Annotated in this window: 100 protein-coding genes and 1 pseudogene (1 of these 101 running past the window's edge); 63 read left to right on the top strand and 38 right to left on the bottom strand. The window is 70.2% G+C overall.

Features of this window, described 5'->3' with window-relative positions; genetic code table 11:
- From ACZ63D_RS01455 to ACZ63D_RS01430, 6 genes are all read left to right on the top strand, one after another.
- Positions 1–136, top strand: partial view of a universal stress protein gene (locus ACZ63D_RS01455; protein WP_465352314.1) — the 3' portion only. 662 nt of this gene lie to the left of the window's left edge; the window shows 136 of its 798 coding nt (coding positions 663–798); the start codon falls outside the window, past its left edge; the stop codon is at positions 134–136.
- A gap of 106 nt (positions 137–242) precedes the next feature.
- Entirely contained in the window at positions 243–500 is a 258-nt protein-coding gene (locus ACZ63D_RS01450) for a DUF1918 domain-containing protein (RefSeq protein WP_465352313.1), read from the top strand.
- Between the two features lie 79 nt (positions 501–579).
- A complete protein-coding gene (locus ACZ63D_RS01445) occupies positions 580–1,155 on the top strand; it encodes a CBS domain-containing protein (RefSeq protein WP_465352312.1) in 576 nt (191 codons plus the stop codon).
- Positions 1,152–2,018, top strand: a complete 867-nt coding sequence (locus ACZ63D_RS01440) for a universal stress protein (protein ID WP_465352311.1) — start codon at positions 1,152–1,154, stop codon at positions 2,016–2,018. The genes ACZ63D_RS01445 and ACZ63D_RS01440 overlap by 4 nt, the downstream gene beginning before the upstream one ends.
- A 394-nt stretch (positions 2,019–2,412) precedes the next feature.
- A complete protein-coding gene (locus tag ACZ63D_RS01435) occupies positions 2,413–4,128 on the top strand; it encodes a sensor histidine kinase (RefSeq protein WP_465352310.1) in 1,716 nt (571 codons plus the stop codon).
- Between the two features lie 71 nt (positions 4,129–4,199).
- Complete coding sequence (locus tag ACZ63D_RS01430; RefSeq protein ID WP_465352309.1) at positions 4,200–4,853, top strand: response regulator; 654 nt, start codon at positions 4,200–4,202, stop codon at positions 4,851–4,853.
- A gap of 81 nt (positions 4,854–4,934) precedes the next feature.
- Here the strand turns inward: ACZ63D_RS01430 and ACZ63D_RS01425 are convergent, their stop codons facing one another.
- Positions 4,935–5,915: an Acg family FMN-binding oxidoreductase gene (locus tag ACZ63D_RS01425; RefSeq protein WP_465352308.1), complete on the bottom strand. Its 981-nt coding sequence runs from the start codon at positions 5,913–5,915 to the stop codon at positions 4,935–4,937.
- Between the two features lie 136 nt (positions 5,916–6,051).
- Between ACZ63D_RS01425 and ACZ63D_RS01420 the strand changes: the two genes are divergently transcribed.
- Positions 6,052–7,752 carry a GAF domain-containing sensor histidine kinase gene (locus ACZ63D_RS01420; protein WP_465352307.1) on the top strand — a complete coding sequence of 567 codons (1,701 nt, stop codon included), beginning with the start codon at positions 6,052–6,054 and terminating at the stop codon, positions 7,750–7,752.
- 720 nt (positions 7,753–8,472) lie between these two features.
- Here ACZ63D_RS01420 and ACZ63D_RS01415 read toward each other — a convergent pair.
- A complete protein-coding gene (locus ACZ63D_RS01415) occupies positions 8,473–8,787 on the bottom strand; it encodes a dsRBD fold-containing protein (RefSeq protein ID WP_465352306.1) in 315 nt (104 codons plus the stop codon).
- 599 nt (positions 8,788–9,386) lie between these two features.
- On the opposite strand from ACZ63D_RS01415, the gene ACZ63D_RS01410 reads away from it, so the two are divergent.
- The 3 genes from ACZ63D_RS01410 to ACZ63D_RS01400 all read left to right on the top strand — a co-directional run bounded on the left by ACZ63D_RS01410 (position 9,387) and on the right by ACZ63D_RS01400 (position 12,916).
- Entirely contained in the window at positions 9,387–10,142 is a 756-nt protein-coding gene (locus ACZ63D_RS01410; RefSeq protein ID WP_465352305.1) for a GAF and ANTAR domain-containing protein, read from the top strand.
- Positions 10,143–10,404: 262 nt separating this feature from the next.
- On the top strand, positions 10,405–10,803 hold the full coding sequence (locus ACZ63D_RS01405; protein WP_465352304.1) for a hypothetical protein: 399 nt from the start codon (positions 10,405–10,407) through the stop codon (positions 10,801–10,803).
- Positions 10,804–11,293: 490 nt separating this feature from the next.
- Positions 11,294–12,916: a carboxylesterase/lipase family protein gene (locus ACZ63D_RS01400; RefSeq protein WP_465352303.1), complete on the top strand. Its 1,623-nt coding sequence runs from the start codon at positions 11,294–11,296 to the stop codon at positions 12,914–12,916.
- A gap of 55 nt (positions 12,917–12,971) precedes the next feature.
- Here the strand turns inward: ACZ63D_RS01400 and ACZ63D_RS01395 are convergent, their stop codons facing one another.
- Together ACZ63D_RS01395 and ACZ63D_RS01390 are read right to left on the bottom strand one after the other, a co-directional pair.
- Positions 12,972–13,745 (bottom strand): hypothetical protein, encoded by a 774-nt coding sequence (locus ACZ63D_RS01395; protein WP_465352302.1) that lies wholly within the window; start codon positions 13,743–13,745, stop codon positions 12,972–12,974.
- A 265-nt stretch (positions 13,746–14,010) separates the two neighbouring features.
- Positions 14,011–14,667 carry an SDR family oxidoreductase gene (locus ACZ63D_RS01390; protein WP_465352301.1) on the bottom strand — a complete coding sequence of 219 codons (657 nt, stop codon included), beginning with the start codon at positions 14,665–14,667 and terminating at the stop codon, positions 14,011–14,013.
- Positions 14,668–14,760: 93 nt separating this feature from the next.
- On the opposite strand from ACZ63D_RS01390, the gene ACZ63D_RS01385 reads away from it, so the two are divergent.
- The 3 genes from ACZ63D_RS01385 (at position 14,761) to ACZ63D_RS01375 (ending at position 17,963) form a co-directional block, all read left to right on the top strand.
- A complete protein-coding gene (locus tag ACZ63D_RS01385) occupies positions 14,761–15,123 on the top strand; it encodes a winged helix-turn-helix transcriptional regulator (protein WP_465352300.1) in 363 nt (120 codons plus the stop codon).
- Between the two features lie 133 nt (positions 15,124–15,256).
- Positions 15,257–17,746 (top strand): type 2 lanthipeptide synthetase LanM family protein, encoded by a 2,490-nt coding sequence (locus ACZ63D_RS01380; RefSeq protein ID WP_465352299.1) that lies wholly within the window; start codon positions 15,257–15,259, stop codon positions 17,744–17,746.
- 37 nt (positions 17,747–17,783) lie between these two features.
- Complete coding sequence (locus tag ACZ63D_RS01375) at positions 17,784–17,963, top strand: hypothetical protein (RefSeq protein WP_465352298.1); 180 nt, start codon at positions 17,784–17,786, stop codon at positions 17,961–17,963.
- Between the two features lie 350 nt (positions 17,964–18,313).
- Here ACZ63D_RS01375 and ACZ63D_RS01370 read toward each other — a convergent pair whose 3' ends face one another.
- From ACZ63D_RS01370 to ACZ63D_RS01360, 3 genes are read right to left on the bottom strand one after another with little or no spacing between them, the layout of a single operon-like run.
- Positions 18,314–18,664: a hypothetical protein gene (locus tag ACZ63D_RS01370; protein ID WP_465352297.1), complete on the bottom strand. Its 351-nt coding sequence runs from the start codon at positions 18,662–18,664 to the stop codon at positions 18,314–18,316.
- 14 nt (positions 18,665–18,678) lie between these two features.
- Complete coding sequence (locus tag ACZ63D_RS01365; RefSeq protein WP_465352296.1) at positions 18,679–19,179, bottom strand: TetR/AcrR family transcriptional regulator; 501 nt, start codon at positions 19,177–19,179, stop codon at positions 18,679–18,681.
- Positions 19,180–19,237: 58 nt separating this feature from the next.
- The gene (locus ACZ63D_RS01360) at positions 19,238–22,150 is read right to left on the bottom strand and encodes a helix-turn-helix transcriptional regulator (RefSeq protein ID WP_465352295.1); all 2,913 of its coding nucleotides are present in this window, start codon (positions 22,148–22,150) and stop codon (positions 19,238–19,240) included.
- A gap of 382 nt (positions 22,151–22,532) precedes the next feature.
- Here ACZ63D_RS01360 and ACZ63D_RS01355 point away from each other — a divergent pair, with 382 nt between their 5' ends.
- From ACZ63D_RS01355 to ACZ63D_RS01250, 22 genes are all read left to right on the top strand, one after another.
- Positions 22,533–24,251 (top strand): prenyltransferase/squalene oxidase repeat-containing protein, encoded by a 1,719-nt coding sequence (locus ACZ63D_RS01355; RefSeq protein WP_465352294.1) that lies wholly within the window; start codon positions 22,533–22,535, stop codon positions 24,249–24,251.
- Between the two features lie 88 nt (positions 24,252–24,339).
- Entirely contained in the window at positions 24,340–27,597 is a 3,258-nt protein-coding gene (locus tag ACZ63D_RS01350) for a non-ribosomal peptide synthetase (RefSeq protein WP_465352293.1), read from the top strand.
- 33 nt (positions 27,598–27,630) lie between these two features.
- On the top strand, positions 27,631–30,204 hold the full coding sequence (locus ACZ63D_RS01345; protein ID WP_465352292.1) for an alpha/beta fold hydrolase: 2,574 nt from the start codon (positions 27,631–27,633) through the stop codon (positions 30,202–30,204).
- 25 nt (positions 30,205–30,229) lie between these two features.
- A complete protein-coding gene (locus tag ACZ63D_RS01340) occupies positions 30,230–31,468 on the top strand; it encodes a cytochrome P450 (RefSeq protein ID WP_465352291.1) in 1,239 nt (412 codons plus the stop codon).
- A 27-nt stretch (positions 31,469–31,495) separates the two neighbouring features.
- Positions 31,496–32,074, top strand: coding sequence for a GNAT family N-acetyltransferase (locus ACZ63D_RS01335; protein ID WP_465352290.1), 579 nt, complete (start codon positions 31,496–31,498; stop codon positions 32,072–32,074).
- Entirely contained in the window at positions 32,071–32,616 is a 546-nt protein-coding gene (locus tag ACZ63D_RS01330) for a hypothetical protein (protein WP_465352289.1), read from the top strand. Before ACZ63D_RS01335 ends, ACZ63D_RS01330 begins: the two co-directional genes overlap by 4 nt.
- A gap of 26 nt (positions 32,617–32,642) precedes the next feature.
- A complete protein-coding gene (locus ACZ63D_RS01325) occupies positions 32,643–33,689 on the top strand; it encodes a BtrH N-terminal domain-containing protein (protein ID WP_465352288.1) in 1,047 nt (348 codons plus the stop codon).
- Positions 33,686–34,936 (top strand): DegT/DnrJ/EryC1/StrS family aminotransferase, encoded by a 1,251-nt coding sequence (locus ACZ63D_RS01320; protein ID WP_465352287.1) that lies wholly within the window; start codon positions 33,686–33,688, stop codon positions 34,934–34,936. Before ACZ63D_RS01325 ends, ACZ63D_RS01320 begins: the two co-directional genes overlap by 4 nt.
- On the top strand, positions 34,933–35,778 hold the full coding sequence (locus ACZ63D_RS01315) for a transketolase (protein ID WP_465352286.1): 846 nt from the start codon (positions 34,933–34,935) through the stop codon (positions 35,776–35,778). Before ACZ63D_RS01320 ends, ACZ63D_RS01315 begins: the two co-directional genes overlap by 4 nt.
- On the top strand, positions 35,771–36,886 hold the full coding sequence (locus ACZ63D_RS01310) for a transketolase C-terminal domain-containing protein (protein ID WP_465352285.1): 1,116 nt from the start codon (positions 35,771–35,773) through the stop codon (positions 36,884–36,886). Before ACZ63D_RS01315 ends, ACZ63D_RS01310 begins: the two co-directional genes overlap by 8 nt.
- A complete protein-coding gene (locus ACZ63D_RS01305) occupies positions 36,883–37,752 on the top strand; it encodes a RimK family alpha-L-glutamate ligase (protein ID WP_465352284.1) in 870 nt (289 codons plus the stop codon). Before ACZ63D_RS01310 ends, ACZ63D_RS01305 begins: the two co-directional genes overlap by 4 nt.
- Entirely contained in the window at positions 37,749–38,750 is a 1,002-nt protein-coding gene (argC, locus tag ACZ63D_RS01300; protein WP_465352283.1) for an N-acetyl-gamma-glutamyl-phosphate reductase, read from the top strand. Before ACZ63D_RS01305 ends, argC begins: the two co-directional genes overlap by 4 nt.
- 5 nt (positions 38,751–38,755) lie before the next feature.
- On the top strand, positions 38,756–39,577 hold the full coding sequence (locus ACZ63D_RS01295) for a [LysW]-aminoadipate kinase (protein ID WP_465352282.1): 822 nt from the start codon (positions 38,756–38,758) through the stop codon (positions 39,575–39,577).
- Complete coding sequence (locus tag ACZ63D_RS01290; RefSeq protein WP_465352281.1) at positions 39,574–40,662, top strand: M20/M25/M40 family metallo-hydrolase; 1,089 nt, start codon at positions 39,574–39,576, stop codon at positions 40,660–40,662. The genes ACZ63D_RS01295 and ACZ63D_RS01290 overlap by 4 nt, the downstream gene beginning before the upstream one ends.
- Positions 40,659–41,432: a sulfotransferase-like domain-containing protein gene (locus tag ACZ63D_RS01285; RefSeq protein WP_465352280.1), complete on the top strand. Its 774-nt coding sequence runs from the start codon at positions 40,659–40,661 to the stop codon at positions 41,430–41,432. Before ACZ63D_RS01290 ends, ACZ63D_RS01285 begins: the two co-directional genes overlap by 4 nt.
- Entirely contained in the window at positions 41,416–42,684 is a 1,269-nt protein-coding gene (locus ACZ63D_RS01280; RefSeq protein ID WP_465352279.1) for an MFS transporter, read from the top strand. Before ACZ63D_RS01285 ends, ACZ63D_RS01280 begins: the two co-directional genes overlap by 17 nt.
- Positions 42,685–42,725: 41 nt before the next feature.
- On the top strand, positions 42,726–43,001 hold the full coding sequence (locus ACZ63D_RS01275; RefSeq protein ID WP_465352278.1) for a phosphopantetheine-binding protein: 276 nt from the start codon (positions 42,726–42,728) through the stop codon (positions 42,999–43,001).
- Positions 42,998–44,446, top strand: coding sequence for an AMP-binding protein (locus tag ACZ63D_RS01270; RefSeq protein WP_465352277.1), 1,449 nt, complete (start codon positions 42,998–43,000; stop codon positions 44,444–44,446). Before ACZ63D_RS01275 ends, ACZ63D_RS01270 begins: the two co-directional genes overlap by 4 nt.
- Positions 44,443–45,759, top strand: coding sequence for a condensation domain-containing protein (locus ACZ63D_RS01265; protein ID WP_465352276.1), 1,317 nt, complete (start codon positions 44,443–44,445; stop codon positions 45,757–45,759). The genes ACZ63D_RS01270 and ACZ63D_RS01265 overlap by 4 nt, the downstream gene beginning before the upstream one ends.
- Positions 45,756–46,667 (top strand): sulfate adenylyltransferase subunit CysD, encoded by a 912-nt coding sequence (cysD, locus tag ACZ63D_RS01260; protein WP_465352275.1) that lies wholly within the window; start codon positions 45,756–45,758, stop codon positions 46,665–46,667. Before ACZ63D_RS01265 ends, cysD begins: the two co-directional genes overlap by 4 nt.
- The gene (cysC, locus tag ACZ63D_RS01255) at positions 46,667–48,523 is read left to right on the top strand and encodes an adenylyl-sulfate kinase (protein WP_465352274.1); all 1,857 of its coding nucleotides are present in this window, start codon (positions 46,667–46,669) and stop codon (positions 48,521–48,523) included. The genes cysD and cysC overlap by 1 nt, the downstream gene beginning before the upstream one ends.
- A gap of 73 nt (positions 48,524–48,596) precedes the next feature.
- Positions 48,597–49,106, top strand: coding sequence for a hypothetical protein (locus ACZ63D_RS01250; protein ID WP_465352273.1), 510 nt, complete (start codon positions 48,597–48,599; stop codon positions 49,104–49,106).
- 7 nt (positions 49,107–49,113) lie between these two features.
- Here ACZ63D_RS01250 and ACZ63D_RS01245 read toward each other — a convergent pair whose 3' ends face one another.
- Entirely contained in the window at positions 49,114–51,120 is a 2,007-nt protein-coding gene (locus tag ACZ63D_RS01245; protein ID WP_465352272.1) for a HelD family protein, read from the bottom strand.
- A 183-nt stretch (positions 51,121–51,303) separates the two neighbouring features.
- On the opposite strand from ACZ63D_RS01245, the gene ligA reads away from it, so the two are divergent.
- Together ligA and ACZ63D_RS01235 are read left to right on the top strand one after the other, a co-directional pair.
- The gene (ligA, locus tag ACZ63D_RS01240) at positions 51,304–53,295 is read left to right on the top strand and encodes an NAD-dependent DNA ligase LigA (protein WP_465352271.1); all 1,992 of its coding nucleotides are present in this window, start codon (positions 51,304–51,306) and stop codon (positions 53,293–53,295) included.
- Between the two features lie 854 nt (positions 53,296–54,149).
- On the top strand, positions 54,150–54,536 hold the full coding sequence (locus ACZ63D_RS01235) for a hypothetical protein (RefSeq protein WP_465352270.1): 387 nt from the start codon (positions 54,150–54,152) through the stop codon (positions 54,534–54,536).
- Between the two features lie 123 nt (positions 54,537–54,659).
- Here the strand turns inward: ACZ63D_RS01235 and ACZ63D_RS01230 are convergent, their stop codons facing one another.
- The 6 genes from ACZ63D_RS01230 to ACZ63D_RS01205 form a co-directional block, all read right to left on the bottom strand.
- Positions 54,660–56,369 (bottom strand): ATP-binding cassette domain-containing protein, encoded by a 1,710-nt coding sequence (locus ACZ63D_RS01230; RefSeq protein WP_465352269.1) that lies wholly within the window; start codon positions 56,367–56,369, stop codon positions 54,660–54,662.
- On the bottom strand, positions 56,366–56,548 hold the full coding sequence (locus ACZ63D_RS01225) for a hypothetical protein (protein WP_465352268.1): 183 nt from the start codon (positions 56,546–56,548) through the stop codon (positions 56,366–56,368). The genes ACZ63D_RS01230 and ACZ63D_RS01225 overlap by 4 nt, the downstream gene beginning before the upstream one ends.
- Before the next feature lie 376 nt (positions 56,549–56,924).
- Positions 56,925–58,577 (bottom strand): ABC transporter ATP-binding protein, encoded by a 1,653-nt coding sequence (locus ACZ63D_RS01220; protein ID WP_465352267.1) that lies wholly within the window; start codon positions 58,575–58,577, stop codon positions 56,925–56,927.
- Between the two features lie 559 nt (positions 58,578–59,136).
- Positions 59,137–59,280 (bottom strand): class III lanthipeptide, encoded by a 144-nt coding sequence (locus ACZ63D_RS01215; RefSeq protein ID WP_465352266.1) that lies wholly within the window; start codon positions 59,278–59,280, stop codon positions 59,137–59,139.
- Between the two features lie 32 nt (positions 59,281–59,312).
- Positions 59,313–61,850 carry a class III lanthionine synthetase LanKC gene (gene lanKC, locus ACZ63D_RS01210; protein ID WP_465352265.1) on the bottom strand — a complete coding sequence of 846 codons (2,538 nt, stop codon included), beginning with the start codon at positions 61,848–61,850 and terminating at the stop codon, positions 59,313–59,315.
- A gap of 444 nt (positions 61,851–62,294) precedes the next feature.
- Complete coding sequence (locus ACZ63D_RS01205) at positions 62,295–63,236, bottom strand: LysR family transcriptional regulator (RefSeq protein ID WP_465352264.1); 942 nt, start codon at positions 63,234–63,236, stop codon at positions 62,295–62,297.
- A gap of 82 nt (positions 63,237–63,318) precedes the next feature.
- Here ACZ63D_RS01205 and ACZ63D_RS01200 point away from each other — a divergent pair, with 82 nt between their 5' ends.
- Complete coding sequence (locus ACZ63D_RS01200; protein WP_465352263.1) at positions 63,319–64,215, top strand: DMT family transporter; 897 nt, start codon at positions 63,319–63,321, stop codon at positions 64,213–64,215.
- On the opposite strand, the gene ACZ63D_RS01195 is transcribed toward ACZ63D_RS01200, so the two are convergent.
- The 8 genes from ACZ63D_RS01195 to ACZ63D_RS01160 form a co-directional block, all read right to left on the bottom strand.
- Positions 64,212–64,985 carry a class I SAM-dependent methyltransferase gene (locus ACZ63D_RS01195; protein ID WP_465352262.1) on the bottom strand — a complete coding sequence of 258 codons (774 nt, stop codon included), beginning with the start codon at positions 64,983–64,985 and terminating at the stop codon, positions 64,212–64,214. The two genes, ACZ63D_RS01200 and ACZ63D_RS01195, sit on opposite strands and share 4 nt — an antisense overlap.
- 52 nt (positions 64,986–65,037) lie before the next feature.
- On the bottom strand, positions 65,038–65,880 hold the full coding sequence (locus ACZ63D_RS01190; protein ID WP_465352261.1) for an endo alpha-1,4 polygalactosaminidase: 843 nt from the start codon (positions 65,878–65,880) through the stop codon (positions 65,038–65,040).
- Between the two features lie 175 nt (positions 65,881–66,055).
- The gene (gene melA, locus ACZ63D_RS01185; RefSeq protein ID WP_465352260.1) at positions 66,056–67,360 is read right to left on the bottom strand and encodes an alpha-galactosidase; all 1,305 of its coding nucleotides are present in this window, start codon (positions 67,358–67,360) and stop codon (positions 66,056–66,058) included.
- The gene (locus tag ACZ63D_RS01180; RefSeq protein WP_465352259.1) at positions 67,357–68,304 is read right to left on the bottom strand and encodes a carbohydrate kinase family protein; all 948 of its coding nucleotides are present in this window, start codon (positions 68,302–68,304) and stop codon (positions 67,357–67,359) included. The genes melA and ACZ63D_RS01180 overlap by 4 nt, the downstream gene beginning before the upstream one ends.
- Before the next feature lie 25 nt (positions 68,305–68,329).
- A complete protein-coding gene (locus ACZ63D_RS01175) occupies positions 68,330–69,166 on the bottom strand; it encodes a carbohydrate ABC transporter permease (protein WP_465352258.1) in 837 nt (278 codons plus the stop codon).
- A gap of 47 nt (positions 69,167–69,213) precedes the next feature.
- A complete protein-coding gene (locus tag ACZ63D_RS01170) occupies positions 69,214–70,128 on the bottom strand; it encodes a carbohydrate ABC transporter permease (RefSeq protein WP_465352257.1) in 915 nt (304 codons plus the stop codon).
- Positions 70,129–70,138: 10 nt separating this feature from the next.
- The gene (locus tag ACZ63D_RS01165) at positions 70,139–71,416 is read right to left on the bottom strand and encodes an ABC transporter substrate-binding protein (protein ID WP_465352256.1); all 1,278 of its coding nucleotides are present in this window, start codon (positions 71,414–71,416) and stop codon (positions 70,139–70,141) included.
- Positions 71,417–71,474: 58 nt separating this feature from the next.
- A complete protein-coding gene (locus ACZ63D_RS01160) occupies positions 71,475–72,656 on the bottom strand; it encodes a Gfo/Idh/MocA family protein (protein ID WP_465352255.1) in 1,182 nt (393 codons plus the stop codon).
- 341 nt (positions 72,657–72,997) lie between these two features.
- On the opposite strand from ACZ63D_RS01160, the gene ACZ63D_RS01155 reads away from it, so the two are divergent.
- A complete protein-coding gene (locus ACZ63D_RS01155) occupies positions 72,998–74,209 on the top strand; it encodes an amidohydrolase family protein (RefSeq protein ID WP_465352254.1) in 1,212 nt (403 codons plus the stop codon).
- 212 nt (positions 74,210–74,421) lie between these two features.
- On the opposite strand, the gene ACZ63D_RS01150 is transcribed toward ACZ63D_RS01155, so the two are convergent.
- Positions 74,422–75,078 carry a GntR family transcriptional regulator gene (locus ACZ63D_RS01150; RefSeq protein ID WP_465352253.1) on the bottom strand — a complete coding sequence of 219 codons (657 nt, stop codon included), beginning with the start codon at positions 75,076–75,078 and terminating at the stop codon, positions 74,422–74,424.
- Positions 75,079–75,214: 136 nt separating this feature from the next.
- On the opposite strand from ACZ63D_RS01150, the gene ACZ63D_RS01145 reads away from it, so the two are divergent.
- The gene (locus tag ACZ63D_RS01145) at positions 75,215–76,681 is read left to right on the top strand and encodes a chlorohydrolase family protein (protein WP_465352252.1); all 1,467 of its coding nucleotides are present in this window, start codon (positions 75,215–75,217) and stop codon (positions 76,679–76,681) included.
- A 5-nt stretch (positions 76,682–76,686) separates the two neighbouring features.
- Here ACZ63D_RS01145 and ACZ63D_RS01140 read toward each other — a convergent pair whose 3' ends face one another.
- From ACZ63D_RS01140 to ACZ63D_RS01130, 3 genes are read right to left on the bottom strand one after another with little or no spacing between them, the layout of a single operon-like run.
- Positions 76,687–77,847: an amidohydrolase gene (locus ACZ63D_RS01140; protein WP_465352251.1), complete on the bottom strand. Its 1,161-nt coding sequence runs from the start codon at positions 77,845–77,847 to the stop codon at positions 76,687–76,689.
- Entirely contained in the window at positions 77,844–79,298 is a 1,455-nt protein-coding gene (locus tag ACZ63D_RS01135; RefSeq protein WP_465352250.1) for a sodium:solute symporter family protein, read from the bottom strand. The genes ACZ63D_RS01140 and ACZ63D_RS01135 overlap by 4 nt, the downstream gene beginning before the upstream one ends.
- Positions 79,295–79,510, bottom strand: a complete 216-nt coding sequence (locus ACZ63D_RS01130; protein ID WP_037713851.1) for a hypothetical protein — start codon at positions 79,508–79,510, stop codon at positions 79,295–79,297. Before ACZ63D_RS01130 ends, ACZ63D_RS01135 begins: the two co-directional genes overlap by 4 nt.
- A gap of 264 nt (positions 79,511–79,774) precedes the next feature.
- On the opposite strand from ACZ63D_RS01130, the gene ACZ63D_RS01125 reads away from it, so the two are divergent.
- Positions 79,775–80,122 carry a hypothetical protein gene (locus tag ACZ63D_RS01125; RefSeq protein ID WP_465352249.1) on the top strand — a complete coding sequence of 116 codons (348 nt, stop codon included), beginning with the start codon at positions 79,775–79,777 and terminating at the stop codon, positions 80,120–80,122.
- Between the two features lie 46 nt (positions 80,123–80,168).
- On the opposite strand, the gene ACZ63D_RS01120 is transcribed toward ACZ63D_RS01125, so the two are convergent.
- Complete coding sequence (locus tag ACZ63D_RS01120; RefSeq protein WP_465352248.1) at positions 80,169–80,774, bottom strand: TetR family transcriptional regulator; 606 nt, start codon at positions 80,772–80,774, stop codon at positions 80,169–80,171.
- A 102-nt stretch (positions 80,775–80,876) separates the two neighbouring features.
- Between ACZ63D_RS01120 and ACZ63D_RS01115 the strand changes: the two genes are divergently transcribed.
- From ACZ63D_RS01115 to ACZ63D_RS01105, 3 genes are all read left to right on the top strand, one after another.
- Positions 80,877–81,662, top strand: a complete 786-nt coding sequence (locus ACZ63D_RS01115; RefSeq protein ID WP_465352247.1) for an SDR family NAD(P)-dependent oxidoreductase — start codon at positions 80,877–80,879, stop codon at positions 81,660–81,662.
- Between the two features lie 88 nt (positions 81,663–81,750).
- Positions 81,751–82,155, top strand: a complete 405-nt coding sequence (locus ACZ63D_RS01110) for an NAD-dependent epimerase/dehydratase family protein (protein ID WP_465352246.1) — start codon at positions 81,751–81,753, stop codon at positions 82,153–82,155.
- Positions 82,156–82,259: 104 nt separating this feature from the next.
- Complete coding sequence (locus ACZ63D_RS01105; RefSeq protein WP_465352245.1) at positions 82,260–82,649, top strand: NAD-dependent epimerase/dehydratase family protein; 390 nt, start codon at positions 82,260–82,262, stop codon at positions 82,647–82,649.
- A 185-nt stretch (positions 82,650–82,834) separates the two neighbouring features.
- Here ACZ63D_RS01105 and ACZ63D_RS01100 read toward each other — a convergent pair whose 3' ends face one another.
- Entirely contained in the window at positions 82,835–83,068 is a 234-nt protein-coding gene (locus tag ACZ63D_RS01100; protein WP_465352244.1) for a hypothetical protein, read from the bottom strand.
- Between the two features lie 190 nt (positions 83,069–83,258).
- Between ACZ63D_RS01100 and ACZ63D_RS01095 the strand changes: the two genes are divergently transcribed.
- Positions 83,259–84,266, top strand: a complete 1,008-nt coding sequence (locus tag ACZ63D_RS01095; protein ID WP_465352243.1) for an alpha/beta fold hydrolase — start codon at positions 83,259–83,261, stop codon at positions 84,264–84,266.
- Between the two features lie 65 nt (positions 84,267–84,331).
- Here ACZ63D_RS01095 and ACZ63D_RS01090 read toward each other — a convergent pair whose 3' ends face one another.
- Positions 84,332–85,174, bottom strand: a complete 843-nt coding sequence (locus ACZ63D_RS01090; RefSeq protein WP_465352242.1) for an 8-oxoguanine DNA glycosylase OGG fold protein — start codon at positions 85,172–85,174, stop codon at positions 84,332–84,334.
- Positions 85,175–85,416: 242 nt separating this feature from the next.
- On the opposite strand from ACZ63D_RS01090, the gene ACZ63D_RS01085 reads away from it, so the two are divergent.
- The 4 genes and pseudogenes from ACZ63D_RS01085 (at position 85,417) to ACZ63D_RS01070 (ending at position 90,979) form a co-directional block, all read left to right on the top strand.
- Positions 85,417–87,258 (top strand): alpha-L-fucosidase, encoded by a 1,842-nt coding sequence (locus tag ACZ63D_RS01085; protein ID WP_465353675.1) that lies wholly within the window; start codon positions 85,417–85,419, stop codon positions 87,256–87,258.
- 9 nt (positions 87,259–87,267) lie between these two features.
- Entirely contained in the window at positions 87,268–89,139 is a 1,872-nt protein-coding gene (locus tag ACZ63D_RS01080) for a beta-N-acetylglucosaminidase domain-containing protein (RefSeq protein WP_465352241.1), read from the top strand.
- Positions 89,136–90,151: pseudogene (locus tag ACZ63D_RS01075) on the top strand (glycoside hydrolase family 35 protein); the annotation flags it as partial. The gene ACZ63D_RS01080 and the pseudogene ACZ63D_RS01075, both read left to right, overlap by 4 nt.
- Positions 90,152–90,352: 201 nt before the next feature.
- Positions 90,353–90,979 (top strand): hypothetical protein, encoded by a 627-nt coding sequence (locus tag ACZ63D_RS01070; protein WP_465353674.1) that lies wholly within the window; start codon positions 90,353–90,355, stop codon positions 90,977–90,979.
- Between the two features lie 36 nt (positions 90,980–91,015).
- Here the strand turns inward: ACZ63D_RS01070 and ACZ63D_RS01065 are convergent, their stop codons facing one another.
- Complete coding sequence (locus ACZ63D_RS01065) at positions 91,016–91,498, bottom strand: Lrp/AsnC family transcriptional regulator (protein ID WP_465352240.1); 483 nt, start codon at positions 91,496–91,498, stop codon at positions 91,016–91,018.
- 61 nt (positions 91,499–91,559) lie between these two features.
- On the opposite strand from ACZ63D_RS01065, the gene ACZ63D_RS01060 reads away from it, so the two are divergent.
- On the top strand, positions 91,560–92,573 hold the full coding sequence (locus ACZ63D_RS01060; protein ID WP_465352239.1) for a Glu/Leu/Phe/Val dehydrogenase dimerization domain-containing protein: 1,014 nt from the start codon (positions 91,560–91,562) through the stop codon (positions 92,571–92,573).
- 63 nt (positions 92,574–92,636) lie between these two features.
- Here ACZ63D_RS01060 and ACZ63D_RS01055 read toward each other — a convergent pair whose 3' ends face one another.
- Positions 92,637–92,792: a hypothetical protein gene (locus ACZ63D_RS01055; protein ID WP_086024889.1), complete on the bottom strand. Its 156-nt coding sequence runs from the start codon at positions 92,790–92,792 to the stop codon at positions 92,637–92,639.
- A 342-nt stretch (positions 92,793–93,134) separates the two neighbouring features.
- On the opposite strand from ACZ63D_RS01055, the gene ACZ63D_RS01050 reads away from it, so the two are divergent.
- The gene (locus ACZ63D_RS01050; protein WP_465352238.1) at positions 93,135–93,512 is read left to right on the top strand and encodes an STAS domain-containing protein; all 378 of its coding nucleotides are present in this window, start codon (positions 93,135–93,137) and stop codon (positions 93,510–93,512) included.
- 145 nt (positions 93,513–93,657) lie between these two features.
- Positions 93,658–94,620 carry a TIGR03557 family F420-dependent LLM class oxidoreductase gene (locus ACZ63D_RS01045; RefSeq protein ID WP_465352237.1) on the top strand — a complete coding sequence of 321 codons (963 nt, stop codon included), beginning with the start codon at positions 93,658–93,660 and terminating at the stop codon, positions 94,618–94,620.
- 62 nt (positions 94,621–94,682) lie between these two features.
- Here ACZ63D_RS01045 and ACZ63D_RS01040 read toward each other — a convergent pair whose 3' ends face one another.
- Entirely contained in the window at positions 94,683–95,774 is a 1,092-nt protein-coding gene (locus ACZ63D_RS01040; protein ID WP_465352236.1) for an Rv2629 family ribosome hibernation factor, read from the bottom strand.
- 32 nt (positions 95,775–95,806) lie between these two features.
- Positions 95,807–97,099, bottom strand: a complete 1,293-nt coding sequence (locus ACZ63D_RS01035) for an NAD(P)/FAD-dependent oxidoreductase (protein ID WP_465352235.1) — start codon at positions 97,097–97,099, stop codon at positions 95,807–95,809.
- 114 nt (positions 97,100–97,213) lie between these two features.
- On the opposite strand from ACZ63D_RS01035, the gene ACZ63D_RS01030 reads away from it, so the two are divergent.
- A complete protein-coding gene (locus ACZ63D_RS01030) occupies positions 97,214–97,675 on the top strand; it encodes an SRPBCC family protein (RefSeq protein ID WP_465352234.1) in 462 nt (153 codons plus the stop codon).
- 94 nt (positions 97,676–97,769) lie between these two features.
- Positions 97,770–98,276 carry a type 1 glutamine amidotransferase domain-containing protein gene (locus ACZ63D_RS01025; protein ID WP_465352233.1) on the top strand — a complete coding sequence of 169 codons (507 nt, stop codon included), beginning with the start codon at positions 97,770–97,772 and terminating at the stop codon, positions 98,274–98,276.
- Positions 98,277–98,389: 113 nt separating this feature from the next.
- Here the strand turns inward: ACZ63D_RS01025 and ACZ63D_RS01020 are convergent, their stop codons facing one another.
- Positions 98,390–99,742: a cytochrome P450 gene (locus ACZ63D_RS01020; protein WP_465352232.1), complete on the bottom strand. Its 1,353-nt coding sequence runs from the start codon at positions 99,740–99,742 to the stop codon at positions 98,390–98,392.
- A 306-nt stretch (positions 99,743–100,048) separates the two neighbouring features.
- Between ACZ63D_RS01020 and ACZ63D_RS01015 the strand changes: the two genes are divergently transcribed.
- The 3 genes from ACZ63D_RS01015 to ACZ63D_RS01005 all read left to right on the top strand — a co-directional run bounded on the left by ACZ63D_RS01015 (position 100,049) and on the right by ACZ63D_RS01005 (position 103,310).
- Positions 100,049–100,450, top strand: coding sequence for an STAS domain-containing protein (locus ACZ63D_RS01015; protein WP_465352231.1), 402 nt, complete (start codon positions 100,049–100,051; stop codon positions 100,448–100,450).
- A gap of 159 nt (positions 100,451–100,609) precedes the next feature.
- Positions 100,610–101,659: a GAF and ANTAR domain-containing protein gene (locus tag ACZ63D_RS01010; protein WP_465352230.1), complete on the top strand. Its 1,050-nt coding sequence runs from the start codon at positions 100,610–100,612 to the stop codon at positions 101,657–101,659.
- 727 nt (positions 101,660–102,386) lie between these two features.
- The gene (locus tag ACZ63D_RS01005; protein ID WP_465352229.1) at positions 102,387–103,310 is read left to right on the top strand and encodes a universal stress protein; all 924 of its coding nucleotides are present in this window, start codon (positions 102,387–102,389) and stop codon (positions 103,308–103,310) included.
- Here the strand turns inward: ACZ63D_RS01005 and ACZ63D_RS01000 are convergent.
- Positions 103,307–103,909, bottom strand: coding sequence for an endonuclease (locus tag ACZ63D_RS01000; RefSeq protein WP_465352228.1), 603 nt, complete (start codon positions 103,907–103,909; stop codon positions 103,307–103,309). The two genes, ACZ63D_RS01005 and ACZ63D_RS01000, sit on opposite strands and share 4 nt — an antisense overlap.
- A gap of 34 nt (positions 103,910–103,943) precedes the next feature.
- Positions 103,944–104,369 (bottom strand): ATP-binding protein, encoded by a 426-nt coding sequence (locus ACZ63D_RS00995; RefSeq protein ID WP_465352227.1) that lies wholly within the window; start codon positions 104,367–104,369, stop codon positions 103,944–103,946.
- 124 nt (positions 104,370–104,493) lie between these two features.
- Between ACZ63D_RS00995 and ACZ63D_RS00990 the strand changes: the two genes are divergently transcribed.
- Positions 104,494–104,967, top strand: coding sequence for a hypothetical protein (locus ACZ63D_RS00990; RefSeq protein ID WP_465352226.1), 474 nt, complete (start codon positions 104,494–104,496; stop codon positions 104,965–104,967).
- Positions 104,968–105,051: 84 nt separating this feature from the next.
- Here the strand turns inward: ACZ63D_RS00990 and ACZ63D_RS00985 are convergent, their stop codons facing one another.
- Together ACZ63D_RS00985 and ACZ63D_RS00980 are read right to left on the bottom strand one after the other, a co-directional pair.
- Positions 105,052–107,607 (bottom strand): polynucleotide kinase-phosphatase, encoded by a 2,556-nt coding sequence (locus ACZ63D_RS00985; RefSeq protein WP_465352225.1) that lies wholly within the window; start codon positions 107,605–107,607, stop codon positions 105,052–105,054.
- The gene (locus tag ACZ63D_RS00980) at positions 107,604–109,013 is read right to left on the bottom strand and encodes a 3' terminal RNA ribose 2'-O-methyltransferase Hen1 (protein ID WP_465352224.1); all 1,410 of its coding nucleotides are present in this window, start codon (positions 109,011–109,013) and stop codon (positions 107,604–107,606) included. The genes ACZ63D_RS00985 and ACZ63D_RS00980 overlap by 4 nt, the downstream gene beginning before the upstream one ends.
- Positions 109,014–109,176: 163 nt before the next feature.
- On the opposite strand from ACZ63D_RS00980, the gene ACZ63D_RS00975 reads away from it, so the two are divergent.
- From ACZ63D_RS00975 to ACZ63D_RS00955, 5 genes are all read left to right on the top strand, one after another.
- Positions 109,177–109,761, top strand: coding sequence for a permease-like cell division protein FtsX (locus ACZ63D_RS00975; protein WP_465352223.1), 585 nt, complete (start codon positions 109,177–109,179; stop codon positions 109,759–109,761).
- Between the two features lie 130 nt (positions 109,762–109,891).
- Complete coding sequence (locus ACZ63D_RS00970) at positions 109,892–110,635, top strand: IclR family transcriptional regulator (protein ID WP_465352222.1); 744 nt, start codon at positions 109,892–109,894, stop codon at positions 110,633–110,635.
- Positions 110,632–111,567, top strand: a complete 936-nt coding sequence (hutG, locus tag ACZ63D_RS00965; RefSeq protein WP_465352221.1) for a formimidoylglutamase — start codon at positions 110,632–110,634, stop codon at positions 111,565–111,567. The genes ACZ63D_RS00970 and hutG overlap by 4 nt, the downstream gene beginning before the upstream one ends.
- Positions 111,568–111,569: 2 nt before the next feature.
- Positions 111,570–113,051 carry an ABC transporter substrate-binding protein/permease gene (locus ACZ63D_RS00960; protein ID WP_465352220.1) on the top strand — a complete coding sequence of 494 codons (1,482 nt, stop codon included), beginning with the start codon at positions 111,570–111,572 and terminating at the stop codon, positions 113,049–113,051.
- Positions 113,051–113,782: an amino acid ABC transporter ATP-binding protein gene (locus ACZ63D_RS00955; protein WP_465352219.1), complete on the top strand. Its 732-nt coding sequence runs from the start codon at positions 113,051–113,053 to the stop codon at positions 113,780–113,782. The genes ACZ63D_RS00960 and ACZ63D_RS00955 overlap by 1 nt, the downstream gene beginning before the upstream one ends.
- Positions 113,783–113,883: the final 101 nt, after the last annotated feature.

Below are 113,883 nucleotides of genomic sequence, written 5' to 3'. Positions count from 1 at the left end.
GGTCGAGGGCGCGCAGCTGGTCGTGATCGGCAGCCGCGGCCAGGGACCGGCCGGCGGGCTGCTCGGGTCCACCGGCAACCGGCTGCTCGCGCGCGCGGCGTGCCCGGTCGCGGTCGTGCGAGGGGAGTTCCGGTGAAAAGCCGGGGAAAGCCTCGCGTAGCCGGTCCCTTCGCCGAAACGGACGTCCCGGCCGCCGAGCGCCGGACCTTTCCCCGCACCCGTGACCGGACCGAGGAGGAGCGATGCGCGCACAGCCCGGCGACTGGCTGGTGGTGAAAAGCGTCCGGGCGGAGTTCCCGGACCGGCACGGACGCATCGTCGCGGTCGGGACCCCGGACGGCGGTCCGCCGTTCACCGTCCGCTGGTTCCTCGGCGGCTACGTCTCGACGATCTTCCCCGGCCCGGACGCTGTCGTGCTCACCGAGGCCGAGCGGAAAGCTCCGCGCTCCCGCCGCGCCGGGAACCGCCCCCGCCGCGGCACTGAGGACGTTGGTCCCTAGCGCCGGTGACTCCGGACCGGCGTGCGCGACCGGGTCCGTCTCCTACTTTCGGACGAGTGCCAGTGAAAGGACGGGTTCGATGCGCGCACGCGATCTGATGTCCTCGCCTGCGGAGACTGTGCGTCCGTGGACCTCCGCCGACGAGGCTGCCGGGATTCTCGCCGGCCGCGGCTATCCCGCGCTGCCGGTGGTCGACGACGACGGCCGGCTCGTCGGCATGGTCACCCAGGCGGAGCTCGGGCCGCGCCATCCGCGCTCTCCCGGAGCGATCGAGACGACCGTCGGCGCGGTGATGACCTCGCCCGCCGCCGGGATGCCGCCCGGCGCGGACCTCGCCGACGTCTGCCGGGAGCTGGTGGACGCGAAGAGCCAGGCGATGCCGATCGTCGAGGGCTCCCGGGTGGTCGGCATCGTGACGCGCGGCGACGTGGTCCGCGTGCTCGCCCGCGCCGACACCGCCATCGCGGCCGCCGTGCGGCACCGGCTCGAGGTCTACGGCGGGACCGGCCGCTGGAAAGTCGAGGTGCACGAAGGGATCGTGCGCATCACCGACCGGTACGACGACGAAACCGACCGCGACGTCGCGACGCTGCTGGCGCTCGCGGTGCCCGGCGTGGTGGGCGCGGGCCCGGCCGGCGACGGGACGCGCGGATGACCGGCCCGAGCCGCACCGTGCTCGTCGGGATCGGCGGATGGGACGGCGCGGCCGAAGCGGTGCGCTGGGCCGCCCGGCTCGCCGCGGGCCGCGATCTCGAACTGGAGCTCGTGCACTGCCTGCAGGCAGCGGTGCCCGCCGGGCCGGTGCCGCTTTTCGAGGACGGGCCCTCCGACGGCGGATCCTTCGCGCCCGCCGGGGAAGACGAGCCCCTGCGGTTCCGCAGCGAGGTGTACACCGACTCCGCGCCGGACCTGCTGATCGACCGGTCCCGGGACGCCCGGATGGTCGTGCTCGGCCGCACCGGGGCCGACGGGTTCACCAGCATGCTGGCCGGTGCGGCGGTCGCCGCGGTCGTGGGCGACGCGGGCTGCCCGGTCGTGGTGGTCCGCGGGCGCCGCGGCGACGGCCCGGTCCCGCTCGCCGGACCGGTGGCGGTCGGCGTCGACACCAGCCCGAACAGCGAGGCGGCGATCGCGGCGGCGTTCGAAGAAGCCAGTTCCCGGCGGGTCCCGCTGGTCGCGGTGCACGCCTGGGCCGACGTCGTGTGCGACGCGATCGAGCACACCGCGCGTCCGGAGCCGGAATGGGAAACCCGCGGCGCGCCGGTCGAGGAACGGCTGCTCGCGCAGCGGCTCGACGGCTGGCAGGAGAAGTACCCCGACGTCGAGGTGCGCCGGAAACTGGTCCGCGACCGGCCGCGGCAGGTGCTGCTGGAGGAGTCGGAGCGGGCGCAGCTGATGGTCGTCGGCACCCGAGGCCGGGGCGGGTTCGCCGGAATGCTGCTGGGTTCGACCAGCCAGGCGCTGATCAACCACGCCTCCTGCCCGGTCCTCGTGGTGCGGCCGGAGGCCCGGCGCTGAGCCGTCCCGCGCCCGGCTGGTGAAATGACAACGACCGGGGGATCCGGAATGCCCCGGACGGAGCGCGGGCGATTCCGGCGATGATCGAAATTCGCTCGCAACGACCATTCCGCCGCCGTTCGCGCCAGTCCGCCGTGACGAGCCAGTGCCGCCGTTCGGCCTTGCGGCGCGCGGCCGAATCGCCGCTTCCGCCGCGCGGGGCAAGGGGTCGGGCGGGACGATTTTCCCCGCGATTCCCCGCGACGGAAAACCGGCACGCCCGTTTTCCCGTGCAGCGCGGAAAATCGCGGACGTGCCCTTTCCGCTCGCTTGACGGCCCCTCGCGCGAACCGCGAGACTGAATTCCCAGTGGCACCGCGGGCGGGACGCGGGGGCCGGACGGGCAGGAGCCGGGGTGAACCAGCGGGACACACCCGAAACGACGAAACTGACCTTCCCCGACCAGCCGAGGATGGAGCTGGACCAGCTTCTCGGCGAACTGGTGGAACGCGCCCAGGAGGTCATCAGCACGCAGGGCAGGCTGCGCGGGCTCCTGCGCGCGACCCAGTCCATCACCGGGAGCCTCGCGCTGCCGGCGCTGCTGCGCCGCCTCGTGGAATCCGCGACCGAACTGATCGGGGCGCGGTACGCGGCGCTGGGCGTGATCGGCCCGGACGGACGGCTCTCCGAATTCGTGCACACCGGGATGGACCCGGAGGCGGTCGAGCGGATCGGCAGGCTGCCCGAGGGCAAGGGCCTGCTCGGCGCGGTCGTCGAGGACCCGCGTCCGGTGCGGCTGGCCCGGCTGCAGGACGATCCCCGGTCGACCGGGTTCCCCGAGGGGCATCCGCCGATGACGAGCTTCCTCGGCGTCCCGGTCCGGGTGCGCGGCGAGCTGTTCGGCGACCTCTATCTCGCCGACGCCGAACAGGGCCAGTTCAGCGACGAAGACGAACAGCTGGCGCTCGCGCTCGCCGCGACGGCGGGCAGCGCGATCGAAAACGCCCGGCTGTACGAGACCGCGCGGAACCAGCAGGAATGGCTGCGCGCGTCCGCGGCGGTGACGAGAGAACTGCTGTCCGCGGAGGTCGGCGATCCGCTGGGCCGCGTCGTGGACTACGCGCGGGCGCTCGCGTCCGCGGACCTGGTCTCGGTGAGCCGCCCGGCGGAGCGGGAAGGCTACTTGCGCGTCGAGCGCGCGGTCGGGGCCGGAGCGGAGGAACTGGCCGGCCGGGAACTGCTCACCGCGTCCACTGTGTCCGGCACGGTGTTCGCCAGCGGCGAGCCGAGGATCGCTTCGTGGCCGGACGAGCTGGCGCGGCTGTCGGTGCCCTCGGCGCTCAGCTTGAACCTCGATTCGGTGATGCTGGTGCCGCTCGCCGGGAACGGGACCGTGGCCGGGGTGCTGACCGTCGCCCGGCTGGCCGGCCGCCACGGGTTCACCGCCGACGACCTGGAGATCGCGGCCTGGTTCGCCGACCAGGCGGCGGTGGCGCTCGAACTGGCGCGGGCGCGGGCCGAGCGCGAGGACGCCGCGCTGCACGACGAACGCGACCGGATCGCGGCGCGGCTGCACGGCGAGATCCTGAGCCGGCTCTACGCCGCCGGGCTGTCGCTGCAGACCACGGCGGGGCTCGCCCGGTCCTCGGTCGTCGCGGCCCGGCTGCGCGAGACGATCGCCGACCTGGACGACGTGATCAATCACGTGCGGCGGACCGTTTTCCGGCTGGACGACGTCGTGGCGCCCGCGCCGGAGCCGGTCCGCGACCAGGTGCTGCGGGTGCTGGCGCAAGCCCGCGAGGAACTGGGGCTGGCGGTGTCGACGCAGCTGACCGGGAAGCTCGACCCGGTGCACTCGGACGTCGTGGTGCCGTTGCTCGCCGACGCGCTGCGGCTGGTCGCCCGGCACACCGCGGCCGATTCGGTGGCGGTCGAGATCCAAGCGGAACCGGTGCGGACGACGGTGACCGTCCGGTACGAGGACGCCGGCGACGTCGCGGTGTCCGCCGCTCCCGCGCTGGCGGCGCTGGCCGAGCAGGCGAGCCGCCGCGGCGGGACGCTGACCGTCGCCGGGGGCTCGCGGCTGAGCTGGTCGGTGCCGGTGCGAAACCGGCCGCCGGACGACAATTGAGCACTGACAATTGAGCACTGCGCGCGCCGCGGTGGCGACGCACGACCGAACCCGAGGCGGGAGAAGGACCGATGCTGCGCGTTTTCCTGGTCGACGATCACGAGGTGGTCCGGCGCGGGGTCGCCGACCTGCTGGAGGAGGATCCGGAGATCGCCGTGGTCGGCCAGGCGGGCGACGTCGCGCAGGCGCTGGCCCGGATCCCGGCGCTGCGGCCGGACGTGGCGGTGCTCGACGTGCGGCTGCCCGACGGCAACGGCATCGAACTCGCCCGCGCGCTGCGGTCCTGGTCGCCGGACCTGAAATGCCTGATGCTCACCTCCTACACCGACGAGCAGGCGATGCTGGACGCGGTCATGGCCGGCGCCGCCGGGTACGTCCTCAAGGACATCAAGGGCTTCGACCTGATCGCGGCGGTCCGGGAGGTCGGGGCGGGGAAGTCGTTGCTGGACGCGCACGCGGCGGCCGCGTTGATGGCGAAACTGCGCGACAGCGCGGAGAAACAGCGGGGACCGCTCGCGCAGCTGTCGGAGCAAGAGCGGACGTTGCTGGGGTTGATCGGGGAGGGGCTGACGAACCGGCAGATCTCCGAACGGATGTTCCTGGCGGAGAAGACGGTGAAGAATTACGTGTCGCGGCTGCTGACGAAGCTCGGGATGGAGCGGCGTACGCAGGCGGCGGTGCTGGCGACGGAGCTGCGCGGTCGTCCGCGCCGTCCGGGTGGTTGACTGCCGGGTGCGGCGGTTTCGCTTGTGCGGCAAGGAGTCCGCGGTGCGGGTTTGCCGGGCTGCGGCGACAGAACAGCGTGCTCAGACGCTCAGCGACGACGGTGCGACAAGCACGTCCTCCAACGCCCGGCGCGGAGTCCGCGGGACGGCGGCGCCGTAGCCGAGGCGCAGCACGATCTGCGGCCACAGCCCGCCGCCGAGCAGGTCTCGCAGCCGGTCGCGGATCGCGGGCACCTCCACCGGCTGGGAGATGAACGACGCGTCGATCCCGGCCGCCGTGGCGGTGAGCAGCACGCGTTGCATGGCCTGCCCGGCGCGCAGCCGGTCGATCGGCAGGTCGGCGAACGTCCCGATCACGACGACCAGCGGCGGCGCGCCCGGCGCGCGGGTGCCGTCGCCGTAATCGCGCAGGACCCAGGCGTCGTCCGCGGTGACGGTCCCTCCGGCGGCGAACGGCACGCCGTCGCGCTGGTGGCGCCCCCGGCCGGTCCAGCGCTGCCATTCGGACCGGAAGGCCGGGTCGCCGGTCTGGAGCCGGTGGCTTTCCCGGCTGAGCTCCTTGAGCCCGGCGAGCTGGTCGTCGTCGAGCCGCGGCAGCCAGGCGTGTTCGACCTCGGCCGCGTGCCGAAGGGCTCCCAGCGTCCCGGGCGGAATCGGTTTGGCGGTGAACGGCGTGCGGTTGGTGCGCCGGAGCGGAATCGCCTCGGCGAGGGCGGCGAGCTTGCGGTCGGTCGCGGCCGCGGCTCGCGGGCGCACGAGGGCGAGCAGGTCGGGGTCGCCGCGGCGAGGGAAGTAGCTGGTGGCCGGCTGTACGCCGGTCGCGTGGACCGCGGTGCGCAGGTTGAACAGCGCGGCCCCGCAGGACAGCAGCAGCTCGCGCCGGTCCGGGTCGGCGACGGGAAGGGTGCGGTCGGCGTCCGCGTGCACCCCGATGCCCGCCGGACCGCTGCTGAACAGCCAGGGCTGGGTGTTGTACGTGGACGGGGCGAGGATGGCGCGGCGCAGCACCGACGCCACCTGGTCGGCGCTGAGCAGACCGGACGGCGCCACCTGAAGGGTCATCCTTCTCCCCGGGACAGCGAAAGGCGGGGACACTGGTCCGTGCCCGCTCATTCCGTTCAGCATGCGTCCGGCGGGAGAGGACGCACAGGGGCGAAAGTCATCTGTCTGACGACGCCGACGACCGAAAGCAGGTCTGATGCCGGAACCCATCCGGAAGCTGTCGGGAACTCTGTCGCAGCTGAGTCTGCGGGAGACGCTGCGCGATCTGCAGGAGCGGATCGAGCTGCTGATCGGTGCCCGGGACAAAATGGACGGACTGCTCGAAGCGGTGCTGGCGGTCGCGTCGGGGCTGGAGCTGGACGCCACCCTGCACCGGATCGTGCAGGCCGCGGTGGAACTCGGTGACGCGCACTACGGCGCCTTGGGGGTGCTAGGCGACGACGGCGCGCTGGCGGAGTTCGTGTATCTGGGCATCGACGAACAGGCGCGGGAGCGGATCGGGCCGTTGCCGGAGGGGCACGGGTTGCTGGGGCTGGTGATCGACGACGCGAAGCCGTTGCGGTTGCCGGAGATCTCGGCGCATCCGGCGTCGGTGGGGTTTCCGGCCAATCACCCGCCGATGCACTCGTTTCTCGGCGTACCGGTGCGGGTGCGGGACGAGGTGTTCGGGAATCTGTATCTCACGGAGAAGAAGGACGGAGCGGAGTTCGCCGACGACGACGAGGTGATCGTGCGAGCGCTGGCCGCGGCGGCGGGGATCGCGATCGAGAACGCGCATCTGTACGAGCAGGCCCGGTTGCGGCAGCGCTGGCTGGGCGCGACGAGCGAGGTGACGACGGAGCTGCTCGGCGGCACCGATCCGGTGGACGCGCTGGAGCTGATCGCGGGCCGGGCGCTGGAGCTGACCGGCTCGGACGTCACGATGCTCGCCCTTCCGGGCACCGGCAGGCTCGACACCGACGAGGGGGAGACCGATTCCTCCGAGCTGACCGTCACCGTGTGCGCGGGCGGCCGGGACAACCTGATCGGGCTGCGGATGCCCGTCTCCGGAACCGTGCCGGGCGCGGTGTTCCAGGACCGGACCCCGCGCCGGATGGCCGAACTGGACCTGCTGTCCGGCCGCGGCCCGGCGCTGGTGGTTCCGCTGCGGGCGGGCGACCACACCTCCGGCGTGCTGATCGCGGTGCGGGACCCGGGATCCTCGCCGTTCGAGACCTCCCAGTTGCCGGTGCTGGCGTCGTTTGCCGATCAGGCCGCGCTGGCGTTGCAGTTGGCGGCGCAGGCGCGGGCGGCGCGGGAGCGGGATGTGCTGTCGGATCGGGATCGGATCGCGCGGGATTTGCATGATCATGTGATTCAGCGGTTGTTCGCGGTGGGGCTGGCGATGCAGAGCACGCAGCGACGGGCGAAGGCTGCGGAGTTGCAGTGGCGGTTGCAGGAGAGCATTGATCAGTTGCACGAGATCGTGCATGAGATCCGGACGGCGATTTTCGATTTGCACGGGGGTGCGGCGGGGGAGACGCGGCTGCGGCACCGGTTGCATGACGCCATTGCGGAGTTGACGGATGATGCGCCGTTGCATCCGACGGTGAGCATGTCGGGGACGTTGGATGCGGTGCCCGCACAGTTGGCCGAGCAGGTGGAAGCGGTCGTGCGGGAAGGCGTCAGCAACGCGGTCCGGCACGCGGGTGCGTCGGCACTGTCGGTGTCGGTCGCGGTGCGGGACGGGGTGGTGCGGGTTTCGGTGACCGATGACGGGCGGGGGCTGGCCGAGGGGGTTTCGCCGAGCGGGCTGGCGAATCTGCGGGAACGGGCCGAATCGGTGGGAGGGGAGTTCACGGTCGGGGCACGGCCGGGTGGCGGGGTGCGGTTGGACTGGTCGGCGCCGTTGAGTTGAGGGGCGTGGGCGACCGGTGGGTGCGGGTGCTGGGTGAGGCGCGGGTTTTGCGCGACGGACTGGGTGATCTGGGGACGGCGGTCGCGGGGAGGTGGTTGAGCTGTCGGGAAGTGCGGGGGTGCGGGGTGGTTGCTCCGCTGAGCCGGTCCGGGAACAGAGGTTGACCCGTTGAGCCGATGCTCGGTCGTGCCGCGCGGGTGCCGGAGCTTTGTCGATGTGAGAGGACTTGCCCGGCGGGTTGGGAACTGCCTGAGTGGCGGCAAGTTCGGACGGGGGTGCGGGTGGTTGGTTCCGCTGAGCAGGGCCGGAGGGTGGTGGCCTTGGAGTGGGTGGTTGGTCGCGCGGTGCGGGTGCCGGAGCCTTGTTGACGCGAGAGAAGTTGCCTGGTGGGTGGGGAATCTGCCTGCGGCGGCGGGCTTGGGCGGGGTGTGGGTGGTTGGTTCGGCTGAGCCGGTCTGGAGGGTGGTGGGCTTGGATCGGGTGGTTGGCCGCGCGGTGCGGGTGCCGGAGCCTTGTTGACGCGAGAGGACTTGCCTGGTGGGTGGGGAATCTGCCTGCGGCGGCGGCAGGCTTCGGCGGGGTGCGGGTGGTCGGTTCCGCTGAGCCGGTCCGGAGGGCGGTGGCCTTGGAGCCGATGCTCGGCCGGGCGGCGCGGGCGCCAGCCCGTCGATGCGAGAGAACGGCCCACCGGCCGGGAATCCGCCTGAGCGGGTGCGAGATTCAGGCTCGCAGCGCGTCCGGGCGGTGATCCGCGGTGCGGCTGGCCGGGACCGTCGCGCGGAGGTGGTTCAGTTCGTCGTCGACGTCGGCCACGACTGCCTCCAGCAATTCCTGCGAGAGGTCGCACAAGGCGCGTCCGGCGGCCAGGTAACCGGCCACGTGTGCGAGGCCGCGTCCTTCGGCTCCGCTGTGCGCGAGGCCGACGCCGGAGAATTCGTCGCCGTCGCCGGTCCGCAAGACTGCCCGGGCGCGGGTGTAGCGCACGGTCCGGTCGAATGCGATGGCGAGGGTCCACTGCTGCGGGATCTCGGTCATGTCGGCTCCGTTCCGGTGCACCGCGCGGGCCCGGCCGGGAGGCCGGAAGTTCGCTGCTCCTCGTCGTGTCCCCCTGCGGGCGACCGGTCGGTTTCCGGGCGTCCGGGCTGATAGTGCGGCGCGCGGTGCTGGCCGGGATAGGGCCGGAGGTCACCGCAGCCCTGCCGGACGTCCGCGGGCGCGGCGGGATCGTGCGCCATGGGGCCGGGTTTGTCCATTGTGGACAGGAAGGTGGCTGGTCCGGCATGGAAGCCGGAACAGGCGGCATATTCGCGTTTCCGCTGCGGCGCGGAGGGATGAAGCGAGGCTCGATGGACACCGGTCGGCGCGCTGCTGGAGGATGAGGTGGCGAAGGTCCGGCACGGGGCCGATCTCGTGACCAGCGCATTGCTGGTTGCGGCGAAGGCGAGCGTCGCCGCGGAGCCTGGTGACGACGTGGTCAGCGGGCCGCGCCGCGGTGCACCACGACGCCGGAATCGTGCCCGCGGAGTACGGGGTTTCCGCGGGGCGGCCGCTTGCCCGGCCGAGGGCATCCGCGTATGCCCGGAAGAGACGGCGGAGTTCCGCGAGGAACCTGATCCAGGGGAGGGAGAGAACCGATGAGCGACGGGTTCGCCGGCGCGGTCAGGCCATCGAGCGAAAACGAGCTGTTGCGCGCTTTCGTGGACATGGCCGACACGCTGGCCGACGAATACGACGCGGCGGGCATGCTGCACCGGCTCGCCAGATACTGCGTGACGCTGCTCGGGGCCTCGGCCGCCGGGATCCTGCTCGCTGACCAGCGCGGTGGCCTGGAAGCGGTGGCGTCCTCGGCGGAGGGGGCCGAGACGCCGGAACTGCTGCGGTTGCAGACCGAGGAAGGGCCGTGCCTGGACGCGTACCGCAGCGGCGAAACGGTGAGCGTCGAGGAGGTCGCGGCGGAGACCGCGCGGTGGCCGCAGTTCGCGCGGCGGGCGGGACGAGCCGGATTCCGGTCCGCGCAGGCGTTGCCGTTGCGGTTGCGCGGGCAGGTGATCGGCACGCTGAACCTGTTCGGCCAGGGTCTGGTGGGCGGGCCCGCGCTGAGTGCGGCTCGCGCGCTGGTCAATGTCGCGACGATCGGGATCCTGCAGGACCGCACGATCCGGCGCGGGAAGCTGCTGACCGGGCAGCTGCAGCACGCGCTCGACAGCCGGGTCGTGATCGAACAGGCGAAGGGTGTGCTGGCGCACGCCGGCGGACTCGGCATGAACGTGGCGTTCGAGCGGCTGCGCGGGTACAGCCGCGCGCACAACGAACGGCTCACCGAGGTGGCGGAAGCGGTCGTGCGCGGGGGACTGCGGCCGGAACGGGTGCTCGGCCGCGTCGGGACCTGAGCCGCGAGCGTCACCCGCCGCGACCGGGAAACCACCCGGAATGGGCGTAACGGCCCCGCTCCGTGCATGAGCCCGGTGCCGCGGCGGTGGGCCGACGCCCGGACGGACGTCTTGGCAAGGCCTCCCGGCCGCGGTTACCGTGGGTGTTCCGGACCGGGTCCCGACGGGGACCCTGCCGGGGAAAGTGCAGATGCCGCGTGCCCTGGCCCCTGGCTTCTGACATCTGCGGCCTGGAACTCGTGCGGACAGTCCGGAGTGTCTGATGTCGCTTTCGTCCTCCGAACCGGTTTTCCGTGCCCGGAGCAGGAAATCGTGCGAGCGCTGCGGCGAGCAGATCCCGCCGGGGAAACTCCAGACCGGGCTCGTGCCCGATTCGTCGCGCGTCGACGCCGCCGATTTCGCCGGGTACGGCCAGCGGCTCGTCTACGCGTGCGGCGACGACCACATGGCCCAGCTGGTCGAGAAGGCCCGGCGCGACTGGATCGACGAGCAGTGGTGGTTCGGCCTGCTGTGCCAGGCGAGCCGGGCCGCGCGGCAGGCGTCGCTGGCCGAACTCGCCGTCCAGGCGCGGCTGTCGGCCCGGCAGCTCGCCGCGGCGCTGGAATGGAACACCGGCCGCGAGCACCCGCTGCTGTGCCTGCCGGGCGGGCAAACCTGCTGACTGCAGGCCGTTTCGTGACGGTGCCCGGGCAAACCGCATCGGCCAGCTGATCAGCGGCACCGCGAGCAAGAATCCAGCTGCGTGACCAGTGCGCTTCGTGCGGAAAAACGCCAATCGGGCAGAATGCCGGTCGCCCGCATTTCCGCGGATTCCGTATCCGGTGCCGAAAGAATTGACCGCATTCGCCGGGTGCGCCCGCGGGCCGGTCCGGCGGGGCGAATCCGCAACCCCGACAAAGACCATTCTGCCCGGGAATTTGACAGTTCCCGCGCGACCGAACGGAGGTTGTGCCTTTTCCCGCGCCGCTCAGACTGGAAGCCAGGCGGGAACGAGCGGTCCGTGCCGTTCTCGTGGCGACGACCGGCGGAACGGCCGCCGGCGAGGTCGAGCCCAGGCCGGCGGGGCCGGGCGCGCGGTGCGGGGACGCCGTTCGTCGCGTCGCGCACCTGCCGCTGTGTTCTCCCGGCGAGGCGCGAGCGAAGGAGGACGGATGAGACTTGACGGCAAGACAGGATCCGCGCTGGCGGCGGTCGCGCTGGCGGCGTCGCTGGCCGGTTCGGCGTCCCTGGCGGGCGACCGGGCCGACGCCGCGCCGCCGCCGGCGTGCTCGCCGAACACGACGGTTGCGGTCGACGACGGGCCGGTGTGCGGGATCGCCGGTCCGGACGTCCGGTCGTGGGAAGGGATCCGCTACGGGGCGCCGCCGGTCGGGAATCTGCGCTGGGCGCCGCCGCAGCGTCCGGCGAAGTGGACCAAGCCGTTCGAGGCGACCGCGCCGGGCAACGCCTGCCCGCAGCCTGCCGGGCTCGGCCCGGGATCGGAGACCGAGGACTGCCTGAACCTGAACGTGCGCGTGCCCGCCAATCCCGGGCACGGGAAGCTGCCGGTCATGGTGCAGCTGCACGGCGGCGGATTCCTTCTCCTGCAAGCGCAGAACGCGAGCCGGCTCGTGACCGAGGGCCGCGTGATCAGCGTCGAGGTCAATTACCGGCTGGGGATTTTCGGGTTCCTGGCGCACGCGGCGTTCGGCGAGCACGCGGGTGATTACGGGCTGCAGGACCAGCAGGCCGCGCTGCGCTGGGTGCAGCGCAACATCGCGAAGTTCGGCGGAGATCCGCGCAACGTCACGATTTACGGGGCGTCCGCGGGCGGTTCGAGCGTGTGCGACCACACCGTTTCGCCGACCGCGGCGGGCTTGTTCCAGCGCGGCATTTCCCAGAACGGCGAGTACAACTCGTTGCTGGGCACGGACATTCAATGGCAGCCCCAGGACTGCAAGGCGGATCTGCCCGACGAGCAGCAGGCCCAGCAGGCCGGGGCGCGGTTCGCCAAAGCGCTGGGATGCCAGGACAATGCCGGTGCGTGCTTGCGCAAGGCCCCGGTGGCGGCCTTGTTGAAACAGGCGGGCAACGGGATGAAACCGGACAGCGGCACGATCGCGCCCATCGTGAACGGGACCACGCTGCCGATGTCGCCCGGGGAGGCGTTCGCGAAGGGCCGGGTCAACAAAGTGGCGCTGCTGCACGGCGTGGCCCGCGACGAGGTCCAGCTGCCCTCCGCCTCGACCGCGGACGACTATCGCAAGCTGGTCGCGCAACAGTACGGCGAGCACGCCAAGGAAGTCAGCGAAAGCTATCCGCTGAAACGCTTCCCGAACCCGGCCCCGTTCCTCGCCTTCCGGACCATCGTGGCCGACTCCAACTCGGTCTGCCCCGCGCTGCTGAACGACGAGCGGCTCTCGCGGCACATCCCGGTGTTCGCCTACGAAATGGACGACACCGACGTTCCGCCCGCGTTCTTCCTCGACCCCACCAAACCGAACGGCGCGTACCACGTCGCCGAGGGGATGCTGCTGACGCCGCCGCCGGGAGTGCAGCTCACCCCCAACCAGAAGGTGCTCTCCGACCAGCTGGTGGCGCAGTGGACCGGCTTCGCCCGCACCGGAAACCCCACCGTGGACGGCACTCCCCAGTGGGATCCGTTCACCGAGCGCAATCCGGTTGTGATGTCCCTGAACGCGGCGGGGGACAGCCAGCTCACCACCGAGATCCCGCGCCAGCACCGTTGCTCTGGGCTCTGGAACCCGCTGGCCCCGTTCGTCCAGCATCAGTGAGATCGCCGGTGCCGGCGGGATTCTCTCCGGCCGGCACCGGTTTTTCCCACTGTGGTCAGGGAAGCAGCGGCAGCACCGTCCGGGCGGCGATCCGGCTGGTGGTGCTCGTGGCGTTGTCCTTCAGCGAATCGGGATAGACCACCGGCGGATTCGGGCTCGTGCGGTAGCCGACGAACTTGCTCGCGCTGGCGCCGTTGTACGCGGTGCACACCAGGGTGATCAGCCACTGGCGACGCGCCGCGAACTGTGGCCCGCCGACGGCTTCGGCCTCGACGTGGCACTCCGGTTCGAGTTTCCCGATGACGATATTGCTGCCGTCGCGCACGGTCGCGAGCAGCCCGGTGCCGCTGAACCCGGCCCGGCTGCGCGCGACCTGCGCGACCGGAGCGACCGCGTGGAGCGCGAAACCGAGCTGGTCGACCGCCGATTTGTCGCTGACCGCCGACAGCTGGCTGTCGATCAGGTTCACGCAGTACGAGCTGTCCCTGGCGTAGGCCTGCAGAGTGTCCGGGGTGAACCGCTCGATGTCGGCGAAGTCGTCGACCGCGCTGCGGGCGCAGGCTTTGGCCTCGGCGATCGCGACCTGGTCGATGTGGTTGACCAGCTCGGTTTTGGCGGTGGCGATGGCGTCGAGAATGGCTTTGGTCGCGTTCTCGAGCGAACGCTTGTTGCCGAAGAAGTCCTTGAGAACGGAATAGGCGGTTTGCGCCCAGGCGACGATGGCCCCGACGGCGTGCGGCCGGACGGCCGCCTGCGCCGGTGCGGTCGTGCTCAGCAAGGCGACAGCCAAGGTGATCGCGGCAGCGCTGTGTGCCAGGTGTCTTCGCATCGCGTGCTCCTTTGTCCCGAATCGCGGATAATGCTCGAACGGCAGGCGATCGATCACGGTCTGCACCGGAAAATGGTCGTCTCCCGGACCGCGGTGGCCGGCCGAGGTTATTGGACCGGCCGCCGCGTGCCGAGCGCAATCCTTCCAACGGCGCAAAACCCTTGCGGCGTCCGCGAAAAGCTAGGGAAAGCTATAAGGAAGCACTGATCTGGCCGATGTGGGCCGGGTACTCCGGAATTGGCTCAATTGTTCTCCGGAATCGCGGTCAGGGGCGGCCGCCTTCCAGATGGATGGTTTCGCCGGTAAGGAATTCGGCCTGCAGCATCCACAGCACCGTGTCGGTCACGTCGGAGACGGTGCCGGTACGGCCGACGAGGGTGCGCTGCGCGGCGTTCGCGAGGAAGTCCGGTTTGGCGTCGCCCTTGCCGTCCCAGACGCCGGAGTCGATGATCCCCGGCGACAGCGCGTTGACCCGGACCGGGGCGAGCTCGGCGGCGAGGTGCTGCGCGGCGAAGGCCGCCGCGCCGTTGGTCACGCCGGTCACCACGCTTCCGCGGGCGGGCCGCCACCCGACCTGGCCGGAGAACAGCAGCAACGACCGCCGGATCGTGAAATGTTTCGCGAGCAGCAGGGGGCCGATCACCTTGGCGGTGAAGGCGTCGACGGTCTTGTCCCGGTCCAGCTCGCGGATCGGCACCGCGTGGGGAGCCGCGGCCGTGTTGACGAGGTGATCGACCGGCCCGACCTCGGCGGCCGCGGCGGCGATGGTCGCTTCGTCGCGCAGGTCGAGGTGCAGCCCGCCGGGCCGATGCGACGCGACCCGCACCTGCGCGCCTTCCGCGGCGGCGGCGTCGGCGATCGCCGTGCCCAGATGCCGTCCGCCCAGCACCAGCACTGTTTGTCCGGCCAGCCGGTTGCCCATGGTCCTTCTCCGTTTCGTCGGGGTGCGAGAGCGGAAGTAGGCTATGGAAAAGTAACCAGGTACTTCAACGTAACCGGAACCGGAGGAATCGCCGTGCGCTACGACGTCATGTCCGCCAGCTGCCCGTCCCGGGTGGTGCTGCACCGCATCGGGGCGCGGTGGACCGTCTTCGTGGTCAACGCGCTGGAGCACGGCCCGATGCGCTTCACCGCGCTGGTGGACAAGATCCAGGGCGTCACCCCGAAGGTGCTGACCGAAACGCTGCGCGCGATGGAGGAGGACGGCCTGCTCGCCCGCGTCGACTACGCGGAACAGCCGCCCCGCGTCGAGTACGGGCTCACTGACCTCGGCCGATCGCTGCTGGTGCCCCTGTGCGCGGTCCGCGAATGGGCGGAGAGCCATGTCCCCGAAATCCTCGAAGCCCGCGAACGCGCCCACACCGCCCGGCCGAACTGATTCCCTTTTTGGGTAGGCCGTACCCATGCGCCCCCGACGGGCGCGTGGCAGGGTGCGACCCATGTCGCGAGCGGGGTCCGAACCGTCCGGCGCGCAGGGGGATGCCCGGTGTTTACGGCCTGCTGTGCGGCCGTTGGCCGACGCCGCGTCAGACCAGCTGCGCGCCGCTGTGCCCGGTGCGGACTCGGCCGAACTCGCTGCCGTCGACCGGGGAATGGCGGAGTGGCTCAGCGACCGGTTGTGCTGGGCCGCGGCCCGGGCTCTCGTCGCCCGCCTCAAGACTGAGTCTTTCGCTACGTTGCTGGCCAGTGATCCGCTGCCGGATGTCCTGGCTCAGCACCCGGGCCTGGCCGAGCTTCTCGCCGCGCTCACCCGCAACGCCGTCGCCGCCGCCGCGGAACTGCTCACCCGGCTCGACCACGACCGCGCCCTCGTCGCCGAATTCCTCGGCGGCGTCCCAGGACAGCTGACGACCGTGGTCTTCGGCCGCGGCGACGCCCATTGCGGAGGCCGGACCGTCAGCGAACTCGGCTTCGCCTCCGGTGCCCGGCTGATCTACCGCCCGCGCCCGGTCGGCCTGCACGCACGCTGGAACGATCTGCTCGCCGATCTCGCCCCGCTCGTCGGCGATCTCGCCCGCGCCGCTGTGGTGGAACGCCCCGGCTACGGCTGGGTCGAATACGTCCACGCCCGTCCGGCCGCCGACGTCGACCGGTTCTATCGCCGGCTGGGCGCGCAGCTCGTTCTGCTGCACCTTCTCGGCGCCACCGACATCCACGCGGAGAACGTCGTGGCGGCGGGCGACCACCCCGTCGTCGTGGACGTCGAAACGCTCTTCCAGCCACGCTGGACCCCGCACACCGACGGTGGTTTCGATCCTGGCCTGGAAGCACTGGAAACGTCCGTCCTGAACACTTTCGTCCTGCCCCGCCCGGTGTTCGGCCCCTACGGACGGCTCGACCTGTCCGCGTTCGGCGGTCGTCCCGGCCGGTTCCCGCACGACCTGCCCGCCTGGGCGGACGCGGGCACCGACCGGATGCGCCTGGTCCGCGGCCCCGCCCCGTATTCCGGCGGACAGAACCTCCCGGCCGCCGACGTCGACCCGGCGGCCCACGGCAATGCCTTGCTGGCCGGTTTCCGCGTCGCCTACCGCGTGCTCGCCACGCATCGCGACCGGGTGCTTCGCGGTCTGGACCGGTTCGCGGGAGCCGAGCTGCGGATCGTGCCCCGGGCGAGCGAGTGGTACGCCGATTTGCTCCGCGAATCCACCGAACCGGTGTTCCTGCGCGAGATCGACGGCCGTGCGAAGGCGTTCGCGGCGCTCGACGACGTCACCGCGTATCCGCATTTCAGCCGTTTCGCCGACCCTTCGCGAGCGGATCTGCTGGCGGGGGACATTCCGTACTTCGCCGCTTCGGCCGACGGCCGGGACGTCCAGACGGCTTCCGGAACGAAACTCCCGGACATCCTGGAAACTGACGGCCTGACCGCGGCGCGCGCCCGGATCGCCAGGCTCAGCGAGCAGGACCTTCGCGTCCAGTCGTGGTTCGCCGAAGCCTCGCTCGCCACGATGACGCCTTTCGCCGGACATCGAATGCTCCCTGGCGCGGTGGCCGAGGTCGAGACGCCTGATCCCGCGCGACTGCTCGAACTGGCGGTCGGCATCGGCGACGAGCTGCTGCTGCGGGCGAGTGCCGATGCGACCCGGATCAACTGGCCTTCGCTGGAGATCGCCGAGGACGGTGACTGGTGCGTTCGGCAGCTGGGCGCGTCGCTCGGCAGCGGGTATTGCGGGGTAGCGCTGTTCCTCGCCGAGCTGGGCAAGCTCAGCGGGCAGGAGCGCTTTCTCGACGCCGCGGTCCGGACGATCCGTCCGCTGCCGGGGCTGATCGAGTTGCTGGACGGCTATCCGTCGCTGGCGGCAGGGGTCGGACCTGGCGCGTTTACCGGGGTGGGCGGAATCGCCTATGCCGTCGCGCGGTTGGCCGGATTGCTGGGGGAGTCCACTGTGGACAGGCTGGTTCCGGCGGCCGTGCGGGCGACCGCGGCTGCGGCCCAGGGCGCCGAGGCGGCGGATGTCGCCGACGGTCTGGCCGGGGCGCTGCTCGCGGTCTCAGCCGTGGCGGACGAAACCGGTTCACCGGAAGCGAGTGCGCTCGTCGCGGACTTGGGCGCACGGCTGGCGGTGCTTCCGCCATTGCCTGCCGGGGGATTCCTGTTCGGCCGCGCCGGAGTGGCGCGTGCCCTGCGGCTGGCCGGACTCGTCCCGCCCGGCGAAGGCGAGGCGACCGGGCTCGCCTGGTGCTCCGGGCTGGCCGGTCTTGTCCTCGCCGACCCCCGGCCCGGAGTGGCCGCCCGCTTCCGGACCGCGCTGGAACGACGGCTTCCCTCTCCGGATCATTCGCTGTGCCACGGAGAACTCGGCGTACTCGACGCGGCCAGGGCGGTCGGCGCGCCGGTGCGGCTTCCGCGCGGGGCACTCGCCTGCGGAACCCCGGGCGCGGTCCCGACGCCGGGCCTGCTGCACGGTCTCGCCGGACTCGGCCACGGCCTGCTGCGGCTCGGCTTCGCCGACCGGGTCCCGGCGCTCGCCCTTTTGGAACCCGGCCCGCCAGGTTCCTGACCACCCTGAGGAAACCCATCGGAAAGGAGAACCGGAAATGCACGAGGACGTCCAGCCCGCACCGGAAGCGGAGGAGACCGCCGCCGACGGCGGCCGGGCGCTGCCCGGCTGGCAGCGGCAGTGGGTGCGCTCGGCGGTGCTGACCGGGATGACCGTCGGCGCGGTCGCGGTGGCCGTGCTGGCCGGCGATCCGAGCACGGTCGCCGGGATGAGCTGAACCGGGCGGCTCCGGACACGACAGCGAACGGCGGCACGGAGACCGGGCGGGGGTCCGGAGGGCGGCCGGGCGTCCGATGTGGACGCTCGGCCGCCCGTGTCCGGCGAACCGGGCTTGCGCCGCAACGGCATCGCGCGGCGCAGTTCTCTGGTCAACGGGCGCGATCCCGCGAGGCAGGCCTTCGTCGCATACTTCTGCGGGGGAGAAGAGCCTCCCAGCGATGCTCGCCCGTCAGAAGAGACGACTCCGCGACCGAGCCGCGCTGCACTCAGGAAAATCTAAGCGGCCAGCCCGGCGCGAACCGCGGGGCCGCAGCCCGGTCGTTGCCGAGCGCGTAAGGGAAGCGCCGGTCAGCGCAGAGCCTTCTCGACCAGCTCGACAGTCGCGCGAGGATCGTCGACCTGCACGACCAATCGCGCGTACCGCTCGTCAGCGAGTTCGATCACTACCGCCTTCGACGCGTCCTTGACGTCCCAGAACACCTTCTCCCCGTCGAGGTGGAACGTGCCCGCCGTGATCACCCCGGGCACGTGGGCACCCGGCGCGCGGATTCCCTTGGGCTCGGCGGCGATGCCCGGGTCCGCGGTCGCGCCGCGGACGTTGGCCAGCGGGATGGTGAGGCTGCTCTTGAGCGCCCAGAGCTTGTCGAGGCCTTCGATGTCGACCACGAGGTCGTTGCCGTCGATGCGGACCAGTGCCATGTCGGTTTTCCTTGTCAGTCAAGAGGATCGAGGCGGTGAGTCAGCGCGGTGCGCGCGTCCTCGGGGTTGCCGCGCAGCCGGAGGCCCAGTGCGGCGGCGGTCAGGGCGGACGCCAGGGCGGGGGTGGCGCCGAGCGCGTCGGCGATCGCCTGGTCGAGCGTGGCGAGCGCACCGTCCACCTCGGCCGCGACGTCCTCGTCGGCCGGTGCCCGGTCGATCGCCGCGAGCAGCAACAGGCCGAGATCGGCTGAGGCGACCAGCCGCAGCGCGGTCGCGGCGTCCGGGGCCCCGGCGAGCGCTTCGGCCAAGGGCTGGACGTCGCGCGCGACGTGGCGGCGCAGAGCGGTCAGGTAGAGCCCGCGCTTGCTGCCGAACGTCTTGTACAGGCTGTTGCGGTGCACCCCGAGGTGGGTGACGAGGTCGTCGACGGACACCCCGTCGTACGCGCGCTCGCCGAACAGCCCCACGGCGGCGCGCACCACCTCGTCCTCGTCGAACGTCCGTTGCCTGCCCATGCCCTGACGATAGACTTTTGGGGAACGATCAGTCAAGAACGATCGTTCCCCAAAAATCTCAGCCGGGAGCCGAGTCGCTCAGCACTGCCGTCGCGTACTCGCACAGCGTGGTCCGGTCTGGGGCCTGTGTCTTGGCCAGCAGGCTCGCCACGTGCTTCTCCACGGTCCGCACCGAGATGTGCATCCGCTGCGACAGCGCGCGGTTGCCCAGCCGCTCCGGCATCAGCTGCAGCACCTCGAACTCCCGCCGCGTCACGCCGATCCCGCGCAGTTTCGGCGGGATGCGTTCGGTGCCGGAGCTGTGGTAGCGCACCGGGGTGCCCATCCGCCGCAGCAGGGACCGGCAGGCTCCGGCCAGGACGTCGACGCTTCCGTGGAAGTGGTTCTCCGCGTCGGCCAGCCACTGGCCGGGTTCGCCCCAGCCGTCGGCGAGGGCCGCCTCGGACACCAGGCGCAGGGCCAGGTGCCGGGCGGTCGGGAAGACGGACGACGCGGCGACGGCGGCGTCCATCGCCCGTTCGGCGGCGTCGGGACGCCCGGCGCGGCCGTGGTGCACCGCGCGGGCGAAGCCGAGGAATTGCCGGTTCCAGCGCATCCGGCCGACTTGGGCTCCGGCCGCCCGTTCCACTTCGGCCGGATCGCCGGCGCCGTCGACCGCATTCAGCAAATGGACTAATCCGAAAGTACCGGAGAAGTGGAAATAGGCTTCCAGTCCGCCGTATTCGGCCGTCAATTCGGCGGACAGCGTCCGCGCGCGTTCGCGGTCTTCGGTGAGCAGCGCGCAGAACAGTTCGGCCAATCCTTTGGCCAGCGGCGCTTCCCGGGAGTTTTCGCCGCCGGCCGCCCGGAATTTCCGCAGCGCGGCCCGCATCTCCTGGCAGCGGCCCCGGTGGGCGGCGAGCACGGCACGCAGCATCAGCGCGTACCGGATCACCGAGTGCAGCCGCAGCCGCCCGCATTCGGCCAGGCTCGCGGCGAGGATGCGTTCGGCCTGGTCGTAGTCCGCGCGCAGCACCGCGGCGTAGGCGAGGTTGGCGTAGACGTTGCTGGCCAAGGTGATGCAGCCGGAGCGCAGCGTCTCGCGGTAGGCGTATTCGAGCGCGGAGGCTTCGCCCTCGGAGAGCCAGGCGTTCGCGCCGAGGCCGATGAGACCGTGGTTGCGCCAGGTGGTCAACTGGTGTTCGGTGCCCAGTGCCAGCGTGCGCCGGTAGCCCTCGTCGGATTCGGACAGTGAGCGGCCGCGCGTGCTGAAACCGATTGCGTACCAAGCCTTGCACGCCGTCTCGGGATCCTCGGCCGGGTCGACGCCGCGGATCGCCCGACGGGCCAGCGCTTCGCTGCGGCTGACGTGCCCGGCATCCGCGCCGGTGCGGCACGAGGTGAGATAGGCGTCGACGACGTCGATGATCGCGGTGTCGGCTTCGGAAGCGTCCGGCGGCAGCAGGGCGCGGGCGGCGGCGACCTGCCGCACCCCGTCCTCCCAGCGGCCCGCGACCTGTGCGGCCCAGGCCATCCGGACCTGCTGGCGAATCTGGCTTTCGGTGTCCCACAACGGGTTTCCGAGCCGAAGCTCGGCGGCGACCTCGGCGGCCCGGTCGAACTGGCCGTCTTCGGCGAGCGCGGTCAGCAAGGCTTCGAGCAGTTCCCCGCGCAGTTCGTGCCAGCGGTTTTCCTCGGCCGACAGCATTCCGAGAGCGTTGTCGAGCACGGCCACCGCGGTGCCCGCGCCGCCCGCGTGCAAAGCACGGCGGGCCGTTTCCAGGTACAGCCGGGCGGCGGCGAGCACATCGCCGCCGCGGCGGCGCAGGTCGGCGGCGAGGTGGCACCAGGAGCCGGGCAGCCCGGGGTACAGCTCGGCGATCGCCCGCGCGACCCGGTCGGACAGGGTGACCTGATCTGCTTCGGTAATCAGCGACAGCAAAGCTTCTTCGGTCAGCGGATGCTCGAAGGAGTACCAGCCGGGGGTGCCGTCGCCGCCGGTCAGCAAGCGTTCGGCGACCGCGGCGCGGACGTGGGCCAGCAGGGTGCGGTCGTCGAGGCCGAGGCAGCGTTGCACGACCGGCAGCGGAAAAGTCCGGCCGACGATCGCGGCGACCGACAGCAGCCGCATCCCGTCCGGGCCGAGCTGCCGCGCGCGCTGCTCCACGGCCTGCACGAGGCTGAGCGGCACGCGTTTTCGCTTCCCGCCCACCAGCTGCCAGCCAGCGGGACGGCGCACCAGATCCTTCGTGGACACCGCGTAGCGCGTAAGTTCCGCCGCGGCGAAGGGATTCCCGCGGCTTTGCGAGTACAGGTGCTCGGCGGCCGACGGGCCGACCTCGCCGGGCGGGCAGCCGAGAAGGGCGGCGACCAGTTCGGTCACCCCGGCGCGGTCGAGCCGGTCGAGTTCGATCAGCGTCGCGTCGCCGCGCTGCGCCAGGGTCGCCGCCAGCTCCGCGCCCGCGGACGTGCCGACCCGGACGGTGGCCAGCACCAGCACGGGCTGCTCGCGCAGGTTCGACGCGAGATAATCCAGCACAGCCAACGTTTCCCGGTCCGCCCAGTGCAGATCGTCGACGACCAGCAGGCAGCCCCGGTCCCGGCCGAACCACGACGTCAGCCGCAGGATCGCCTCGGCGAGCACGAGCAGCGACGTCTCCCGCGGCTCCGGCCGCGCCCAGTCCGGCACCAGCCGCCCGAGCGCGGGCAGGTAGGGCGCCAGCAGTTCGTCGTCCGGCGTGCGTTCGGTGCGGGCCAGCGAAAGCAGCGCCTCGGCCAGCGGCCGGAACGGGATCGCCGGACCCGTCGCGCTGGCCCGTCCGCGCACGGCCACCATGCCCGCCGCTCGTGCTTGCTCCGCGGCGGCCTCCGCCACGGACGTCTTCCCGATCCCCGGTTCGCCGGTGAGCACGACCATGCCGCCGCGGGACGCTCTCGCCGCGCTCAGGAACCCGGCCAGCCCGGCGAGTTCGCTTTCCCGTCCGATGAGCATTTCCACCCCTTCAGCCGAACGGCACGCGGGCGACGGCTTTCGCCCGCTGCCGGTCTGCTCCCCCGGGGCGGAATGCTATACGCAGGCACCCGCTTTCGTGGGGGCAGAAATACCGCCGTTCCACCTTGTGGCGCAATTGTGCGCACGGCCTGAAATCGTTTAGTCACAGCCGGAAACATTTTCCGGCGCCCGCTGTCGGCGGACGGCGACTCTTTGGGTGCGCGGCACCCATGCGCGCGCCGCCCCCGCCGGGCGAGAGTGATGCGGCCGGGAACGAGCCCGGCCGGGAAGGAGGTCGTTCCGCCATGAAGCCGAACCGGCTGTCCTTCCGCGATACCGCGGCGGGAAACGGGGAGAACCGGGCAAACGCGGCGGTGGCGCGATGACCGCGACGACCGCTCCCGCGGTCCTGGCCGACGGCGGGCTCAGCCAGGGCGAAGCGGACCTGTCGTGCAGCTACGCCGCGGTCCGCACGTTGCGCCGGCTCGGCCGCACTCCGGCCGAACCCGCTGGTATCGCGAAGTTCCTGCGGTCCCGGCGCAACAGCGACGGCGGGTACGCCTGGCAGCGCGGCCTGCCCTCCGACGGCTGGGCCACCTACTGCTGCACCCGGGCCTTGCGGGATCTCGGCGAGGAAATCGACGAACCCGCGCGAGTCGCCGAATGGGTTTCCGGCACCAGCGCCGTCGAGGGCGGGTTCGCGCTGGCCGCCGGCGGTCCGCCGGACGTGTGGGCGACCTGGTGCGCGACAAGGACTTTGGTCGAGATCACCGGCACCGCCACGGTGGAGCCGGAACGGCACGCCGGATGGCTTGCCGCTCTGCAGGGCCCGGACGGCGGCCTCGCCTGGCAGCCCGGCTCGAACCGGTCGGACGCCCGCGCCTGCTACTACGGCGTGCGCGCGTGGCGAGCGGTGACGACCGCGCCGCTGCCCTGGCGGACCGGACCGCTGGTGTCGTGGCTGTGCGAACAGCAAACCGTCGAAGGCGGATTCCGGTTCGCGCCCGGCTCGGCCGTCTGCCTCTGGGCGACCTTCCGCGCGGTCCTGACCTTGCGCGTCCTCGGGGCGCAACCGGCGGACCCGGCCGGAGCGCTCGCGTGGATCGGCGAGCGGCGGTTGCCCGGGGGCGGCTACGAACGCTGGCCCGGCTACGGCCGTTCCGACGTCTGGGCGTGCTTCTCCGCGGTCGGCGCGCTGACCGCGCTCGGCTGCGACCTGCCGGCCGCGGAGGTGGACGCGATCGCCGAAGCGGTGGCACGCTGCCGGCTGGCGGGCAGCGGATACACCTACCGGAGCCCGGACGCCGCGGGGGACAGCCTCGCCACCGCCGCCGGTCTGCTCACGTCAGCGCGTTCGGGTGCTCCCACCGCGGGATTGGTCCGCTGGCTGCGGAACGCGCAATCGCCCGCGGAGGACGGCGTGGTCTACATGCCCGGCCAAGGCGCGGAAATCCGCTGCACGCAATGGGCCTTCGAAGCGTTGCGGGCGAGCGGGCACCGGTTGGACGAACACCGCCTGCGCGGCTGGATCGCCCGGCTGCAAAACCCGGACGGCGGTTTCGCGCACTGGCTCGGCCGCAGTTCCGACCTGGTCTCCACCACCGCGGCGGTCGAACTGGCCGACCGGCTCACCGGCGGCCGTCCAACGACGATCCTCGACGGTGCGCGAGCGGTCGCGTTCGTGACCCTGTGCCGCGACAGCGGCCTGGTCGACCCGGCGTCGGCAGGCACCGCCGTCGCGAGCGCGGCCGCACAGGCCGCCCGGGTGCTGCACCTGCTCGGCGCGCGGCTGGCCGCGGCGAACCTGCACGCCGGACTGGCCTGCTACGCCCGGGCGGGCGGCGGATACGCCGCGACCGCGCTCGGGCCTCCCGACCTCGCCACCACCTACCAGGTCGTGCGCACCGACCAGTGCCTCGGCCGCGAATCCGACCGCGCGTGCGTCGCCCGCTTCCTCCTCCGGGTCGAACTGGGCGGCGGGCACTACGCCTGGAGCCCGCGCTCGCGGGCGGCGGCCGGTCCGCTCGCCGACTGCCTCGGCGCGCTGCTGCGCGCCTGGCTGACCGATCCGGCGGCCCTGCTGCCGCCGCTGAACCTGTGACCGAAGGAAAACCGAACCGGCATTCGTTCCCGGCGCAGGGCGTCGGCCGGGAATCGCATTCCGCTCAGCACCGGGAAGGGAGCAACAGGTGAGTACAGTGCGCGAAAGCACCGCGGAGGGCAAGAAGAAATCGCTTGCCGACATGTTGGCCCGTGCACGCGCCAAGATCACCGACGGACCGCGTCCCCGCCAGGACCGCGGCAACGTGCCGCTGTCGTATTCGCAGGACACCCTGTGGGTGGTGGACCAGCTCGCCACCGGCAAATCGACCTACAACGTCGCCTTCCTGTTCCGCCTCGAAGGCGAACTGGACGCCGACGCGCTCACCGAATCCTTCGCCAGCATCGTCCGCAGGCACGAGGCGCTGCGGACCTACGTGCTCGAAGAGAACGACGAATTCTTCCAGGGGATCGTCGAGGATCCCGAGATCGTCGTCCCGCGTTCGTCCGCCTCGTCGGAGGCCGAGGCCCGCCGGATGCTCGACGAACTCGCCGAGGTCGGCATGACGCTGACCGAATTCCCGCTGTGGCGCGCGGATCTGGTCCAGGTCCGCCCCGATCTGCACTACTTCGGCCTGGTGGTGCACCACATCGTCTTCGACGGGGTGTCGACGGCGATCTTCTTCGAAGAACTCGAAAAGGAATACAACGCGCGCCGGACTGGCACGACGCCGGCCATCGAACCGCCCGCCGTCCAGTTCGCCGATTTCAGCGAATGGCAGCGCAAGCAGATGCGCGCCGGGGCCTGGCAGGCCAGCGCGGACCACTGGGCGGAGGCACTGCGCGACGTCGAGGTGATGGACATCCCCGGCGACCGTCCGCTGCCGCCCGCGGTGACCTATCCCGGCCGCGCGGTGGTCCAGACCTGCGAGGGCCTGGCGACCCAGGCCAACCGGCTGGCCGCGTCGCTCGCGACGACCCCGATCACGGTCTACGCCACGGTGATGGCCTGCCTGTACCAGCGTTATTCGGGGTCCGGCGACGTCATCTTCGGCATGCCCAGCGCGAACCGCGCCGAGGTCGAATGCGAGCGGACCCTCGGGTTCTTCATCAACATGCTGCCGCTGCGGTTCCAGCTCGACCCCCGGGAGTCGTTCCAGGAGTCGATCAAGCGGGTCCAGCAGCGGCTGCGCGGCGCGCAGGCGCACGGGTACCTGCCGCTGGAGCAGATCATCGCGAGCGCGCAGGTCCGGCGCGATCCGGCGCGGTCCACCTTGTTCCAGTACACGCTGACGATGAACGAGTGGACCGAGCCGATGCGGCTGGACGGGATCTCCGCGACCGAGGTCGAGGTGCCGACCACGCGGGCGAAGTTCTTCCAGCAGTGGACGATCGCGCGCAGCGGCCCCGATCTCGAGGTGCACACCGTCTACAACACCGACATCTTCGACCAGGCGACGATCGAAACCATGCAGCGGGTGTTCGTCTGGCTGCTGCGCAGCGCGATCGCCGACCCGGGCGTCACCCTGCGCGAACTGTGGGACCACGACAGCGAATCCCGCCGGATCCAGGCCCAGCTCGGCATCGGCACGCAGGCGCCGGCCCCGGCAGGCAACGTCTTCGCGCACTTCTGCCGGGTCGCCGACGAGCACGCGGACCGGCTGGCAGTCAGCACTCCCACGAAAGACCTGACCTACCGGGACCTGCGCCACCGGGTGGACGCGCTGCGCGGCTATCTGGCCGAAGCCGGAGTCCGCGCCGGGGACCGGGTCGGCGTCGCGCTGGAACCGTCGGCCGATTTCTCGGCGACTGTCCTCGCGCTGCTCGCGCTCGGCGCGGTTTACGTGCCGATCGACGCGATGAACCCGCGCGGCCGGATCGAGGCGATCCTCGACGACGCCGACCTGCGCTGCGTGGTGTGCGACGCGACGACCGCCGGGGTCGCGCCCGGCGCGGAATGCCGGTTGCCGGTCGACGCCCCGGTCCCGGCGGACCTGCCCGAACCGGCGCGCGGCGGGAGCGAAGTCGCGTACCTGATGTACACCTCGGGCAGCACCGGCAAGCCGAAAGGCGTGCTGATCACCCACGACAACATCCTCGGCTTCATCCGGAACGTCCAGACGCTGTTCGAACTCAGCCCGGCCGACCGCGTGCTGGGCTACGCGTCCTGCGGGTTCGACGTGTCGGTGTTCGAGATGTTCGGCGCGCTGCTGAGCGGGGCGTCGCTGCACGTGGTGCCGTCGGTGATGCGGCTGAGCATGGCGGAGGTCCAGCAGTTCCTCCAGGACCACCGGGTCACCGTGACCGATCTGCCGCCGTCGGTGATGAAGCTGCTCGACCCGGGGCCGCTGGACGATCTGCGGATCGTGTTCGTCGGCGGCGAGGCCTTCTCCCACGAGCTGGTGCGGGCGTGGGGCAAGGGCCGGCGCATCTTCAACGGCTACGGCGTCACCGAATGCACCGTCACCAGCGTCGTCGAAGAACTGGAAGAGCCGCTGCCGCCTGCCGGGCTGCCGATCGGCGGCCCGATGGACAACCACGTCGCGTACGTGCTGGACGAGCACAACCGGCCGGTGCCGCAAGGGGTCATCGGGCAGCTGGCGCTCGGCGGGGTCGGGCTGACGCCGGGCTATTGGCGGCGCGACGAGGACAACCGGGAGAAGTTCATCCCGGATCCGGTCGGGCCCGATCCGTCCGCGCGGGTGTATTTGACCGGCGATCTGGTGCGGCACAACGGAGACGGCCGGCTGGTGTACGTCGGACGGCGCGACCGGCAGGTCAAGATCAACGGGGTGCGGATCGAGGTCGGCGAGATCGAGAGCGTGCTCCGCGCCGCCGAGGGGCTCCGCAACGTGTACGTCCAGGTCCGCCAGGACGGGGAGCAGAAACGGATCGTCGCCTACTGCGCGACCGGGGGCAGCAGGCAGGCCAGCGAAAGCTCGCTGCGGGAGTACTGCCGCAAGCGGCTGGTGTCCACGATGCAGCCCTCCACCTTCGTGCTGCTGGACGAACTGCCGATCAACGGCAGCGGGAAAATCGACGAACGAGCGCTGCCGGACGCCGATTTCACCGTCGAGGCCGCGCCCGTCGAAGAGCTCACCGAGCTCGAACGGGCGATGCTGAACGACGCGTTCGGCCCGATCCTCGGCCGCACCGATTTCCCCAAGACGGCGAGCTTCTTCGACCTCGGCGGCACGAGCCTGCAAGCCGCGCAACTGGTTTCGAAGATCAAGAAACTGTTCTCGGCGACGATCTCGCTCGCGGCCTTCTTCAACGATTCGAGCGTGCAGAGCATGGCGCTGGAGGTCGAACGCGCCCGGCTGGCGTCGCTGCCCGCCGAGGAACTGGAGAAGGCCATCGCCGGAATGACCGAAGAGGACGTCGCCCGGCTGCTGGCCGGCGAATGAGCGGACGTGGAGCGCATCCGGAAAGGAGGAGAGATGGTCGGTGACGGCGAACGCCTGAGCAGCTATCTCAGCGCGAGGTCGGCGGCACCGGGCGTGCCGGGACTGGTCGAGCTGAGCCGGTCGGCGCCCGGCGCGAAGGCCCTGCTGTTCGCGCATCCGGTCGGCGGCAGCCTGCTGACCTACCAGCCGCTGGTCCGGAGGTTTCCGGACTACCGCTGCTGGGGGCTGGAATCGTCGCGGGCGGTGCTCGACGCCGGCGATCCCGGGGAGTCGATGCAGGATCTCGCCCGCCGCTACGCCGAGGTTCTCGCGCAGCACTGCCCGGACGTCGATCTGGTGTGCGGGTGGTCTTTCGGCGGCGCGCTGGCCTGGGAAATCGCCAACCTGTTCGCGGCGCGGGGAAAACGGCCGAAGGTGGTGCTGCTCGATTCGACCTGGTCGACCATCGCGTACGAGGAGTCGACCCTCGCCGAAGAACGGGAGTGGTTCGTCCGCGACGCGTTGCGCTCCAACGGGCACGACGGCGAGTTCCCGGCGGCGACTGACTCCGAAGCGGCCGAGATCGTCGGCATGGACGAGGAAACCTTCGCCGAGCGGCTCCGGATTTTCGGGCACAACAGCCGTCTTCTCCGCAAGTGGAAGCCGACGCCGGGCGCCCTGGACGTCGTCGTGGTGCGGGCGGCGGAGTCCTTCAAACGGGACTGGCGCACGGTGACCTCGGGCGAGGTCGACTTCCAGGAACTGCCCGGCGAGCATTACGGCCTGCTGCGGAACGCGGACACGCTCGCCACCATCGAGAAGATCATCCGCAGCGCGCTGGATCTCCCTTCGCACCCCGCGCAAGCCGGCACCGGTGCGGAGCCCGAGTTGCACGCGTCCCTGAAAGAGCTGGTCGAAACCCCGCATTGGCGCGATCTCGTGCTGCGGGCGCGCAGGATGGAACCGGAAGCGATCGCCGAGGCTTACCGGGAACTCGGCCGGCGCGGCCTGCTCACGCCGGACTGGCCGGTCGAGTTCGGCGGCTCCGGGTTGCCGACGAAGGCCGGGGTCGAGCTGTTCGAGCAGTTCATCGCCACCGGGCTGCCGGACCTCGTGTACGCGCTCACCGTGCAGATCGTCGGCTACTTCGTGCTGAAATCCGGTTCGGACCGGTTGAAACGCGATCTGCTCCCGCGGATCAGCCGGGGCGAGGAATTCGCCACCGTGCTCTACAGCGAGCCGCGGGCGGGCAGCGATCTCGCGTCGCTGCGCGCCCGGGCGGACCGCCGAGGCGACGGTTACGTCCTCAACGGCGTCAAGGTGTTCAGCATCTACAGCCACCTCTCGGGCTCGGCGCTGGTCGCCGCGCGCACCGGGGACGAGGGCCACAAGTACGACGGCATCACGCTTTTCGTCATCGATCTCGCCGCCAAGGGCGTGAGCGTCGAGCTGGTCGAGACCATTCAGCCCGAGCAGATGTGCCGGGTGCGGCTCAAGGACGTCGAGGTCGAGAGCTGGCGGCGGATCGGGGAGGAGGGCCGCGGCTGGGCGCTGCTCGACGGCGCGCTGGCCATCGAACGCACGGGCATCGACCACGTCGTCCGAGCGGCGCGGTGGCTGAAAGCCTTGCGCGCGGCGGCGGTCGGCCCGGACGAGCTGCAGTTGCTCGAAGGCCAGGTCGAATGCGCGACGACGGTGGCCCGCGCGGCCACGGAGGTGTTCCTGCGCCCCGACGCGACGGCGACGGACACCGCGGTCGCCAAGCTGTACACCAGCGAAACGTGCCAGCAGGTCGGGCACGAGGTGCTGCGCCGCTGGCGGACGCTCCGGACCGAACCGCACGAGGGCCTGATCCGCGAGGAACTGCTGTCCGGCCTGACGGAATCTCCTGGGCTCACGCTGTCGGCCGGGTCGTCGGAGATCATGCTGTCGACGCTTTCGGTGGACCTCAAGGAGGAATACCCCGCCCGGTGCAAGGAGATCCTGCACCGGTTCGGCGGGGAACTCGCCGACACGGTGGTCGAGGTGCTCGAACCGGTCGGCGCCGCGATCAAGGCCACCCCGCTGTTCAGCTACTCCGCCGACCGCCGGGCCGCACTGGCGGACACGTTGGCGGAGCTGGGTTTCGACCAGGTCGAGACTCCCGAGGACGACGGCGGGCTCGGTCTCGGCCTGGCAGTCGGCTGCTCGATCAACCTGGGGCTGGGCTACCTCGGCTTCGAGAACGCCTACCAGCCGACGGCCGAACCCGGCGCTCGCGAAGGCCGGGTGCGGCACGCGGCGTACGTGCTGGGGCTGGGCCTCGGACTGTTCCGGACCGCTTGGGAGCACGCCGCGGGCCGCGAGCAATTCGACCGGAAGCTCGTCGACATCGACGCGCTGATGTTCCCGCTCGTCCGGTCGTACGCCGAACTGCGCGCGGTGGGCATCCGGCTGCAGGAGATCGCGGACACCCTGCCGGACCTGGACGACGCGGCGTTGCGGCGGTTCGAACTGGTCGAGGAGGACGTCATGGTGCGCGCGGTCCGCGCCTCGATGCAGGTGCTGGGCGCGCAGGGCATCACGGAGTGGTCGGTCGCCTCGCGGTTTTACCTGCGGTGCGCGGAGAATCTCGGCCTCGCGGCCTGACTGTCACGCAAAAGGAGACGTTTACATGCGGGTCGCCCTCGAAATTCCCGAGGCTGTTTCCGAGGTTCCGGACGGGGCCTCGCCCGAGCTCTACGACGAATCGCTGTACTCCGCCCAGGACATGCACGCCGTCTGGCAGCGGATGCGCGCCGAGGGCGGCCTGCACCGGCAACGGACTCCGGACGGGCAGGAGTTCCTCGCGGCGACGCGGTACGCCGACGTCAAGGCGGTCCTGAACGACCACCAGACGTTCTCCTCGGCCTACAGCACCATGCTCAGCGTGCGCGGCGACGGGGATGTCGCTGCGGGCGCGGCGATCCACCTCACCGATCCGCCGCTGCATTCGGAACTGAAGCGGATTTTCACCCCGCTGATGACCGTGCAGGCGACGCAGCGGCTCCAGGTGGGGATCGAGGCGAGGATGCGCGAGCTGTTCGACGCCGTCCGCGGCAAGGAGGCCTTCGACTTCTGCGAAGAGATGATCACCTTGCCGATGACGATCACCGGCCCGCTGATGGGCATTCCGGAAAGCGAGTGGCCGGTCACCGGCCGGGCGACGGTCCGCGCGATGGGCGGGGCGGACGTGCCGGAATCCGAGCGGCAGCGCCGGTTCGCCCTGTTCGAGGCGCACACGACGATCATGACCGTGCTCGGCGAGGTGCTCGAATCGGGCCCGTCCCAGGACACGGTGAGCGGCCGGTGCCCGCTCGCCGCCGAAGCGGTCGGCGATCCGGACCGCGACGTCGCGCTGCTGAACGCCTACGCCTTCCTGATGGGGGCGAATCCGACGGTGCCGCAGACGATCAACCAGACCCTGATCCTGCTGGCGAGCGACGATGAGCTCTGGTCGTGGTTCGTCCGCCAGGAACGCACCGACCAGCGGTTCGTGGACGAGGCGCTGCGCTGGGCGAGCCCGATCAACCACGTTTTGCGGCGCGCGGCGGCGGACACTACGCTCGCCGGGACCGAGGTCCGGGCGGGGGAGCTGGTCACCGCCTGGCCCGCCTCGGCCAACCGGGACGAGGAGGTATTCCCGGAACCGTTCAGGTTCGTCCCCGACCGCTCCCCGAACCGGCATCTCGCCTTCGGGCTCGGCGCGCACCGGTGCGTCGGCCAGCACGTGGCCGTCGCCGGGTTGAAGACGTTTTTCGATCTGTGGCGGGAAAACGTGCGGTCCTTCTCTCTCTCGGGGCCGCCCCGGCATCTCGTCTCGAACTTCTTGAACGGCGTCGTGCGCCTGCCGCTGGCGATCGGCTGGGCCTAGGCCGGGGACGCCGCGAAAGGAGGACTGATGAGCGAACTGGTGACGAGCGTGGTCGGACCGGGCGACTGGCCCGCGATCGACGAGTTCTTCGGGCCGAAAGGGCTCGTCGAATACTGCTGGTGCATGTATTTCCGGCTGGGCTCGAAGGATTATTCGGCGTGCCGCCCGGCCGCGCGGCGGGCGACGCTCGGCGAGCTGGTCGAGGACGGCGAACGGGTCGGCGTGCTCGGCACGGTCGACGGCGTCCCGGTCGGCTGGCTCGGCGCGGGCCCGCGGCTGGGTTTTCCGCGGCTGCGCCGGTCGCGGGCGGCGAAGCTGCTCGAAGGCGACGACCCGGAACGGATCTGGTCGATCGTCTGCGTGTACCTGGCGCGCGAGCACCGGCACCGCGGCCTGCTCCGGCAGCTGATCAACCGGGCCGCCGAGTGGGCGGAAGAGGAAAAGGCCGATCTGATCGAGGCGTATCCCGAGGACGACCGGGATCCGGCGTCCGGTTTCGACCCCTACAGCTTCCACGGCCGGGTCAGCACCTTCGAGGCGTGCGGCTTCACCGTCGTCGAGCCCCGGCTGCAGCGCAGAGCCCTGGTGCGAAAGGAGTTCCGGTGACCGTCCACGAAATGCTCCGGCTCGAACCGTTCTTGAACAACCAGGCGGCGACCACGCCGGAGAACCTCGCCGACGGACGGCTGAACGTCTGGCGGAATTCGATTCCGGCGCAGCCGGGGCCGGTGGAACGGGTGGTCGACGGCGTCCCGCTGCGCAGCACCCGGCTGGACGGCAGCGGTCCGGACAATCTGGTCTGCTCGGGCCAATGGATCGAGGTCCCGCGCCGGCGCTGGGACTGGCTGTACGTCATCGGCTGCGGCGAGCGGCGCGTCCGCGACTACGTGACCTGGCATTTCGCCGACGGATCGGCGAGCAGGGACCGGTTCGAGCTTTCCGACCTGTGGGAGGGCCGGTCGGACTACGGCGAGGAATTCGCGCTGCGCACCGACACCATCCACTATCCGCAGCACGTGCAGGAACGCATCGGCATCACCCTGTGGTGCCAGCGCGTTCCGGTCACCCGCAGGCGGCCGCTGCGCGCGCTTTCGCTGCCGGAGAACCCGGCGGTGCATTTGTTCGCGATGACGCTGCTGGGCCGCTGAACCACTGTTTCGGAAAGGTTTTCGGCATGCCACGACTACGCGGCTGGGACGGTGCGACCGGCACCTACCCGCAATGGTACGAGGATCCGTTGAGCTGCCTGCAGACCACGGTCGGCAGCATTCTGCTGGAGCACGGCCTTCGCCCGGTCGAGGTGCTCGGCCTCGCGTGCGAATTCGCGTTCGCGCCCGGGGACGCCATGTGCGAGGAGTTCTACCGTCCCGCGCAGAGCAGCCGGGGCGTCGCGGCCGATTTGTGCCCGTATCACGACGTGGAATCGGAATGGACGTCGGGCACGAATGCCGACGAGCTGATCGAACTGATCGAAAAGCATGCGAGCGTGATCGTCGCGGTGGACAATTACCACCTTCCGTTCCGTCCCGCTTATCACGACGTCCACGCCGCGCACCTGGTCGTGGTGCCGGGCTGGCGGAAGTCCGGCGGGGAAACCGAGTTCTACGTGTCCGACGCGCAGCCGCCCCGTTTCCAGGGGTGGCTGCCCGCCGAGCACCTGATGAACGCGTGGACCTCCGGCAATCCGGCCGACCACCAGGACGTGTTCTTCTCCAGCAGCGAAATCGCCGGGCGGTTGCTGACGGTTCGGGTGGGTTCCGAGCCCGGAGAATTGACCGCCGACGAGTTCAGCCGGGCGATCGAGGGCAATCTCGCGCGCTGGAACACCGGTGCGGCAGGGGAAGCGGAGCGCGTGTGGACCGGCCGGGCCGGGGTTCGCCGCTTCGTACAGCAATTGCAGGAACGCAGCGGCGATCCAGCGGAATTGCGGCCCGCTTACACGTTCGGCTGGGCGATGCAGGCGCAAGCGTTCCTGCACGGCCGGCTGGCGCAGGAATTCGCGCACCGAGTGCGGGTGCCGTATCTGTCCGGAATCGCCGCGGCCGCGGACAGCGTGATGTCGGCGTGGTCGAACCTGCGGTTGCTGAGCGCGCACGCGGCCGGAATCAGCCGGGTGCCGGAATTGGTGCTGCGCCGCGGCGACGAACTGGTGCATGCGTACGAGCAATTGGCCGTCGAATGGCGGCTCGCGTTGTCGAGAGGATGGGCGGAGGCCGGATGACTACCGGAGGCGATGGCGAGCTCGCGCTCGCCGGCGGGGAGCCGGTCCTGCCGTCGCTCGCGCCGGTGGACTGGCCGAGGACGACCGACGCGGACCGGGCCGCGGTGCTCGCGGTGCTGGAATCTAACGTCTTCGTGTCCGACCGCGCGGGGCTGACCGCGGTCGAGCGGCTGGAACGGTCCTGGGCCGAGTTCCTCGGCGTGCGCCATTGCGTCGGCGTCAGCAACGGGACCACGGCGATCGAACTCGCGCTGCTGGCCCACGGCGTCGGCCCGGGAGACGAGGTCGTGGTGCCCGCGCTGACCTTTGTCGGGACGGCGATGGCGGTGACGCACGTCGGCGCGACACCGGTGTACGCGGACGTCGATCCGGCCACCTTCACGATGTCGCCGCGCAGCCTCAGCGCGGTGCTCACCGAGCGGACGAAAGCGGTCGTCCCGGTTCATCTGCACGGACTCAGCGCCGACACCACGGCCATCACCGACCTCGCCCGCCGTCACGGTTGCGCGGTGATCGAGGACGCCGCGCAAGCGCACGGAGCCCGGTATCACGGCGTCCCCTGCGGTGCGTCCGGCAACACGGCGACGTTCAGCCTGCAGATGACGAAGAACCTCCCGACCTGCGGCGAAGGCGGTCTCGTCGTCACTGATGACGACAGCGTCGCGAACAGCCTGGTCCAGCTGCGGCAGTTCGGCGAACTGATCAGGCCAGACCAGCCGCGGCGGTATGTCAGCCATCGCCTGGGGTTCAACGCGAAGCTGAGCAACGTCCAAGCCGCCTACACCGGCAGCCAGCTGGAACGCTTCCCGGCCTACCACGCGGCGCGGCGGCGGAATGTCGAGGATTTCCTTTCCCGGCTGCGGAACCTGCCCGGGCTGGTCTGCCCGAGCGAGCCGGAGGGATACGAGCACGCCTGGCACATCCTGCGCTTCGTCGTCGACCTGGACCGGCTTTTCCCAGACCTGAGCACAGCGGCGGCGCGCACCCTGCTGATCCGCGCCTTGCGCGCGGAGGGCGTGCCCGCGACCCGCTACCAGATGATGCCGCTGCCGGATCAGCCCGCGTTGCGATCCCTCTGCCGGCAGCAGCCAGCCTGGCCGGTGACTCAGGACGTCATCGACCGGAGTTTCACCATCCAGCAGCGGCATCTGCCGCCGGACGCCGGGCCGTTGCTGCAGCGATTCGCCGACGCCGTCGAGAAAGTCTGGTCGAACCTCGCTGTTCTGGAGAAAGGCGCGGTCTCGTGACCACAGCTGTGCGCAAGCCGGACCTCGAGGCTTTGGAAGCCCGCGCGGACCGCATCCGCGAGCACATCGTCGAAATGTGCTCCGGTCCGGAGGGCGGCCACCTCGGCGGCTCGATGTCGTCGGTCGAGATCCTGGTCGCGCTGTTCTTCCACGTCATGAACCTCAACCCCGCCGACGCCGAGTGGAAGGGCCGGGACGTTTTCGTCCTGAGCAAGGGGCATTCGGCGATGGCGCTGTACGCCACGCTCGCCGAACGCGGGTTCCTCGCCCCGGCGGAAATCCCGACCTTCTGCCGTCCCGGCAGCCGCTTGGCGACCCACGGCAACGTCGCGGTCCCCGGCGTCGAATTCGCCACCGGCTCTCTCGGCCACGGACTCGCCCTGGCGAACGGGGTGGCGTGGGCGCAGCGCAAGGCTGGCGCACCGCCCGCGAACACCTTCGTCCTCGTCGGCGACGGCGAGCTGCAGGAGGGTTCGGTGTGGGAGGCGGCGCAGGTGGGCCGGGCGCTCGACGCGGGCAACCTCGTCGTGATCGTGGACGCGAACGAGTTCCAGCAGACCGGTGCCGTGCACGAGGTGAGCGACGGTGCGCCGCCCGCGCAACGGTGGTCCGGCTTCGGCTGGCACACGGTGGAGGCGGCCGGACACGACCTGTCCGACCTGTGTGCGGCGTTGGAGGAGGCCGCGGCGGCGGGGGAGCCGACGGCAGTGGTGTGCCGGACGGTGAAGGGGAACGGCGCGGGGATTCTGTCCGGGCGGGCGGTGTCGCATTTCGTCCGGCTCGACGCGGCGAAGCGCAGACGCGTCGAAGCCGGGATGCGGGGAGGTCCGCGCCGTGGTTGAGACCGAAACCGACCGCAAGAGCACCCGCACCGCCTTCGCCGCCGCGTTGCCGGAGCTGGCGATACGCCACAACGTGCTCGTGGTCGACACAGACACCGGAACTATCACGCCAACTCCCGAGATGGAATATCTCAACGTCGGCATCGCGGAATCCGCCGCCGTCGGTCTCGCCGCGGGCGCCGAACACCTCGGCTGGCGCGCGCTGGTCTGCACTTTCGCGGCCTTCTCGGCGAGCCGGGCGTTCGAGTTCATCAAGCTCGACATCGCCTATCCGCGGCGGCGGGTGTGCATTGTCGGCACGCATGGCGGCGTCAGCGGCGGCTGGCTGGGCCCGACGCACCACTGCGCCGAAGACCTCGCCCTGATGAACGCACTGCCGAACATGCGCGTGGTCGTCCCGGCCGATGCCCGGCAGACGGTCTCGCTGCTGGAGCAGTGCCTGGAGTACGACGGGCCGACCTACCTCCGGCTCGGGCGCAAGGATTCGCCGGTGTTCAGCGGATTGGCCGAGCCGGAACTCGGTGTCCCGCAAGAGGTCCGCGCCGGGGAAGACGTCGCGCTGGTCGCCACCGGGCCCGAAATGCTGCTGACCGCGCTGGAAGTCGCGCGCGGACTGCTGGCGGAGGGCTATCGCGCGCAGGTGATCAACGCGCACACGGTCGATCCGGAATCCGCCGCCGCGGTGAACGATCTCATCGGCGACGAATGCCGATGGCTGGTGACGCTGGAAGAAGCGTGGCCGTCGGGCGGCATGGGCGCGCAGGTCGCCGCGGCGGCCGGGGCGCGCGGGATCCGCTGGCTGCCGATCGGGCTGGAGGGCTTCCTGGCCCCGGGCTCGCACGCGGACCTGCTCGCGGCGGGCGGGCTCGACGCCGGCTCCGTTCTCCGCCGGGTGCTGGCTTTCACCGGAGAACTTCAACCGACAGGGAAGGGGACGCACATGACCACCGAATGCCTCAGCTGCGCCGGGGATGTCCAGATCCAGGCGGACAGCTATCCCGGAGAGATCGTCAGCTGCCCGAAATGCTCGGCGGAGCTGGAAATCTTCTCCACCGCGCCGCTCAAGCTGGCGATCGCGCCCGAGTCCGAAGAGGATTGGGGCGAATGACCGCCGCGGCGGTGGGCATGGCGGCCTCGGTCGTCCGGTACGAGGAACGCCGTCTGCTGTCCGAATTGGACGGTCGCGGCCTTCCGGTGCACCGGCTGGACCCGCGCGCGATGTCGTTCGCGCCGGAGCAGCTCGACCGGCTGCCGGGCTTGCCGGTGCTCAACCGCGAGATCTCCGCACAGCGCGCGCTGCTGATGGCCGAGACGCTCGAAGCGTTCGGCGCGTATCCGGTCAACGACGCCGAGGCGTGCCGGGTCTGCGGCAGCAAATGGTCGACCTACCTGCGGCTTCGCCAGTGCGGGATCCCGACGCCGACGACCCTGCTCGCGCAGACCCCCGAAGCGGGATTGCTGGCGATCGAAGCGATCGGCTACCCGGCGGTGGTCAAACCGCTCGGCGCGTCGTGGGGCAAGCGGGTCAGCTTGATCACCGACCGCTACGCCGCCGAGGCCGTGCTCGAACACTGCGCGGAACTGCCGTCGGCGGCGATGCGGACCGCGATCGTCCAGGAGGCGGTCCGGCCCGGTTCGCCGGATCTTCGGGGCATCGTGGTCGACGGCGATTTCCTCGGCGCGATCGTCCGGTCGGGCACCGACTGGCGCAACAACGTCGCGCGGGGAGCGGCAGTCGAACTGCTCGCACCGGACGACGAGGTGCGCCGGTTGTGCCTGGAAGCGACCGCCGCGGTCGGCGCCCGGATGGCGAGTGTGGACCTGGTCGAGGGCGCGGACGGCCGCCGGCTGGTGCTCGAAGTGAACGCCCGGCCGGAGTTCCGCGGTTTCGAGAGCGCGACCGGCATCGACGTCGCGGCCCGGATGGTCGACCTGTGCGCGGGCGCCGTCCTCGAAGAGAGGGAGACGGCGTGAAGCGGATCGCGGTGGTGGGCGGCCGGGGGTTCGTGGGCGGCGAACTGCTCCGGCTGCTCGTGCACCACCCCGGAGTCGAGGTCGTGGCGGTCACCTCGGACACGCACGCGGGCCGGGCGGTGGAGACCGCGCATCCGCCGCTGCGCGGAAGCGGCCTCCGGTACCGGCAGCGCGCGGACCTGGAGCCGGTGGACCTCGTGTTCCTGGCGGGCGTGCACGGTTCCACCGCCAAGATCCTCGACGAGATCAGCGAGTACGCGCCGAAGATCGTCGATCTGACCGCGGATTTCCGGATCGAGGACGCCGAGCTCATGCAGCGTTATTACGGCTGGAACCGCGGGGAAGACAGCGCGTTCGTCCGAGGATTGCCGGAACTGCACCGCAAGCAGATCGTGGACGCGGATCGCGTCGCTGTCCCCGGCTGCATGGCGACCTGCGCGATTCTCAGCCTCGCACCGCTGGCTCAGCGCGGTCTCCTCCGCTCGGTCCAGATCGATGCCCGGACCGGCAGCAGCGGTTCCGGCGCATCGGCCGACACGTCGAACTCTCACGCGCTTCGCAGCGGCGTGCTGCGGGTGTTCGCCCCGTTCGGCCACCGGCACGAAGCGGAGGTGACCGAGGCGCTCGGCGTGGAGTCCTCGATGACGGTGACCGCGACACCGCAGGTCCGCGGCGTCCAGACCCTGGCGCGAGTGCCGGTCGAGCTGAGCGAGCGCGAACTCGTCCGCCTCTACCAGGAGGACTACGGCACGGAACCGTTCGTCCGCCTGCTCACCAGCCCGCGCGGCGCGTTCCGCTATCCGGACCCGAAGGTGCTGCTCGGCTCGAACTACTGCGACATCGGCATCGCGGTGGACAACCGGGGCAGCGCGCTCGTGATGGCCAGTCTCGACAACCTCGTGAAGGGCGCGGCCGGCGGCGCCGTGCAATGCATGAACCTGTTGCTCGGCCTTCCCGAAACCAGCGGGCTGGCCTTCCCCGGATTGCACCCGGTGTGAGCGCGATGAGAATTGTCGTGAAATGGGGCGGAAGCCTCTCCGGACGCGGGACCGGCCTCGCCGACGACCTCGCGGCGCTGTGGCGCACGCACCGGATCACCGTGGTGCACGGCGGATCCCGGGACATCGACCAGACGATCAGCGAACTCGGCCTGCCGCGCCGCACCCTGGAGTCCCCGGACGGCATGCGGACCAGGTACACCGACGAAGCGACCCTCACCGCGGTGATGATGGCCCTGCGCGGCCGGACTCAAGCGCGGCTGATCTCCGCATTGCGGCAGCGGGGAGTTCCGGCGGTCGGACTGTCCGGAATGGACGGAGGGCTCGTCCGCACCGAACGGAAAGCAGCGATCCGCGCGGTGTCCGACGGTCGCACCCGGGTGGTGCGGGACAACCTGGCCGGTCGCGTCGTGAGCGTGGACCCTCGCCTGGTAGACGCCGTGCACGCGCTCGAAATGGTGCCGGTCGTCTGCCCGCCGGGCCTGACCGCCGACGGCCAACCGACCAATGTGGACGCCGATCGGATGGCCTGCGAAATCGCCGCGGCCTGGCGCGCGGACCGGCTGCTGCTGTTCACCGACACCGCCGGGCTGCTCGCCCGTCCGGACGATCCAGCGTCCACCGTCGCGGAGTTGAGCGTGGCCGACGCCGAAGAGCTGATCCCGACGCTGAGCGGGGGCATGCGGATGAAGGTCGCCGCCGCGACGGAAGCCCTTGGCAAGGGACTGGGTGCGGTGCAGATCTGCGACGGCCGCGGGGGAGCGCCCCTGACCGAAGCGCTCAGCGGAAGCGGAACCTTGATCGGGAAGGGGCTGGGCCCGGCATGACGATTCAGGATTTCAGCACGCGGGAAGGCGAGCTGGTCGACAGCGCGGCGGTCGCGCTGCTGGCCGAGGCGGTGTCGATCCCGTCTGTCTCCGGCTGCGAACGGCAGCTGGCCGAGCGGCTGCGCGAGGTCGCGGCGGGCTTCGGCGCCGAGAGTTTCCTTGACGACGTGGGAAACGTGCACGCGATCGTCGGAAGCGGCGTGCGGACGGTCCTGCTGCTGAGCCATCTCGACACCGTTCCCGGCGAGGTGCCCTTCGCGCACACCGAGACCCACATCCGCGGCCGCGGCGCGGTCGATGCCAAGGGGCCGCTGATCGCGATGCTCGTCGCCGCGCTCACCAGCCGCGACCTCGGCGTTCGGGTCCACTGGATCGGGGTGGTCGAAGAGGAAGCGTTGTCCTCGCGTGGTGCCGAGCATGTACGCGAGACGGTGCCGATGCCGGACGCCGTGCTGGTGGGCGAGCCGAGCGGCGCTTCGACGGTGACCGTGGGCTACAAGGGAATGGTCCAGCTCGACGTCCGGTGCGAGGTCACGCGTACGCACACCGCGACCCCCGAACTGAAATCGAGCGAGACGCTGATCGCCGCACTGGCGCGGCTTCTCGACATTTTCTCGACGCGGGGCAACGCGAACTTCGGCGACGTCGGCATGGTCGTCAAGAACGGCCGCTTCGAACCGTTCTCCAGCAGTTGCTCGCTGTCCTTCCGGACTCCGCCGCACCAGTCGCCAGAGGAACTGCGGCGCCAAGTCTCGGCGATCCTGGGCGAACACGTCGAAGTGACGTTGGCATACGAGGTCCCGCCAGTTGTCGTACCACGGAGTTCGCCGTGCGTCCGCGCACTCTCCCGGGCGATCGCCATCGAGGGGCGAAAACCCCGGTACAGCCTGAAAACCGGCACCAGTGACATGAACACGCTGAGCCGCACCTGGACCGTCCCGATGGCCACCTACGGCCCCGGCGACCCGTATCAGAACCACACCGACGGGGAGCACATCGCGATCGCGGAATACCTCGCCGGCGTCCGGATCCTGCGGACTGCCCTGCGGGAACTGGACAACTCGCTCCTGGAGGTGAAGTCGTGACCAAGCTGCTGGCGTTGTGGTGCGTCCCGCGGTCGCGCTCGACGGCGTTCGAGCGCGCGATGTACGAGCGCGGTGATTTCCTGGTGATCCACGAACCGTTCTCGCGCGTGTGCGATTTCGGCACCGCGGACGTCGACGGCCGGACCTGCACCAGCCAAGACGAAGTCATGACCGCCCTCCTCGAGACCGCGGCCGAGCGACCGGTGTTCTTCAAGGACACCACGGACTTTCCCATCGACCGCCTCGGCGCGAACCCGGCCTTCGTCAGCTCCTGCCAGCACGCCGCGATGGTCCGCAATCCGCGCGACACCGTCCGCTCGCACCTCGTCATGCAGGCCGACGCGACCTCGCGGGCGATGGGATTCCGGAACCTGTGGGACATCGTGGCCACCGTCCGCGCCGCCGGGATGCCGATGCACCTGGTCGACGGCGACCGGATGGTGCGCGGCCCCGAGCAGGAGATGACCGCGTACTGCGCGGCGATGGGGATCCCGTTCGTGCCCGGTTCGCTCGCGTTCCGGAAGGAACCGCCGGCGAGCTGGGGCGCCACCGGCCGCTGGCACGCCGGGGCCAGCGCCTCGACCGCGCTCGGCGTCGCCGCCCGCCCGCGGGAGGACCTGCCCGCCGGACTCCAGCTCGTCGCGGAGAGATACGAACGCGACCAGCTGCCGTATTACGACCGCGTCCGGGCGGTGCTCGACGGGAGGAACGCAACCCCGGGAACAGCCGGGCAAGGATCGCAAAGGAGTGCACATGAGTTTGGGGCGTAGCTTCACCCGCCTGTGGATGTCGCAGGTCCTGTCGAATCTGGGCGACGGCCTGGTGATCGCCGCCGTGCCCCTGCTCGCCGTGGTGGTGACCAGGGATCCGCTGCTGATCGGCGGGCTCACCGTGGCGCAGTTCCTGCCGTGGCTGGTGTTCACCCTGCCCGCGGGAGCGCTCGCCGACCGGGTCGACCGGCGGTTCATCATGGTCTGGGGCAACGTGGTCCGGGCGGCCGGTTTCCTGCTGCTGGTGCTGATGCTGGTCGCGCACCTGCACAGCATCGCGATCCTCTACCTGGCCGTCTTCCTCACCGGCACCGCCGAAACACTCGTGGACAACGCCGCGCTGACCGTCCCGCCGCGGCTGGTCGAGCGCAAGGACCTGGAGCGGGCGAACGGACGGCTGTTCGCCACCCAGTCGGCGATCCACAGCTTCATCGGGCCGCCGGCGGGCGCCGCGCTGTTCGCGATGTCGGCGGTGCTCGTGTTTTCCACCAGCGCCGGGCTTTTCGCACTCGCCGCGCTCGCTCTGGTGACCCTGCCGCGGATGTTGCCCACCGCGAACGACACCAGCGGCAGCACCCATTCGGCGGGCGACGTCGTGCGCAGCATCAAGGAAGGCTGGTCGTACTTCTGGGACCACCGGCTGCTGCGCCGGGTCGCGTTCATCTCGGCCTCGATCAACTTCTTCTCCTCCGCCACGGCCAGCCTGCTCGTGCTCATCGCGACCGGCCCGCTCGGCGTGACGACGTCCTGGTACGGGTTTTTCATCGCGGTGCCCGCGGTCGGCGCCATCCTCGGGTCGCTGATCGCGGCGAAGGCGGTGCCGCTGCTGGGCGGCGGGCCGGTGACCTGGCTCGCCGCGCTCGTCCCTGCCGCGAGTTACGCGGCGCTCGGCCTGACCCACAGCGTCGTCCTGGTCGAAATCCTGATGTTCCTGAGCGCGATCGCGACGGCGCTCAACCAGATCGTGGTCAGCACGCTCCGGCAGGCCGCGGTGCCGGACGAACTGCTGGGCCGGGTCACCGCCGCGTACCGGCTGATCGTGCTGGGCGTCGTCCCGCTGGGCGCGCTGCTGGGCGGCGCGCTGGCCCGCTGGCAGGGGACGGGCGCCACGTTCGTCGCGGCCGCGATCGGGCTGACGCTGTCGGCGTTCGTGTTCGCCTCGCGCGTGACGACGCGGGGGCTCAAGGAAGCCGAGGCGGCCGGGCATTCCCCGAGGCCCGTCCCGCTCGAACCGATCCCCGGAACCGACTGATCCCCGCGTTTGCCCCGGAAGTGCTGCGAAGAGGAGTTCCCGTGCCCGAAAGCCGTGTTGCCCTGTCGCCCGCGGAGTACGAACGCCCCGCCGACGAACTGGAGGAACGCGTCGCCGCGATCATGGCGGCGGTGCTGGACGTCGACCTGGTCGGCAGGCGCGACAGTTTCTACGACCTCGGCGGCGGATCGCTCGCGGCGATCCGGATCTGCGCCCGGATCTCCGGCAAGATCGGCTGCCGGCTCGACCCGACGGTGCTGCTCGAACACGACGAGCTGGCCGATTTCGTCGAGCAGATCCGGCAGGGCGCGCCGTGAGCGTCCACGGCGCGGTCGCCCGGCACTCCGGCGACGCGCTCGCGCTGGTCCACGGCTCCGAACGGGTCAGCTACCGGACGCTGGTCGCGGCGGGAAAAGCCGTGGCGCACCGGCTGGCCGCGGAGGGCGTGCGTCCCGGCGACATCGTCCCGCTGGTGCTGCCGCGCAGCGCGCAGCTGATCGCGGTCCAGCTCGGGGTGCTGATGGCGGGCGCGGCCTACGCAGTGCTCGACCCGCGCTGGCCGGAGAGCCGGATCGCGGCGATTCTGTCCCAAGTGGACGATCCGGTCGTCGTCGGCCGCCCTGGCGCCGGTCCGGGCGTCACCTGCCCGCTCGCGCCGGTGGCGCTGGCCGAGCTCGCCGCTGACGTCCAGGCCGCACCGGTGTTGTCCGGGCCGGAAGACATCGCGATGGTGTTCTTCACCTCCGGCAGCACCGGTGTCCCCAAGGGCGTTCTCGTGCCGCATCGCGCGGTGACCAGGATGTTCGGCCCGGACGGTTTGCCGGGCTTCGGGCCTGGACATGTCACGCCGCAGGTCGCGCCGGGCTCCTGGGATATGTACGCCTTTGAGCTGTGGGGTCAGCTGACCACCGGTGGCACGTCAGTCGTGGTCGAGGAAAGCCACCTGATGCCGAGCCGGCTGCGCGATCTCGTCGCCGAAGAAGGCGTGGACACGGTCTGGCTGACGACCTCGCTGTTCAACCTGATCGTCGACGAGGACCTCGACGCGTTCAAAGGCGTCGAAACGCTCTATGTCGGCGGTGAGAAACAATCGCCCCGGCACGTCGGGATCTTCCTGGAGCGCTTCCCGGAAATCCCGCTGTGGAACGGTTTCGGCCCGGCGGAGAACGGAATGCTGACGACCGTGCACCGGATGACGCCGTCCGATGTCGGGGTGCCCGGCGGGATTCCGGCCGGCGCGCCGGTGCCGGGCACGGAGGTGGTCATCCGGCGCGAGGACGGCTCCCCCGCACTGGCTGGCGAAGAGGGCGAGATCGTGGCGCGCGGCTCGGGCGTGGCACTGGGATACCTCGGCGACGAACGGCTGTCGCGCGAACGGTTCCCGCGACCGGGGGAGTACCGCACCGGCGACCTCGGATTGATCGACGAGCAGGGAATCCTGCACTATCGCGGCCGCCGGGACCGGCAGATCAAGCTCAACGGCAATCGCATCGAACTCGGCGACATCGAGGCCGCCGCGGCCGCGGTCCCGCAGATCCGCACCTGCGCCGCGGTCGCCCGGACCGACGCGGACGGCCGGGTCGCCCAGATCGCCCTGGTCTACACGCTGGCCGACGGCGCCCGGCTGTCCCCGCAGCAAGCGCGCAAGGAATTCGCCGCGCTGCTTCCCTCCTACGCCGTCCCGACGAGATTCGAAGCGGTGGAAGAACTTCCTCGCCGGGAGAACGGCAAAGTCGACCTGTCCGCGCTGGAGAACCGATGACGGACGTCTTCCCGCAGACCTTCGAACAGGAAGCGATCTGGATAGCCGACCAGTTCGCGGGGCAGCCCTCGCCGTTTCTCGAAACCTGGGCGCAGCGCATTTCCGGCCCGCTCGACGTCCCCGCGCTGGAACGCGTGTTTCAAGCGCTGGTGAACCGGAACGCCGCGTTCCGCACGCGGTTCACCCTCGACGAAACCGGACCGGTCCAGCTCATCGATCCGGCGGGCGCACTGCCATTCGAACGTCTGCCATGGCCGGGCGGAGATCTGCACGAAGTGCTGCGGCGCGCTGGACAACGTCCGCTCGACCTCACCGAGGCACCGGCGCGGGTGACGCTGTACGACTGCGCACCGGGCGAATACGTACTGCTGCTGCAGATCCACCACGTCATCGTGGACGACGCCTCGCTGGTGCTGATCGACCGCGAACTGTCCACACTGTACGCAGGACAGGCCGGTGACGTCCCAGTGCTGACCCTCGGCGAGCACGCCGTCCGTCAACGAGCGGCGGGGGTATCCGCAGAAGATCTTACCTTCTGGTCCTCGTATCTCAACGGCGCACGATCGATGTCTCAGTTGCCGCCGCACCCGCGTCCGCTGCCCAGCAGGCGAAGCACCGAGTGCGCCTGCGTCCGCGCCACCCTCTCCGCCGAACTGGGCGACGCGGTCCGCGCGGCCGCTCGTTCCCTGCGCACCACGGCGAACGTCGTGATGGCCGCCTGCTTGGCACTGACCGCCGCCGCGGTGAACGACGAGGACATCGTCATCGGGACCCCGATGTCCCGCCGCGGCGACCCTGACCTGGACAACGTCATCGGCTGCCTGACGGATCTGCTACCGGTGAGATACCAGGTGCCCGCTACTGCCACGGCAGGCGAGGTCTGCGCCGCCGCGAAACGCACGTCCTTAGCCGTGCTGCGGCACCGAAACGTGCCGTACGCGCTGCTCGGCGGAGGCGTCACGCGTGAGCGCGGCGTGCTGTCCGGCGAACATCTGGGCCGGATCTGCCTGGTCCTGGACGAAGCACCAAGCCAGCTGACGCTCCCCGGCCTGCGTTGCGAACGGGTGTACGTCGCGGGCGCGGCGGCGAAGTTCGACTGGCTGCAGTACGTGGTCGCGGACGGCAAAAGCTGGCAGGTCCGGGCCGACTACGCCACCGACTGCTTCACCGCCGACGAAGCGCACACCGTGCTGGAGCAATGGCAGACCGCGCTGTCGCTCGTCACGGGCGACCTCGACCTCCCCGTGCGCACCCTGCTCGACCGGCTGGCCGAGACCGGCCGGACCACCGAACCCGCGGAGGGCCGCAGATGACCGCGCCGTCGTACGAACTGACGCATTCGGAAGCCTTGGAAGCCGAGGCCGTGCACATCTTCCGCGAGGTCGCGGCGACCTCCGCCCGCCCCGCGCTGCTGTTCTCCGGCGGCAAGGACTCCGTGGTGATGCTGCACTTGGCGCGCAAGGCGTTCTGGCCCGCGCCGGTGCCGTTCCCGCTCGTGCACATCGACACCGGCCACAACTTCGACGAGGTGATCGAGTACCGCGACGAGGTCGTCGCGAAGCTCGGCGTGCGCCTCATCGTCGGCCGCGTGCAGGACGACCTCGACCGAGGCCGCGTCACGGAAGACCTGCGGGCAGGCCGGAACCGGCTCCAGACTGTGACGCTGCTGCGGACGATCAACGAACAAGGTTTCGACGCCGTGTTCGGGGGAGCGCGGCGCGACGAGGAGAAGGCGCGCGCCAAGGAACGCGTGTTCAGCTTCCGGGACGAATTCGGCCAATGGGACCCCCGGAACCAGCAACCGGAACTCTGGCGGCTGTACAACGGACGCCACCGCAAGGGCGAGCACATCCGGGTGTTCCCGCTGTCGAACTGGACCGAACTCGACATCTGGACCTACATCGCCGCCGAGCGCATCGACCTGCCGCCGCTGTACTACGCGCACCGCCGGCCGGTCGTCCGCCGCGACGGGATGCTGCTCGCCGACACCCGGTTCCTGCACCGCCGCCCCGACGACGAGGAACCGTTCACCGCGACCGTCCGCTTCCGCACCGTCGGCGACGCGACCTGCACCGGCTGCGTCGAATCCACCGCGGCCACCCCGGCGGAGGTCGTCGCCGAGGTCGCCGCCACCCGCGTGACCGAGCGGGGCGCCACCCGCGCGGACGACCGGATCTCCGAGACCGGCATGGAGGACCGAAAGAAGGAGGGGTACTTCTGATGAGCCACCTCGTCCGGCTGGCCACCGCGGGCAGCGTCGACGACGGAAAGTCGACGCTGATCGGACGCCTGCTGTATGACTCCAAGGCGATTTTCGAGGACCAGCTCGCCGCCGTCGAGCGGACCAGCGCGCAACGCGGCGACGCCCGGACCGACCTCGCCCTGCTCACCGACGGCCTGCGCGCCGAACGCGAACAAGGCATCACCATCGACGTCGCCTACCGCTATTTCGCCACCCCGCGCCGGAAATTCATCATCGCCGACACCCCGGGCCACCTCCAGTACACCCGGAACATGGTCACCGGAGCGTCCACCGCCGACGTCGCGCTCATTCTTGTGGACGCGGAAAAAGGCGTGCTGGAGCAGTCTCGCCGGCACGCGTTCGTCGCCAGCCTGCTCGGCGTCCCGCACCTGGTCGTGTGCGTGAACAAAATGGACCTGGTCGGCTACTCGCGGGAACGTTTCGCCGAGATCGTCGAGGAATTCCGCCGTTTCGCCGCGAAACTCGACGTGCACGATCTGGCCTTCGTGCCGGTTTCCGCCCTGCACGGCGACAATATCGTCAACCGCAGCGCGGAAATGCCGTGGTACGAAGGCCCCGCGCTGCTGCACCGCCTCGAAGAAGTGCATGTCGCATCCGACCGCAACCTGATCGACGCCCGGCTGCCCGTGCAGTACGTCATCCGCGCCCACGGTTTCGCCGAGGGACAAGGCTTCCGGGGCTACGCCGGCACAATCGCTGGCGGCGTCTTCAAACCCGGCGACGAGGTCACAGTCTTGCCGTCCGGATTCGGCACCACGATCGCCGCCGTTCGCGGCCCGGGCGGCACCGCGATCCAGGAAGCGTTCGCCGGGCAGGCCGTCACCGTCGAACTGTCGGACGAGATCGACATCGTCCGCGGCGACCTGATCTGCCGCCCCCACAACCGTCCGCACGTCGCCACCGACCTCGACGCCATGGTCTGCTGGCTGACCGAACACAGCTCCCTGTCCGCCGGCGCCCGGTACCTCGTCCAGCACACGACCCGAGAGGCCCCCGCGATCGTCCGCGACTTGGACTACCGGCTGAACATCAACACGCTGCACCGCGACCAGTCCGCCGATTCCCTTTCCCTGAACGAAATCGGCCGCATCCGCCTGCGCACGCAGCAGCCGCTGCACTTCGATCCGTATCGCCGCAACCGCGACACCGGCAGCTTCGTGCTCGTCGACGAGGTCAGCAAGAAAACCGTCGCCGCCGGGATGATCATCGGTCCCGCGGAAACCGGACCGTCGGTCGTCTGGCACGAACCGGCCGTGACCCGCGCCCGCCGCCCCACCTCGGGAATGACCGTGTGGCTGACCGGGTTGTCCGCCTCGGGAAAGTCCACTGTGGGCGCCGAGCTGGAAAGCAGGCTGGTCGCCTCCGGCCGCCCCGCCTACCTGCTGGACGGGGACAACCTGCGCCACGGCGTCAATGCCGGGCTGGGGTTCTCGGCTCAGGACCGCAAGGAAAACGTCCGCCGGACCGGGGAGATCGCCAAACTGTTCGCCGACGCGGGCACTGTGGCGGTGGTGACGCTGATCAGCCCGTACCGCGCGGACCGGGACGCGGTCCGGCGCAGCCACGAGGAAGCCGGACTGCGCTTCGTCGAGGTCTTTGTGGACACTCCCTTGGCGACCTGCGCGGCCCGCGACCCGAAGGGCCTGTACGCGAAGGCCCGGCGGGGCGAGATCGTCGGCTTCACCGGCGTGGACGACCCGTACGAGGTGCCGCGCAGCCCGGACGTGGTGCTGCGCCCGGACGACGGGGACGCCGTCGCGCAGGCGGAGATCCTGCTGGAGTGGCTCGGCCGGGAGGTGTCCGGCTGTCGGTGAAAATCCCGTGTTCGGCCGCCGCGACCTCCTGAAATCGTTCCCGTGCCGACGAACAGAGAAAGGCCGCGGGAACGTGACACTGCAGGAGAAGGCCGAGAGCCGGCTCGCCGGAGACCTGGCGCCCGGGGAACGCGTGCGCTATACGCTGCTCGCTTTCCGGATCGGCGGGGTGCGGAACACCATGATCGCCGGTGCGGCGGGCATCGCCGGGGTCGCGGGCGCGGCCGGCATGGCGCTCGCCGCGCGGCGGGGAAAGCCCGCCGCGCCGGAAGTGCCGATCCCGATTCCCGGCCGGGTGATCCTCGTTCTCACCTCGCACCGGCTGGCGGTCTTCACCGTCGGCGGCGTGATCCGCGCCGCACCGGGGAAGCTGCTGCACTCGTGGAGCCTCGGCCAGCTCTCGTGGGTGGCTGACCCCGAACTGGTCCCCGGGATGGCGCAGGCGCTCCGGTGCCAGGTCGGAGTGAGCGGCGAGGGCGTCCTCGGATTCGAGTTCCCCCGGCTGAACGTCCAGGACGGACGGGCGCTGATCGCCCGGCTGGCCCGCTCGCTCAAAGAACTCGACGCGGACCCGTCGTCCTGACCGGCGGCTACCGGTGTTCCCGGATCCGCGCCAGCCCGGCTGGCGCGGATCCGAAATGGACGATCCCCAGCCGCCGGGTGGCGCGCGTCATCGCGACGTAGAGATCGTTGCGGCCCAGGGGAGCGTCGAGGATCCGGTCCGGATCGACGATCAGCACCGCGTCGAACTCCAGCCCCTTGGCCTCCCCGGGTGTCAGCACCGTCGGAGCGCATCCCCGCAACGACGCGAGACGACACGACGGAGCGATGACCGCGAACTGCCCGCCACGGTGCTCGGCTGCGATATCACCGACGACCTGTGCCATCTCAGCGACCGTGCTTTGCCGCCGCCACGGCGTTTCCCCAGCCGCCCGCACCGAGCGCGGCGGCCGGAAACCGGGATGCTGTGCGGCGAACAGCTCGCTCGCCGCCTCCATGATCTCCACCGGCGTCCGGTAGTTGACGGTCAGCTCCGCCAGCCGCCACCGATCCGCGACGTGCGGCTCCAATACCTGTTCCCACGAGCCAGCTCCCGCCGGAGCACTGGTCTGGGCGAGGTCCCCGACCACTGTCATCGACTTGCCCGGACAGCGCCGCATCACCATCCGCCACGCCATCGCCGAAAGCTCCTGCGCCTCGTCGACCACCACGTGCCCGAACGTCGCGGTGGATTCGCCGAGCACCGCGGCGGCCTCGTCCAGCAACGGAACGTCCGCCGCGCTCCAGCTCCGGCTGCCGAACACCTCAGCCACCACGTCCTCCGCGGTCAGCGCAGGCCACAGCTCGTCCAGCACTCCGCTCACCGCGACGTCGGCCAGCAACGCTTTACGCAGGTCAGCCACGTCCGCCTCGGCCAGCAACCGCCGCGGCCCGTCGTCCGGCTCCGGCCCGAGCACCACCCCCGCCGCGGCCAATGCCCGCAGATCCGCCGCGCTGAGCCGGCCGTCCGCACTGCCGCCGTCGAGCGCCTCCCCGGTCTCGGTGAACACCACGTTCTCCAGCTGATCGGCCAACCGCCGCGCGAGAAGTTCCACCATCCGCTGCTGAAATACCAACCGAGCCTGCTGGTACGGCAACCCCTTGCTCGACGACTCTTCCACCGCACCCCGCCATTCGGCCGCCTCCAGCCGCACTGCCTGCTGCTCGAACACCACCTCGACCGTCCCGCCGGCCGCGCCCGCCCGGCTCCACACCGCCGCCGCGATCCGCTCCGCCGCTTCCGCCCGTCCCTTGCGTTCCGCGCTCTCGACCGAGTCCACCCCGCTGACCTCGACGTCCGGCCACAACCCGGCCAGCGTCGAGGTCACCACGGCCTGCTCGCCCAACCCCGGCAGCACCTGCCCGATGTAGTCGAGAAAAACGTCGCTGGGCCCGAGCACCAGCACACTCCGCGTGCGCAGCTGCGGACGCGTGTACATCAGATACGCCAGCCGATGCAGCGCCACCGCGGTCTTCCCGGTTCCCGGCCCGCCCTGCACTACCAGCACTCCCGCGTACCCGTCGCGCACGATCCGGTCCTGCTCGGCCTGCAGCGTCGTGACGATGTCGCCCATCCGCCCGGTCCGCTCCGCCGTGAGCGCCGCCATCAGGGCGGCCTCCCCGACGAGGGTCCCGGTGTCCGCCGCGTCGGGATCGAGCAACTCGTCGTCCAGCGCGGAAACCGTCCGCCCCCGGGTCGTGATGCGCCGCCGCCTTTTCACCCCGTGCGCGTCCGCCATGGTCGCGGTGTAGAACGGCCGCGCCGCGGGCGCCCGCCAATCGAGCAGCAACGGCTCGTCCGCGCCGTCCTCGAACAACCCCAGCCGCCCGATGTACCACCGGCTCCCGTCGTGCATCTCCAAGCGCCCGAAGCAAAGCCCGTCCTCGACGGCTTCCAGCCGGGCCAGTTCGGCCCGCCAGCGCGCCGCCGCTTCCGGGTCCGCGCTTCCCGCTCCGCTCGCCGCTTCCTCACGCAACGCGTCGAGCCTGCGGTACAGGCCGGTGACGTACTCCTGCTCGAGGACAAGCTCGCGTTCGACGTGCTTTTCGGTCGGCACCCCTGAACTCCCCACTGCCGGGTGATCGATGGCGTCGAGAGTGCGCGGCGATCCGGGGAAAGACCAGTCTTGTCTTTCCTGGCGGCGTCAGCCGAGCCGTCCGGACCGGGATGGCGCCGTCGTTGCCGCGAGAGTTGCGTCGCAGCCCGGTTTTGTCGGTGGGGCCGGGTAGCGTTCCGGTTCGTGGACGTTCGGGAACGAATTCAGGAGCTCGCCGATCAGGTCGTGGTGCTGCGCGACGCGTACTACCGGGGTTCGCCGGTGGTGGCGGACGCGGAGTACGACGCGATCGAGGACGAGCTGCGCGGGTTGATCGAGGCGAACCCGGAGCTGGCCCCGGACCCGAACCCGCTGGACCAGGTGGGCGGGCCGGCGGTGCTGCACGCGCCGATCCGGCATTCGCGGCCGATGCTGTCGCTGGAGAAGGCGACGCGGCCGGAGCAGGTCGAGGCGTTCTTCGACCGGTTCCCCGGCCAGCCGGTGGTCGTGATGCCGAAGCTCGACGGCCTGTCGCTGGCCCTGGTGTACGAGGACGGCCGCCTGGCGCGCGCGGTCACGCGCGGCGACGGGACCACCGGCGACGACGTGACCATGCTGGTGCGAGCGCTGACGGACGGCATCCCGCACCAGGTCAGCGCCCCCGGCCGGGTCGAAGTGCGCGGCGAAGCGGTGATGCTGCGCTCGACATTCGCCGCCTACAACACCGCGCACCCGGACAAACCGCTGATCAACCCGCGCAACGCCGCGGCGGGCACGCTGCGCGCGAAAGACCCGGCCGCGGTGGCCGAGCGGCGGCTGCGGTTCTTCGCCTTCGACCTGGACACCGAGCCCGGCAGCGCGGAAACCGACCTGGGCAGCGGTCTGCACGCGCTCGGGTTCACCGCGGCGGACATGCGCCGCTGCGCCGACGCGGCCTCCGCGCAGGAGGTGATCGCCACGATCGAACAGCAGCGCAACGACCTGGACTACGACATCGACGGCGCCGTCCTCCGGCTCGCCGACCGCACCGCGTACGCCGCCGCGGGCACTCGGTCGAGTTCGCCGCGCGGGGCGCTGGCGTACAAGTTCGCCGCCGAGGAGAAGACGACCGTGCTGTCCGATGTGGTCTGGGACGTCGGCAAGACCGGCAAGATCGCCCCGGTCGCGTGGCTGGAGCCGGTGTTCGTGGGCGGGACCACGGTCACGCGCGCGACGCTCGCCAACCAGGAGGTCATCCGGGCCCGCGGCATCAAGATCGGCGACACCGTGCTGGTGCGCCGGGCGGGCGACGTGATCCCGTTCGTCGCCGGGGTGCTCGACGAGTCGAAACGCACCGGGGCCGAGCGCGAGATCGTGCCGCCCTCGGCCTGCCCGTCGTGCGAGCAGCCGCTCACCGAACAGGGCAACAGCCGGGAACTGTTCTGCACCAACGTTTCCTGCCCCGCCCAGACCGTGCGGCGGTTGATCCACTGGGCGTCCCGGGCAGCGGCGGACATCGACGCGATCGGCGGCGTGTGGATCGAACGGCTCGCCGAGGCCGGGATCCTGGAACACCCGTCGGACTTCTACCGGCTGACCAAGGAACGCCTGCTCGAATTCGACCGCATCGGCGAGGTCTCGGCGACGAGGATGATCGAATCGATCGACGCCAGCCGCCGGGTGGGCCTGCGCCGGGCGCTGATCGGGCTCGCGATCCCGATGGCGTCGGAAGGCACCGCCGCGCGCCTGTGCCGGGCCGGATTCGGCTCCCTGGAAGCGGTGCTCGAGGCAGGCGTCGACGGGCTGGTCGAGGTGGAGGACATCGGACCGAAGGTGGCCGCCTCCCTGGTGGAACACCTCACCCGGCTGCGCCCGGAACTCGAACGCCTGCGCGAACGCGGGGTCTCCCTGGACGTCCTGGAGGAAGACCTCCCGCCCGCAGTCGTCGCTGGCGCCCCGCTGGAGGGCAAGACGGTCGTGGTCACCGGCGCGATCAGCGACCCGCGCTCCGGCGAGAAGGTGCCCCGCCCCACCTTCCAGCGCCTGTGCGAGACCGCGGGAGCGACCACCGCGTCGTCGGTCTCGGCGAGCACCGACCTGCTCATCACCGGAGCCGACGTCGGCGCGAGCAAGCTCACGAAGGCCGAGAAACTCGGCGTCGAGGTCGTGGACCAGGGGGTGATCTGGGACCAGCTGATCGCGGCCGGAGTGGCTTGACCCGGTGCGCCCGCCGCAGGGGAGACGGTCCGGGGCGGGTGTGGTGCCGTGCTGGCGCGAGTTGCTGTTGTGCGGCAAGGGAATTCGCGTAACCATGCGGCGGTTTGGTACCGCGCCAGGCTCGCGTGACCTGCTGCCTCCGACGCGGCTGGCGGTCGGGTTCGCGTGGAGGGCCGGTGCGAGCATGCGACGGCGTTGGCACTGTCCTAAGTGGATATTGCCAGGTATCGGCACGACTCGTGATCGCCAGCTCGCGGGTCGCGCGGGGGAGGCAGCGAGGCTCCGCGCTCGGGACGGACTCGGCACTGTCCCAACAGGCCTGCGAGCGGTGCCCGGCTGCGGAGTCCGAATCGGCATCAGCGCAACGCAGAATCGGGGAGATCCAATCGGCCTCGGGGTGGTGCCCGATGGCGGAGAATGAATTGGCGTTAGCGCAACGCACCATCGCGGGGTCCAAACAGGCCTCAGCCGCAACGCAAGACCCGGAGGCGCATTGACATGAGCGTGGTGCGGTCCAGGGGAGGCTGCACCGGCATCAGCCGCAGCGCAAGACCGGGACGCCGCATCGGCGTGAGCGCGGGTGCCGAGCCGGGAAGTCGGATTCGTCGTGAGCGTTGTGCCGGGCCGGGGAGGCGGATTCGGCATGAGCGCGGTGCCGGGCGGCGGAGACTGCATCGTCATCAGCGTGGTGCCCGGCCGCCGAGACCGCAGCTGACCCTCGCCCTGGCTGATCCCACCCATCCGCCCGGCCCCGCGAGAACAAAACCTCCCCGGCGACTTCACGCATAATCCCGCGCCACGAGCCGCGCCGAAGTACGATCCCGCCCAGAACCGACCATCCCTGGGGGAACGTCATGAAACGCATCGCGATCGGCATGGTCCTGTCCTCCGTCGCCGCGCTCGGCGGAGCGGGGGCCGCGGACGCGGCGGGCTACCCGGCGTCGGACTTCGGCGGCGGCATCAGCGGCGGCCGCACCGGCGGGACGCTGACCTGGTACAACCGTGCGGTCGGCGTCACCGGATTCGTCCGCGACGACGCCTCGGCGGGCAGCACCACGGTCACCTTCGAGTTCCGGCAGGCGGGCACCCTGTTCGACGTCCAGACCCGCACCGCCTCCGACGACCAGAAAACCTTCGGCTGGACCGAACCCGGCCCGTCCGGCGGGTTCAGCAAGGTCGACATCTACCTCGGCCGCAACGGAAGCAAAATCCTTATCGCCTCAGTGCCGCGCAAGGTCTGAGAGTCCCCGCGGCGGAATGCCGTTCTCGTCGTGCCACGAGAAATGCGACGGAGCTTGCCCATCGTGGTCTGCGGTGCCCGGCTGCTTTCCGGCTCGGCTTGTGCCCGCACCCACCTCCCTGACTCAGCTGGCCGCAACCCGCTCCGGCAGCCAAGCCCGCATCATCTCGGCATACCGCGGGACCGTCGCGAGCAGCTCCTCGTGCCGCCCGACCACCGTCTCCCGCCCGTCCATCAGCAGGACCCGGTGCGCCCGCACCGCCGACGACAGCCGGTGCGCGATCACCACCAGGGTGCCTCCCCGGGCGGCGAAGGCGCGTTCCGCGCGGACCTCCGCGGCGGGGTCCAAAGCGGACGTCGCCTCGTCCAAGACGACGATTCCGGCCGGTGCGGCGTAGGCCCGCGCCAGTGCGAGGAGCTGGGCTTCCCCGGCGGAAAGGCCCGCCGCGCCGTGGCCGAGTCCGGCGTCCAGGCCGCCGAGACGCGCTAGCAGCGGGGCAGCCCCGACGGCCTCGGCGGCCGCGACGAGACGGCGGTCGGAGGCTTCGGGGCAGAAGAGGGACAGGTTTTCGCGCACGGTCCCGGCGAAAAGGTAAGCCTCTTGCGGGACCAGCACCAGATGCCGCGGCCGGTCGGCCAGTTCGCCGGCTTTCGCGCCGCCCAGCCGGACTTCGCCGTGCTGCGGCGCCAGCAGACCGGTGAGCAGACCGGCCAGAGTCGATTTCCCGATGCCGCTCGGGCCGACGACCGCCAGGTGCTCGCCCGGGCGCAGGTCCAGGTTCAGTCCGCGGACCACCGGTTCCGGCGCCGCGCCCCAGCGGAACGTCAAATCGCGGACGGTGAGGCGGAGTCCGGCGGGGCTCTCGGTCGCCGGGGGACGTTCGGGCGGAGGGGTGGTTTCGGCGAGCCGCCGGAGCGCGACGATCAACCGGAGGACGACTGTGGACGCGGTAGCGGCGAGCCCGCGCAGCGCGGGTTGCAGGGTGGTGGCGAGGTAGACGAGCGCGCCCAGCGCGGCCCCGGCGGTCAGCTCGCCGCGGGCGACCATCGACGGGGCGAGGGCGAGCGCGAGGACCAGCGGGACGAACCCGCCGAGCGCCACGATCACCGACCGCAGCGCCGCCGACCTGGCCACCCGCACCGCGGCCGCGGCTTGCCGGTCCAGAGCGCGGTCGGCGGTCAGCGCGGCGACCGGTTCGGCCCCGCAAGCGACGACGTCCCGCATCCCGGCGAAGATTGAGCCGGTGACGGCCGCGGTGTTTTCGTCGGCCAGCGTGAGCGCACGTTGCCGCCGCGCGAGCGACGGCAGCAGCGCGGCGAACCCGGCCACCGCGAGCACCACCGGGGCAGTGACCGGCAACGCCAGCGACCCCGCGACGGTGAGCAGCCCGGCGATCGCCGCCGCGGTGGTGACGATCATGCCGCGAGCCTGGACCAGGAGCCCGCCGGTGGCGTCGCGCACGACCTCGACGTGCTGGGTGATCCGCGCGACGCCACTCGCGTCCGGCCCGCCCCGCGGCGGCGCGGGATCATGCAGCACCCCACGCACGACCGCGGTCACCAACGCGTCGCGCAACGGCTCGACGACCTTCCCGAGCTGTCGCCACACCAGCCGCGAGCCGAACGCGCCCGCGAGGGCGGCGAGCCCGAACACCCCGAGCCACACCAGGCCCACGCCCGGCCTGCCAGCGCCGAACCCGCTGGTGACGGCCAGTTCGACGAGCCGTCCGGAGAAGAAGGCGGGCAGTCCTTCGAGGACGGAACAGGCCAGGAGGATCAGGCCGCCGCGCCATTGCCCGGCGAGGGCGTTCCAGTAGAGGCGGCCGACGCTCATGACCGCCCCGAGAGGTCCGTGCGGCGGGGTTCCCGGATGCCCGGTCGCTGGGGTGCCGCCTCAGCGAGCCGTCCGGAGAGGTAGGTGGGTGGTCCTTTGTGGACGGAACAGGCCAGGAGGATCAGGCCGCCGCGCCATTGTCCGGCGAGGGCGTTCCAGTAGAGGCGGCCGACGCTCATGGCCGCTCCGAGAGGTCCGTGCGGCGGGATACCCAGCTGCCCGGCTGCCTGAGTGTCGCCTCAGCGAGCTGTCCCGAGAGGTAGGCAGGTGGTCCTTTGTGGACGGAGCAGGCCAAATGGACGAGGCCGCCGCGGGGAGGCATGCGCAGGGGTTTGGCAGCCCGAGCGATTTGTCCGGAGAGAAACGCGGGCGGTCCTTTGATGACGGAGCAGGCGAGAAGACCCAAGCCACTGCACCATCGTCCGGCGAGCGCGTTCCCGTAAAGGCACCCGATGCTGATAGCCCTCTCACGAAGACAGTGCGGCGACTTGCCCAGGCACCCCGCCGCCTCGGTGCCCACAGTTACGCACGCAGGGCCACGTAGGCGGGCCCCGGTCACGTTCCCTCCGTGAACACCGCGCGATACCCCGGAATTTGCCACAACCGCGCATGCGGCCCGACCGCCCGGATCCGCCCCGCCGCCAGCCACACCACCACGTCCGCCCGGGCGGCCATCGCGGCGCGGTGCGTCACGACTACCCGGGTCCGGCGGCCCAGTTCGGCGGTCACGGCGCGTTCGGTGATCGTGTCCAGGCTGGCGGTGGCGTCGTCGAGCAGAAGCACCCGCGGGTTTCGCGCGAGCGCACGCGCGAGGCCGACCCGGGCGCTTTCCCCACCGGACAAAGGGGTTTCGGCAAGGGGAGTGTCGTAACCGTGCGGCAACCGCACGAGAACGTCGTGGATGCGCGCGGTCCGGCAAGCCGCTCCGACCGCCGGGACGCTGGCCCAGGACCCATAAGCGACAGCATCGGCGACGGTGGAGCCGATCAGCGCGGGCTCGGCGGACGCATATCCGACGACAGCCCGAAGCTCCTCCGAACGCAGGACGGCCAAGTCGCGGCCGTCCAGCAGCACCTGTCCGGCATCGGGGCGGCGCAGACCGGCCAGCAACGAGACCACAGTGGACTTTCCCGATCCCGAACTCCCTACCACAGCGGCGAAACAACCAGCGGGAATGGTGAGGTCGACGTCGGTCAGCGCGCCGTGCACGGTGGCACCGCGGAGTTCCAGGGCACCGTTTCCGGGCAGAAGTCCGAGCGCACCGCGAGGCGGCGGCTCGGTGTCCAGGACCTCGGTGATCCGGTGCGCGGCCGAGCGGGCGCGGGAAAGCGTTGTGAGCAAAGGGATTTGCGTGACCAGGCCGAGGCCGAGCGCGACATAGCCGAGCGCGGCGAGGACGTCCCCGACGCTCAGCCGTCCGGCCAGCACACCGAAACCGGCCGCGGCGAGGGTGAGGATTTCCACCGTGGGGAGCAAGAGTCCGGCTCGCCACACCATCCGCGCTTGGGTGCGCCACATGCCTTGGCCCGCGAGGTTCAGCCGAGGCAAGGGACGCAGCACCCGGGCGGCTTCGGCGTCGGCGGTGCCGGACGCGGCGATCGTCCGCAGCCCGGCGACGGCGTCGAGCAGCCGTGCGGACAGCTCGCCGGAAACCCGTTGGTAGGCGAGAACATCCTCGGCCGTGCCGCGCAGGTGCGACCGCGCCAGAAGCAGGGCGAAGGGGAGGCTGCCGAGGAAAACCAGCGCCAGCCGCCAATCCAGGAACGCGAGCAGGACCACCGCGCCGGTGGACATCAGCCCGGTCGCGATCAGCCGCATCATGACCGCGGCGACGCCGCCGGCGGCCGCGCAGTCGCCGGAGACCCGGCTGACCGCGTCGCCGGGCGCGAACGGCGAGCCGGTGCCCACCGCGAGCAGCCGGTCGGTCACCCGGCGGCGGAGCCAGGCGCTGGCGTCGCTGGTCAGGCGAGCGGGAAGGACCATGGCGACGGCGTCCGCGGCGATCTCCGCGACGCCCACGGCCAGCAGCCATGCCACCGCTCCGGCGCTGTCCCGTCCGCCGAGCACGGCGTCGGTCGCCGCGGCGAGAGCGCCCGGCAGCAGCAACCCGGCACCGGCGGAGATCAGCGACGCGACGACGACCGCGGCGAGGCGGGGACGGTCCAGGAGAGCGGTCGAGACCAGCAGGCGGTCGGCGGATCCGGGCATGTCGCTCCCCTCGGGCAGCGGTCGGGACGGGGATGGAGGCCTGGTCGTGGTGGGGCGCGGTCCGCTCCGCTCGGACGGTGGTTCGCGGGCGTGAGTGGAGGTTTGGGCAGCGGCGCGGCGCGTGCGCGGGGTGTGGGTAGGTCGCTCAGGTCAGGTGATGGTTGGCGGGCGGCGGTGAGAGACGTGGTGCGCGGGGCTCCGCTCGGACGGTGGTGAGCGGGCGTGGGCGAAGGACCGGGTAGCGGGGCGGCGTGGGCGCGAGGTCCGGGTTGCGGTGGGCAGGCGCGCGGGAGCTGGATATGCCGCTCCCCTCGGAGTCGAGCGCGATGTCGGCGGAGCGAGGAACGCAGCGCCCGGGTCAAACACATCCCCCGCCAGCCCCTCCCTGGAGCAACAGGCGAACGCGGCAAACCGCATCCCGCGTCCTCCGCGCCCGCCCCGACGCGCCGCTGGTCCTGCACCATCCGCCCTGGTCACGACCGTCCCGGTCGGCCAGGGCAGAATGAGCAGGGCGGGAACGGCGCACTTGGCCTGTGCCGTTCCCGCCCCGTCCGCGCGGTCAGTCGCAGAGCAGCAGGCTGAGCGTGCTTTCGCCGCACCACGCGCTGTAGTGGCTGTAGTGGCTGTAGCCGTGCTGGTCGAGTCCCTGGCCGTCGAGGGCTTCCGGGGCCTCCAGCGCCTGCAGTTCCAGGACGTTTTCCATGGGTTTCTCCTTTTCTCGGGGTCCGCCGGCGCTCATCGGCCGGAGGTGTGCGGGGACGGTGCGGAGCCCAGGAAGGGCAGCGGTTCCGCGCCGTCCAGTAGTGCGGCGAGCGTGCGGAGGACCCCCGCGCTGCCGGTGCTGACGTCGGTCGACAGGCGAAGCAGCTGGTTGCCGGGGAAGGCCAGCCCGCCGCGGTACGGGACGCCGTGCCAGGACAGCCGCGCCAGGTGCAGGTCGATGGCTTCCCGATCCGGGTCGTCGGCGAAGGACAGCGCGAGCGCCAGCCCGCACCGGCCGTAGAGCAGGCCGGGGTGGATCACGAACTCCCCGCGGCACGCCGCCCGCAGCCCGGGCAGGCTCCGGGCCGCCGCCGAGTCCGGGAGGCGCCGGGCGACCTGCTCGGCGACCAGCAGGATTCCGGCGCTTCCGATCGCCGCGTACGGCAGCGTGCGCAGGGTGCCGTCGCGGACCTGCAGCGATCCGTCGGACGTCGTAACGCATTCCTCCAGGTCCCGGGCCAGTGCGCGGTCCGCCAGGGTGAGCCAGGACGGCTCGCCGGTGTGTTCGTACAGGCGCAGGAACAGCAACGCCGGCCCGGACCAGCCGCTCAGCAGACCGGCTCGAGCGAATCGGCCGGGCGGCGCGGCGGTTTCGAAAGCGGTCGCGAGCTTGACCGCGGTGTCCAGCGCCTGGCGGCCGAATTCGTTGTCGCCGCGGGTCGTCGCGAAGTGCAGGCGGGTCAAGCCGATTCCGGCGAGACCGCTTTCCAGTCCGTGGTCAGTGGTGTGCGCGACCAGCGCTTGGGACGCGGCGAGCAGCTCGTCGGCTTCGGATGCGTAGCCGAATTCCTCGAGCACGTACGCGATGCCATGGCTGCCGTCGAAGAAGCCGGGCCGTGAGGGCGGTTGGCGGCGCACCGCGGCCAGCAGCCACTGTTCGTATTCCGGATAACGGCCGGCTCCGGCGACGTGCAGCGAGTGCAGCACGCCCGCCGCTCCGACGCCGAATCCCGCGCCGCCGGAGCGGAACTGCTCGATATCGCCGGGGAACAGCCGGTCGGTGCGCTCGGGCGTGGCGCTCGCGAGGATGCCTTCGGCGATCTGCTTGCGCACCAGCGACCAGTCCGGCCGCGGCTCGTCCAGCGCGGTGTGGGCCGTCTCGGGCGATTCGTTGCGCGGCCCGAGCACGGAGACCACCCGGTCGGCGTACCCGTCGGACAGGCCGAACCGCTGCTGCGCGAAGTCCGCGATCCCGCGCAGCTTGCTCGGCGCGAGTTCCAGCAGCATCACGAGCGGGAGGAAGACCCACAATCGCAGCGCGGCCAGTGCGTGCTCGTCGATCTCGAACCCGTGCCGGTCGGCGGGCGCGCGGAAGCCGGGGGCGCCCAGTCCGGGACGGTCGCCGGAGTCGGCGTCGACGGCCAGCTCGAAGTCGATCAGCGAGACCCGGTCCCGCTCGTCCACCAGGATGTTCTTCCCGTGCAGGTCGCCGAACACGATCCCGTGCCGGTGGATGTCCGCGAGGATGCGTTCGACCTGCGCCAGCACGGCCAGCGCGCGCTCGCGATACGCCGCGAGTTCCGGTTCGCCGCTCGAACCGCGGGTGAGCGGGTAGTGCCGGGCGAGCCAGCTGCTCAGCGAGATGCCGGGCAGCCGCTCCATCGCGAGGTAATGGTGCTCCCACACGGTGAACTGTTCGTACACCCGGGGGACCCCCGGAACGTCGGACAGCCGTTCGAGCACCTCGCGTTCGCGGTTCAGCCGGGCGACCGCGTCGGCTCCGTCCCGGTCCAGCCCGGCGTGCGGCCGGGCTTCCTTCAGCACCACCGGTTTCCGGCCGTCCTCCCGCTCGGCGAGATACACGCCGCCGCCGTTGGAGAAGTGCAGGGAACCGGTCACCCGGTACGGGAAGCGGGCGCCGTTCTTGCGCGCGGCCAGGCTCTCGGACAAACAGGACGGAATCGGGACCCAGTCCGGCACGGAAAAGGAGGGTTCCCGCCGGTCGGGTACGAGAGAACCGTCCGGATGGCGGATTGCCAGGACGCGGGTCCCGGCGTGTTCGGTCCACAGTTCGGAGAATCCGCCGTACCGGACGTAAAGCGGGCCTTCGCGGTAGCGGAGATCGCTCAGAATATACGCGCCGTGCTCGCCTTCCAGCTCGGCGGAAAGGTCGCGCAGTATCCGGGCGAGCGCTTCGTCGGACTCCGGGTAAATCGTGACCAGTTTGCCGCTTCCCTCGCGCGGCGCGTATTTCGAATTGCGGCTCACCAGGATCGTCCGGGAGCGCAGGTGCTTGTACGCGACCCGATGGTCCACACAGTACCGATGCACGCGGGCCAGTACGCCCGCCGCGTTGTCCAGGCCCGCGGAGACATGGATTTTCCAGCCCTGGGCGGGAAGGCGGCACTCCGGAGGGCGCAGCGAACGCCAGATCCCGTGCGTCTCGAACGTCCACTCAGGTCCCGGCAGCGGCAGGTCCGCGGCCAGGTCGCCGGCCGCGCCCGGGGTCTCCCGCGGTTCGTCGAAGAACAGCGGATCGGCGAAGCAAAAAGCCTCGTACCGGACGTCCATGAAAACGAACCCTTCCTTTTCCCTGAGGAAAACCGGGCGACTTCGATGTCGGACGGTGACACCATTCCCGCACGAGGGGGGTGCCTCGGCCAATCCGCCAACCCGGGGGTTCGACGCTCCTCGTCAGAGTGACGGGCTCCGGTTTTGCGCGCTGAAACGGAGACTGCCCGTGAGCCAGCCCTACCCGATCGAGGCGTAACGAAGGCGTTTCGCGATCGGCCGCCCAGGTCGGCGCGGAAAGAGCCAGAGAAATTGGCGGAAGGTCATCAACACGTTCCGGTGAGCCGTCTTCCGCCGGTCGTCCGGCGCGAACCCGGGCCGCGTTGGTCCGTTCGGGGCAAGGTCGGCGCATTCGCGTCGCGAACGTGGTCCATTCGTTACCGGAGAAGGCCTTGCCGTCCGATTCGTCCCGGCCGCCGTGCCGTGAAGGGCTCCTCGCGGTAATCAGATTCCCACGAGGACTTCTCCGGAGCCAGGTTCGGGGCCGGGCTTCTCAGCTCGCCGTGGCTTTCCCCGGCACACCAGGCTTTCCAGCAGTTCCACCGCGCGCCGGGCGGCGGGATGCTCCGCGATCGGCTTCTTCACCGCGAGGCTGAGATGCCGGACCGGTGCGGGCGAGGTCAGCGCGACTGTGGTGAGGCCGTCCGGCAGTTCGCCGATCCCCAGCTCGGGAACCACGGTCAGCCCGATTCCCGTTGCCACGAAAGACATCGCGGTCCGGTAGTCGTGTGTTTCGACGACGAATCCCGGCGAGAACCCGGCTTGCGTGCAGGCGTTGAGCAGCACCTGCCGGCACGGGCCTTCGCGCAGGTCGTTGTCGACCCAATGCCGGTCGGCGAGCGCGGCGAGCGGAACCTCCGGCAGCCCGGCGAGCGGATCGTCGCGGCGGACGACCGCGAGGTAGGGGTCCTCGGCCAGCCGGTGCACGACGACCGACCCGGGATGCTCGGCCCCGGTTTCCTCCACGAAGATGTCGATGTCCGGATCGCCCGGCGTGAACTCGGTGAGCATCAGGTCCAGCCGCAGGCCGGGGAATTCGGCGCGCAGCGCGGCGACGGTCGGGGCCAGCCACGTCGAGCCCGCCGAGCCGAAGTAGCCGATCGACAGCCTGCCGACGCGTCCGGCCCGCAGTTCGGTCACCACCTGCTCGACCCGGCTGAACGCCTCGAACAGCGCCTCGGCCTCGGCGGCGAGGGTCCGCCCCGCCTCGGTGGGCTCGATGCCGCGCCCGGACCGTTCGAACAGCTGCAGTCCGGTCTCCCGTTGCAGCGTGGTGATCTGCTGGCTCACCGCGGACGGCGTGTAGCCAAGCGCGGAGGCGCTCGCGCGAATCGACCCTGACGCGACGACTGCGCGCAGCACGCGGAGCCGGGGAATGTCCAGCATGCAGCAAACGTACAGCACTCCTTAACGGAGGTACAGAACTCATCGCTTGTGCTGTACAGCGGAGCGAGGCGACGATGACCGGGTGACCGATCTCGTGGAAACCGTTCAACCCGCCAGCAAGACCGATTTCGGCAGGATCGCGGCCGCCGCCGGGCTCGCCGTGGTGCTGTGGGCCTCGTCGTTCGTCGCGATCCGCAGCGTGGGGCACGCGCTGTCCCCGGCGCCGCTGGCGCTGCTGCGGCTCGCTGTCGCGGCCGTCACGCTCACCGGATTCGCCGTGGTCAAGGGCGCGGTCCGCGTCCGGCTGTCCCGCAAAGCGTTCCTGCTGGTCGCGGCGTACGCCGTGCTGTGGCTGGCCGCCTACACCGTCGTCCTCAACGCGGGGGAGCGGCATGTCGACGCCGGAACGGCGGCGCTGCTGGTGAATCTCGCGCCGCTGATGGTCGCGGTCGCGGCCGGGAAGTTCTTCGGCGAAGGCTTCTCGCGCTCACTCCTCGTCGGCTCGCTCGTCGCGCTGGCCGGGGCGGCGCTGATCGCGACCGGAGCCACCGGAAGCAACGACTGGGCCGGTGTCCTGCTGTGCTTGCTGGCCGCCGTGCTCTACGCCGCCGGAGTCATGGTCCAGAAGATCACGCTGCGCCACGTCGACGGGTTGACCGCGATCTGGCTCGGCTGCGTCGTCGGCACCGTGGCCTTGCTGCCCTGGGCACCGCAGCTGATCAGCGAACTGCAGGTGGCGCCGACGGGCGCGGTGCTCGGCAGTGTCTACTTGGGAATCTTCCCCACCGCGGTCGGCTTCACCGCGTGGGCGTACGCGCTGCGCCGCACGGACGCCGGACGGCTGACGATGGTGACCTACGCCGTGCCAGCGGTGGCCGTGCTGCTGTCCTGGCTGCTGCTCGCGGAAATCCCGACCGTGTACGGGCTCGTCGGCGGGGCGCTCTGCCTGGCCGGGGTGGCCATCTCGCGCCGACGCTAACGCCGCCCCCACGCCGAAACCAGGGGATAGGACGACACGGCGAACCGCGGATCGGCGAGCACCCGGCGGAACTGTTCCAGTTCTTCCGGCCGCACGCCGTCCGCGGCCAGTTTTTCGGCCAGCTCCCTCGAATTCGCCGCCAGCAACCGGATTTCCGGCCCGCCGCCTGGCCATCTCGTAGTCGCCCGCGCGCTGCCGACCTCGCGCAATCCGGCCTCGGCGAGCACCTCCGGGAGCCGCCCGGCCCATTCGACGTCGCTGCCCTCGCGTTCGAGCAGGTCCAGGATCCGGCCTTGCACGGAACCGAAAACCGCGGCACTCGCTTCGTCGGGCGTGGCGAGCACGGTTTGCCCGCGCGGCTCGATTTCTTCGAGGACCAGCCATCCGCCGGGCGCGAGCGCGCCGGTCAGCTTCGCCACCAGCTCGTCGCGTTCCGGGAAGTGGATCAGCACCAGGCGGGCGTGGATCAGGTCGAACTTCCGGTCCGGGACCGGCTCCGCGCGGACGTCGTGGCGCATCGCCTCGGCGTGGGCGGGAAGGCCGGTGAGCAGCCGGGTGTCGACGTCCGTGGCCAGCACGTGCCCGGCCCGCCCGGCCAGCCACCGGGCGATCGACCCGCCGCCGGCCCCGATCTCCCAGCAGGACCACTCCGCGCCGACCCCGAGTTTCTCCAGGTGCCGGACGGTCGTCGCGTCGTAACTGGCTTCCAGCGCGGACATCCGGTCGCTCGCCGGGGCGCTCGCGTTGTCGAACGGGTACTCGTCGGCCATGCCGCCACCCTGCCAGCATTCGCACGGCGGTGCTGGCGGGACGGCGGAAGTCTCAGCAGGTTTCGCGGACGTGAGCGGAATCGCCCTTCGGCGTGACGTCCCGGTCGCGCCGGACGACGCTGAGAGTGCCGCCCCATTTGGCGCACGCGTTGCGCAGGCCGTCTTCGGTGTATTCGATGACGATCACGTGGTCGCCGAAATACTGGGTGTACTCCGCGCAATTGTCCTGCTCGCCGCATTCCTCGGCGACCGCGAAATCGAGCCCGTTCGCTTTGCGCTCCGAGGCGAGCTCGGAGGTGTTCTTCTGGGCGATCGCCAGGCCTTTTCCGTGCGCGCGCTCGGAAAGCAGCTGGACGAGGTCCTGGGCGTTGCGTGCGCTGAGCAGGCCCTGGGACCGGGTGAAGCTGTCGTAGTTGTCCGGCTCGACGGCTTGGTAGCCCTTGCTCGCGCATTCGTCGATCCACCCGCCGACCTTGTCCGCGATCCGGCCCCGCTTGTCCGCGGTGCGCGTGTCGAGCAGGGCTTCGTTCCAGTCGGGATCGAGGACGACATTGCCGTCGCCGTCGCGCAGAACCAGGTCTCCCCATTCGTTCTCGGCGCCCGGCTGCGCCTGGAAAGCGTTGACGTAGCAGATGTTGTACAGCCCGGCCGCGGCCGGGGCGCTGTGGTCGCGGCTGACGACCTGGACGCCCGCCGGCGGCTGGTAAGGACCGCCGATCTGGTAGTCGAACCCGGCGTGCGGGGCGGGCGGGGCGACGGCCGCGGCCGGGCTGTGCGGTGTCGGCAGCGGCGAGCTTTCCGCCGGGCCCGCGGCGCCGAGCGTGCACGCCGAACTGCCGATCAGCAGGGCGGCCGCCGCGGTTCCCCGAGAAATCCGACCAGGAAGCGAAGGCATCTGGTGACTCCAGCGTTGGTGAGTACGGCCCCGCCTCGGAGGTTTCGACGACATCCTGGCGACTGGGTCCGGGCTCGCAGCACACTGCATTACCGGCTGGGCGTACTTCTGGCGCCTGCCTGTCCGGCAGGCACCAGAAGTTTAGCGGATCATCGCGCCGGGCCGTCAAGACTCGTTAGCTGCCCAGTGTTTCCCGCAGTCCGGGCTGCAGCGCGTCGCCGTGCGCGAGCACCATTTCGTCGCACAGCTCCCAGATCCGTTCGACCGGAAGCGCGGCCGCGGTGGCGGGATCGGTCATCGCCGCGTGCCGGATGTGCCGAGGGTCGTTCTCGATCGCCGCGCGCACCACGAGTTCGGTGGTGCTGAGGTACGTGCGGTTGAGTGCGGCCAGCTGCGGCGGCAGCGCGTCGACCCGCGTGGGACGGATGCCGGTGGCGTCCGCGAGACACGGCACCTCGACGGCTCCGGTCGCGGGGAGATTCGGGATCAGGCCGCGGTTGAGCACGTTGCCGTAAACGGTGCGCGGCGTCCCGGTGATGACACTGTGGATGATCTGCGGCGCGTATTCGTTGGTGCCTTCGACAGTGAGCGGTTCGTCGCGCTCGACGGCTTGGCGGGTGCGTTCGTATTCGGCCTCGTTCTCCGCCACCACGTCGAGATACGCGCCGATCGGCAGCCGCAGCCGCTCGATTTCGCTGGTATGGCCGAGATACCAGGGCACGTATTCGGAGGAGTGCTCGCTGGTTTCGGTGGGGTAGTAGCCGAGCCGCCGGAACATGTCGAACCGGACGCGCCGCCGCAGCTGCGGGTCCTCGGCGAGTTCGGCGAGCCGCGGGTACAGATCGGCGCCCTGGTGTTCCAGACGCAGGATCCAGGCCTGGTGGTTGACGCCCGCGGCGTGGTAGGTGACCTCCGGCAGCGGAACCTCCAGCAGCTTGGCCAGATCGTGCACCGTCCAGTACACCGAGTGGCACAGGCCGACCACCCGGTCCGGGCCGAGCGTTTCGGAGAGGTACTGCACGTTCATCGCCATCGGGTTCGTGTAGTTCAGCAGCCACGCCCGCGGGCACACCTCGGCGATGTCCTCGCCGAGTTCGCGCAGGAACGGGAAAGTGCGCAGGGCGCGGAAAATACCGCCGACGCCGAGCGTGTCGCCGATTGTCTGCTTGACGCCGAAGCGCGCGGGAACGTCGAAGTCGACGCGAGTGGCCTCGCCCATTCCAATTTGGACCATGTTGACGACGAAGTCCGCGTCCGCGAGGGCTTCGCGGCGGTCCGCGTGCGCGGTAAGGACGGGTTTGGCCCCGCGGGTTTCGGCGATGCGACCGGCCGCCGCGTGCGCAGTGCGCAGGCGTTCCGGGTCGATGTCGTGCAGCGCGACGTGCACCCCGGCCAGTTCGGGGTAGGCGAACAGGTCCGCGAGCAGGCCCTGGGTGAACACGACGCTGCCGGCGCCGATGAAGGTGATCTTGGTGGTCATGCGTTTTCCGTTCCGGTGTTGTCGGTGAGGTCGAGCTCGTTCCAGGTCGGCTGGCCATCGATCCCGCCGCGCGCGAGCGTCGAACGGCCGCCGCCCGCGACCCCGGCCCGCAGCGCGTCGGACAGCGGCAGCCCGCGCAGCGTCGCGGCGAGGAACGCGGCGTTGAAGCTGTCGCCAGCCCCCACGGTGTCGAGCGGAGTGATCGGGGACGCCGGAACCGTGACGGTTTCGCCGTGATGATGGGCGATCGCGCCCTCGGCGCCGTTCTTGACGACCACAGTCGGGCCGTGTGCGGCGAGGTGCACCGCCGCGTCGAGCAGGGCGGATTTTCCGGACAGCTGCCGCGCTTCGGCGGCGTTGGGCAGAAGGAAATCGGTCTCCTGAAGTACCAGTGGGATGCCGGTGGGATCCCACTGCCGCGCCGGGTCGTCGTTGGTGTCCAGCGAGGTGGTCGCGCCGTGCGCTCGGGCGGTGCGGAAAAGCTCCGGCAGCCCGGCGGCGAGTTTGGGCAGCAGAAAGTACGACGAGGCGTGGACGTGGCGCGCGTTCGCGAGCAGCTGCGCGGGGACGTCCGCCGCCGACACCGCGTCCAGCACTCCGGAACTGGTGACGATGGCTCGGCTGTCGCCGCGGGTCAGGATCGCGGTGAGCGGGGTCGGCAGGGCGGGATCCACTGTGAGGGCCTGCGTGTCGACGCCGCGGTCGTCGAGAATGCCGCGGACGAAACGTCCCGCGGCGTCGTCGCCGATCCGTCCGGCGAAGGCGACTTTCAGCCCCAGCCGGGCGGCTCCGGCGGCGGTGATCGCGGCGGACCCGCCGAGCGTGAGCGAGCCGTGGCCGACCAGGTTCTCCCGTTGCTGGAAGTCGAGGTCCTCGGTCAGCGGCCCGAGGACGACGTCGGGGTTGGCGTCGCCGAGCACGAGCAGGTCGAAGCGGTGCGGCATGCGTGGTTCCTCTGGATGACGCGGTTCAGCCTTTGAGACCGCTGGAGGTGATGGACTGGATGAACGTCTTCTGCGCGCCGAGGAAGGCCAGCAGCACGGGCAGCACGGTGATCACGTTCCCGGCCATCACCGCCGCCCAGTTGGTGTGGTGCTGTCCCTGGAAGGTGGTCAGGCCGAGCTGCAGGGTGTACTGGGTGTCGTGGTTGATGGCGATCAGCGGCCAGGTCAGGTCGTTCCAGGTGCTGAGGAAGGTCAGCACGGCGACCGTGCTCAGCGCGGGCCGGGACAGCGGGAGCACGATCCGGACCAGCACCCGCAGCCGGGAACAGCCGTCGATCCAGGCCGCTTCCTCGAGTTCGCGCGGCAGCGACAGGAAGAACTGCCGCAGCAGGAAGACCGCGAACGGCGTGACCAGCGACGGGACGATCAGCGCGCCGAGCGAGTCGATGAGGCCGAGCTTCTTCATCACCAGGAAGGTCGGGATCATGGTGAGCTGGAACGGCACTGCCATCGTCGCCATCATCAGCCCGAGCATCACCTTCGACCCGCGGAACCGCATGCGCGCGAACGCGTAGCCGCCGAGCGAGCCGAAGACGAGGTTGGCCGCCACGGTCACGACCGACACGATCAGCGAGTTGGTGAACCAGCGGAGGAACAGCGCGTTCTCCAGCACGTACCGGTAGCCGGAGAAGTCGATCCCGGACGGCCACAGCGTCGGCGGGAAGCGGTTGATTTCCGCGTTGCTCATCACCGAACTGAGCAGCAGCCACACCAGCGGGGCGGCGAACACCAGCGCGAGCGGGGCCAGCAGCAGATGCCACGGGCTGAACGGCCATCGCCAACGCCGTGGCTGACGTATCACGTCGTGGAGTTGAGATGCGGAGACTGGGGCTGCGGGAGCGCGCGTCGTCATCGGACCTCCTTGTCGCGGCGCAGCAACCGGGTGCCCAGCCCGAGTGCCAGCAGCACGACGGCGAGCACGTAGGCCGCGGCGGCGCCGTAGCCGGCGGTGAAGTTCTGGAAGGCCTGCTGCCAGATGAAGTAGACGATCACCGTGGTCGAACCGAGCGGGCCGCCCTTCGTGGTGACGTAAGTCAGGTCGAACACCTGCAACGATTGGATCAGCTGCCACAGCGTCAGGAAGGTGGTCACCGGCAGCACCGCGGGCAGGGTCACGTGCCGGAGGATCCGGAACGGGCCGGCGCCGTCCAGCCGCGCGGCTTCGATCAGCGACGGCGGCACGTCCTGCAGTGCGGCGAGAAAGACCACCATGCAGAACCCGGTACCGCTCCACAGCGTGATGGCCACCAGGATGAGCAGAGCTTGCGACGGGTCGGTGAGAAACCCTTGCGGGCTCAGGCCGATCCGGTGCAGCAGCGAGTTGGCGACCCCGAATTCGGGGTCGAGGATGAACGAGAACAGCACGCCCTGCGCGGTGGCCGAAAGCACGAACGGGACGAACATCAACGTCCGGTACGCGCCGATGAAGCGCACCCGCCGGTTCAGCGCGAGCGCCAGCGCGAGGCCGAGCACGATGCTCAGCGGGACGTATAACGCCGTGTACAGCAGCGTGTTGCCGACAGCTTGGCCGAAGTGCGGGTCCTGGGCGAGCGCCGCGTAGTTGTCGACGCCGACGAACCGGGACGGGGTGACGAGGTCGTCAGCCTGGAACGACAGGATCAGCGACCACACTACGGGGACGAGCCCGAGGCCGATGATGACGATCACCGAGGGGCTCAGGTAGGCCCAGGCGGCGGCGGTCTCGCGGCGGCGGCGGGTCTTGGCGGCCGGAGCGACGGTGATCGGGCCGGGATGCACGGACATGAGCGAGGTCCTAACGGGGGATGACGAGGGCGGCGTTGGCCGCAGAAGCGCAGTCGCGCATGGCGTCGGCGGGGGTCGCGCGCCCGAGCAGCACCGAAACGATCGCCGCGGCGACGGCCTGCGAAACCTGCGGGTAAGCGGGGTGGTTCGCGCGGACGTGCGAGTTCTCGAGCGACTTGACGAACACCGAAAGCCCGGCAGTGTCCTGGGTTTTCCGTTGCCACCCCGGAAGTTTTCGCGATTCGGCGCTCAGCGGGAGGCTGCCCGCGCCGACGTCCCAGACGACGTCCTGGGCGGGGGAGGTCAGCCACCGCAGGAACGTCTTGGCCGCGGCGAGGCGCCGCTCGCCGTTGTCGAACACCGTCCAGGTGTCCGGCCCGGAGATGGTGATCGGCTTCCCGGTGAACGTCGGCAGCGGGACGATGTGGTAGTCGAGTCCCGCGTCGACGATGTCGGGCAGCTGCCACGGCCCGGTCGGCACCATCGCGATCCGGCCCGAGGCGAAGGCTTGGTACATCTGCTCCGAGCCGGGCTTCGGGTCGATGTAGACACTGCGGTCGGCGGCCAGGTCGCGGATGACCTCCAGCGCCCGCACCCCGCTGTCGGCGAAACCGATGCTGCGGCCGTCCGGTCCGACGATCGTGCCGCCGAGGTCCCAGATCATCGGCCACAGCCGCCAGACCGTGTCCTCGTCGCCCGCGCCGGGCCAGGCCGTGCCGAACTGCCCCTGGTCGCGATTGGTCAGTTTCTTCGCGGCGGCCACGAAATCCGGCCAGCGCCAGGAATCTTCCGGAAGCGGGATCCCGTGCTGCTGGAACAGTTTCTTGTTGCAGGCGACGGCCAGCGAGTCCAGCATCGCGGGCACCGCGCGGACGCGCTCGTTCACCGTGACGGCTTCGAGAGCGGGCTTCCAGAACTGGCCGTGCACGACGTCGCCCATGTCCGCCACGCGCGGGCTGCGGGCGATGCTGGCGAGGTCGGAGCCGAAGATGTAGGCGATGTCGGGGTAGGAGCCGGACGCGAGCGCCGCGGTCACCTTCTGCAGCATGGCGTCGGCGAGCACGCCGCCGCCCAGATCGATCCGGATGTCGGGGTGCTCGCGCTGGAACGCGGCGACCAGCTGTTTGAGGACTTTGAGGCCGGTGTCGTTCTGGCCGTGCCACATTTCGACGGTGACCGGCCCGGACGTGGCGGCGGGGGCCCCGGCACAGGCCGCGGCGGCGGGTGCCAGCGCCAGTGCCGCCGCGCCGCGGAGAAACCCGCGCCGGTTCAGGGTGCGCACGCGCATGGGATTCCGTGTGCTCCCTTGCGTTAGCGCTGCGGGCGGGGACGGCGGGAGGGTGAGGTCATCTGCGGTTTCCTTCCGGCGGGGAGAAATAGGCGGCTACCGTTTCGGGCAGGGGAGGGACGTCGATCGGCACGGAGCCGGAACGCAGCGACCGCGTGGCGAGTGCGCCCGCCGCGACGGCTTCGCGGGCGGCGACCGGCGACAGTTCCGGCGGATCGCCGTGCACCACGTAGCTCAGGAATTCTTTCATGGTAAGGAGATCCGCGTCCCGGTGTCCTGATGCGACACCGTCGATCGGGTACTCGCGGTCTCCGTCCAGCGACCATTGACGGCGGCGGTTCCATACTTTCACTACACCGCCGCCGGTGTCGCCGAGGTTCTCCGCGCGGCCCTCGGTGCCGATCACGGTGTAGTTTCGCCAGTAGTCGGGCGTGAAATGGCATTGTTCGTAGCTAGCGAGAACGCCGTTGTCGAGTCGCATGTGGACCATCGAGAGGTCTTCGACGTCCACAACCGGGTTGAGGCCGGTTTGCGTGGCGGGAGGCCAGTTGTCGTAGGAAAACCACTCGTCGGCCAACCGGTCGCCCTGACCGCTTCGGTCGGTGATGGCGCCGTAGACGGCCAAGTCGCCCATCGCGGTGACACGGCGGGTGAAGCCGCCGGCGAGGTAGTGGATGACGTCGAGGTCGTGACTGGCTTTCTGCAGCAGCAAGGAATTCACCCGGCTGCGGTCGGCGTGCCAGTCCTTGAAGTAGTAGTCGCCTCCGTTGCCGACGAAATGGCGGCACCACACGGCCTTCACCTCGCCGATCTCGCCGCGCGTCACGACCTCGCGCAGGGTGCGGACGACGGCTGCGTGCCGGAAGTTGTGTCCGATGTAGAGCGGAGTGCCGGTTTCCTGTGCGGCGGCGAGGGCAGCGTCGGCGTCGGGAAGTGTTGTGGCGAGCGGCTTTTCGAGGTACACCGCCACTCCGGCGCGGAGCAGGTCGACAGCGATCTCGGCGTGCGTCCAGTCCGGCGACGTGACGACCGCGGCGTCGACGAGGTTCGCGATGTCCCGGTGCCCGTGCCTGATCTCGATCGCGCCGAACATTTCGCGCGCCCGCGCCCGTCCTCCTCCGCCGGGGTCCGAAGCGGCGACGATCTCCGCCGCGATCCCGGATCCCGCCACGTGCCGGGCGATCCCGGCCCGCAGGCCGACCCCGACCACCCCGACCCGCAGCACCCCGCGGTTCACCACGTCGCCACCTCACCTCTGCGTGATAGTGATTCACAGGATGGCAAAACAATCATAAAGTTGCAATGGGCTGTCCGGCGGCTTGTCTCGCGGGGACGGCGGGTGGCGTCGGCGATCTGGGCGTCGATGGCCGAACGCGTGGAACACTTCCGTCCAGTGCGGCTGAGGGGTGACGCCCGCGAGAGAGGTCAGCCAGTCCAGCCCGGATCTCGGGCAGTACCGACCGGCGATGGACGCCCCTCGTTTCCCTGGGGGCGGGCTTGCCGATGCGCTTGTGCGGAGGGCGCGACAACGCGGAGTACTCTTGGTATACCAAAGTGCTCCCGCTGAGAAAGGTGCTCTCCGTGTTGATCCGTGACGTCCGTCCCTGGGGCGGTCAGCGCAGTGACGTCGAGGTGACTGGCGACCGGATCTCCGCGGTGCGCCCGCACGATCCCTCGGCACCGCCGAGTCCGGACGTGCTCGAAGGGCGCGGACGGCTGCTGTTCCCGTCGTTCAGCGACGTCCACGTGCACCTCGACTCGACGCGCATCGGCCTGCCCTTCCGTCCGCACACCGGGGCGCCGGGCGTGTGGGCGATGATGCTGAACGACCGCGAGAACTGGCGCAACGCCGAAGTTCCGCTGCCGGAACGGGTCGCGGGCACGTTGGAGCGGATGATCGCGAACGGCACCACCCGCGTGCGCACCTACGCGCAGGTCGATGTGGACTGTCAGCTCGAGAAGCTCGACGCCGTCCTCGCGGCCAAGGAGCGGTTCGCCCGGCACGCTGACGTCGAGGTGATGGCGTTTCCGCAGGCGGGCATCCTGCGTGAGCCGGGCACGGTGGACGTGCTGGAGGCCGCGCTGCGTTCGGGGGCGTCGGTGGTCGGCGGGATCGATCCGTGCTCGCTCGACAAGGATCCCAAGGGGCACTTGGACATCGTGTTCGGGCTGGCCGAGAAGTACGGCGTCGAGGTGGACATCCACCTGCACGAACCGGGCCATCTCGGCGTGTTTTCGACCGACCTGGTGATCGAGCGGGTCCGGGCGCTGGACATGCGCGGCAAAGTGACCCTGTCGCACGCGTACGAGCTGGGCTCGGTTTCCGAAGCGGTGAGCCGGCGGCTGATCGACACCTTCGCGGAGCTGGACATCGCGATGGCGACCGTCGCGCCGTCGGTTGATCGGCAGTTGTCGCTGGCGGACTTGACGACCGCGGGAGTGCGAGTCGGGCTGGGGGAGGACGGCCAGCGGGACTACTGGAGCCCGTACGGCAACTGCGATCTTCTCGACCGCACATGGCAGCTGGCCTTCACGCACGGGTTCCGTCGCGACGAGCTGATCGAGATGGCGCTGGCCGTCGCGACGATGGGCGGCGCGTCGATCATGAGCCACGACGTGCCGCGGCTGGCGGGGGTCGCCGACCGGCCGGGCGTGGCCGTCGGCGACCGCGCGGATCTGGTGCTGGTGGACGGCGAGACTCCGACCAGCGCGGTGATGGACCGGGGCAAGGACCGGACGGTGCTGCACGACGGAATCGTGGTGGCGGACGGTCTGGCGGTGGTCGGCAGCTGAGCGGAATGGCGCCTCAGTCTCGCGGAGGTCGCGGGATTGAGGCGCCGAGGTGGGATATCAGCGGTGCCGCACTGGCCGGGGTTGGGATCTCAACAGACGCGGGCTGCCTGAAAGGGAGTGCGGGTGATATCTCACGGGCGGCGGCTGATCAACGCCCGGGGAGCACAGCTCGTCCGGTTGGGATATCTGGGGCAGCGGAGCCTGAACCTGGCTCAGTTCGCGGAAGCGGCTTCCGACGCGGGATGCCGCCGCGCCGCCTCGCTCGTGCCCGTGGCGAGATGCGCCAGGACGAGCCGCTCTACCCGTTCGACGTCCCGGTCCACGATCGCCTCGTACAGGAGTTCGTGTTCCGCCGCCATGGCTTCCAGATCGTCGTGCTGGCCGAGCAGCCAGCGCATCCGGCTGCGCAACGTCCGTTCCAGTTCGCCGAGCAGTTCGTTCGCCGACAGGGACGTCACGACCTCGTGGAAGTCGGCGGCCGCGCGGCGGGCCGCGACCGCGTCGCCGGCGCGGGCGGCGCGCAGTTCCTCGTCCAGCACCTCGCGCAGCCGCGCCAGGCCCTCGCGCGTGCGGCGCTGCGCGGCGAGCCGGAAAGTGAGGCCCTCGAAGGCGGTGCGCACTTCGTTGAGGTCCGCGACATCCGACGCGGTGAACTCCCGCACCACCGACCACGACCGCGGCCGCGGCGTCACCAGCCCTTCGTTCACCAGCGCGCGCAACGCGTCCCGCACCGGCACCCGGCTCACGCCCATCTCCGCGGCCAGGTCCCGTTCGACCAGCTTGCTTCCGGGAGCCCGCGTGCCGTCGAGAATCTCGTTGCGCAGCCGTTCCGTGACGCGTTCCGACTCCGACGCGAAACCCGGCTCCATCGATCCCCTTCCGCCGCCGTCACCGACAGTGTCGGCGAACCTTCTCCCAGGTTCCCGGAAAAACCCGCCCCCGGCAAGGTCTGGCCGCCAGGTTCCGCCGTTTGGTATACCTAAATGACCGACCGGAAGGAACCCGATGCGTACTCGCTGGCGTGCCCGGCACGTGCTGGCCCACCAGAACGGGCGGCACGCCCTGCTGGACAACGGCGAGGTCGTCTGGGAGGACGACGTAGTGGTCTACGTCGGCCCGCGGTATGCCGGAACGACCGACCTGGACGTCGACCTCGGCGAATCGCTCGTCCTTCCCGGCCTGATCGACCTCGACGCACTGGCCGATGTGGACCATCTCGTCCTCGATTCCTGGGCCGCCGCGGACCGTTCGGCAGGGCTGCAGTGGTCCGAGGACTACTTCGCGAACCGCCGCCGCGACGTCTTCACCCCGCGGGAGCGGCAGACCATTCGCGAGTACGCCCTCGTTCAGCTGGCGCTGCACGGAATCACGACGTTCATGCCGATCGCGTCGGAGATCCACTCGTCTTGGGCCGAGCCGTACGAGGAGCTCGTCGCGATGGCGGACTTCTCCCGGAACCTCGGGCTGCGCGGATATCTCGGCCCGGCTTACCGTTCCGGTGTCAATGTGGCCACTGTGGACGGTAAGCGCACCGTTGCTTTCGACGAGCGCCGCGGCGAGGAAGGCTTCGCCGACGCACTGCGATTCCTCGACCACGCAACGGAACTCGACGATCCGCTCGTCAACGGCGTTCTTTTGCCCTGCCGCATCGAAACCCTCACCGAAGACCTCATGCGCGCCACCGCCGACGCGGCGCGGCAGCGAGATGTCCTGGTGCGGCTCCACTGCCTGCAAGGCGTGCTGGAGCGAGAGCTGATCCTGAACCGTTACGGCGCAACGCCGCTGGAAATGCTCGACCGCACCGGTTTGCTGAACGACCGGCTGCTGATCCCGCACGCCCAAGTCCTCGATCGTCACCCTGCCGTCCACGGCGAAGACCGCGGTGACGTCGCGATGTTGGCCGAGGCTGGCGTGTCGGTGGTCCACTGCCCGCTCACGTCCTTCCGCTACGGCCACGCCCTGCGGTCGTTCCGCGGCTACCGTGAAGCAGGGCTGAACCTGTGTCTGGGCACGGATTCCTTCCCGCCGGACCTGGTGCGCGGGATGGATGTCGGCGTGCATCTGGCGAAGGTGCTGGACAACCGCGCCGACGCGGCGTCGGCGGAGTGGTACGTCGAAGCGGCGACGCTCGGCGGCGCCCGCGCGCTCCGCCGCGACGACCTCGGCAAACTGGCTCCGGGAGCGCAGGCGGACCTCGTCGCGTTCCACGTCGGCGATCTCCGCGACGGCGTTCAGGACGATCCGATCCGGACGTTCCTGCTGAGCGGAACCGCCCGCCAGGCAACGCATTCCGTCGTCGCGGGCCAGCCGGTGCTGGTGGACGGGCACCTTCCCGGCGTCGACGAACAGGACCTCCGCCGCCGCGCGCAGGCGTTGTTCGAGAAGATGCGCGCCGCGTATTCGGAGCGGGATGTCGAACGCCGGGAGGCGGGGGAGTTGTTCCCCCCGACCTTCCCGGCGTTCCAGAAGTAGCGGGGCTATCGCCGAGAGACGACAGCGCCGCGTTTCACCACGAGCCGCCGCGGAGGGTGGGATACGACGGCTTCGGCCGGATATACTGCGTCCACGAGGAAGAAATCGGCGTGGTCGCCGACCCGCAGGCCGTAATCCTTGAGCCGTAAAGCTTTCGCGCCGCCGTACGTCGCCGCGTGCAGCGCGAGTTCGATCTCCGGGTCGGTGCGGAACGAGCTGCGGTACGCCAGGTGCATGGTGCGGGTCAGCATGTCCCCGTCGCCGTAGGGTCCCCACAGGTCGCGGATGCCGTCGTTGCCGCACGCGACGTTCGCGCCCGCTGCCCGCATTTTGGCCAGCGGCGGCACCGGCCGGTCGTACACCGCCGCGGTGGTCAGCGTGACCCGCTGCTCGGCGAGGCCCTCGATCAGCCGGTCCTGCTGCGTGTCCGGAATGCCGCAGATGCCGAACGCGTGCCCGATCGCCACCTTCCCGGCGAGCCCGAGCGCCTTCGTCCGCTCGATGATCAGCTCGATTTCCCAGGCTCCGAGCGGACCTTCGTCGTGCAGATGCAGATCGACGCCGCAGCCGTGCCGCGCGGCGATGTCGAAAATCGCGTCGAGGTGCCCGCGCGGATCGCGGTCGTAGCCCGCCGGGTCGATGCCGCCGACGTTCTCCACGCCGGACGCCACCGCCCGCTCCAGCAGCTCCAGCGTGCCGGGCCGGGTGAGCAGGCCGCCCTGGGGGAAGGCGACCTGCTCGACGGTGACCCGGCCGCGATGCCGCGCCGCCGCCTCCCGCACCGCCTCGATGCCGGACAGCCCCAGTTCGGGGTCGACATCGGTGTGCGTGCGGACGTAGGAGGTGCCGTTCGCGATCATCGCGCCGAGCAGCGCGGCCGCGGGTTCGGGCGACGGGAGCCCGAATTCCTCGCGGCGGCGCTGTTCGTTCGAGATCCGGTCGGCGAGGACCGAACCCGAGGTGTTCGGCACCCAGGGGAGGCCCCAGAGGGTCTTGTCGAGATGGCAGTGGGCGTCGACGAGGCCGGGCAGCAGCAGCGCGCCGCCGCCGTCCTCGACCGGCACGTCCGCGTCGGCCGGCCCGAACCCGGCGATCCGGCCGTCGCGCACCAGCACGTCCGTCGGATCGCCGCCGCCCGGCCGGACGTTGCGCAGCAACAGGTTCACGCGACTCCCTCCACGGCCTCAGCCCGGACTGCCGGTTCGCGCCGCTCGGAGGTGGCGAGGCTGACGCCGACCGTGAGCACGACGTTGACGATGATGGCGAGCAGGCCAGGATTGAGGCCCCACAACGTGTTCTTCGACGCCAGGACCGTCCACGCGACGATCGCCACGCCGACTACGAGCCCGGCCGCCGCGCCCGCCTTGGTCAGCCGTCGCCACACCAGCCCCAGCACGATCGCCGGGAAGAACTGGGAGACGCCGTTCTGGCCGGTCAGCAGCAGGTTCACCAGCAGGGCGGGCTGGAAGATCGCGAACACCAGCGCCACCGCGGTCACGACCACGACCAGCGCGCGCGACAGCCGGAACACGCCCAGCTCGGAGGTCTTCGGCCGCAGGACGCCTTGGTAGACGTTGCGGGCCAGCAGCGTCGCGGACTGCAGCAGCAACAGGCTGATCGGCACGATCGCGGCCAGCGCTCCCGCGCCGCCGACGAGGCCGACCACCCACGACGGCATGGTCTTCACTGTCAGCGAAAGCAGGGCGCCGTTGGTGGCGCTGCCCTTCAGCCCCGGCACGACCAGTACTGCGGCGAAGCCGACGAACAACGTCAGCGCGATCAGAATTTGGTACAGCGGAAGGTAAATCGCGTTGCGGCGGATGGTCTGCTCGGACTTCGCGGTGTACATCGCGGCCAGCGCGTGCGGGAACATGAAGAACGCCGCGCTCGTGACGAGCAGGGTCGACATCATCCACGGCACGCCGAGCGGGCTGCCCGGCGCTGGTACGCCAAGGAAGCCAGGATGCTGTGCCTGGACGGTGTCGATGAGATGCCCGAAACCGCCGAAGTAGTGCACCGGAATCGCGATGCCGACGACCAGCACGGTGCCGATCAGCAGGATGTCCTTGAGCACCGACACCCACGCGGCGGCCTTCATGCCGGACGCGTAGACGAACACCGCGATCAGCACCACCGCGAGCACCATGCTGGTGACCCGGTTGATGCCGGTCGTCGTCTCGACGATCTGGCCGAGGCCGAGCAGCTGCGCCTCGATGTAGGGGATCATGAACGCCACGCCGACGATCGCGGTCAGCGCGCCGAACCACGGGCTGCGGAAGCGGTGAGTGAAGAAATCCGCTTGCGTGACGAGGTTGTGCTTCTTCGCGTACCTCCACAATGGAGGGAGGAAGAAGTAGGACAGGACGAAGGCGCACGTGCCGTAGCCGGCGATGTAGAACGCCGCGCCGCCGTTGGCGTAGGCGAACCCGGAGGCGCCGAGGTAGGTGAAGGTCGAATAGGTCTCGCCCGCGGCGAGCACCCAGAACAGCAGCGTCCCGTAGGACCGGCCGGCGACCGTCCACTGTTCGAGGTCCATCTGCTTCCGGCCGCGCGCGGCGAGTCCGATGACCACCGCCAGCGCCACCACGGCCAGTGCGACCACCGCACCCGCGTTCATCGCTGCTCCTGCTCGGTTTCGGCGGCGCCCGGGCGCCGGATGCGGTCGGCGACGCCGAGGAAGACGGGCGTGAGGGCCACCCAGAGCAGGATCCAGAACCCGATCTCGGGCAGGAACCAGATCCGGCCGCCGCCGCTGAACCAGGGCAGCCCGGCGATCATCGCCACGTAAGGGGTGAAGGCCACCGCGGCCACCACTGCGGAACGCTTCATCGCGCACACCCTTCGTTGTTTGGTATACCATAAACGCCGATGGCGGCGGGTTGTCAAGGGTGCGGGCGGGAACGATGCGGGCTCGCGACCGGGCTGGCGTGGCGCTGGAAGACGTGCGGGGCAGTAGCGGGTGTGAAATTGTCCGATTTAGACCCGGCTAGTCGAGCCGGGTGTTCGGGCGAGACTTTGGTAGACCGGATCACGGGCAAACCTGTCGCCTGTTTCCTCGGCCGACGGTTACCTTTGCCGCCGAAGGAGGGCGTAATGGACCACCCGACGTCGGAGCTGTGGCGCCCGACCGGCCCGGCCGAACTGGAACTGGTGCGCCAGTCGGGCTGGCGCGCGTGGCCGCCGCGGCTGCCGGAACAGCCGATCTTCTACCCGGTGCTGAACGAGGACTACGCGGTGAAAATCGCGCGAGACTGGAACGTCCGGCACGACGGTGCCGGTTATGTGACCCGCTTCCGCGTCGAAACGGCGTTCCTCGAGCGTTATCCGGTGCGACAGGCGGGTGGCGAGACGGTCCTGGAGCTGTGGGTGCCTGCCGAGGAGTTGGCTGAGTTCAACGCGCACCTGGTCGGGGAGATCGAGGTCGTGCACGAGTTCCGCTGACGGGCGTCTGGTGAGTGGCGGTGCCGGTTAGAACCGGCGCCGCCACTCACGACGCGTCGAGGCCCCCGGACAGTCCGCGGAAACACCGCACCGCCAACTCGACCGGTGCCGCCTTCTCATCGCTCCTGGCCCAGATCTCCAGCGAAATCCGGATCGCGTCCGTCGCCGCGGCCGCGACCAGATGCACTGTCACGTCGTCCGTCTCCGGCGACAGCCGCGCCAATATCGGCCGCAGGCGGGTCTCCGATTCCCCGTTCACCCGATGCCATACCGCCGCCAGCGCCGAATCGTCCCCGCTCGCGGCGCGCAGCAAACCGCGCGTCCAGCTGAACTCCGGAGTGGCGTCGGCGGTGGAGATCGTCGTGCGGATCGCGTCCTCGACCGCCTTCAGCAGCGGCATTCCTTCGGGGGCCGACGCGAGGTGCTCCCGCCACGAATCCGCGCCGACGACGAGCAGCGGGGCGACTGCGTCCTCTTTGGTGCGGAAGTAGCGGTAGAAGGTGCGCGGTGCGACACCCGCCGCGGCGGCGATCGATTCCGCGGTCGTTCCCTGTGCGCCCTGCTCGGTGAACAGGCGCGCGGCGGCTCGGGCGATGTCGAGTTGCGTCGCCGCTTTGCGTCGTTCGGTCAGGGTCGGGGTCTTTCCGCTCACTGCGGCAACGTTACCGGATGGCTGTCAATGGGGCATGTCATGTCAATGTGGCACAGTCTGCCACTTGGGCGTAAGCTGACGAGCAGAGGAAAGGAGCGGGCCATGAACCGTTACGAAGGACGCCGGGTGCTGGTCACCGGAGCCGGCTCGGGCATCGGGCAGGCGACGGTCTTGCGGATGCTGGCCGAGGGCGGGCGCGTCGTCGCCGCGGACGTGAGCGAAGCAGGCCTGGCGGATACCGTCGAGAAGGCGGGCGAGGCGGCGGATCGGCTGAGCACGGTGGTCGTGAACGTCGCCGATGAAGCGTCGGCCAAGGCCGCGGTCGCGTCGGCGGTCGAGCGGCTCGGCGGGCTGGACGCGCTCGTCAACGCCGCGGGCATCCTGCGGTCGGCGCACACCCACGAGATGCCGCTGGAGGCGTTCGAGCAGGTACTGCGCGTCAACCTGGTCGGCACATTCCTGGTGATCCGCGAGTCGATTCCGGCGCTGCGGGAAGGCAGCAAGCCCGCGGTGGTGAATTTCAGCTCGACGTCGGCGATGTTCGCGCACCCGTACATGGCGGCGTACGCGGCGAGCAAGGGCGGCATCCAGTCGATGACGCACGCGCTGGCGTCCGAGTACGCGAAGGACGGCATTCGGTTCACCGCCGTGCAGCCCGGTTCGATCTCGTCGGGCATGACCGACGGCAGCGGCAAGAGCAAGCAGAGCGTCGGCCCCGGCTTCCCGGAGGACGCTGATTTCACCCTGCTCGGCAAGCTGCTTCCCGCGCTGGGTCAGGGTTTCGCCGGTCCGGAGACGGTCGCGTCGGTGGTCGCGATGCTGGCCAGCGAGGACGCCGCGTTCATCACTGGCACCGAGGTCCGCATCGACGGCGGCACGCACTTCTGATGCGCGATTTGTTCAAGAACTGACCGGCGGCAGGGCCGCAGTTTCGCGGCATGACAAAGTTTTCCGCCGTCCGCCGCGAGGTGCGGCGATGATCCTCGTGACCGGCGGCCTCGGCATGATCGACGCGCACACGGCCCGGGCGCTCGCCGATCTCGGGCAAGATGTGCTGGTCACCGGACACCGGCGGACGGACGTCCCGTCGTTCCTGGCGGGCCGGGTCGCCGTGGAAACGCTCGACGTGACCGACCGGGACGCCTTCCTCGCGCTCGGCGGCCGGTACGACATCAGCGCGATCGTCCACCTGGCGGGCAGCATCCCGGGCGACGACCCGGTCGCGTATTTCCGGACGGACCTGGCCGGGCTGACCAACGCCCTCGACGCCGCCCGGACGTGGCAGGTGCGGCGGTTCGCCGTGGCGAGCAGCCTGGGCGTGTACGTCGGCCGCGCTGGCACGAGGATCTGCCGCTGCCGACCGCGGACCTGCCGCATCTGATCGTCGCGTTCAAGAAAGCCGTCGAACCGCTGACGACGCACGGCCTGCGGGGGAGCGGCGTCGAACCGGTGGTGCTGCGGATCGGAACTGTCTGGGGACCGCTCGTGGACCCCGAATCACCGTTCTTCCCGATCCCGTCATATCTCAACGCCGGGCTGTGCGGTGCCACGCCACGCCCGCTGGTCGCCAACGAGGGATTCGACTGCTGTTACGCACCGGACGCCGGTCGCGCGATCGCATTGCTGACCACGGCACCGTCGTTGAGATATCACACGTACAACGTGTCGAGCGGGCGGCCGGTTACCAACCGGGAATTCGCCGAGGCGCTGGCGGAAGTCGCGCCGGGCGTGCCGGATCGGCTGCAGCCGGGCGGCGAGACGGGGCCGTATCTGGATATTTCGCGGTTGAGGGAGGAAACGGGTTTCGCGCCGGAGTTCGATGTGCGGGCGGCGGTGGCGGATTACGCGGCGTGGCGGAAGACCAATCCGCGCTGATACTTCACTGGCCACAGCGGACAGTCCGGGCGCTGGTGCGAGAACAGGGCATCGAATTTGCGCAGGACCGGGTCATCCGGCAGCTCCGGGACGGGACCCTGGACGAGGGTGTGCTAGCCGGGCAGCAGGCTTGCCGAGCGGGATCTCGCCGCGGGCGTGGGCGTGAAAACGCTGGCCGCGGACATTCAGTTCGTGTGCGAGATTTCGATGTAATGCTTGCCGTTCATGGGAATGCACTCGGCACCGTCCACTGTGGGGTCCGGTGGAAGGGCGCGCAATGCGCGGACACAGTCGTCCGGGGTTTCGTAAGGCCCGTTGTACTCGAGGTGGCTGGCGAACGCCGTGCCGCTCAGCAGCAGAGCGCCCCCGGTCGTCGCGAGGCAGACGGCGGCGGTGGCCACGAATTTACGCATGGTCATGGGACAATCCCTCCGGTTCCGGCGATCGTGCTGACCGCCTCTTCCCGGTTGTTGCCCTGGCCGGATCGCGCCCAACCCGTCCTTGCCTGTTCGGCTATAAGGAATTGATCGAACGGGCAGCGGACGCGACCTCTTGCCGGAACGGCAAGTTTCCGTGCTCTCGCCGGGCAGGGCTGGCGAAACTGACCGCATGATCACCGCATCCCGGCTGGTGCCGCGCTCTGTCGCGGCACTTGCTCTTTCCGTCTTGCTCGCGCTCGGCACCGTCGCCTGCTCCGCCCCGCCGTCGGCTGACATTCCTCCCTATGCCGCGGCCACGCAGAACGATCCCGCCTTCCGCAGCACTTTCCGGCACGAATTCGCCGACGTCGACGGCGTGCGGATGCACTATGTCGCCGGTGGCAGCGGCAGCCCGGTCGTCCTGATCCACGGCTGGCCCCAGACCTGGTACGGCTGGTGGCCGGTCATGCCCGCGCTGGCGAAAAAGCACACCGTTTACGCGATCGACCTTCCAGGTTTGGGCGACAGCACCGGTTCCCCGAGCGGATACGACAAAGCCACCCTGGCCCGTTACGTGCACACCCTGATCGCCGAGCGGCTCAAGATCAAGAACGCCGCCGTCATCGGACACGATTTCGGTGCGGCGGTGGCATTCCAGTACGCCAGCCAATTCCCCGGCGACACCGCGCGTCTCGGCTATTTCGATTTGCCCCTGCCAGGCCCGGCGATCAACGCGGCCACCTACCGGACGTTGAGCTGGCACATCGCCTTCCACTCCCAGTGCCGAGTCCCCGAAGCGGTCGTCGGCGATGACGTCCGGGAATACCTCGCGCTGTTCTACCCCCAGGTTTCTTTCGGCGGCACAGCATTCGGCGGCACCTCGGAACGGTCGCCGTTCACCGAGTCCGAGGTCAACGAATACGCCCGGACCTACAGCCGTCCCGCGGTGCTGTCCGGAGGGTTCGAGCTTTACCGGGCGCTGGACAAGGACGTCCGCGACACGATGGCGGCGGCTCCGGTGAAGGTGCCGACGTTGCTTCTGACCGCCCAAGGCCAGCTCGACGCTATCCGCGCGACAGTGGCTCCGCGGATGACGGACATCGTGCAGGCCGCGGATGTGCCTAGGGCGGGGCATTGGCTGGTGGAGGAGAATCCGCAGTTCGTCGCGGGGGAGGTGGAGCGCTTCCTGAAGGGCTGACCCGGCAGGCGAGGATGTTGATATACCAGGCGAGGTAGAAGTTCGCTTCGCTCGCCTGGTGTTTCTCAGCCGGTCCAGCCCTGCTGGATGAGGCGTCCCAGTTCGTCCAGATGCTCGCGGGCTGCCCGCGCGGCTCCGGGGTCGGCAGTGTCGAACAGCTGCTCCAGTTCCAGCAATGCGGCTTCCGCCCGCTGCTCCGTCGACACCGACTCGTCCATACCTGCCCAGGGCTCGCTCCACTGGCCGGATCCTTTCCGGCTCACCGCGGACCGGAAGATAAGTTCCTCCACGGTGTCCACGGGCAGGTCGAGCTGAGCGGCCCAGGAGCCCAGCAACTCCACGTATTTCGCGTAAACGGCAGGTCGCCATTCGTCGATCATCAAGCGCAAGCCGGTGTGCGTTGCGAGCCAGCGGCGTACGACAGCGTCCAGGATCGGAGCACGGTCCGCGGAGAGCGCGGCTGTGACGAACCGCAGATACTTGGTGCCGAAAGCGACCCCGAGGTAGCGCAACGGCTTGTCCGCCAGTTCACGGAACGCCGCCAGCCCGCCCTTGTCCCGGGCGGCAACGGCTACTGCGGCCAACCGCTCGGCAGCGTCCGGGTTCTCGGCCAGTACCCGGGCGGTGCGCCAGGGGCCGTAGCCGACTCGTCCGTAGCCCCAGATCATCGCGGCCAGGAAGGCCCGTTCCGCACCTTCCGGCGTCATTGCGTCCGCTGCGTGGCTGGTGACCTCGGTGCGGTCGAGGCGGTCGGGCAGGGCGTCAAGGAAGGCGTGCTGGTTCGGGAACCGCTGCTGCCAGGGGCTGCGAGACCAGCGGATGGGCGGTTGCGGTGGCGAGTCCTGCTCGCGCCAGAGTCGGACAGCGCTAAATAAGGGAGCTGGTATCTCATCCGCACTGGGTGCCATGGTTCTCCTTTCTCTGGACAACCGTAGTACTACAACGGTGATCCATCAGATCACTGGCGGCCTCTCGCGGACTGCGTCGACGTATAGACGCGAGGCTTGGAACAGGGCTGATCCAAGCCTCGGCGCTCGGGTGAAAGCGGGACCTCCACCGCCGATTAGGTCTAGACATCCGATGGATGCCGGACTTACGCTCCCCGCCGTCACCGTTCGGTCACGGATCCGACAGGAGGACCACCGTGTCGATGCCCGCGAGCCTGGCGCTTGCCGCGGTACTGGCGGCCGGGGGAACGGCCTTGCCCGCTGCGACGGAAACCATCGCCTGCCACGGACCGGTCCGGCCGGCGGCGATCCAGACTGTGCAGTCGTGCGACGGCATGGACCGGATCCTCGCCAAGGCCGCCGCGACCGTGCCGCGTGCGGGGCAGGTCGCCTGGCAGCAGCGGCCGGTCACCGCGTTCACGCACTTCGGCATGGACACCTTCACCGACCGGGAATGGGGTTCCGGGGCGGAAAAGGAGTCGACCTTCGCGCCCACTGCCGTCGACACCGACCAGTGGATGCGGTCGATGAAGGCGGCTGGCGTGACGCAGGTGATGCTGACTGCGAAGCATCACGACGGGTTCGTCCTCTATCCGACGCGCTACACGAACCACTCCGTCGTCGCGAGTCCGTGGTGGGTTACGCCTGGATGCACTGACGGCACAGTGGCGAAGGCCAGGGCGGCTGCGCAGAACGGGCGGGCGCAGGATCCGTCCGCGTACTGGCAGGTGCGTGCCGCCGGATGCGCGAATCCGCGCGGCGACATCCTGCGCGACTACGTCGATTCGGCGCGGAAAGCCGGGTTGAAAGTCGGCGTGTACCTGTCGCCTGCCGACGGCGCGGAGTTGCCCGCACAGTTCTTCGCGGACCAGGTGAAGCGGGTCGAGGCGAAGGTCGCCGCGGGGGAGCCGTTGAGTATCGAGGAGCAGGCGACTTACGACGACCGTGCGAATACGCCTGCTGGTCAGGGGAGATACGGGACGGGCAGCGCGGCGAAGGTCCGCACCATTCCGTCGCTGGTCCCGAACGATGACCGCGCCGCGGCGCTCAAAGCCGGGAAGCTGCCGAAGTTCACGGTCACCGAAGACGACTACAACGCCTATTACCTGAACCAGATATACGAGCTGTTCACCCAGTACGGGCCTATCGACGAGTTGTGGCTGGACGGGGCGAACCCTTGGCGCGGCAACGGGATCAGCGAAACGTACGACTTCACGACCTGGTTCCGGATGATTCACGCGCTGTCGCCGGACACGGTCACGTTCGCCGGACCGGCGGGGGTGCGCTGGGTCGGCAACGAGAGGGGCCAGGCCCGCGAGACCGAATGGAGCGCGCTGCCGACCACGGGCGATCCGAACACCGCGCACAACGAAGAACTGTTCCTCGGCGGCGCGGAGGGCGCTGATCTCGGGTCACGGCAGATGCTTGCCGACCCGTCCGTGCGGTACCTGCAATGGGCACCGGCCGAAGCTGATGTATCAATCCGGCCCGGTTGGTTCTACCACCCGGACGAACAGCCGAAGACGCCCGCGCAGCTCGTCGACCTTTACCGTGCGTCTGTGGGACGCAACGCCTCGCTGTTGCTGAACGTTCCGCCTGGTCCCGACGGTCGGGTGGCTCCGGCGGACACCGCCGCACTGGCGTCCTTCGGACAGGCCATCGCCAAGACGCAGGCACAGAATCTCGCGGCCGGTGCGCGAGGATTGGACGCGGTCACGGATTGCTCGCTCACCACGTCGTGGTCGCCGCCGCACGGTGCGCTCGCCGGGACGATGGACGTCGCACTGCCGAAAGCGGTCACCTTCGACCAGATCCGGCTGGGGGAGGACATCACCCGCGGCCAGCACGTCGAGGGCGCGACCGTGCAAGCCGAAGTGGACGGTTCCTGGCGCACGATCGCGACCGTCACCACCGTCGGTGCCAACCGCCTCGTCACTCTCCCGTCACTGATTACCGCCCGGAATCTGCGCGTGGTCGTCACGCAGTCGCGGGCGACGCCGTACCTGGCGACCTTCGCGTTGTATCGCACTGTCCCCGCCGCCTGAGAGGAAGTCATGACTCTACGCCGCAGAGTTTGGCTCGCCGCTGTCGTCGCGACGAGTGCCCTCGCTATCGTTCAACCGGCCGACGCACGGCCGGGTTCGGTGCCGGTCGTTTCGCCGACACCACAGCAGATCAACCGCGATACCGCCGATGTGCCGTTGCCTTCCGCGGTGGTGCTCAAGACGGACGGCACCACGGACGGCCCGGCCAAGGATCTGCTGATATCTCTGTTGAAACAACACGGAGTCAAGAAGATCAGCACGGGTGCGCAACGCGGGTTCGTCGTCCGGCTCGGGAACGGCGGGGACGCGCCGACGCAGGCGGAGGGTTATTCGCTCGCCGTCCGGCGTGACAGCGTGACGATCACTGGCCGAGATGGTGCCGGGCAATACTACGGCGTGCAGACCTTAAGGCAGCTGTTCGTCCGAAGTGGACATAGCTGGGCAGTAAGCGGGGTCGCGGTGCGCGACTGGCCAAACATGGCGTTGCGCGGTTCGATCGAAGGCTTTTACGGTCCACCGTGGACGAACGCCGACCGCGTGCGGCAGCTCAACTTCCTTGGCGAGACCAAGGCGAACACCTACATCTACAGCGCGAAAGATGATGCGTACCTGCGCGCACAGTGGCGGGATCCATATCCGCAAAAAGAGTTGGACGCGCTCGGACAGCTGGTGCGCACGGCGAACACGAACCACGTCGACTTCACCTACGCCTTATCGCCTGGAGTCTCGATCTGCTTCTCGTCGCCGCAGGACGTCGCGGCGGTGAAGGCGAAATTCCAGGCCGTTTACGATCTCGGCGTGCGCTCGTTCTCGTTGCCGTTCGACGACATCTCGTACACCAAGTGGAACTGTGCTGGCGACCAGGCAGCATTCGGAGCGCCCGGCCAGGCCGCCGCGGGCAAGGCGCAGGTTTCGTTGCTGAACGAGATCACCAAGAACTTCGTGAAGACGCACGACGGCGTCCGTCCATTGCAGACGGTGCCGACGGAGTACAGCGACCTGAAGGATTCGCCGTACAAGACGCAGCTGCGGGAGAATCTCGACCCGTCCGTGGTTGTGCAGTGGACCGGCACGGCGGTGGTGCCGCCGAGCGTGACGAACGACGAAGCACAGCAGGTGTCCACTGTTTATGGACGGAAGGTGTTTCTCTGGGACAACTATCCGGTCAACGATTACGAGCAGTCCGCCGGGCGACTGTTGCTCGCGCCCTACGCGCATCGCGAAGCGGGGCTGTCGAAATATCTCAACGGGATCGTCTCGAATCCGATGAACCAGGAAGCGGCCAGCGAGGTCGCCGAGTTCGGGGTCGCCGACTTCTCCTGGAACGACGCTGGCTACTCGCCGGAGCGTTCGTGGCCGCAAGCGCTGGCCCGGCTCGCGGGCGGTGACCAGCGCGCGACAGCGGCGTTGAAGGTATTCGCGGACCTCGAACACCTGGCACCGGTCTTCGGGCCTACGCCATGGCAGCCGCAGGCACCCGTGCTCGCGACTCAGGTCGCCGAGTTCTGGCAGCGCTGGAACGCCGGTGATCACCGTGTGCTGGGCAAGCTGCGGACGTACGCCGAACAGATCCGCAACGCTCCCACGGTAATCCGGGGCGGGCAGGTGCAGAGCGCGTTCGTCAGCGAGGCGGCCCCGTGGCTGGACGCCACCGCACTCTGGGGCGAGGCGATGACGACCCGGCTGGACGCGTTCGCCGCGGCTGATCGCGGTGACGACGCCACGGCCCAGCGCCTGACGGCAGCCGCGGATACGCTGGTCAAACGCGCGGAAGCGGTGAAGACGGGCAACAGCAACCGGTGGGGCGTGCGGCAGGCGCTCGTCGGCGACGGCGTGCTCGACACGTTTCTCGTCCAGCTTCGCTCGGCGACGGTCGGATGAGCGGGGGAGGGATGAACGTGAGCAGGAGGAGTTTCCTCGGCGGCGCGGCCGCGGTCGCCGCGAGCACGGTGTTCGCCGGACCGGTGGGCGCGGCCGGCCGGCGCGGGCTGAGCGTATCCGGCGACCAGTTCTTGCTGGACGGAAAACCGTTCCAGATCGTTTCCGGGGCGATCCACTATTTCCGGCTGCGTCCAGATCAGTGGCGCGACCGCCTGTCACGGCTCAAAGCGCTGGGCCTCAATACTGTCGAAACCTATGTGGCCTGGAATTTCCATCAGCCGACACCCGGCCGAGCGGATTTCCGCGGTCCCCGTGATCTCGCCGCGTTCATTCGCCTGGCCGGGGAAATCGGGTTCCAGGTCATCGTCCGCCCCAGTCCCTATATTTGCGCGGAATGGGAATTCGGCGGCCTGCCCGCCTGGCTGCTCGCGGACCGGAACATGGAACTGCGCTGCGCCGATCCGGCTTATCTCAAGGCTGTCGACGCGTGGTACGACCAGCTGATCCCGCAGCTCGCCCGTTGGAAGCGCAGCACGGCGGACCGGTTGTCGCCGTGCAGATCGAGAATGAATACGGCAGCTACGGAAATGACACGAGTTATCTCGCGCATTTGCGGGACAGTCTGCGTTCGCGCGGCATAACCAGCCTGCTCTTCGTCGCTGACGGCGCCTCCGAGTACTTCATGCGTTTCGGCGAACTGCCGGGAACGCTGGAAGTCGGAACCGGCGACGGCGATCCGGCTCCGAGCATCGCCGCGCTGAAAGCCTTCCGACCCGGAGCGCCGGTGATGATGGCCGAATACTGGGACGGCTGGTTCGATCATTGGGGCGAACAGCACCACACCACCGATCCCCAGCAGACCGCCGCGCACATCGATCAACTGCTGGCCACGGGTGCGTCCGTGAACCTGTACATGGCCTGCGGCGGCACCAACTACGGGTTCACTGCTGGCGCCAACACCTCCGGTCTGCAATATCAGCCGACCGTGACCAGCTATGACTACGACTCCCCGGTCGGCGAGGCGGGCGACGTCGGCGCGAAATTCACCGCGCTGCAGGCTGTGCTGACCAAATACACCAAACAGCCGGTCGTCCCTCCGCCCGCTCGCTCGCCGCGCTTGCCCGCCCAATCGGTGACACCATCCGGTTCTGTGTCTCTTTTGGACTCACTGCCGGTGCTGTCCACCGTGGTCCGTTCGGCCCAGCCGGTCTCAATGGAACGGCTAGGACAATCCACCGGACTGATCCACTACCGCACAACCGTGCAAGGCCCGCACTACGGTCCGTTGAGCATTCACGGCCTGGCGGACCGGGCGCTGGTGTTCGTCGACGGCGCGGAGCTGGGCGTCCTGGACCGCAACCATCCGGACGCGACACTGGAGCTGAAACTGGAGAAACCCCGGACGCGCCTGGACATCCTGGTCGACACCATGGGCCGGGTGAACTACGGGCCGTACCTGGCGGATCGCAAGGGCATCGACGGCTGGGTCGCGATGAACACCCAGCAAAAACTGTTCGGCTGGGAGATCCGGCCGCTGCCCCTGGACGATCTGTCCCGGCTGCGGTTCTCTTCCTCGCCGCCGGGCGCCGGCCCGGTGTTCCACCGCGCGACCGCGACGATTTCCGAACCGGCGGACGGTTTCGTCGCCCTGCCCGGCTGGGAGAAGGGCGTCGTGTGGCTGAACGGCTTCAACCTCGGCCGCTACTGGAAAATCGGACCGCAGAAGACTCTGTACGTGCCGAAGTCGTTGTGGCGGAAGGGCAAGAACGAGCTGGTGGTGCTGGAGCTGCACCATCCGGGGACGTCGATCGAGATCCGTCCGGAGGCGGACCTGGGCTGACGGCGACGACCGGGCCGGAGCGGGGTTCCGGCCCGGTTACTGCTCACTGGCGAGATTTTCGATCGCCCGCTTCCGGCTGTGGTCGAACACGATCGAACTGCGGAACTGCACGACTTCCTTGCGGCTGCTGAGGTCCTCGACGAGGAACGTGTGCAGCCGCGCGACGTCCGGGACCGCGACGTGCAGCAGGAAGTCGTCGCCGCCTGCCAGGACGAAGACGGCCATCACCTCGGGCATGGCGAGCGCGTCGCGGCGGAAGCGGTCGATGATCGGCTGGCTGAGCGGGCGGATCTGGGCGAACACCATGGCCTGCACCGACCGGCCCAGCGCGGGCAGGTCGACCTCGGCGTGGAATCCGGTCAGCACGTGCCGGGCCTGCAGCCTGCCGATCCGGTCGGAACAGGTCGACGCCGCCACGCCGACGCGGTCGGCGAGATCGCGCATCGGGATCCGGGCGTCCTGCTGGAGTTCGCGGACGATCAGGCTGTCGATCCGATCCAGGTTCGGAATTTCGGGCATGTTCCGAACATATCACCGTAAGGAGCTCCAGTTGCACGGCGAACGAGGCAGTCTTACTTGCGTGAACCGAACAGAGAGCTTCCCCGGCGAAACCCTGCAGATCGTCCGCGGCGCGCGGTCAGGGGTCGCGATCTCCGTCGCGATCCATTCGACGGCGCGAGGCCCGGCGATCGGCGGGTGCCGGATCAAGGCCTATCCGTCGTGGCGGGACGGGGTGGACGACGCGTTGCGGTTGTCGTCGGCGATGACCACGAAGTGCGCGTTGGCCGGGCTTCCGTACGGAGGCGGCAAAACCGTGGCTGCGCTGCCTGCGGAGGGGCTGGATCCGGCGCGGCGGCGCGATCTGATCGCCGACATCGCCGAGGCGATCGCCGCGCTGGGCGGGCGGTACCGCACGGGACCGGACATCGGCTCGACCTCCGCGGACATGGCCGAGATTCACCGTCTCGCGCAAGGCTGGGCGTTCTGCCGTCCGGCGGAACAAGGCGGCAGCGGGACGTCGAGCGCGGCGACCGCGCGGGGAGTTCTGGCCGCGCTGCGGGCTGGCGTCGCACCGGGGTCGGTCGCGGGGCTGCGCGTGGGCGTGATCGGGTTCGGCAGTGTCGGACGGCTTATCTGCCAGGAGTTGCTCGAACGCGGCGCGGACGTCGTCGTGACAGACGTCGACAGCGGGCTGCGATCGGTCGCAGAGGAACTAGGTGCCACCTGGACGACGGCTGACCTGGTGCGTGAGCCGCTGGACGTGCTCGTGCCTGCCGCGACGGGCGGATTGCTGACGGCCGAGTCGGCTGCGGCCTGTGGCGCGTCGCTGATCGTGGGTCCGGCGAACAACCAGCTTGCCGCGGAGGAGGTGGCGGTGGTGTTGCGGGACCGGGGAATCACGTGGATTCCGGATGTAGTCGCGAGTGCCGGCGGGATCATTCACGCGGTCGGCCGCGAGGAACTCGGGATGGCCGAGGCCGCGGTGAACGCGAAGATCGACGCTATCGCCGATACGACGCGCGCCGTTCTGGCGCGCGCCCGTGAGCGGGAACTGACCACGGTGCGGGCCGCGCGGGAAATCGCGGCCGGGTAGCAGAAGGGAACGGGCCGAGGCTCCAGGATTCGCCCGGAGCCTCGGCCCGCCCTTTCCGCGAGGTCAGTACCAGTGCGCGCGGCCGCCGATGCGGCGTCCGGTCCCGCCGAGCACCGCGAGGATCGCTCCGATCACCACCAGGGCGATCCCGATGCTCCACAAAATCTGGATCGAGGTGATGAACCCGATCACGAGCAGAATGACGCCGAGAACAATCACGGGGAGAACCTCGTCTTCCTTCTCTCAGTGGGGAATGAGGCGTGCTCACTCAGGGATACCCTCACTCGGACGAGTGAAACATGGGATGGGCGGGAAATTCCGGGGCGGCCGCTATTCCCGCGCCGTGAATTTGTCACCGCATTGCTCGCCGTGATGGCAGGAATTCCGGCAAACGGCGTAAGGAACTGCGACACCCGACAGCCTCGCCGCGGAACCGGGCGAAGCGGGCCGTCTCCCGCGTGCCTGCGCTGCCGCCGCGGGACGGGCATCATGGGGTGGGGGCCGGGCCCGGCCGCCCTAGTTTCCGCCTGCCCTGCCGGGGCAGGATCGACCGACGGGACCATGACGATGGACGAGCCGGACCAGGCCCGCACCGACCCCGCGCCGGAGTTCCGCGTCGAGCGCGACGACCGGCCTCCGGCCGCGGTGCTGACGGTGTACGGCGAGATCGACATGATCACCGCTCCGCTGCTGACCGCCGCGGTCGACGAGGTGCTCGCCGAGGCCCCGCCGGTGCTGGTGGTGGACCTCGCCGCGGTGCGCTTCCTGGCCTCGGCCGGTCTGACCGCGCTGGTGACCATGACTCAGCGCCAAGGATCGCGCGGCGGGCTGCGGATCGTCGCGTCCGGGCGGGCGACGATGCGGCCGATCCAGCTCACCGGGCTGGAGCGGACCCTGCCGCTGTACCCGACGGTCGAGGCGGCCCTGGCCGGGCGCTGACCCTCCCGGGTGTCTCGTTCGGACGGACGCGGGTGAATCCGGTGCGAAGAGGGTAACCGGGCGGTGGGAAAGAAATTCCGGGGCGGACGAGCTTGTCCGGCAATCGCTCGCGCCCCGGGAGCATAGCCCGTCGAACGGGGAGAACATGCGCATCGGCTACACCTTGATGACTGAACAGACCGGGCCGCGCGAACTGGTCAGCTGCGCGACCGCCGCCGAGCAGGCCGGCTTCGACTTCGCGGCCAGCAGCGACCACTATTCGCCGTGGCTGGCCGAACAGGGACACGCGCCGTACGCGTGGAGCGTGCTGGGCGCGGTGGCCCAGGCGACCGAACAGATCGAACTCATGACGCTCGTGACCTGCCCGACCATGCGGTATCACCCGGTGGTGGTCGCGCAGAAAGCCGCGACGGTGCAACTGCTGTCCGACGGCCGGTTCACCCTCGGGCTCGGCGCGGGGGAGAACCTGAACGAGCACGTCGTCGGCATGGGCTGGCCTTCGGTGTCGGTGCGCCACGACCGGCTCGCCGAGGCCGTCCAGATCATCGGCGGCCTGTTCGACGGCGGCACGTTCACCTACTCGGGCCAGCATTACCGGGCCGACGGGGCGAAACTGTGGGATCTGCCGCCGACCCGGGTGCCGATCGCGATCGCGGTGTCCGGCCCGAAATCGGTGCAGCGGTTCGCGCCGGTGGCCGACGCGATGGTCGCGGTCGAACCGAAATCCGAGCTGTGCACGGAATGGGACCACGCCCGGGTCGGGCCGCCGACCCGCAAGATCGGCCAGCTGCCGGTCTGCTGGGATCGGGACCGGACGGCGGCGGTCCGGCGGGCGCACGAGCAGTTCCGGTGGTTCGGCTCCGGCTGGCCGGTGAACGCTGAACTGCCGGGGACGCAGGCATTCGACGCGGCGACGCAGTTTGTGCGCGAGGACGATGTCGCGGCGGGAATCCCGTGCGGTCCGGACGCGGGGCCGATCATCGAAGCGGCGAAGCAGTTCGCGCAGGCCGGGTTCACTGATCTGGCGCTGGTGCAGATCGGCGGGGCCGAGTATCAGCCGGAGTTCGTGAAGTTCGCGCAGCAGGAGCTATTGCCCGCGTTGCGGTGAGTCCATAGTGGAAGCTGGGCCCGGGTGTCGAGACACCCGGGCCCAGCTGTGTCTTCGGTGTCTTATGGATGCCGCAGCAGCGCGCCGAAACCGTCGGTCAAGTCAAGCCGCTCGTCCATCACCACGACGTCCGCGCCGACCGCCACCGCCGCGTACGGCAGCGCCTCGTCCGCGCGGCGGCGGGCCGGGTCGTCCACGCCGAGGGCGTCCAATCGGGACTGTGCCACGCCGACCTGGGTCGGTTCGGAACCGGTGTACACACTGGCTTCTCCGGAATCACCGACCAGCAGCGTCGCCACGTTCGCCTCCGCCAGCGCGGCGGTGACGGCGGACAATCCGCTGACCGCCAGCGCGGATTCGCGGGCCGCTTCGGCGCGGAAGCGTTCGGCCAAGTCGTCCAGCTCGCGCAACCGTTGCCCGGTAAGCAGTTCGTGCACCGCGCGGTCCAGTTCGGCCCGGTCGGAACCGGGGGCGCGGCTGCCCGCGTCGACTTCCGCGGTGAGCGAGCGGGCGGGTTCGGGCAGGCGCTCGTGCAGTTCGGTGCGGGCCTGGACTTCGCCAGCCAGAACGATCGCTCGCGGCCGCACGCGTTCGGCGGCCTTCGCGACGTGGTCAGCGACCTCCGAGAGATTGCGATGCGCGGTTTGCTCGGCGTGCGACTGGATGTCGCGGTGCGCCGGACCGCCGCCGCGGACCTTGTGCACCGGGTGCTCCTGCCCGTGCACGGTCTCGGTTTCCACGCTTCCGTCCGGCCGGTGCACCTCGATGTCCGCGCCGGTCCGGTCGACGAGCACCACCAGATGTGCGGGGACTTCGTCGAGATGGCTCACGGTCGGCAGGAAGTACGGCAGGTCGGAGTAGCGCGCCTCCTGTGCCGGCGGCGGAGCCGCGAGCCGCCGGTCGAGCAGGACGCTGCCGTGTGCGGCGACGATGGTGCGCCCGGCCCGGCCGACCGGCGGGGAGCTTTCCTCCACGGTGCGCAGGACCGCCTCGACGCTCGGCCGGTCGGCGCCCTGGTCTGCCAGAGCGGCCTCGATTTCCTTGAGCCGCAAGCGCAATTGCTTGGCCGCGTCCTCGGTGTCGTGCGATTCGTCGAAGTGCACCGAGACGAACGGCCCGTCGGTCAGCAGTGCGCGAAGTTCGTGTGTGTCCATTTCGGATTTTTCTCCCAACGTTCGGGACAGTCTCACCGGGTCCGGGGCAGTTCGGGCGAAGCGGTGTCCAGCGGCACCGCTCCGGAACGGACGAGCCCCAGCTGCACGGTCTGCCGCCGGCCGACCTTCTCCAAGGCCCAGTCGGCGGCCGTGCGCAGGCGGTTTCCCGGCAGGGACAGCAGGTGATAGCCGCGGGTCACCAGGCGGGCGGGCAGCCCGGCCAGCGGGATGTGCAGCGGATTGGCCGCGCCTTGGCCGGAACCGAGGTCGACGGCGAAGCCGAGATCGCGATGCCGGTACTGGCGTGCGTGGCCGACTCCCAGGGACGCGGCCACGTTGTTCCCGGCCACTTTCCCTTGCCGCTGCGCGTGTTGCGCGGTCATCGGGGTGGTTTCGCCGGGCCGGGTCAGGTCCGGGACCGCCGCCGCGTCGCCGCAAGCGAACACGTCGGCGCGGCCGGGCACGTTCAGCTCCGGCGTGACGACCAGACGGCCCTTCACGGTTTCCAGGCCCAGATCGGAGACCAACGGATCGGGCCGGACGCCCACGCACCACACAAGCGTATGCGTCGGCACAGCGTCGCCGGTGGTCAGCGTCACGCCTTCCACATCCGCCTGCTCGACCGAGGTCTTCATCTGGACGTCGACGCCGCGCTCGCGCAATACCCGGTCGGCAGTGGCGCCGAGCCGGGGGTCCAATTCGGGCAGGACGCGGTCGGCGATGTCCAGCAGCATCCAGCGAATCCGCTGTCCCTCGAGCTCCGGATGGCGGCGGGCGAGAGCGGCGGTGAACTCCGGGCCCTGCGCGGCGACCTCGGTCCCGGTGTAGCCCGCGCCGACGACGACGAACGTGCACCGGGCGTCGCGTTCGGCTTGATCGTCGGTCGCGGCGGCCAGTTCGATCTGGCGGGTGACGTGGTCGCGCAAGTACAGCGCTTCGGGCAGGCCGCGAAAACCGTGTGCGCATTCGGCGACGCCGGGGATCGGCAGCAGCTTGTTGACGCTGCCCGCGGCGAGGATCAGCCGGTCGTAGTGCAGCGATCCCTGGCGGTCCTCCGGGTCGGTGTAGGCGACGGTGTGGGCGTCGAAGTCGACCGATTCCGCGGTGCCTAAGACCAGCCGGACGCCGCGCAGAGTGTCCGGAATGGACACCGCGACGCGCCGGGGGTCGATGACGCCGCTCGCCACCTCCGGCAGCAACGGCAGGTACAGGAAATAGTCGGTCGGGTTCAGCACGACGACCTCGGCGCGGTCGCCGAGGGTGCGCAGCAGTTCCTTCGCCGCGTGGTAGCCGGCGAACCCGCCGCCGACGATCACGACTCGCATGGGCGGCCTCCTTTCGCTGGACGGGTACCCGGAGCACGGCCGGGCAATCACGCCGGTTTCGCCCCGCCGCCTCCCGGGCACCCGGGTCCGGTACCCGCTGCCGAGGAGGAGCGCATGAGCAGCACGATCACCGAAATCGTGGACGTCGACGTGCCCGTGTCGACCGCGTACAACCAGTGGACGCAGTTCGAATCGTTCCCCGAGTTCATGGAGGGCGTGGAGGAGATCCGCCAGATCGACGCCACGCATACGCACTGGGTCACCAAATTCGGCGGCGTCGGGCGGGAGTTCGACGCGACGATCACCGAACAGCATCCGGACGAGCGCGTGGCGTGGCGCTCGGATTCCGGGCCGGACCACGCCGGGGTGATCACCTTCCACCGGCTGGGCGACACCAAGACCCGGGTCACGGCGCAGATGGACATCGACCCCGAAGGGTTCGCCGAGAACGCCGCCGACAAGCTCGGCATCCTGGACCGGCGCGTGAAGGGGGACATGCTGCGGTTCAAGCAGTTCATCGAACAGCGCGGACGCGAAACCGGTTCGTGGCGCGGAGACGTCGAACGCCCGAGCTGACCCGCTGGTGTGGGAGACCGCACAGGCGGGGCATGGCCCGGCCGGAGGCGGGTAACCCGGGCGGAAGCGAACCCTGTGCAGAGAGGAGACCAGCATGGCCCGCGTGGCAGTGCTCGTTGACGAGATGACCGAAGACGACGAATTCCTGGTGCCGTGCGAACGGTTGCGTTCTGCCGGGCACGAGCCGGTGGTGGTCGGCTTGGCGAAGGGCAAGAAACTCACCGCCTTGCACGGCACGGAAATCACCACTGACCAGGCCGTGGACGACGTGGCCGCGGCGGATTTCGACGCGGTCGTGGTGCCCGGCGGCTACTCGCCGGACAAGATCCGCACCAGCGAGCCGATGGTCGCGCTGGTCCGGGAAACGGCCGCCGCGGGCAAACCGGTCGCGGCCGTGTGCCACGGACCCTGGCTGCTCGCCGAGTCCGGGCTGGCCCGCGGCCGGACGGTGACCTCGTGGCCGTCCCTGCGGACCGACCTGCGCAACGCCGGGGCGGAATGGGTCGACCGCGAGGTGGTGACTGACGACGGGGTGATCACGTCGCGCAATCCGGACGATCTGCCCGCGTTCTGCGACGCGTTGCTGGAGCGGTTGAAGTAATAGGCGTTAGCGCGGCGGGCGACCACTGTGGGTGGTTGCCCGCCGCGTTTCATGCAGGACAGCGCGATCAGGGCCGGGGAAGCACCCCGGCCCTGATCCATTCCGGGCTTTGTTCAAGACAGCGTGAACCGGATGTCGAAGTGGTTCAGCGTCGCCGGAAGCCGCCCTGGCTGCAGGTCGGCGGCAGCACCCCGCGGCGCGAAGCCCGCTTGCTGCAACAGCGCGGCAAGCAACGTCGAAGCGGTGAACAGCACCACGTCGCGGCCTGGGCACACGCCAGGTCCGGCGCTGAACGGCACGAGCGCGGGATTGGCCTCGGCGCGGCCGTCCAGCCAGATCTCCGGGACGAAAGAATCCGCGTACGGCAAGGTTTCCGGGTCGCGGTGGAAGAACGGCGTATAGATCAGGAACGACGTGCCCGCCGGGCCCCAAGCGGTGTCCTCGGTGCTTTCGCGCAGCAGCGCGGGCGTGGTCGGCCAGAGCCGGACGGACTCCAGAACACAGGCGCGCAGGTACGGAAGCTGTTGCGGCTTCGAGAGATCCGCTTCGGCGATTTCGCGGCGTGCTTCGGTCAGCTGGTCGGGATGCGTGGCGAGCAGAGCGAGCGCGCGCAGCGTCGCGATCGCGGCCGCGTCGAAGGCGAACAGCCAGTGCGGGACCTGGCCGGTCGGGTCGAGGTCCCCTTCGGAGGGTTGCTTCGCCATCGCCGCGCCGAGGCTGCCCGGGCGGTCCAAGCCGAGCTGGCGGTCGAGCAACGCCTGGAACTGGCGGCGCTGCTCTTCCCGGCGCGGGTGCGCGAACGCCCAGTTCGCGTCGAGCCGCAGCTGGCCGAGAAGATCGGTGACGCGCCGGTCGGCGGTGGTGTCGCCGCCGAGCACGATCTCGCGGATGATCGTCCAGAAGTGCTCGGTGAACTGGGCGGTGTCGAGATCGGGAAAGCCGGAAAGCATTTCGTGTGCTTCGGTGCGGATGGTTTCCGCCCAGACGCCGGAGAGTCCGTGCGCGGCGCGGCCGGGCTCGAGGACGGTTTCGTTGAGTTTCCGTCGCCGGGCGCGGGCGGCGCCGCTGGAGATCAGCACGCCGTGCGGCTGGAAGTGGCGCAGGGCCGCGTCTTTTTCCGCGGTGTCCGGGCTGAACGGGCTGGGCGTGCCGGCCAGCAGCTCGCCGACGTGGTTCGCCTCCAGCACCAGGCGGAAGGACCGGCCCGGCACCGGCAGGTCGAGCGGGCCGGGGCCGTAGCGGGCGCGCAGGTCGTGCAGCAGCCGGATCGCCGAGCGGTCGACGTGCAGTTTCTGCGCGGCGGCCATGGCGCGGGGACGGCGTTTGATCAGTCCGATGCCGACAGTGGGGGCGACCACCCGCCCGACGACGCGCCCGGTGTCGCGGACCGACGCCCGCTGGGGGCGGATGTCGGCCGGGGGCAGTGCGGACAAGTCCGGGCTCGCGGTCGGGTGGGTGGTCGCCATGTTGTTCGGGTACCCGGACCGGTACGGGTGAAACCTCGCGCGCCGTTCCGGCCCCGTCGAGTCCACTGTGGACTGATGGAATCGGCTGTCGCCTAATGGTTCCAAGGGCGAACGCGGAACCGGGCCGTCCACAGTGCTTCCGGCGGACCGCCGGGCGGGCTGGTCGCGGGCACGGCAACTGCGGTACGGTCGGGGCAGGAGCGGTTCAGCCACGTGCCGTCGCCTGACCCCAGGTGGCCCGTTTGCCGCGGGCCCCGGGCCGGGCCGCACGTTTCGGCCCGGTCTCGCATAGGCGAGGAGGGCTCCATGCACGACACGCTTGCTTATCTGCCGGGAGCACCGGCGAAAACCCTGATCACCGCCACCGCGGACGAAACCGTCGTCGCGGTCTCCGACGAGCTGGACCAGCGCTCCACCGCCCGGCTGCGCGATCTGCTGGCCGAGGAAACCGCACTGCGGCCGCCGGTGGTGATCGCCGACCTCTCCGGCCTGACGTTCTGCTCGGTCAGCGGCCTGGAAGTGCTGACCGAGGCCGCCCGGGCGGCGGACGCGGCGGGCGTCGCGTTCGTCGTGGTGGCAGCCCAGCGCGCCGTCTTGCGGCCGTTGCGCGTGCTCGGGCTCGACCGGGAGCTGCGGGTGGTGGAAAGCCTGGCTGATGCGGTCGAAGCGAACGCCGCCGAGCGGAGCCTGGCGGCCGACGTAGGTTAACCCCGTTCAGTCCGGCTCGGTTCCTCCGGGATTCCCGGTGGGGCCGGGCCGGATACTCCTGCGCCAATCCGGGTCGGATCGCGAGGCCGCTGCCGCGCGCCCGGCATCCGGGTACCTTTGGCAGACGCTGGGGAAACTCCTGGCTGGCGAGGAGGAACGGTGGACGGCGGAAGCGGCGGGTCGGTCGACTGTTCGGCCGTCGTGCGGCTGAGCGGCGACCCGGCCGGATTGCGCGACGAGGTCGGCGAGGCGCTGGCCGCGCACCCTCGGCTGGTGGTCTTCGAGCTGAGCGAGCTGACCTCGTTCTCGCCCGAGGACCTCGCCGCCTTGCGCGAGACCGCCCGGCCGAGCGAGGCGGTGTTCGCCTGCCGGGAAGGCGGAGCGGCTCGTCAGGTGCTCGAAGCCCAGGGCGTGCCGGTCGCCGAGTCCGCGTCCGGGGCGCTGGCTCTCGAAGACGAGTCGCTGAGGCCGTCGGGCAAGCAGTTCCGGTCGCTCACCGAGACGCTCCTGGCCGCGCGGACCGTCGGTGAGGTCCTGCAGCTGACCGTGGACGCGACGGCCGCGCTGGTGCCCGCCGCCGAACTGGTGTCGATCACGCTGCGCGCACCGGACGGCACCTTCCACACCGCCGCCTACACCGACCCGAAGGCCGTCGAGCTGGACGTGCTGCAGTACGAACTGGGCGAGGGCCCGTGCCACGACGCGGCGGTGCCGAACCGTCCGGAATTCCTCGAATCCCCCGATCTGCGCAGTGACGAGCAGTGGCCGCGCTGGTCCCCGGCGGCGGCCGAGCTGGGCTGGCGCGCGGTACTGGCGACCGCCCTGGCCGACGACGCCGTAGCCCGGTTCTCCGGCGCGCTCAACCTCTACTCCCGCGTCCCCGGCGGGCTGACCGACGCCCACCGCGACATGGTGCTTCTCCTGGCCAGCCACGCGAGCCTCGCGATGGCCGAAACAGACGCGGTGACCCGCGGCGAGCTCAACCAGGCGCAGCTGCGGCGCGCGCTGGACAGCCGGGACGTGATCGGCCAGGCGAAGGGCATCATCATGGCCCGGCGGGGCCTGGACGCGGACGCGGCGTTCGACCTGCTTCGGCGGACTTCGCAGCAGCTGAACGTGAAACTCGTGCATCTGGCGGGAACGCTCGCGGCCCGGCACGAGGAACTGGACGGGCCGGTCGCGGAGCTGGGGGAGCCGGACCCGGTGTGACCGGTCGGCGTGCTGGACGCGGGTGGGTCTGGGTGCCGTCGCGTGGATCTGTGCCCGGCGGGGTGCTTCGAGGGTTTGCTCGGTGAGCAGCGGTTACGAGGTCGATTCGGGCCTGCTCGGCGTGCGGCGGCGCTGCGGACGGCCCGGGTTGGGCTGCTTGGCCGGGTTATGCGTGGGTTTGCCTGGTGAGCCAGTGGTCGCGGGGGTCGATTCGGGTCTGTCCGGTGTGCTGCGGACGGCTCAGGTCGAGCTGCTCGGTCGGGTCGTCAGCGAGTCTTGCCTGGGGAGCAGCGGTCCCGAGGACGATGGCAGGCCTGCCCGGCGCGCAGCGGCCCCACGGCCCAGGTCGAGCTGCTCCGCCGGGCCATCCGTGGGTTCCGCGCGACGAGCAGCAGCCGAGCGACGAGCAGCAGCCGAGCGACGCGAGCGCCAGGATCCGAGGTGTCCGGCGCCACCCCGTCGGGTAACCGGTCGCGGAGGACTCGAGCCGACTGAGGAAGGAGCCCGTCATGGTGCACCCCGTGCCGCCCGGACCGGAGCCTGTCCCGTCGCCCCCGCCGCCGGTGCCGCCGTTCCCGCCGGAGCCCGCCCCGCCGCCGCGTCCGGGGCCGGGTCCGCTGCCGCCGCCGGAGCCGCCCGTTCCGCCTGATCCGCGCTGAGCCCGGCCGCCGATTGCCGTGCGAGGCGACCGGGTACTTCCAGGGAAAGCGCGAGAACGGAGGCGGGGATGGACGAAGCGAACCAGGCCGAGCCGGGAGTCGTGGTCGGGGACGACGGGTCCGACGGCGCCCGCCTGGCCGTCGACTGGGCCGCCGCCGAGGCGGAGGCGCTCGGGACCTGCCTGGTCGTCGTGCGGACGATGACGCTGCCGATGCCGAACGTGGATTTCGTGCCCGGCGTGATCACTCCGGTCGCGGGCGAGATCGTGGCCGACCAGTCCGTGCTGGACTACGCGGAGAAGGTGCTGGCCGAGACGGCCGCCGACGTCGCCAGGAAGCGGCCGGGGCTGCCGGTGCGCACCCGCGTGCGGTTCGGGCGGGCGAGCTGGGAACTCGCGGACATCGGGCGGCGGGCGGAGCTGATCGTGGTCGGCGCGTCCGGGCGCGGCGGGCTGCCCCGGCTGCTGCTCGGGTCGACCGCCTCGCAGGTAGTGCACACGAGCGCGCGGCCGGTCGTCGTGGTCCGCCCGGCGAAGGAACAAGCGGCTCGGCGGGTGGTCGTGGGGGTGGACGGGTCGCCGGCCAGCGTCGCGGCGGTGCGGTACGCCTACGACTTCGCCGACCGGCACGGGTGCGTCCTGCACGCGGTGCACGTGTGGTCGGAACCGCCGGAGGACGTTTTCGGCCCGGCGCGCTCCGGCGGCGAGGGGCAGCAGAGCCCGGAAGACGAGGGCGAACGGCTGCTCGCCGAAGCGCTGACCGGACTCGGCGAGCTGCATCCGGACGTCGTGGTGCAGCGGGAGGTCGCGCTCGGCAGCGTGGCCGAGGTGCTGCTGGACCACGCGGAGGCGGCCACGCTGCTGGTGGTCGGCGGGCACGGTCGCGGAGCGTTGCGGGGCGCGTTCCTCGGTTCGGTGAGCCACGCGATGGCCTATCACGCTCCGTGCCCGGTCGCGATCGTGCGCGAGGGCGTCGAGGAACACCCGGGCTAACGCCGCAAGCTCCGCCGGACCAACGCTGCCGCCAGCCGGGCCAGATCGTCTCCGGGTACCAGTTCCGCGAGGCGCTCCGGGTTGGCGGGCAGCCCGGCTTTCTTCGCCCCGTCCAGGGCTTTGCGGTCGAAATACGGGCGCAGCCACGGCCAGACCGCCTGCGCTTCACGGCAAAAGATCTGCGCGCCCGTCTGGCCGATCCGGGGGAACTCCGCGATCAGTTTCTCCAGCTTCCGCGGATCGCCGCCGGCCGCGTCAGCCATCCCGCGCAGATCGTCGTGGTACTGGTCGCGGACGAACTCGGCAGCCTCGCCGAGATGGTGCGCCGTGCTTTCGTCGTACCGGACGTAGTGCGCGCGGCCGAGCGCGTCAACGCGTTGCTGCCACGTGGAATCGCGCATGGCGGCGGGGGAGCGCCAGCCCGAGCGCGAGAGTTCCCGCGCGGCCGCGACGGCCAGGTCGGCGCTGATCCGCGTGGACAGCAGCGTGGTGAGGACCAGCAACCGGTAGAGCGGTTGCGGTTTGTCGGCCAGCTTGATTCCGGCTTCCTCGGCGAACGTCGTGCCGTGTTCGGCGAGGAATTCGTCCACTCGGCGCATGCGCTCCGGATTCCCGTTCGGGCACAAGCGAAACTCACCGTTGCGCGGGGAAGGGGTCCTGGGCGAACTCGACGCACAGCCGCCAGCCGGACGCCCCGGGCGCGGGTTCGGTCCAGGCGTCGAGCGAATCGGCCAGCGTGCGCAGGACGTGCCAGCGGACATCGTCCGGTCCGGGAGGGAACGCCCACGACGAGGTGGTGGCGACGGTGACCGTGATCCCGCCGGAACATCGGAACGAGCATTCCAGGACTGCGCCCTCGTCCGCCCGCAGCGCCTGCGCCTCCACAGCCTCTTCCACCGCCAGCGCGAGATCGGCGGCCTCGTCGAGGCGGAACCCCGCGGAGGCGGCGACGTCCTCAGCCACCAACGGTGCCAGGAACAGCAGGTCCCCGTCCGCGGACAGGCGCAGTTCGACCGGCGCGGCGAGCATTTCCGCTCCACTCGCGTCGCGCTGAACCATGCCGTTCGGGCTACCCGGTCCGGGGGCGGGCCAATCACCGCCGGGACTGACCCGAACGGCCCGTTTCCGGCGCGCCACGACGGGTAACCGGAGGACTGGAGCACGGCAGAAAGGAGCACCCGGCATGAGCACCAACGCCTATCTCTCGTTCCTCGCGATCGGGATTGCGCTGGTCCTGGTGGACGGCCAGATCATCTACCGCAGCGGCCGCCGCTACCTCGCGAACGCCTACGGGGATCCTGGATCCGGCGCCTCCATGACCCGGCTGGTGACAGTGTTGTTCCACCTCGTGACACTGGGCGTCCTCGCCTTGGTCTCGACGGTCGACCTCGGCGGGAGCGACCTGCCGGGCGTGGTCGGCCGCGTCGGCGTGCTGCTGCTGATCCTGGCGCTGGCGCACGCGGCGACGCTGGGCGCGCTGGCGCGCATCCGAGGCGAGCAGGACGTGGCCGACGCGATCGCCCATCGCGACGAGCGGCTGGCCCGCCGGTCGGAGACGGATCTGCAGGCTCCGACGGTCACCCCGGTGCCCGGACAGGAAGGCCGGCATCCGGACGTGAGCCCGACGCTGGAACAGCGCTCGCCGTACACGGCCTGACTGCTTCCGGACCAGGATCGAATGGTGTGTTCCCGCAGTGCACGCGCACTGCGGGAACACACCATGTTCGCGCGTCGCGACCGGCTACAAGCGAGGGTCGACCGGCTCGGATTCCAGTGCCAGCACGGCGAAAACGCACTCGTGCACCCGCCACATCGGCTCGTCGCGGGCGAGCCGGTCCAGCGCTTCGAGGCCGAGGCTGTACTCCCGCAGCGCCAGCGAGCGCTTGTGGCCGAGGCCTCGCTGCCGCAGCCGGGAGAGGTGGCGCTCCTCGGTGTAGTCGGGGCCGTAGATGATCCGCAGGTACTCCCGGCCGCGGACCTTCAACCCCGGCTGCACCAGCCCTCGCGACCCCCGGACCAGGTTGGCGGCCGGTTTGACCACCATGCCCTCGCCGCCCTGCGCGGTGAGCTCGGTCCACCAGTCGACTCCCGCCGCGACCGAAGCGGGATCGGTGGTGTCGACCCGCAACCGGCCGGTCGGGGCGAGGAAACCGTCGCTGCTCCCGACGAGCCGGTCCGCCAGCGCGAGGTGCCAGTCGTGCGCCCGCTTGTGGTGGGCCTGGCCAGCCGACGCCAGCACTTGGAAGGGTGCGAAACGCACGCCGTCGAGGCCGTCGGTCGGCCAGCAGTAGCGCCGGTACGACTTCGCGAACGCATCGGCGTTGGCCGCGCGGGAACGCGTGCGCTCCAGCAAGGCCGAGACGTCGAGACCGGACTCTTGTGCGGCGGCCAGCGCACTCTCGGCCACCGGAAGCGCCGAGCGGGCAGCAGCGCCGACAGCCGCGTACTGCTCGCGCAGCAGTTGCTCTGCCTTCACACTCCACGGCAGCAGTTCGCCGTCGAGCAGAAGCCAGTCTGAGCCGAGTTCGTCGAACAGGCCAGCCTTCTCCGCCGCCGCGCGAATCCTGTCGACCACCTCGGCCGTCAGCGTTTCAGTGAAGAAATGCCGTCCGGTCCGCGTCCACACCGCACCGAGTGCGTCGCCGGGTGCGCCGAAGCGAGCCCGGGCCGCGTCGAGCGAGCGGCACACGAGCGCGACCGCGCGCGAACCCATGTGCTTTTCCTCGCACACCACGGAATCCACGCCCTCCGCGCGAAAGTAGTCGAACGCCTGCTGCGGATGCTCCAGCAGCCCGTCGGCCGTCGCGGTGGCCACCGGCGACATGGTCGGCGGGAGGTAGACCAGCCAGCGCGGGTCGATCGCGAACCGCGACATGACCTCCAGCGCCGCGGCGGCGTTCTCCTCGCGGACGCCGATCCGCTTCTGATAGGCGGTTTCGATCACGCGGCGGCCCAGGACGTCGGTGACGTCGAGCACGCCCGGGTCGCGGCGCGCGACCGGCTCCGCGGCCTCCGGGTTGGCGGGGAACGGCTTGGCGGGCTCGTAGTAGACCCGCGCCGCCGGAACGGAGACGATCTCCTTTTCCGGATACCGCAAGGCAGTGAGCGCGCCGCCGAACACGCACCCGGTGTCCAGGCACAGGGTGTTGTTGACCCATTCCGCCGAGGGCACCGGAGTGTGGCCGTAGACCACCATCGCGCGGCCCCGGTACTCGTTCGCCCACGGATAGCGCACGGGCAGGCCGAATTCGTCGGTTTCGCCGGTGCTCTGCCCGTACATGCAGAAGCTCCGCACGCGGCCGGACGCGCGGCCCTGGAAACGTTCGGTGATGCCCGCGTGCGCGACGACCAGGTCGCCGCCGTCGAGGACGTAGTGGCTGATCAGGCCGTCCATGAATTCCTGCGCCTCGGCCCGGAATTCCGCTGTCTCGGCCGCGAGCTGCTCCAGCGACTCCGCGAGGCCGTGCGTGACTTGCACGTTCCGGCCGCGCAGTGCGCGCAGCAGCTTGTGCTCGTGGTTTCCGGTGACACAGAAGGCATTTCCCGCGCGCACCATGCCCATCACCAGCCGCAGCACACCCGGCGTGTCCGGGCCTCGGTCGACCAGGTCGCCAACGAACACTGCCCGTCGTTCCGGATGCTGCGCCCCGACCGCGCGGCCCTGCTCGTCGCGTTCGATGGCGTAACCGAGGTCGGTGAGCAGCGTTTCGAGTTCGGCGCGGCAGCCGTGGATGTCGCCGATGATGTCGAACGGCCCGGTCTCATGCCGCAAATCGTTGTACAGCGGGACGCGCGTGATCGTCGCCTCGGCGACTTCCTCCGGCCTGCGCAGCACGTGCACCGTCCGGAAGCCTTCCTTCTGCAGGCTGCGCAGCCCGCGACGCAGCTGGTCCCGCTGGCGCCGGATCACGTGCGCGCCGAAGGACCGGTCCGGGCGGCTTTCGTTGCGCGCGGCACAAAGCGATTCCGGCAGGTCCAGCACGATCGCCACCGGCAGCACGTCGTGCTCCTTCGCCAGCGCCACAAGCGGTTTGCGCGCCTCGGGCTGGACGTTGGTGGCGTCGATCACGGTCAGCCGCCCGGCGGCGAGCCGTTTGCCGACGATGTAGTGCAGGACGTCGAAAGCGTCTTCGGTCGCCGACTGGTCGTTCTCGTCGTCGGACACCAATCCGCGGCAGAAGTCCGAGGAAATCACCTCGGTCGGCTTGAACTGCGCGGCGCCGAACGTCGATTTGCCCGACCCGCTGGCGCCGACCAGCACGACGAGGCACAGCTCGGGGATTTCAAGCACACTCATGCCGCACCGCCTTTCGTGAAAAGAGCCAGCTGGGTCGCCGGACCGACTTCGGGATCGTCAGAGCCGACCGGCAGCATCCGCACGCCGTAGCCGTAGCTGCTCGCCACCCGGTCCGCCCACGCGCGGAACTCGGCGCGAGTCCATTCGAAACGGTGGTCCCGGTGCCGCAGGTTGCCCGCGGGCAGCGACTCGAACCGCACGTTGTACTCGCGGTTCGGCGTGGTCACGATCACCGCGCGCGGCGCGGCGAACTCAAACACGGTGCGCTCCAACGCTTCGAGCCGCGGCGGGTCGACGTGCTCGACGACCTCCATCAGCACCCCCGCGTCGAGCCCGGCGAGCCGGTCGTCGCGGTAGGTGAGCGAGGACTGCAGCAGCTCCAGCCGGGCCCGCTGGGCTTCCGGCATCCGCTCCAGCCGCAGCTTTCGCGCCGCGACCTGCAACGCGCGAGCAGAGACGTCCGCGGCCACGATCCGCTCCACCGACTTCTCGGCCAGCAGGTCGCGCACCAGCGCGCCCTCGCCGCAGCCGAAGTCGCCGACCGACCGGGCGCCCAGCGACCGGAGCACGGCCATGATCGTCCCGCGCCGCTGCTCGGCCAGCGGCACCGGACGGTCCGGCGCTTCGAGGACAGCCGGCGCGGCGAGCGCGTTGTCGATCTCCTCGGGCTCCGCGTCGTCCACTTCTGCCAGCCGGGCCAGCGCGGCGGTCGTCAGTGCGCGGCGATGCCCGAGGTAACGGCGGGTGATCAGCTCCTTGTCCGGATGCCCGGCGAGCCAGTCCCCGCCGGCCCGCAGCAGCTTGTCGATCTCCTCCTCGCCGACCCAGTAGTGCTTGCCGTTGTCCAGGACCGGCAGGAGGACGTACAGGTGGTTGAGCGCGTCGGCCAGCCGCAGCTCGCCGGTGAGCCGGAGGTCGACATAGCGCGAATCGCCCCACTGCGGGAACTCCGGATCCAGCGGGAGCGCCGCCGCCTCGACCGTCCAGCCGAGCGGCTCGAACATCCGGCGGACCAGATCCGTCCCGCCCGGACAGGCCGGGACCCGGATGTCCAGCGGGATCGGGGTCGCCGCCAGCTCCGGGCGCGCGGTGCACCGCCCGGCGAGCGCGGTGCGGAAGACTTCCTTCAACGCCACCGAAAGCAGGCTCGTCGCCGCGTAGGGGCGGTCGTTGACGTACTGGCCCAGGGTGAACCCGTCGCCGGAGCCCGCCTTGCCGCGCACCAGCGCCACTGGGTCGACCTCGAGCATGAGCGCGGCGGTGCATTGGCTCTCGGACGCCTCGGGGTAGAAGACGTGCGCTTGCCCGGCGGAAAGGTCGAAGGACTGCACCCGGCCTGGATGCTTGTGCAGCAGGAACCCCAGGTCGGAAGCAGGCTGGTGGGTCGTGGTGACTGTCAGGAACACCAGGGGAGTATTCCTTACGGCTTTTGTCCGTGTCGCGAGAGTTTCTCGCTAGCTGCGCGAGATGTGCCGAACGCCCCACTGAGGGCTTCCCGGTAACGGCGGTGTCCCCGTGCTCGATCAACGGGGAGCTGTATTCAGGCGAAACGCGGGACTAGGAAACGTGATGAACGACCGGGACCCCGGCGCGGAAAAGGAACTCGAGAAACCGGAGACGACCGCACCGCCGTCGTCCCCGGCTCGCTGGTACCGGCTGGCGACGGCAGCGGTCGTGCTGGCCGTCGTCGCGGTGCTGGGCGGTTCGGGCTGGTGGCTGTTCAGCGGACGCGCCGTGGCCGGGTATGCGTTGCCGGACGGTGCGATACCGCTCGGCGACCATGACGTCTGCGCCGACACCGTGACCGTCCGGCTCGGCACCGACGCCGAGATGGCGGCCGTCGCCCGGGCCTTGCGCGGCGATCCCCGGGTCCTGCGGTCCTACACCGAGACCCAGCAGGAGGCTTACGCGAGGTTCCGGAGGATCTTCGCGAACCAGCCGGACCTGCTGAAGACGACGGGAGCGGACGCCATGCCCGCCTCGGTCATCGTGGTGCCGAGGGACCAGGCCGCCACCGCGGACATCGCCGGCCAGCTTCGTGCCCAGTTCCCGGCGGCGCGAAAAGTCAGCGACGACAAGGAATTCCGCAGCAGGTACACCGGACCGGATTACCGGGATCCGACGTGCCTGCCCAGCGGCGAGCACTCCCGCTGACCGCGCGGTTTCGAGCCTGGACCGGGCCTGCCCGCTTCGCTCCGCACACATCCAATCACTGGGAATAAACTTCCCATTAACTGGGAAAACGCGCTAGGAACCCGCTGGCCCGCGACGTAGCGTGCGCGCCATGACAAGCGCGGACGCCAACCGGAGAGCCGGGACGAGAGCGGCGCGGATCCTGGCGGTTTTCGCCGAGCGGGAGAGCGCCACGGCGGAGGAGATCTCCGTCGGCACGGGAATCCCGTCGAGCGCCGTCTACCGGTACCTGACGACCTTCGTCGAGATCGGTCTCGTGCATCAGGCGCGCACCCGCGGCCGGTACTGCGCGGGTTCGCTGACGGTGCAGATGGCCGAAAACTACCGCCGCGAAGCGCTGGGCCAGGGCGGCGTCAAGCGGCGGCTGCGGCAGCTCGCGGCCGACACCGACGAGCTCGCGGCGTTCCTCATCGCTCGCGACAACGACGTGCTCTGCGTCGAGGCGGCCGAGGGGACCCGGGTGATCCGGTGCAGTTTTTCGCCAGGGCTGAGCAAACCGCTCGTGTTCGGGGCGAGTGCGCAGGCATTGCTGGCGCATCTGCCGGAGGACCGGGTCGCGAAGACGGCACAGGCGCACGGGCTCCGCGGCGAGCAGGTCGCGAAGCTGGAGAGCGAGCTGCGCCGGGTGCGGGACCAGGGTTTCGCGGAAAGCGTCGGCCAGGTCGATCCGGGCGTGTGGGGCGTGAGCGTGCCGGTGCTGGACCGGCACCGCAATCTCGTCGGCACGGTGAGCACGATGGCCCCGGATTTCCGCGTGCGCCCGCGCCGCGAGTCCCTCGTCACGCTCACCCACGCGGCCGCGCAGGACATCAGCCGATTGCAGGAGCACGCGTGAGCACCACCCAGTGGACCGGACGCGAGGACGGCCCCGGTCCGGAACATCGCCGATGGCACCACGCCGTCAACGAATTCTCCAGCGGCACCGGCGTTTCGCTGATCGGGTTCGCCAGCGACGCCGGGGTCCGGCGCAATGGCGGAAGGCCGGGAGCACAGGCGGGACCGGACGCGATCCGCGAAGCGCTGGCGTCGTTCGCGATCCGGCCGGAGTTCGTGCTCCGCGACGCGGGCGACGTCGTCGTGGAAGGCGACGAGCTGGAAGCGGGGCAAGAGAACCTCGGCGAGCTGGTCGCGAAGCAGCTCAGCGACGGAAACCTCCCGCTCGTGCTCGGTGGTGGCCACGAGACGGCGTACGGCTCCTACCTCGGCCTCGCCCGCAGCGGGCTGCTGGACGGCCGACGCCTCGGCATCCTCAACCTCGACGCGCATTTCGACCTGCGGACGGCAGACCGGGCGTCCTCGGGCACCCCGTTCCGGCAGATCGCCGCGCGGGAAGCCGAACGCGGCGCGGAATTCGCTTACGCGGTGGTCGGAATCAGCGAACCCGGCAACACCGCCGCCTTGTTCGAGACGGCCGCCGCGCTGAACGTCCGCCGCCTCCTGGACGTCGACTGCCAGGAACGCCATCTCGAATCCGTTCTCGATTTCGTCCGGGCCTTCGCCGCGGACGTCGACGCGCTGTATCTGTCGATCGATCTCGACGTGCTCCCCGCCGCGCAGGCGCCCGGGGTCAGCGCTCCCTCGACTCTCGGCGTACCCGCCGCGGTCGTCCTCGAGGTGTGCCGGCTGGTCGCGGGAGACCCGAAGCTCGCGATCGCCGACATCACCGAACTGAACCCCGTCTACGACGTCGATCACCGCACAGCCCGGATCGCGGCCCGCCTCGCGCACACGCTCGTGACGAGCCGTCCGGTCCCGGAAGGACACTGAAAATGCCCCCTCAGCGAATCTGGCCGCGGCTCGGCGCCGTGCTGGCGGCCTGCCTGCTCGCGTTGCTGCCACTGAGCACGGCGAGCGCCGCCGAACCGCAGAGCGGGAAGCTCGCCGCGCTGCGGTCCGGGCAGACCGCGCTCCGGGTCGGCACCGACGCCACGTTCCCGCCGTTCGAGTTCACCGACGCCAAGGGCGGCCAGCTCGGCTTCGACATCGACCTGGTCCGGGCGCTCGCACAGCGCGCGGGCATCAAGAAGGTCGACTTCGTCCAGATGCCGTTCGGCAACATCGTCCCGGCCTTGCAGGCCAACCAGATCGACGTCGGCGCGTCGGCGATTTACATCAGCCCCGCGCGGCAGAAAGCCGTCGACTTCTCCGACATCTACTATCCGGGCGGGCTCGCGGTTTTCGTGTCCGACAAGGACAATTCCGTCGGCTCGCTCAAGGATCTCGCCGGCAAGCGGGTCGCGGTCCAGGTCGGCACGAAGTCGGTCGACTGGCTCGCCCAGCACCAGCCCGCCGCGCAGCTGATCACCGCGCAGACCAACGAGCAGATGTTCTCTTCGGTGAAGCTCGGCCAGGCGGACGCGGTGGTGACCGGGGCCCCGGCCGGGAAGTACTTCATCGCGCAGCAGGGCGGCCTCAAGCAGGTCGGCGACCGGCTGACCGAGGAGAACTACGGCTACGCCTTCCAGAAGTCCGACGCCGAACTGCGGATCGCGTTCAACACCGCGCTCAAGCAGATGCGTGACGACGGTTCTTACCAGCAGTCCACCGAAAAATGGTTCGGCGCGGAAAGCACCGCGGCGAAGCCGGGCGGGCACTCGCTGTTCAACATCTCCACCATCGTCGATTCGTCGGGACAGCTCTGGCAGGGTCTGCTGGTCAGCCTCCAGGTCATCCTGCTCGCGCTGGCGTTGAGCCTGCTGCTCGGCACGCTCGGCGGATTCGCCAAGCTCAGCAAGATCGCGCCGGTCAGGTGGATCGGCAACGTCTACGTGTCAGTGATCCGCGGAACTCCCTTCGTGGTCCAGCTGTTCTTCATCTACTTCGGACTGCCGCAGCTCGGCCTGCAGCTTCCGCCGATGACCGCGGGCATCATCTCGCTCGGGCTCTACAGCGGTTCGTACGTGACCGAGATCTTCCGCGGGGCGGTGCAGTCCATCGACCGCGGGCAGCTGGAAGCGGCGCGCTCGTGCGGCATGTCGCAGGTGTCGGCGATGCGGCACGTGATCATCCCGCAGGCGTTCCTGCGGATGCTTCCGCCGCTGGGCAACGAATTCGTGTCGCTGACGAAGAACTCCGCGCTGGTGTCCTTCGTGACCATTCACGAGCTGTTCCTGGTGGGGCAGACCATCATCTCCCGCACCTTCGACGCGCTGACCGTCTACCTGTTCATCGGCCTGCTGTATTACCTGCTCACCAACCTGATCAGCGGCACGACGCGCACCCTCGAGAAGAAGATGGCGGTGTACATCTGATGGCACTGTTGGAAGTTCACGGCCTCGCCAAGTCCTACGGCGACGTGAAGGTGCTCGACGGGATCGACTTCGCCATCGAACCCGGCCAGGTGGTCGCGGTGATCGGCCCCAGCGGCGGCGGGAAGTCCACCTTCCTGCGCTGCCTCAACCTCCTGGAGACCCCGACGTCGGGCCGGGTGACGTTCGACGGCGAGGACCTGACCGGCCGCGGCGTGGACCTCGACCGGCTGCGGTCGCGGATGGGCATGGTGTTCCAGCACTTCAACCTGTTCCCGAACATGACCGTGCTGCGCAATGTCGTGCTGCCGCAGATGAACGTCCTCAAGCGGTCCAAAGAGGAGGCTGAGGCGAAGGCCCGGGCCCTGCTGGAGCGGGTCGGCATGCTCGAACGGGCCGGTGCGTATCCGAACCGGCTGTCCGGCGGGCAGAAACAGCGCGTCGCGATCGTCCGAGCCGCGGCGATGGACCCGAAGCTGATGCTGTTCGACGAGCCGACCTCGGCGCTGGACCCCGAGGTGGTGCAGGACGTTCTCGACATCATGTCCGAGCTGGCCAAGGACGGCATGACGATGCTCGTGGTCACGCACGAGATGGGATTCGCCCGCAAGGTGGCCGACCGCGTGGTCTTCGTCGACGGCGGGAAGATCGCCGCCGACCTGCCGCCGTCGGAGTTCTTTTCCGAGGGCAACGCCAACCCGCGGGCTCAGGCTTTCCTGGAGAAGGTGCTCTGACGGACGCGGGGGGGGGGGGGGGGGGGGGGGGGGGGGGGGGGGGGGGGGGGTTGTGTTGTTCGGTGGGGAAGGAGAAAAAAAAGACGAGAGCGGGACGTCTG

The sequence above is a fragment of the Amycolatopsis sp. NPDC104775 genome (assembly GCF_055583325.1).
The sequence above is the reverse complement of the archived record's forward strand: the minus strand, read 5'-3'. Positions and strand labels throughout refer to the sequence as shown.

Coding starts and splice junctions, on each gene's coding strand:
- ACZ63D_RS01005 (WP_465352229.1), top strand. CDS start 102,387: ATGGACGAAGCGAACCAGGCCGAGCCGGGAGTCGTGGTCGGGGACGAC.
- ACZ63D_RS01430 (WP_465352309.1), top strand. CDS start 4,200: ATGCTGCGCGTTTTCCTGGTCGACGATCACGAGGTGGTCCGGCGCGGG.
- ACZ63D_RS01065 (WP_465352240.1), bottom strand. CDS start 91,498: ATGCCCGAAATTCCGAACCTGGATCGGATCGACAGCCTGATCGTCCGC.
- ACZ63D_RS01390 (WP_465352301.1), bottom strand. CDS start 14,667: ATGGGCAACCGGCTGGCCGGACAAACAGTGCTGGTGCTGGGCGGACGG.
- ACZ63D_RS00985 (WP_465352225.1), bottom strand. CDS start 107,607: ATGAGTGTGCTTGAAATCCCCGAGCTGTGCCTCGTCGTGCTGGTCGGC.
- ACZ63D_RS01345 (WP_465352292.1), top strand. CDS start 27,631: ATGGTCGGTGACGGCGAACGCCTGAGCAGCTATCTCAGCGCGAGGTCG.
- ACZ63D_RS00955 (WP_465352219.1), top strand. CDS start 113,051: ATGGCACTGTTGGAAGTTCACGGCCTCGCCAAGTCCTACGGCGACGTG.
- ACZ63D_RS01365 (WP_465352296.1), bottom strand. CDS start 19,179: ATGGGCAGGCAACGGACGTTCGACGAGGACGAGGTGGTGCGCGCCGCC.
- ACZ63D_RS01095 (WP_465352243.1), top strand. CDS start 83,259: ATGATCACCGCATCCCGGCTGGTGCCGCGCTCTGTCGCGGCACTTGCT.
- ACZ63D_RS01205 (WP_465352264.1), bottom strand. CDS start 63,236: ATGCTGGACATTCCCCGGCTCCGCGTGCTGCGCGCAGTCGTCGCGTCA.
- lanKC (WP_465352265.1), bottom strand. CDS start 61,850: ATGGACGTCCGGTACGAGGCTTTTTGCTTCGCCGATCCGCTGTTCTTC.
- ACZ63D_RS01320 (WP_465352287.1), top strand. CDS start 33,686: ATGACTACCGGAGGCGATGGCGAGCTCGCGCTCGCCGGCGGGGAGCCG.
- ACZ63D_RS01015 (WP_465352231.1), top strand. CDS start 100,049: ATGCACGACACGCTTGCTTATCTGCCGGGAGCACCGGCGAAAACCCTG.
- ACZ63D_RS01030 (WP_465352234.1), top strand. CDS start 97,214: ATGAGCAGCACGATCACCGAAATCGTGGACGTCGACGTGCCCGTGTCG.
- ACZ63D_RS01325 (WP_465352288.1), top strand. CDS start 32,643: ATGCCACGACTACGCGGCTGGGACGGTGCGACCGGCACCTACCCGCAA.
- ACZ63D_RS01050 (WP_465352238.1), top strand. CDS start 93,135: ATGACGATGGACGAGCCGGACCAGGCCCGCACCGACCCCGCGCCGGAG.
- ACZ63D_RS01415 (WP_465352306.1), bottom strand. CDS start 8,787: ATGACCGAGATCCCGCAGCAGTGGACCCTCGCCATCGCATTCGACCGG.
- ACZ63D_RS01450 (WP_465352313.1), top strand. CDS start 243: ATGCGCGCACAGCCCGGCGACTGGCTGGTGGTGAAAAGCGTCCGGGCG.
- ACZ63D_RS01265 (WP_465352276.1), top strand. CDS start 44,443: ATGACGGACGTCTTCCCGCAGACCTTCGAACAGGAAGCGATCTGGATA.
- ACZ63D_RS01020 (WP_465352232.1), bottom strand. CDS start 99,742: ATGGCGACCACCCACCCGACCGCGAGCCCGGACTTGTCCGCACTGCCC.
- ACZ63D_RS01440 (WP_465352311.1), top strand. CDS start 1,152: ATGACCGGCCCGAGCCGCACCGTGCTCGTCGGGATCGGCGGATGGGAC.
- ACZ63D_RS01280 (WP_465352279.1), top strand. CDS start 41,416: ATGAGTTTGGGGCGTAGCTTCACCCGCCTGTGGATGTCGCAGGTCCTG.
- ACZ63D_RS01040 (WP_465352236.1), bottom strand. CDS start 95,774: ATGGACACACACGAACTTCGCGCACTGCTGACCGACGGGCCGTTCGTC.
- ACZ63D_RS01165 (WP_465352256.1), bottom strand. CDS start 71,416: ATGCGCGTGCGCACCCTGAACCGGCGCGGGTTTCTCCGCGGCGCGGCG.
- ACZ63D_RS01115 (WP_465352247.1), top strand. CDS start 80,877: ATGAACCGTTACGAAGGACGCCGGGTGCTGGTCACCGGAGCCGGCTCG.
- ACZ63D_RS01190 (WP_465352261.1), bottom strand. CDS start 65,880: ATGCCTTCGCTTCCTGGTCGGATTTCTCGGGGAACCGCGGCGGCCGCC.
- ACZ63D_RS01110 (WP_465352246.1), top strand. CDS start 81,751: ATGATCCTCGTGACCGGCGGCCTCGGCATGATCGACGCGCACACGGCC.
- ACZ63D_RS01125 (WP_465352249.1), top strand. CDS start 79,775: ATGGACCACCCGACGTCGGAGCTGTGGCGCCCGACCGGCCCGGCCGAA.
- ACZ63D_RS01410 (WP_465352305.1), top strand. CDS start 9,387: ATGAGCGACGGGTTCGCCGGCGCGGTCAGGCCATCGAGCGAAAACGAG.
- ACZ63D_RS01295 (WP_465352282.1), top strand. CDS start 38,756: ATGAGAATTGTCGTGAAATGGGGCGGAAGCCTCTCCGGACGCGGGACC.
- ACZ63D_RS01025 (WP_465352233.1), top strand. CDS start 97,770: ATGGCCCGCGTGGCAGTGCTCGTTGACGAGATGACCGAAGACGACGAA.
- ACZ63D_RS01000 (WP_465352228.1), bottom strand. CDS start 103,909: ATGCGCCGAGTGGACGAATTCCTCGCCGAACACGGCACGACGTTCGCC.
- cysD (WP_465352275.1), top strand. CDS start 45,756: ATGACCGCGCCGTCGTACGAACTGACGCATTCGGAAGCCTTGGAAGCC.
- ACZ63D_RS01425 (WP_465352308.1), bottom strand. CDS start 5,915: ATGACCCTTCAGGTGGCGCCGTCCGGTCTGCTCAGCGCCGACCAGGTG.
- ACZ63D_RS01370 (WP_465352297.1), bottom strand. CDS start 18,664: ATGGCACTGGTCCGCATCGACGGCAACGACCTCGTGGTCGACATCGAA.
- ACZ63D_RS01090 (WP_465352242.1), bottom strand. CDS start 85,174: ATGGCACCCAGTGCGGATGAGATACCAGCTCCCTTATTTAGCGCTGTC.
- ACZ63D_RS01400 (WP_465352303.1), top strand. CDS start 11,294: ATGAGACTTGACGGCAAGACAGGATCCGCGCTGGCGGCGGTCGCGCTG.
- ACZ63D_RS01195 (WP_465352262.1), bottom strand. CDS start 64,985: ATGGCCGACGAGTACCCGTTCGACAACGCGAGCGCCCCGGCGAGCGAC.
- ACZ63D_RS01035 (WP_465352235.1), bottom strand. CDS start 97,099: ATGCGAGTCGTGATCGTCGGCGGCGGGTTCGCCGGCTACCACGCGGCG.
- ACZ63D_RS01420 (WP_465352307.1), top strand. CDS start 6,052: ATGCCGGAACCCATCCGGAAGCTGTCGGGAACTCTGTCGCAGCTGAGT.
- ACZ63D_RS01170 (WP_465352257.1), bottom strand. CDS start 70,128: ATGTCCGTGCATCCCGGCCCGATCACCGTCGCTCCGGCCGCCAAGACC.
- cysC (WP_465352274.1), top strand. CDS start 46,667: ATGAGCCACCTCGTCCGGCTGGCCACCGCGGGCAGCGTCGACGACGGA.
- ACZ63D_RS01335 (WP_465352290.1), top strand. CDS start 31,496: ATGAGCGAACTGGTGACGAGCGTGGTCGGACCGGGCGACTGGCCCGCG.
- ACZ63D_RS01340 (WP_465352291.1), top strand. CDS start 30,230: ATGCGGGTCGCCCTCGAAATTCCCGAGGCTGTTTCCGAGGTTCCGGAC.
- ACZ63D_RS01225 (WP_465352268.1), bottom strand. CDS start 56,548: ATGAGCGTCGGCCGCCTCTACTGGAACGCCCTCGCCGGACAATGGCGC.
- ACZ63D_RS01395 (WP_465352302.1), bottom strand. CDS start 13,745: ATGCGAAGACACCTGGCACACAGCGCTGCCGCGATCACCTTGGCTGTC.
- ACZ63D_RS01135 (WP_465352250.1), bottom strand. CDS start 79,298: ATGAACGCGGGTGCGGTGGTCGCACTGGCCGTGGTGGCGCTGGCGGTG.
- ACZ63D_RS00960 (WP_465352220.1), top strand. CDS start 111,570: ATGCCCCCTCAGCGAATCTGGCCGCGGCTCGGCGCCGTGCTGGCGGCC.
- ACZ63D_RS01375 (WP_465352298.1), top strand. CDS start 17,784: ATGCACGAGGACGTCCAGCCCGCACCGGAAGCGGAGGAGACCGCCGCC.
- ACZ63D_RS01230 (WP_465352269.1), bottom strand. CDS start 56,369: ATGAGCGTCGGCCGCCTCTACTGGAACGCCCTCGCCGGGCAATGGCGC.
- ACZ63D_RS01070 (WP_465353674.1), top strand. CDS start 90,353: ATGGAACGGCTAGGACAATCCACCGGACTGATCCACTACCGCACAACC.
- ACZ63D_RS01355 (WP_465352294.1), top strand. CDS start 22,533: ATGACCGCGACGACCGCTCCCGCGGTCCTGGCCGACGGCGGGCTCAGC.
- ACZ63D_RS00970 (WP_465352222.1), top strand. CDS start 109,892: ATGACAAGCGCGGACGCCAACCGGAGAGCCGGGACGAGAGCGGCGCGG.
- ACZ63D_RS01220 (WP_465352267.1), bottom strand. CDS start 58,577: ATGCCCGGATCCGCCGACCGCCTGCTGGTCTCGACCGCTCTCCTGGAC.
- ACZ63D_RS01145 (WP_465352252.1), top strand. CDS start 75,215: ATGCGTACTCGCTGGCGTGCCCGGCACGTGCTGGCCCACCAGAACGGG.
- ACZ63D_RS01085 (WP_465353675.1), top strand. CDS start 85,417: ATGCCCGCGAGCCTGGCGCTTGCCGCGGTACTGGCGGCCGGGGGAACG.
- ACZ63D_RS00995 (WP_465352227.1), bottom strand. CDS start 104,369: ATGGTTCAGCGCGACGCGAGTGGAGCGGAAATGCTCGCCGCGCCGGTC.
- ACZ63D_RS01080 (WP_465352241.1), top strand. CDS start 87,268: ATGACTCTACGCCGCAGAGTTTGGCTCGCCGCTGTCGTCGCGACGAGT.
- melA (WP_465352260.1), bottom strand. CDS start 67,360: ATGACCACCAAGATCACCTTCATCGGCGCCGGCAGCGTCGTGTTCACC.
- ACZ63D_RS01290 (WP_465352281.1), top strand. CDS start 39,574: ATGACGATTCAGGATTTCAGCACGCGGGAAGGCGAGCTGGTCGACAGC.
- ACZ63D_RS01235 (WP_465352270.1), top strand. CDS start 54,150: ATGAAACGCATCGCGATCGGCATGGTCCTGTCCTCCGTCGCCGCGCTC.
- ACZ63D_RS01100 (WP_465352244.1), bottom strand. CDS start 83,068: ATGACCATGCGTAAATTCGTGGCCACCGCCGCCGTCTGCCTCGCGACG.
- ACZ63D_RS00975 (WP_465352223.1), top strand. CDS start 109,177: ATGAACGACCGGGACCCCGGCGCGGAAAAGGAACTCGAGAAACCGGAG.
- ACZ63D_RS01130 (WP_037713851.1), bottom strand. CDS start 79,510: ATGAAGCGTTCCGCAGTGGTGGCCGCGGTGGCCTTCACCCCTTACGTG.
- ACZ63D_RS00990 (WP_465352226.1), top strand. CDS start 104,494: ATGAGCACCAACGCCTATCTCTCGTTCCTCGCGATCGGGATTGCGCTG.
- ACZ63D_RS01215 (WP_465352266.1), bottom strand. CDS start 59,280: ATGGAAAACGTCCTGGAACTGCAGGCGCTGGAGGCCCCGGAAGCCCTC.
- ACZ63D_RS01405 (WP_465352304.1), top strand. CDS start 10,405: ATGTCGCTTTCGTCCTCCGAACCGGTTTTCCGTGCCCGGAGCAGGAAA.
- ACZ63D_RS01180 (WP_465352259.1), bottom strand. CDS start 68,304: ATGCCGCACCGCTTCGACCTGCTCGTGCTCGGCGACGCCAACCCCGAC.
- ACZ63D_RS01305 (WP_465352284.1), top strand. CDS start 36,883: ATGACCGCCGCGGCGGTGGGCATGGCGGCCTCGGTCGTCCGGTACGAG.
- ACZ63D_RS01150 (WP_465352253.1), bottom strand. CDS start 75,078: ATGGAGCCGGGTTTCGCGTCGGAGTCGGAACGCGTCACGGAACGGCTG.
- ACZ63D_RS01045 (WP_465352237.1), top strand. CDS start 93,658: ATGCGCATCGGCTACACCTTGATGACTGAACAGACCGGGCCGCGCGAA.
- ACZ63D_RS01445 (WP_465352312.1), top strand. CDS start 580: ATGCGCGCACGCGATCTGATGTCCTCGCCTGCGGAGACTGTGCGTCCG.
- ACZ63D_RS01360 (WP_465352295.1), bottom strand. CDS start 22,150: ATGCTCATCGGACGGGAAAGCGAACTCGCCGGGCTGGCCGGGTTCCTG.